The sequence below is a fragment of the Pseudoalteromonas sp. T1lg48 genome (assembly GCF_002964785.1).
GTDB lineage: Bacteria > Pseudomonadota > Gammaproteobacteria > Enterobacterales > Alteromonadaceae > Pseudoalteromonas.
The window spans coordinates 1-115,343 of record NZ_PQCC01000002.1; the positions used below are offsets into that span (position 1 = coordinate 1).

Annotated in this window: 97 protein-coding genes, 1 tRNA gene and 2 pseudogenes (1 of these 100 running past the window's edge); 43 read left to right on the top strand and 57 right to left on the bottom strand. The window is 50.9% G+C overall.

What is annotated here, in order from left to right:
• Nucleotides 1–473: 473 nt before the first annotated feature.
• A complete protein-coding gene (locus C2M29_RS01810) occupies nt 474–1,331 on the bottom strand; it encodes a tetratricopeptide repeat protein (RefSeq protein ID WP_105188110.1) in 858 nt (285 codons plus the stop codon).
• Between the two features lie 75 nt (nt 1,332–1,406).
• Between C2M29_RS01810 and C2M29_RS01815 the strand changes: the two genes are divergently transcribed.
• Nucleotides 1,407–2,726, top strand: coding sequence for a M20 metallopeptidase family protein (locus C2M29_RS01815; protein ID WP_442792528.1), 1,320 nt, complete (start codon nt 1,407–1,409; stop codon nt 2,724–2,726).
• Here the strand turns inward: C2M29_RS01815 and C2M29_RS01820 are convergent.
• The 4 genes from C2M29_RS01820 to pomA all read right to left on the bottom strand — a co-directional run bounded on the left by C2M29_RS01820 (nt 2,723) and on the right by pomA (nt 7,149).
• Complete coding sequence (locus tag C2M29_RS01820) at nt 2,723–4,645, bottom strand: DNA topoisomerase III (protein ID WP_105188608.1); 1,923 nt, start codon at nt 4,643–4,645, stop codon at nt 2,723–2,725. The two genes, C2M29_RS01815 and C2M29_RS01820, sit on opposite strands and share 4 nt — an antisense overlap.
• A 65-nt stretch (nt 4,646–4,710) precedes the next feature.
• On the bottom strand, nt 4,711–5,199 hold the full coding sequence (locus C2M29_RS01825; protein WP_105188111.1) for a hypothetical protein: 489 nt from the start codon (nt 5,197–5,199) through the stop codon (nt 4,711–4,713).
• 248 nt (nt 5,200–5,447) lie between these two features.
• The gene (locus C2M29_RS01830) at nt 5,448–6,374 is read right to left on the bottom strand and encodes a flagellar motor protein MotB (protein ID WP_105188112.1); all 927 of its coding nucleotides are present in this window, start codon (nt 6,372–6,374) and stop codon (nt 5,448–5,450) included.
• A gap of 13 nt (nt 6,375–6,387) precedes the next feature.
• Nucleotides 6,388–7,149: a flagellar motor protein PomA gene (pomA, locus tag C2M29_RS01835; RefSeq protein WP_105188113.1), complete on the bottom strand. Its 762-nt coding sequence runs from the start codon at nt 7,147–7,149 to the stop codon at nt 6,388–6,390.
• A 399-nt stretch (nt 7,150–7,548) separates the two neighbouring features.
• Between pomA and C2M29_RS01840 the strand changes: the two genes are divergently transcribed.
• The 3 genes from C2M29_RS01840 to dxs all read left to right on the top strand — a co-directional run bounded on the left by C2M29_RS01840 (nt 7,549) and on the right by dxs (nt 10,615).
• Nucleotides 7,549–7,788, top strand: a complete 240-nt coding sequence (locus C2M29_RS01840) for an exodeoxyribonuclease VII small subunit (protein ID WP_105188114.1) — start codon at nt 7,549–7,551, stop codon at nt 7,786–7,788.
• Between the two features lie 8 nt (nt 7,789–7,796).
• Entirely contained in the window at nt 7,797–8,684 is an 888-nt protein-coding gene (gene ispA, locus C2M29_RS01845; RefSeq protein WP_105188115.1) for a (2E,6E)-farnesyl diphosphate synthase, read from the top strand.
• A 68-nt stretch (nt 8,685–8,752) separates the two neighbouring features.
• Entirely contained in the window at nt 8,753–10,615 is a 1,863-nt protein-coding gene (gene dxs / locus C2M29_RS01850; RefSeq protein WP_105188116.1) for a 1-deoxy-D-xylulose-5-phosphate synthase, read from the top strand.
• Between the two features lie 72 nt (nt 10,616–10,687).
• Here dxs and C2M29_RS01855 read toward each other — a convergent pair whose 3' ends face one another.
• From C2M29_RS01855 to cobO, 15 genes are all read right to left on the bottom strand, one after another.
• Complete coding sequence (locus C2M29_RS01855; protein WP_105188117.1) at nt 10,688–13,801, bottom strand: diguanylate cyclase domain-containing protein; 3,114 nt, start codon at nt 13,799–13,801, stop codon at nt 10,688–10,690.
• A 9-nt stretch (nt 13,802–13,810) separates the two neighbouring features.
• On the bottom strand, nt 13,811–14,296 hold the full coding sequence (locus C2M29_RS01860; protein ID WP_105188609.1) for a phosphatidylglycerophosphatase A family protein: 486 nt from the start codon (nt 14,294–14,296) through the stop codon (nt 13,811–13,813).
• A 2-nt stretch (nt 14,297–14,298) separates the two neighbouring features.
• A complete protein-coding gene (gene thiL / locus C2M29_RS01865; RefSeq protein WP_105188118.1) occupies nt 14,299–15,276 on the bottom strand; it encodes a thiamine-phosphate kinase in 978 nt (325 codons plus the stop codon).
• Nucleotides 15,277–15,321: 45 nt separating this feature from the next.
• Nucleotides 15,322–15,732 (bottom strand): transcription antitermination factor NusB, encoded by a 411-nt coding sequence (nusB, locus tag C2M29_RS01870; protein WP_105188119.1) that lies wholly within the window; start codon nt 15,730–15,732, stop codon nt 15,322–15,324.
• 9 nt (nt 15,733–15,741) lie between these two features.
• The gene (ribH, locus tag C2M29_RS01875) at nt 15,742–16,206 is read right to left on the bottom strand and encodes a 6,7-dimethyl-8-ribityllumazine synthase (RefSeq protein WP_105188120.1); all 465 of its coding nucleotides are present in this window, start codon (nt 16,204–16,206) and stop codon (nt 15,742–15,744) included.
• 100 nt (nt 16,207–16,306) lie between these two features.
• Nucleotides 16,307–17,413, bottom strand: a complete 1,107-nt coding sequence (ribBA, locus tag C2M29_RS01880; protein WP_105188121.1) for a bifunctional 3,4-dihydroxy-2-butanone-4-phosphate synthase/GTP cyclohydrolase II — start codon at nt 17,411–17,413, stop codon at nt 16,307–16,309.
• A gap of 17 nt (nt 17,414–17,430) precedes the next feature.
• The gene (locus C2M29_RS01885; protein ID WP_105188122.1) at nt 17,431–18,087 is read right to left on the bottom strand and encodes a riboflavin synthase; all 657 of its coding nucleotides are present in this window, start codon (nt 18,085–18,087) and stop codon (nt 17,431–17,433) included.
• A gap of 2 nt (nt 18,088–18,089) precedes the next feature.
• Nucleotides 18,090–19,235 carry a bifunctional diaminohydroxyphosphoribosylaminopyrimidine deaminase/5-amino-6-(5-phosphoribosylamino)uracil reductase RibD gene (ribD, locus tag C2M29_RS01890; protein ID WP_105188123.1) on the bottom strand — a complete coding sequence of 382 codons (1,146 nt, stop codon included), beginning with the start codon at nt 19,233–19,235 and terminating at the stop codon, nt 18,090–18,092.
• 1 nt (nt 19,236) lies between these two features.
• Nucleotides 19,237–19,686, bottom strand: a complete 450-nt coding sequence (gene nrdR / locus C2M29_RS01895; RefSeq protein WP_105188124.1) for a transcriptional regulator NrdR — start codon at nt 19,684–19,686, stop codon at nt 19,237–19,239.
• 91 nt (nt 19,687–19,777) lie between these two features.
• Nucleotides 19,778–21,034 (bottom strand): serine hydroxymethyltransferase, encoded by a 1,257-nt coding sequence (glyA, locus tag C2M29_RS01900; RefSeq protein WP_105188125.1) that lies wholly within the window; start codon nt 21,032–21,034, stop codon nt 19,778–19,780.
• A 194-nt stretch (nt 21,035–21,228) separates the two neighbouring features.
• On the bottom strand, nt 21,229–24,330 hold the full coding sequence (locus tag C2M29_RS01905) for an error-prone DNA polymerase (RefSeq protein WP_105188126.1): 3,102 nt from the start codon (nt 24,328–24,330) through the stop codon (nt 21,229–21,231).
• Nucleotides 24,330–25,739: a Y-family DNA polymerase gene (locus C2M29_RS01910; protein WP_105188127.1), complete on the bottom strand. Its 1,410-nt coding sequence runs from the start codon at nt 25,737–25,739 to the stop codon at nt 24,330–24,332. Before C2M29_RS01910 ends, C2M29_RS01905 begins: the two co-directional genes overlap by 1 nt.
• Nucleotides 25,740–26,447, bottom strand: a complete 708-nt coding sequence (locus C2M29_RS01915; protein WP_158684627.1) for a hypothetical protein — start codon at nt 26,445–26,447, stop codon at nt 25,740–25,742.
• A gap of 167 nt (nt 26,448–26,614) precedes the next feature.
• Nucleotides 26,615–27,487, bottom strand: coding sequence for a cobalamin-binding protein (locus C2M29_RS01920; RefSeq protein ID WP_105188129.1), 873 nt, complete (start codon nt 27,485–27,487; stop codon nt 26,615–26,617).
• Nucleotides 27,487–28,083, bottom strand: a complete 597-nt coding sequence (cobO, locus tag C2M29_RS01925) for a cob(I)yrinic acid a,c-diamide adenosyltransferase (protein WP_105188130.1) — start codon at nt 28,081–28,083, stop codon at nt 27,487–27,489. Before cobO ends, C2M29_RS01920 begins: the two co-directional genes overlap by 1 nt.
• Nucleotides 28,084–28,417: 334 nt before the next feature.
• On the opposite strand from cobO, the gene C2M29_RS01930 reads away from it, so the two are divergent.
• From C2M29_RS01930 to C2M29_RS16790, 6 genes and pseudogenes are all read left to right on the top strand, one after another.
• Nucleotides 28,418–29,674, top strand: a complete 1,257-nt coding sequence (locus C2M29_RS01930; protein WP_105188131.1) for a hypothetical protein — start codon at nt 28,418–28,420, stop codon at nt 29,672–29,674.
• A gap of 3 nt (nt 29,675–29,677) precedes the next feature.
• Nucleotides 29,678–30,646, top strand: a complete 969-nt coding sequence (locus tag C2M29_RS01935) for a methionyl-tRNA formyltransferase (RefSeq protein ID WP_105188132.1) — start codon at nt 29,678–29,680, stop codon at nt 30,644–30,646.
• Nucleotides 30,647–30,657: 11 nt separating this feature from the next.
• Complete coding sequence (locus C2M29_RS01940) at nt 30,658–31,251, top strand: phage tail protein (protein ID WP_105188133.1); 594 nt, start codon at nt 30,658–30,660, stop codon at nt 31,249–31,251.
• A gap of 77 nt (nt 31,252–31,328) precedes the next feature.
• The gene (locus C2M29_RS01945; RefSeq protein ID WP_105188134.1) at nt 31,329–32,174 is read left to right on the top strand and encodes a sulfotransferase family protein; all 846 of its coding nucleotides are present in this window, start codon (nt 31,329–31,331) and stop codon (nt 32,172–32,174) included.
• A gap of 280 nt (nt 32,175–32,454) precedes the next feature.
• Nucleotides 32,455–38,015 (top strand): annotated as a pseudogene (locus tag C2M29_RS01955) (DUF4347 domain-containing protein); the annotation flags it as partial.
• Entirely contained in the window at nt 37,989–38,702 is a 714-nt protein-coding gene (locus C2M29_RS16790) for an Ig-like domain-containing protein (RefSeq protein ID WP_267894146.1), read from the top strand. The pseudogene C2M29_RS01955 and the gene C2M29_RS16790, both read left to right, overlap by 27 nt.
• Before the next feature lie 40 nt (nt 38,703–38,742).
• Here C2M29_RS16790 and C2M29_RS01960 read toward each other — a convergent pair whose 3' ends face one another.
• From C2M29_RS01960 to C2M29_RS01980, 5 genes are all read right to left on the bottom strand, one after another.
• Nucleotides 38,743–39,738, bottom strand: coding sequence for a FecCD family ABC transporter permease (locus tag C2M29_RS01960; RefSeq protein WP_105188137.1), 996 nt, complete (start codon nt 39,736–39,738; stop codon nt 38,743–38,745).
• On the bottom strand, nt 39,735–40,550 hold the full coding sequence (locus tag C2M29_RS01965; protein ID WP_233998332.1) for an ABC transporter ATP-binding protein: 816 nt from the start codon (nt 40,548–40,550) through the stop codon (nt 39,735–39,737). The genes C2M29_RS01960 and C2M29_RS01965 overlap by 4 nt, the downstream gene beginning before the upstream one ends.
• Before the next feature lie 67 nt (nt 40,551–40,617).
• The gene (locus C2M29_RS01970; protein ID WP_105188139.1) at nt 40,618–43,380 is read right to left on the bottom strand and encodes a DUF2339 domain-containing protein; all 2,763 of its coding nucleotides are present in this window, start codon (nt 43,378–43,380) and stop codon (nt 40,618–40,620) included.
• An 84-nt stretch (nt 43,381–43,464) separates the two neighbouring features.
• Nucleotides 43,465–45,879, bottom strand: coding sequence for an ATP-dependent helicase HrpB (hrpB, locus tag C2M29_RS01975; RefSeq protein WP_105188610.1), 2,415 nt, complete (start codon nt 45,877–45,879; stop codon nt 43,465–43,467).
• A 55-nt stretch (nt 45,880–45,934) separates the two neighbouring features.
• On the bottom strand, nt 45,935–46,978 hold the full coding sequence (locus tag C2M29_RS01980) for a GGDEF domain-containing protein (protein ID WP_105188140.1): 1,044 nt from the start codon (nt 46,976–46,978) through the stop codon (nt 45,935–45,937).
• A gap of 309 nt (nt 46,979–47,287) precedes the next feature.
• Here C2M29_RS01980 and C2M29_RS01985 point away from each other — a divergent pair, with 309 nt between their 5' ends.
• Entirely contained in the window at nt 47,288–47,806 is a 519-nt protein-coding gene (locus C2M29_RS01985) for an Sbal_3080 family lipoprotein (protein WP_105188141.1), read from the top strand.
• Nucleotides 47,807–47,850: 44 nt separating this feature from the next.
• Here the strand turns inward: C2M29_RS01985 and metH are convergent, their stop codons facing one another.
• From metH to C2M29_RS02000, 3 genes are read right to left on the bottom strand one after another with little or no spacing between them, the layout of a single operon-like run.
• Nucleotides 47,851–50,475: a methionine synthase gene (gene metH / locus C2M29_RS01990; RefSeq protein WP_105188142.1), complete on the bottom strand. Its 2,625-nt coding sequence runs from the start codon at nt 50,473–50,475 to the stop codon at nt 47,851–47,853.
• A gap of 13 nt (nt 50,476–50,488) precedes the next feature.
• Complete coding sequence (locus C2M29_RS01995; protein ID WP_105188143.1) at nt 50,489–51,544, bottom strand: homocysteine S-methyltransferase family protein; 1,056 nt, start codon at nt 51,542–51,544, stop codon at nt 50,489–50,491.
• Nucleotides 51,534–52,481 carry a homoserine O-succinyltransferase gene (locus C2M29_RS02000; protein ID WP_105188144.1) on the bottom strand — a complete coding sequence of 316 codons (948 nt, stop codon included), beginning with the start codon at nt 52,479–52,481 and terminating at the stop codon, nt 51,534–51,536. The genes C2M29_RS01995 and C2M29_RS02000 overlap by 11 nt, the downstream gene beginning before the upstream one ends.
• 149 nt (nt 52,482–52,630) lie before the next feature.
• Between C2M29_RS02000 and C2M29_RS02005 the strand changes: the two genes are divergently transcribed.
• From C2M29_RS02005 to C2M29_RS02030, 6 genes are all read left to right on the top strand, one after another.
• Entirely contained in the window at nt 52,631–53,518 is an 888-nt protein-coding gene (locus tag C2M29_RS02005) for a DMT family transporter (protein ID WP_105188145.1), read from the top strand.
• A 93-nt stretch (nt 53,519–53,611) separates the two neighbouring features.
• Nucleotides 53,612–55,285 carry an energy-dependent translational throttle protein EttA gene (gene ettA, locus C2M29_RS02010; protein WP_105188146.1) on the top strand — a complete coding sequence of 558 codons (1,674 nt, stop codon included), beginning with the start codon at nt 53,612–53,614 and terminating at the stop codon, nt 55,283–55,285.
• A 113-nt stretch (nt 55,286–55,398) separates the two neighbouring features.
• Nucleotides 55,399–55,767 carry a PilZ domain-containing protein gene (locus C2M29_RS02015; RefSeq protein ID WP_105188147.1) on the top strand — a complete coding sequence of 123 codons (369 nt, stop codon included), beginning with the start codon at nt 55,399–55,401 and terminating at the stop codon, nt 55,765–55,767.
• Nucleotides 55,768–55,777: 10 nt separating this feature from the next.
• Nucleotides 55,778–56,197 carry a DUF350 domain-containing protein gene (locus tag C2M29_RS02020; protein ID WP_233998333.1) on the top strand — a complete coding sequence of 140 codons (420 nt, stop codon included), beginning with the start codon at nt 55,778–55,780 and terminating at the stop codon, nt 56,195–56,197.
• 12 nt (nt 56,198–56,209) lie between these two features.
• Entirely contained in the window at nt 56,210–56,797 is a 588-nt protein-coding gene (locus C2M29_RS02025; RefSeq protein WP_105188149.1) for a DUF1190 domain-containing protein, read from the top strand.
• Complete coding sequence (locus C2M29_RS02030; RefSeq protein WP_105188150.1) at nt 56,798–57,955, top strand: glutathionylspermidine synthase family protein; 1,158 nt, start codon at nt 56,798–56,800, stop codon at nt 57,953–57,955.
• Nucleotides 57,956–58,019: 64 nt separating this feature from the next.
• Here C2M29_RS02030 and nqrM read toward each other — a convergent pair whose 3' ends face one another.
• The 11 genes from nqrM to C2M29_RS02085 all read right to left on the bottom strand — a co-directional run bounded on the left by nqrM (nt 58,020) and on the right by C2M29_RS02085 (nt 67,911).
• Nucleotides 58,020–58,232 carry a (Na+)-NQR maturation NqrM gene (gene nqrM / locus C2M29_RS02035; RefSeq protein ID WP_105188151.1) on the bottom strand — a complete coding sequence of 71 codons (213 nt, stop codon included), beginning with the start codon at nt 58,230–58,232 and terminating at the stop codon, nt 58,020–58,022.
• 76 nt (nt 58,233–58,308) lie between these two features.
• Nucleotides 58,309–59,340: an FAD:protein FMN transferase gene (locus tag C2M29_RS02040; protein ID WP_105188152.1), complete on the bottom strand. Its 1,032-nt coding sequence runs from the start codon at nt 59,338–59,340 to the stop codon at nt 58,309–58,311.
• 90 nt (nt 59,341–59,430) lie between these two features.
• Nucleotides 59,431–60,657 (bottom strand): NADH:ubiquinone reductase (Na(+)-transporting) subunit F, encoded by a 1,227-nt coding sequence (gene nqrF, locus C2M29_RS02045; RefSeq protein ID WP_105188153.1) that lies wholly within the window; start codon nt 60,655–60,657, stop codon nt 59,431–59,433.
• A 17-nt stretch (nt 60,658–60,674) separates the two neighbouring features.
• Nucleotides 60,675–61,283 carry an NADH:ubiquinone reductase (Na(+)-transporting) subunit E gene (gene nqrE, locus C2M29_RS02050; protein ID WP_105188154.1) on the bottom strand — a complete coding sequence of 203 codons (609 nt, stop codon included), beginning with the start codon at nt 61,281–61,283 and terminating at the stop codon, nt 60,675–60,677.
• A gap of 10 nt (nt 61,284–61,293) precedes the next feature.
• Entirely contained in the window at nt 61,294–61,923 is a 630-nt protein-coding gene (locus C2M29_RS02055; protein ID WP_105188155.1) for an NADH:ubiquinone reductase (Na(+)-transporting) subunit D, read from the bottom strand.
• On the bottom strand, nt 61,923–62,690 hold the full coding sequence (locus tag C2M29_RS02060) for a Na(+)-translocating NADH-quinone reductase subunit C (protein ID WP_105188156.1): 768 nt from the start codon (nt 62,688–62,690) through the stop codon (nt 61,923–61,925). Before C2M29_RS02060 ends, C2M29_RS02055 begins: the two co-directional genes overlap by 1 nt.
• Entirely contained in the window at nt 62,683–63,882 is a 1,200-nt protein-coding gene (locus tag C2M29_RS02065) for an NADH:ubiquinone reductase (Na(+)-transporting) subunit B (RefSeq protein ID WP_105188157.1), read from the bottom strand. The genes C2M29_RS02060 and C2M29_RS02065 overlap by 8 nt, the downstream gene beginning before the upstream one ends.
• A gap of 1 nt (nt 63,883) precedes the next feature.
• On the bottom strand, nt 63,884–65,227 hold the full coding sequence (locus C2M29_RS02070; protein WP_105188611.1) for a Na(+)-translocating NADH-quinone reductase subunit A: 1,344 nt from the start codon (nt 65,225–65,227) through the stop codon (nt 63,884–63,886).
• Nucleotides 65,228–65,662: 435 nt separating this feature from the next.
• Nucleotides 65,663–66,853: an enoyl-ACP reductase FabV gene (gene fabV, locus C2M29_RS02075; RefSeq protein WP_105188158.1), complete on the bottom strand. Its 1,191-nt coding sequence runs from the start codon at nt 66,851–66,853 to the stop codon at nt 65,663–65,665.
• 87 nt (nt 66,854–66,940) lie between these two features.
• Nucleotides 66,941–67,255 (bottom strand): BolA family protein, encoded by a 315-nt coding sequence (locus tag C2M29_RS02080; protein ID WP_105188159.1) that lies wholly within the window; start codon nt 67,253–67,255, stop codon nt 66,941–66,943.
• Nucleotides 67,256–67,290: 35 nt separating this feature from the next.
• Nucleotides 67,291–67,911 (bottom strand): alpha-ketoglutarate-dependent dioxygenase AlkB family protein, encoded by a 621-nt coding sequence (locus tag C2M29_RS02085; protein ID WP_105188160.1) that lies wholly within the window; start codon nt 67,909–67,911, stop codon nt 67,291–67,293.
• Nucleotides 67,912–67,952: 41 nt separating this feature from the next.
• Between C2M29_RS02085 and C2M29_RS02090 the strand changes: the two genes are divergently transcribed.
• From C2M29_RS02090 to C2M29_RS02105, 4 genes are read left to right on the top strand one after another with little or no spacing between them, the layout of a single operon-like run.
• Nucleotides 67,953–69,089 carry a methyltransferase gene (locus tag C2M29_RS02090; protein WP_105188161.1) on the top strand — a complete coding sequence of 379 codons (1,137 nt, stop codon included), beginning with the start codon at nt 67,953–67,955 and terminating at the stop codon, nt 69,087–69,089.
• Between the two features lie 2 nt (nt 69,090–69,091).
• Nucleotides 69,092–69,664 (top strand): YajG family lipoprotein, encoded by a 573-nt coding sequence (locus tag C2M29_RS02095; protein ID WP_105188162.1) that lies wholly within the window; start codon nt 69,092–69,094, stop codon nt 69,662–69,664.
• Nucleotides 69,665–69,702: 38 nt separating this feature from the next.
• Nucleotides 69,703–70,290 carry a peptidylprolyl isomerase gene (locus C2M29_RS02100; RefSeq protein WP_442792532.1) on the top strand — a complete coding sequence of 196 codons (588 nt, stop codon included), beginning with the start codon at nt 69,703–69,705 and terminating at the stop codon, nt 70,288–70,290.
• 56 nt (nt 70,291–70,346) lie between these two features.
• Nucleotides 70,347–71,759, top strand: a complete 1,413-nt coding sequence (locus C2M29_RS02105; RefSeq protein WP_105188163.1) for an AmpG family muropeptide MFS transporter — start codon at nt 70,347–70,349, stop codon at nt 71,757–71,759.
• A 208-nt stretch (nt 71,760–71,967) separates the two neighbouring features.
• Here the strand turns inward: C2M29_RS02105 and C2M29_RS02110 are convergent, their stop codons facing one another.
• Nucleotides 71,968–72,201 (bottom strand): helix-turn-helix domain-containing protein, encoded by a 234-nt coding sequence (locus C2M29_RS02110; RefSeq protein ID WP_105188164.1) that lies wholly within the window; start codon nt 72,199–72,201, stop codon nt 71,968–71,970.
• Nucleotides 72,202–72,502: 301 nt separating this feature from the next.
• Here C2M29_RS02110 and C2M29_RS16665 point away from each other — a divergent pair, with 301 nt between their 5' ends.
• Nucleotides 72,503–72,682 carry a hypothetical protein gene (locus C2M29_RS16665; RefSeq protein WP_105188165.1) on the top strand — a complete coding sequence of 60 codons (180 nt, stop codon included), beginning with the start codon at nt 72,503–72,505 and terminating at the stop codon, nt 72,680–72,682.
• 59 nt (nt 72,683–72,741) lie between these two features.
• On the opposite strand, the gene erpA is transcribed toward C2M29_RS16665, so the two are convergent.
• Nucleotides 72,742–73,080, bottom strand: coding sequence for an iron-sulfur cluster insertion protein ErpA (gene erpA / locus C2M29_RS02120; protein WP_105188166.1), 339 nt, complete (start codon nt 73,078–73,080; stop codon nt 72,742–72,744).
• Nucleotides 73,081–73,284: 204 nt separating this feature from the next.
• On the opposite strand from erpA, the gene C2M29_RS02125 reads away from it, so the two are divergent.
• From C2M29_RS02125 to C2M29_RS02155, 7 genes are all read left to right on the top strand, one after another.
• Nucleotides 73,285–74,967: a chloride channel protein gene (locus tag C2M29_RS02125; protein ID WP_105188167.1), complete on the top strand. Its 1,683-nt coding sequence runs from the start codon at nt 73,285–73,287 to the stop codon at nt 74,965–74,967.
• 12 nt (nt 74,968–74,979) lie between these two features.
• Nucleotides 74,980–75,414, top strand: a complete 435-nt coding sequence (locus C2M29_RS02130; RefSeq protein WP_105188168.1) for a CopD family protein — start codon at nt 74,980–74,982, stop codon at nt 75,412–75,414.
• A gap of 126 nt (nt 75,415–75,540) precedes the next feature.
• The gene (locus tag C2M29_RS02135) at nt 75,541–76,557 is read left to right on the top strand and encodes an aspartate carbamoyltransferase (protein ID WP_105188169.1); all 1,017 of its coding nucleotides are present in this window, start codon (nt 75,541–75,543) and stop codon (nt 76,555–76,557) included.
• Between the two features lie 24 nt (nt 76,558–76,581).
• The gene (gene hemL, locus C2M29_RS02140) at nt 76,582–77,862 is read left to right on the top strand and encodes a glutamate-1-semialdehyde 2,1-aminomutase (RefSeq protein WP_105188170.1); all 1,281 of its coding nucleotides are present in this window, start codon (nt 76,582–76,584) and stop codon (nt 77,860–77,862) included.
• Nucleotides 77,863–78,379: 517 nt separating this feature from the next.
• Entirely contained in the window at nt 78,380–79,747 is a 1,368-nt protein-coding gene (locus C2M29_RS02145; protein ID WP_105188171.1) for an agmatine deiminase family protein, read from the top strand.
• Between the two features lie 29 nt (nt 79,748–79,776).
• On the top strand, nt 79,777–81,087 hold the full coding sequence (locus C2M29_RS02150; RefSeq protein WP_105188172.1) for a phosphatidylserine decarboxylase family protein: 1,311 nt from the start codon (nt 79,777–79,779) through the stop codon (nt 81,085–81,087).
• A gap of 48 nt (nt 81,088–81,135) precedes the next feature.
• Nucleotides 81,136–82,542 carry a C69 family dipeptidase gene (locus C2M29_RS02155; protein ID WP_105188173.1) on the top strand — a complete coding sequence of 469 codons (1,407 nt, stop codon included), beginning with the start codon at nt 81,136–81,138 and terminating at the stop codon, nt 82,540–82,542.
• A gap of 71 nt (nt 82,543–82,613) precedes the next feature.
• Here C2M29_RS02155 and mrcB read toward each other — a convergent pair whose 3' ends face one another.
• The 4 genes from mrcB to C2M29_RS02175 form a co-directional block, all read right to left on the bottom strand.
• On the bottom strand, nt 82,614–84,908 hold the full coding sequence (gene mrcB / locus C2M29_RS02160; protein ID WP_105188174.1) for a penicillin-binding protein 1B: 2,295 nt from the start codon (nt 84,906–84,908) through the stop codon (nt 82,614–82,616).
• Between the two features lie 209 nt (nt 84,909–85,117).
• Nucleotides 85,118–85,279, bottom strand: a complete 162-nt coding sequence (locus C2M29_RS02165; protein ID WP_105188175.1) for a YqaE/Pmp3 family membrane protein — start codon at nt 85,277–85,279, stop codon at nt 85,118–85,120.
• Nucleotides 85,280–85,368: 89 nt separating this feature from the next.
• A complete protein-coding gene (locus tag C2M29_RS02170; protein ID WP_105188176.1) occupies nt 85,369–86,598 on the bottom strand; it encodes an ammonium transporter in 1,230 nt (409 codons plus the stop codon).
• Between the two features lie 12 nt (nt 86,599–86,610).
• Complete coding sequence (locus tag C2M29_RS02175) at nt 86,611–86,949, bottom strand: P-II family nitrogen regulator (protein WP_105188177.1); 339 nt, start codon at nt 86,947–86,949, stop codon at nt 86,611–86,613.
• 410 nt (nt 86,950–87,359) lie between these two features.
• Here C2M29_RS02175 and C2M29_RS02180 point away from each other — a divergent pair, with 410 nt between their 5' ends.
• The 6 genes from C2M29_RS02180 to serA all read left to right on the top strand — a co-directional run bounded on the left by C2M29_RS02180 (nt 87,360) and on the right by serA (nt 93,118).
• Nucleotides 87,360–88,241: a dTDP-4-dehydrorhamnose reductase family protein gene (locus C2M29_RS02180; protein WP_105188178.1), complete on the top strand. Its 882-nt coding sequence runs from the start codon at nt 87,360–87,362 to the stop codon at nt 88,239–88,241.
• A 60-nt stretch (nt 88,242–88,301) separates the two neighbouring features.
• The gene (locus C2M29_RS02185; protein WP_105188179.1) at nt 88,302–89,840 is read left to right on the top strand and encodes a S10 family peptidase; all 1,539 of its coding nucleotides are present in this window, start codon (nt 88,302–88,304) and stop codon (nt 89,838–89,840) included.
• A gap of 174 nt (nt 89,841–90,014) precedes the next feature.
• Nucleotides 90,015–90,560 carry a hypothetical protein gene (locus tag C2M29_RS02190; protein WP_105188180.1) on the top strand — a complete coding sequence of 182 codons (546 nt, stop codon included), beginning with the start codon at nt 90,015–90,017 and terminating at the stop codon, nt 90,558–90,560.
• A gap of 12 nt (nt 90,561–90,572) precedes the next feature.
• The gene (locus C2M29_RS02195; RefSeq protein ID WP_105188181.1) at nt 90,573–91,172 is read left to right on the top strand and encodes a 5-formyltetrahydrofolate cyclo-ligase; all 600 of its coding nucleotides are present in this window, start codon (nt 90,573–90,575) and stop codon (nt 91,170–91,172) included.
• A 49-nt stretch (nt 91,173–91,221) separates the two neighbouring features.
• Nucleotides 91,222–91,875, top strand: a complete 654-nt coding sequence (rpiA, locus tag C2M29_RS02200) for a ribose-5-phosphate isomerase RpiA (RefSeq protein WP_105188182.1) — start codon at nt 91,222–91,224, stop codon at nt 91,873–91,875.
• Between the two features lie 13 nt (nt 91,876–91,888).
• Nucleotides 91,889–93,118 carry a phosphoglycerate dehydrogenase gene (gene serA / locus C2M29_RS02205; protein WP_105188183.1) on the top strand — a complete coding sequence of 410 codons (1,230 nt, stop codon included), beginning with the start codon at nt 91,889–91,891 and terminating at the stop codon, nt 93,116–93,118.
• A 68-nt stretch (nt 93,119–93,186) separates the two neighbouring features.
• On the opposite strand, the gene yghU is transcribed toward serA, so the two are convergent.
• Nucleotides 93,187–94,026: a glutathione-dependent disulfide-bond oxidoreductase gene (yghU, locus tag C2M29_RS02210; RefSeq protein WP_105188184.1), complete on the bottom strand. Its 840-nt coding sequence runs from the start codon at nt 94,024–94,026 to the stop codon at nt 93,187–93,189.
• A gap of 189 nt (nt 94,027–94,215) precedes the next feature.
• On the opposite strand from yghU, the gene C2M29_RS02215 reads away from it, so the two are divergent.
• The 3 genes from C2M29_RS02215 (at nt 94,216) to C2M29_RS02225 (ending at nt 96,045) form a co-directional block, all read left to right on the top strand.
• Nucleotides 94,216–94,740: a hypothetical protein gene (locus tag C2M29_RS02215; RefSeq protein WP_105188185.1), complete on the top strand. Its 525-nt coding sequence runs from the start codon at nt 94,216–94,218 to the stop codon at nt 94,738–94,740.
• Between the two features lie 83 nt (nt 94,741–94,823).
• Nucleotides 94,824–95,183, top strand: coding sequence for a hypothetical protein (locus C2M29_RS02220; RefSeq protein WP_105188186.1), 360 nt, complete (start codon nt 94,824–94,826; stop codon nt 95,181–95,183).
• Nucleotides 95,184–95,283: 100 nt separating this feature from the next.
• A complete protein-coding gene (locus tag C2M29_RS02225) occupies nt 95,284–96,045 on the top strand; it encodes an NYN domain-containing protein (RefSeq protein ID WP_105188187.1) in 762 nt (253 codons plus the stop codon).
• A gap of 99 nt (nt 96,046–96,144) precedes the next feature.
• Here C2M29_RS02225 and C2M29_RS02230 read toward each other — a convergent pair whose 3' ends face one another.
• Both C2M29_RS02230 and radA read right to left on the bottom strand, forming a co-directional pair.
• Complete coding sequence (locus C2M29_RS02230) at nt 96,145–97,053, bottom strand: hypothetical protein (RefSeq protein WP_105188188.1); 909 nt, start codon at nt 97,051–97,053, stop codon at nt 96,145–96,147.
• Nucleotides 97,054–97,104: 51 nt separating this feature from the next.
• Nucleotides 97,105–98,474, bottom strand: a pseudogene (gene radA / locus C2M29_RS02235) (DNA repair protein RadA).
• A gap of 124 nt (nt 98,475–98,598) precedes the next feature.
• On the opposite strand from radA, the gene C2M29_RS02240 reads away from it, so the two are divergent.
• Nucleotides 98,599–101,076 (top strand): PilZ domain-containing protein, encoded by a 2,478-nt coding sequence (locus C2M29_RS02240; protein WP_105188189.1) that lies wholly within the window; start codon nt 98,599–98,601, stop codon nt 101,074–101,076.
• Here C2M29_RS02240 and serB read toward each other — a convergent pair.
• Nucleotides 101,073–102,086: a phosphoserine phosphatase SerB gene (gene serB / locus C2M29_RS02245; protein ID WP_105188190.1), complete on the bottom strand. Its 1,014-nt coding sequence runs from the start codon at nt 102,084–102,086 to the stop codon at nt 101,073–101,075. The two genes, C2M29_RS02240 and serB, sit on opposite strands and share 4 nt — an antisense overlap.
• A gap of 89 nt (nt 102,087–102,175) precedes the next feature.
• Between serB and C2M29_RS02250 the strand changes: the two genes are divergently transcribed.
• Complete coding sequence (locus C2M29_RS02250) at nt 102,176–102,799, top strand: AhpA/YtjB family protein (protein WP_105188613.1); 624 nt, start codon at nt 102,176–102,178, stop codon at nt 102,797–102,799.
• Here C2M29_RS02250 and C2M29_RS02255 read toward each other — a convergent pair.
• The 4 genes from C2M29_RS02255 to prfC form a co-directional block, all read right to left on the bottom strand.
• Entirely contained in the window at nt 102,766–103,533 is a 768-nt protein-coding gene (locus C2M29_RS02255; RefSeq protein ID WP_105188191.1) for a TatD family hydrolase, read from the bottom strand. The two genes, C2M29_RS02250 and C2M29_RS02255, sit on opposite strands and share 34 nt — an antisense overlap.
• On the bottom strand, nt 103,533–104,171 hold the full coding sequence (pdxH, locus tag C2M29_RS02260) for a pyridoxamine 5'-phosphate oxidase (protein WP_105188192.1): 639 nt from the start codon (nt 104,169–104,171) through the stop codon (nt 103,533–103,535). Before pdxH ends, C2M29_RS02255 begins: the two co-directional genes overlap by 1 nt.
• Nucleotides 104,172–104,472: 301 nt before the next feature.
• A complete protein-coding gene (gene argS / locus C2M29_RS02265; protein ID WP_105188193.1) occupies nt 104,473–106,215 on the bottom strand; it encodes an arginine--tRNA ligase in 1,743 nt (580 codons plus the stop codon).
• 59 nt (nt 106,216–106,274) lie between these two features.
• Nucleotides 106,275–107,861 carry a peptide chain release factor 3 gene (prfC, locus tag C2M29_RS02270; RefSeq protein ID WP_105188194.1) on the bottom strand — a complete coding sequence of 529 codons (1,587 nt, stop codon included), beginning with the start codon at nt 107,859–107,861 and terminating at the stop codon, nt 106,275–106,277.
• Between the two features lie 245 nt (nt 107,862–108,106).
• On the opposite strand from prfC, the gene C2M29_RS02275 reads away from it, so the two are divergent.
• Both C2M29_RS02275 and C2M29_RS02280 read left to right on the top strand, forming a co-directional pair.
• Complete coding sequence (locus C2M29_RS02275; protein ID WP_105188195.1) at nt 108,107–110,785, top strand: ATP-binding protein; 2,679 nt, start codon at nt 108,107–108,109, stop codon at nt 110,783–110,785.
• 55 nt (nt 110,786–110,840) lie between these two features.
• On the top strand, nt 110,841–111,782 hold the full coding sequence (locus tag C2M29_RS02280; RefSeq protein ID WP_105188196.1) for a phosphotransferase: 942 nt from the start codon (nt 110,841–110,843) through the stop codon (nt 111,780–111,782).
• A 123-nt stretch (nt 111,783–111,905) separates the two neighbouring features.
• Here C2M29_RS02280 and rimI read toward each other — a convergent pair whose 3' ends face one another.
• The 3 genes from rimI to C2M29_RS02295 all read right to left on the bottom strand — a co-directional run bounded on the left by rimI (nt 111,906) and on the right by C2M29_RS02295 (nt 112,786).
• Nucleotides 111,906–112,349, bottom strand: coding sequence for a ribosomal protein S18-alanine N-acetyltransferase (gene rimI / locus C2M29_RS02285; RefSeq protein ID WP_105188197.1), 444 nt, complete (start codon nt 112,347–112,349; stop codon nt 111,906–111,908).
• Complete coding sequence (locus C2M29_RS02290; protein ID WP_105188198.1) at nt 112,342–112,647, bottom strand: hypothetical protein; 306 nt, start codon at nt 112,645–112,647, stop codon at nt 112,342–112,344. The genes rimI and C2M29_RS02290 overlap by 8 nt, the downstream gene beginning before the upstream one ends.
• 62 nt (nt 112,648–112,709) lie before the next feature.
• A tRNA-Trp gene (locus C2M29_RS02295) sits at nt 112,710–112,786 on the bottom strand.
• 376 nt (nt 112,787–113,162) lie between these two features.
• Between C2M29_RS02295 and C2M29_RS02300 the strand changes: the two genes are divergently transcribed.
• Nucleotides 113,163–114,095: a hypothetical protein gene (locus C2M29_RS02300; RefSeq protein ID WP_105188199.1), complete on the top strand. Its 933-nt coding sequence runs from the start codon at nt 113,163–113,165 to the stop codon at nt 114,093–114,095.
• A 62-nt stretch (nt 114,096–114,157) separates the two neighbouring features.
• On the opposite strand, the gene guaA is transcribed toward C2M29_RS02300, so the two are convergent.
• Nucleotides 114,158–115,343: the 3' portion of a glutamine-hydrolyzing GMP synthase gene (gene guaA / locus C2M29_RS02305; protein ID WP_105188200.1), read on the bottom strand. It continues 392 nt past the right edge of the window; 1,186 of the gene's 1,578 nt are visible here — the last part of the coding sequence; its start codon lies beyond the right edge, outside the window; its stop codon occupies nt 114,158–114,160.

Consider the following 115,343-nt stretch of genomic DNA (forward strand, 5'->3'; position numbering starts at 1 on the left):
GCCCACACAGATGACTGCTGCATATTTTTAAAGAACGTTTCGAGTTGCTTTCGCGTCTCGAGGGCTGCGCATTCTACTCAACCCTGATTTGTTGTCAACACTTAATTTTGAGAAAGTTTAAAGTTTCTTAAAACTCAGTTTTACTTGACTCAACCTTCACCTCGTTCAGCGCTATTCGTTGCTGTCCGCCGTGTCGGTGGATGCGCATTATAGGGAGAAACGATTTCGACGCAACCCCTTTTTTGAAGAAAATTGCGAAAAATAGCCTTTTGCGTATCAATTGATTAATAAGCACCCAAAACCGGATGTTAAGTAGCCAAATTCTGGCCTTGTTATGATTCTTCCGTGGCAGGACTACTAAGTATTGAACAACTGCGGTAAAGATCAAGGTAGGAATCTAAAAATAATAACGGCGAGTCTAAGCTCGCCGTAGTCATATCTATACCTATATATGTAGGTACTCAAAAATAGCCCTAGTAAAGAATGCTATATAGTTTTCTGCGCGACGCCGCCGCCAAGGCATCCCCCTCTGGTAGGCTGGCGATAATATCAAGGTAGAACTTCTTCGCATCGGCAAAGTTAAGATCTTTCTTTAGCACTAAAAATAAAGTTTCGAGCGCTTCTGCTTTACGGCCGGCATCATTAAAAGCCACCGCCAGTTTCACCTTAAGCTCTAAATTATCGCCTTGCTGCTCAATTTCCTGCTGCAATGTGCGGATCTCAGGAGAGTCTTGTGCCTGCTCTGCTTGCTCTAGTTTTGCTTTGATATTGTTGTAGTAGGCATCCTGCTCCGCCAGCGCTATGGTATCAAGTAAAGCTTTTGCATCCTCTAACTTATGTATTTGAATACAGATATCGGTTAGTACCAGTTTGATTCGGGCATTCTGAGGATCTATTTCATAGGCTTGCTTGGCATATTTAAAGGCATCATTCAGGTTGTCTGCTGCTAACGCCGCTTTGGCCTGCTGTAATAAAGCATCTTCCGGCTGTGGCAGATGCTTTTGCAATGCTTCTTTTATTTGTTGCTCGCTTTGCGCGCCCGGCAACATGTCTACCGGGGCCCCACCTTTTAATAGCACTAGGGTAGGTAATGCCTGCAGACCAATTTGCTGTGCCAACTGACTGGCCAAGGCTTGCTGAAGGTCACAGTCCAGGGTAGCAACGATAAGATGCTGCTGATATTGCTGCGCTAAACCATCGAGAATACGTGCCTGCTCTTGGCATTCATGGCTTTGCGCCGAGTAGAAGCTCAAGGCAACGATATTGTCTTCGGAAGTTTGTCCTAAAACCTGCTGAATATTTTCAGCAGTAAGTTGAATTTGATTCGTCATGGTTAAGTTGCCATCTATTTAGAATTAGGCTTTGATATGGAGTCAAAGATCACAATTACAAGTGTAAGGAATATTATGGGTTTTCTGCAAAATATGACAATAGCGAGCACGGCGTTATTATTAACCACGGCATTGCCCGCCGGCGCCGCTATTAAGGTTAACGAACGCTTGCCCGAGCTGGAAAAGCTCTATTTGGACTTACACCAATCCCCGGAGCTATCCTTACAAGAACAAAAAACCGGTGAAAAAATAGCGAGTCAATTAAAGCGCCTTGGCTTTGAGGTCACCTCTGAGGTGGGTGGGTATGGCGTGGTTGGACTGCTGAAAAATGGTGATGGCCCTACTATTATGATCCGCACCGACACCGACGGTTTACCCATTACCGAACAAACCGGTGTTTCCTATGCTTCTAAGGTGAAGGTACTAAATGAAGACGGCACTCAGGTCGGCGTGATGCACGGCTGTGGTCACGATATTCACATGACCAGCTTTATTGGCACCGCCGAGCACCTGGTCGCCCACAAAGACCAATGGCAAGGCACCCTAATGATGGTGGCTCAACCCGCTGAGGAGGTCGGTGCCGGCGCCAAAGCCATGTTAAACGAAGGACTCTTTAGCCAATTTGCCAAGCCGGATCATATTTTAGCCCTGCATGTCAGTGCCAGCGTCCCCGCGGGTAAAGTTGCATTAAAGCCCGAATACACCATGGCCAGCGTCGACTCCGTTGATATTCATGTCAAAGGCAAAGGCGGCCACGGTGCTTACCCGCATACCACTATCGACCCTGTGGTGCTCGCTTCTCGTATCGTGCTGGCCTTACAAACGATCACCAGCCGCGAGCTCTCTCCTCTTGAGCCTTCGGTAGTCACCGTAGGTTCAATTCACGGTGGTAGTAAACACAATGTTATTTCCAACGAGGTCAAACTCCAGCTGACATTACGCAGCTATAACCCGGCGGTACGCGAACAACAGATTGCGGCGATTAAGCGCATTACCGCGGGTATTGCCGCCAGTGCCGGGCTTGAAGAATCACTTTACCCTGAAGTGGTGGTTCATGAGGCCGAGTCTATTCCCTCGACCTACAATAACCCGGAGCAAACCGCTCGCGTCACCCAGGCCATTAAAGCGGCCATTGGCGCCGATAATGTTGAGTTGACCGAGCCAGTCATGGCCGGTGAAGACTTTGGTTTATATGGCCGTACCGAAGACAAGCTGCCTATTACCCTATTCTGGCTAGGTGGTGTAAACCCGGATACTTATAAGAAGGCAATGAAAAACAATACCCAGTTGCCGTCATTGCATTCGAGTAAGTTTGCTCCGGATTACCAAAAGGCGATTCCAACAGGGGTCAACGCCATGAGTAATGCAGCATTGGCCTTGTTTAATGGAAATTAAGCCTGAGCTTTACTGCTTTTCGGGCGCGGGCTCTTTCTTCTCGCGCCCTTAAACTTCCTTTTTACCTGACTCTTGATATGTGAAAACTGACGACTGTCACAGTTTTTTGCTTCTTCTATTAATGCCCCTAGTTGCCCAACCAAGGGCTGCATAAAATCATCGTACTTAAGCTGTTTCTCTGCAATTTTTGCCAAGGCCATTTCCCAATGAGCGGTCATGTCCGGTGTTGAAAGGGTGTCAGGCAAGGCATTGAGCAGCGCCACACCCGTTTCTGTGGCAACAATGGTCTTGCCACTGCGAGCAAGGAAGCCGCGGGTAAACAATAACTCGATAATGCTGGCGCGGGTCGCCTCTGTACCCAGGCCATCGGTTTCCCGCAGCACCTTACGGATATCCGGGTCTTTCACATAACGGGAAATAGCGGTCATCGCTGCAAGCAAGGTGGCATCGGTAAAATGCGCCGGTGGTGTGGTGTTTTTATCTAAACGCCGCGCATCCTCGCACAGTACCTGCTGACCCAGGCTTAAAGGCGGTAAGCTAGGCGCTTCTTTTTCTTCTTTATTAGGCAACAACACCTTAAAGCCGCGCGCTATTTCTTCTTTGGCCTTGGTGCTGAACTTGCCGCCGGCTATCTCTGCTTCCACATCGGTTTGATGGTAACGGTAGGCGGGCATAAATTGCATCACGTACTGGCGACAGATCAGCTCGTACACGCGGCGCTCCGTCTCTGTGAGCTGCGCCGACGTCTTTTTATTGGTCGGCACTATGGCATGGTGGGCGGCAACCTTGGCATCGTTAAAGCAACGTGCTTTTTTTGTGGGATCCGCGGTAGCAAGCTGCTCTTTGGAAAACACGCCGTTGGCAATCACACTTTCGATGATTTTAGGCGCTTGCTGGAAATGATCCTTAGGCAGATACCTATTATCCGAGCGTGGATAAGTGATCAAGGTATGCTTTTCATAAAGACTTTGGCAAGTATCAAGTACCGCTTTGGCTGGTAACCCGAAGCGCTTGGCGGCATCGATTTGCAATGCCGACAGGTTATAAGGCAAGGGCGCCTGCTCTTGTTTTTCTGCCCTTTTTACCTGGGAGATCACACCTTGCTGACCCTTGATACGAGAGATAACGTTGTCGGCCAGGGCTTGAACTAACACCCGACCTTGCTCATCCTGATAAGGCCGACAGGCTTCGCTGGGCTGCCACTTTAATGCAAACCCCTGTCGCTCTTGGGTGCGCATCAGAGCCTCAACCTCATAGAAAGGCTTGCTGACAAACTCCTTGATTTCCTTATCCCGCGCTACAACCAAGCCAAGGATCGGCGTTTGCACCCGGCCGACGGAGAGCACGCCCTTATAGCCGCCTTTTTGACCCGCCAGGGTATAGGCACGGGTGAGGTTCATGCCAAACAGCCAATCGGCACGCGAGCGCGCCAAGGCCGAGACGCTGAGTGGAATAAATTCCGCGTTGGCACGTAATTGCCCCAGCGCTTTTTTCACCGCCGGTAAGTTTAAGTCGCTGATCAGTAATCGCTGGATGCTTTGCTTTTGGGCCGCGCTCAATTTAGCCTGGGAAATCACTTCATCGACCAACAGCTGCCCTTCCCTGTCGGGGTCGCCGGCATGCACAATCACAGATGCTTGCTTGATCAGCTTTTTGACCAAGGTAAGTTGCTTGCGGGTTTTAGTCTTGGCTTTGAGTTGCCATTGCTGTGGCACTATGGGCAGGTGCTGTATTTGCCACTTTTTATAGGCCTCATCATAATCATCAGGCTCTGCTTGCTCTAACAAATGGCCGATGCACCAGGTAACACAATCGCCGTTGCCCAGCTCTATATAACCGTCTTTTTTGTTATGAGGTTTAGGCAAGGCGGCGGCGATGGCACGCCCCAGGGAAGGTTTTTCAGCGATATAAAGCTTCATAGCAAAATAACTGTTCATCCATACAGTAAGAAACAGTGTAGTGCAAAACCCTTGCTGAAGAAAGCTTAATTGGCGGCGGTGGGCTTAGCGCGAGCTTTTAACCAATAAACAATGGGTAAATAGCAAAGCACTATGGTGGCGATATTGATGATGGGGATAATCGTTTTGAACAGGTAAGCACTGTTGTAACTTAAATCCCATAGGTGTCGGTCGGCTAAGCGCCACATTTGCAAAAAAGGCACCGCAACAACAATCAGCTGGCCCATGATGCTTTGCCACAGGTGGACCTTACCGCGTACGCCCCAATATGCAATGATGGCCATCCAGGTGATGTCATTACCTGCCCAAATAACATAGCGCCAGAACTTTTGCGTATCCCAGGAGAATATCCATTCGTGGATCAGCGCGCCGTATAAGAAAAAGCCGGCGGTCAGCAGCGCAAAGCGGATGCCTTTGGCATCTTTAATAATGGCAAGAACAATGATCGCCGGCACTATCAGTGCCGCCGAACTGTTATTGAGAAGCAGAAGAAAGTCTTCGAACCAATCTGGCATAGGTAGGCCTTAGGTAAACCTTAGGTAAACCTTAGGTACACCGTAGGTACGCCTTTGTTAGCCCTGAGGCTGCTTATGTTCTTGATCCTGACCCTGATCGTCTTCGTGGTCGGTTTTGTCATCAGAGCCACCGCCATTACCCGGCATATAAGCAAACTTGTTTAAAATAGCCATTCCTTCTCCTATTGTTTGTTTCTAATTCGTAAACTAGGCATAAAATAACGAATTTTTTCAACAAGTGCCAATACTTACTGTACTACTTCTATCGGCTCCGACTCTTTCGCCTTACCCTGCATAATGGATATTTCTACGCGACGGTTACGCTTACGGTCTTCGTCGGTTTCATTGGGCACCAGAGGCCGGGTATCGGCATGACCGACCACCACCATGCGGTTTTTATCGAAACCCTCTACCTTTTGCATCTCACTGGCAACGGCTACCGCTCTCTTGGCACTGAGATCCCAGTTATTGGTATAAAGCTCATTGGCGACCTGAAAATCATCGGTGTGACCGGAAACGGTGATCTCCCCGGGCACATCTTTGAGCAAGCGGGCAATGTCATGCACTATGGGCTTAAACTGCGGCTGCAAAAACGCGCTGCCTGATGGGAAAGAGCCATTTTCACGAATACGAATGATGATCTGTTGACCAAGGGATTCCAGCTCGATGGCACCATCGATAATTTGTTGCTCCAGCTGCTGGGCTATTTTCTTCACCAGCTCGTTGACCCTTTCTTGATCCGCCGTGGCAATCGCCTGCTGTTGTTCTTGTTGCTGTTCGGTGCTCGAAGATTCACCGCCACGCTGATCGCCACGTTGCTCCTGGCGACCACCGGCCGAGTCTTCATCACCGGCCTGGAACTCCAGCATTTGCTGGGTCATTTCCGTTGTTTGCTGCTGAATGGTTTCAATGGGGGTAGGTTCCGGTCGCCCGGGCTTAAACTCCATGGCGATCACACTGGTGCCCTTGGGGATATCTTTCACTTCCAGCTTATTTTGCACCCCGAAGGCAAACTTCATCGACCCAGCGATCTGCTTAAACTTCAGTACATCCATTTCCGAAAACGCCAGCAGCAGCACGAAGAAACACATCAACAGCGACATCAGATCGGCAAAGGTCCCCATCCACTGGGGTAACCCGGGAGGAGGACACTTACAAGGTTGCTCGTCGGACATACTCATTCCTCGCTCATGCCTCGGTATCTAACTGACGCTTAGACTCGGCAAGGTAATTCTTTAAAATGCCCTCGATCACCTTGGGGTTTTGACCGTCTTGAATTCCCAAAATCGCATCGAGGATCAGGCGCTGATTAAGCTCTTCTTCGTCTTTACGCAACTCCAGCTTAGACTGGATGGGAATGGCGATCACGTTCGCTAAAAAGGCACCATACAGGGTCGTTAACAAGGCCACCGCCATGGCCGGGCCAATGGCCTTGGGGTCATCCATATTAGATAGCATGGCCACCAGGCCGATAAGGGTGCCTATCATGCCCATGGCGGGGGCGATATCGCCGAGCGCTTTAAATAAACCGGCGCCCTGCTGATGACGCGCCGAGGTCAGCATAATGTCTTTTTGTAAGGTGGCACGTACCACATCGGCATCATGACCATCGACCAGCATGTCTATGCCCTTACGCATAAATTTGTTGCTGATATCCGCTTCTTCCAGCGCCAAGAAGCCGCCTTTACGGGCCGAATCCGCCAGCTCTACGGCTTTTTCAATCAGCTCATCCGGCGACTCTATTTTAAACATAAAGGCCTTGCCGGCCACCTTACCAATGGCAAAGAACTGCCCCATGGTGTAATTAGCAAGAACAATAAACAGCGAGCCACCAAAAACGATCAGTACCGACGGGGTGTTGTAAAACATACTTACATCGCCACCGAGTACCATAGACATGACTACAAAGCCTATCGCCCCGAGAATACCAATAATGGTTGCTAAATCCACACGTCCTCCACCCACAGTTACTGCATTGTGCACCTCTTTGAGCTCGGCTCGGGTGCTCAATACCAATTTTATTAATGTCTTGCCCAATCTAGCGAGCCAAACACAAGACTAGCTAGGTTAAAAATTATTCATACAGAGCGACTGTATGTCATAATTTTCGCCTTGTTATCCCGAGTGTTTATCTGTCGCTATAACTGCTCACTTCATCAATGCAATTGGTATAAAAATTTGCCGCTATTATAAATACTCTTAGGCTATCGGCAACTGACGCAATTACTTAACCCTTTTATTTAAAATTCTGCGCATCAGGGCGGGCGAAAATCATCACCGCCTTTGACCTGGTCACGGAATGCCCCTAAAATTGGCGCTCTTAGTAATTCAGTAACGAGAGCGCAGGCAATGGCCCAAAAAAAACCAGAAAACCTCACCTTTGAGGACGCAATCAACGAACTGAGCCAAATTGTCACTGAGATGGAACAAGGCGATATGCCCCTGGAACATTCTTTAAAGCAGTTTGAACGTGGTATCAGCCTGGCCAATGCCTCGGCGCAAAAACTGGATCATGCACAGCAAAAGGTGAGCATGCTGATGAGTAATGATCTCGATGCCGAATTAACGCCTATGGACACTCAAGAGTAATAGTCACTGTGGAATTAAAACAAGCCTTAGCACAAGCGCAACAAGACGTAATTCATACCCTAGAAAACTATTTCCACAGCCAGCAAGACGCTCAACCTCGGATCCTCTCGGCCAGCCAATACAGCGTACAAAATGGCGGTAAACGACTGCGCCCATTTTTGGTTTATTGCGTCGGCACAATGCTCGGTGCCAATAAGGACGATCTCGATAAGGCCGCCGCGGCCATCGAGTGTATCCACAGCTATTCCCTTGTTCATGATGACCTGCCAGCCATGGACGACGATGAATTACGTCGCGGTCGGCCCACTTGCCACATAGCTTATGATGAAGCCCATGCTATTTTGGCCGGCGACGCGCTGCAAAGCATCGCCTTTGAATTGCTAAGCGCTAACGACTTTAACATAGACGCCAGTGCGCAAATCCGCCTGGTACAAAGCTTAAGCCGCGCCGCCGGCTTACTCGGCATGGTGGGTGGCCAAGCCTTAGATATCGCCGCGACAGGCAAAAGCATCAGCCTAAGCGAACTTGAGCAGATACATAATGCTAAAACCGGAGCGCTGTTGAGCTGCGCTATCGAGCTTGGTTATTTGTGCGCCCCCAAAGGCGACAGCAACACCGAAGCAGCACTTCAACAATACGGCAAGGCTATCGGCCTGGCGTTCCAGGTGCAAGACGACATTCTGGATATTGAAGGCGATACCCAGACCCTGGGCAAACCACAAGGCTCGGATGTGGCCGCCAACAAAGCAACCTACCCGGCCTTGCTTGGCTTAGAGGGCGCTAAAGCCAAACTACAGCAACTCTATGACGAGGCCATTGCCGCCCTCGACAGCCTGCCCTATGACACCAAGATGCTGGCGCAACTGGCGCAATACATCATCGCCCGAGATCATTAAAAATTACTACAGATGGCCGTGCCCGTTTTGATATACTCGTGCCATCGCAGTGAAGGATAATAAAACGCATGAATTTGGATAGTAGCAAGTATCCCCTTTTAAATCAGGTTGATAAGCCTGCACAACTGCGCGACCTAGCACAAGATAAGCTCGGCGCGTTTAGCTATGAATTGCGGGATTACCTACTGAACTCCGTATCACAAAGCAGTGGTCACTTTGCCTCAGGTTTAGGCACGGTTGAGCTGACTGTGGCGTTGCATTATGTCTATAACACGCCGTTCGACCGCTTGATTTGGGATGTTGGTCATCAGGCCTACCCGCATAAATTGATCACCGGTCGTCGCGAGCAAATGCACACCATCCGCCAAAAAGATGGCCTGCACCCCTTCCCATACCGAGGTGAAAGCGAGTACGACACTTTTAGTGTGGGTCACTCAAGTACCTCTATTTCTGCGGCACTGGGCATGTCTATTGCCGCGCAAAAAGAAGGCAAAGGACGCAAGACCGTGGCCGTAATCGGCGACGGTGCCATCACCGCAGGCATGGCCTTTGAAGCCATGAACCATGCCGGAGACGTGAAGTCAGATATGCTGGTTATCCTCAACGACAACGAGATGTCTATCTCAGAAAACGTCGGCGCCTTGAACAATCAATTCGCCCGTATTCTTTCCGGTAGCTTTTACACCAATATTCGTGAAGGCGGCAAAAAATTGCTCTCCGGACTGCCACCGGTGAAAGAGCTGGCCAGTCGCATGGAAGAACACCTAAAGGGCATGGTGATCCCCGGCACCTTCTTTGAAGAATTAGGTTTTAACTACATCGGCCCCATCGATGGTCATGACGTTAATATGCTGGTCGACACTCTGCGCAATATGCGCAACCTTAAAGGACCCCAGTTACTGCACGTAAAAACGCAAAAAGGTAAGGGTTATAAGCCTGCCGAAGCCGATCCTATCGGCTATCATGCGGTGCCTAAATTCGATCCCAGCGAAAGCGAGCTGCCCAAGTCTAAACCCGGTGCGCCAACCTTTTCCAAGGTCTTTGGCGACTGGCTATGCGACATGGCCGCCGAGGACAGCCGTTTAATGGCCATCACTCCGGCAATGCGTGAAGGCTCGGGCATGGTGCGCTTCTCGAAGGAGTACCCACAGCAATATTTTGATGTCGCCATTGCCGAGCAGCATGCGGTGACCCTGGCCGCCGGTTTTGCCTGCGAGCAATTAAACCCCGTGGTGGCGATTTATTCGTCTTTCTTACAGCGCGCCTATGATCAGCTGATCCATGACGTGGCACTGCAAGAGTTACCGGTCTTATTCGCCATCGACCGTGCCGGTGTGGTCGGCGCCGATGGTGAAACTCACCAGGGCACCTATGATTTAAGCTTCTTACGCTGCATTCCCAATATGGTGATCATGGCTCCGGCCAACGCCAATGAATGCCGTAATATGCTTTATACCGGCCATAAGCTAGATAAACCCGCTGCGGTGCGCTACCCCCGTGGCAGTGCCGGCGAAGGTGAATTCGATGCGCAAATGCAGCAGCTGGAAATAGGGAAAGGCCGTGTTCTGCGTCAAGGCAAGGGCGTGGCTATACTGTCTTTCGGTACCCTACTGGAATATGCCGAGCCGGCCGCGGAAGCCCTGGATGCCACCTTGGTAGACATGCGCTTTGTTAAACCGCTGGATACGGCGCTTATCGATGAACTCGCGGCAACCCATGAGCACCTGGTGACCCTGGAAGACAACGTTATTGCCGGTGGTGCAGGCTCCGCGGTGAGCGAGTACCTGGCGCAAAGCAAGCAGCTTAAGCCAGTACTGCACTTAGGCCTGCCCGATGTCTTTATCAAGCATGGAACGCAGCAGGAAATGCATGCCGAGCTCGGCCTGGATAGCGCCGGCATAGAGCGACAAATTAAAGCCTGGTTGGCTTAACTAATACAAAGTCGAAAAAGGAGCGATATCGCTCCTTTTTTTATGTCTTTTTCTAGAACTAGCTAAACCTAGCTAGCGCATCCAAATCTTTATATCCGCCAACGAGGTACTTTGCAGGGTCGCTATCTGCTCGTCGAGGTTCTCGCTTTGCTCGAACTCAAAGGCATCGAGCTGATCATCAAACTCAATATGGGCACAGCCATCACCGCCGCGCTTTTTCACCTGGTGTAAGGCGATATCGGCAAGATTTACCGAGGTCTCCCAACCGATCACCTGGCCGCCCAGCAAAGGCATGGGATAGCAAGACCAGCCCAGCGAGGCGCTGAGGTTAATCTTTTTCCCATTGGGGAGCAAAAAGCCCTTGTTCGCTATGGACTTACACAGGTTTCGAGCAAACAGATTGACCTGATCCAGCTCAAAGTCACGAAGCAGCAATAAGAACTCATCGCCGCTCCAGCGCGCCACATAGTCCGATCCTTGCGTACAGGAGTTAAGCAAGGTAGCCATTTGCTGCAGGCAACTATCACCGCTCAGTGGCCCGTAGGCATCGTTGATCCGCGAGAAGTTATCGATATTGACTATAACCAGTACCAAGGCTCGGCCCTGCTGTTGCAAGGATTCCGCATTGCGCTGATAGTGCTCAATATCCTTAGGCAGCTGGTCAAATAAGAAACGGCGGCTGCGCAGTCCGGTAAGCTCGTCGGAATGGCTCACTAGCTTTAACTGAGAGTTCACCTGATTCAGCTTGTCGTTGGCTTCGCGCAGCTCTATGGTGCGCTCTTCAACCAGGCTTTCCAACGCCGCCTGCTTACGGCGCTCCTGCGCCCTAAAGACCCACAGCAGCAGATACAAGATAAAGAAGAAGCAAGAAACGATCAGCAAACGGAAATAAATGGTTTCATCGAACCGACGGGGCACGGTAAAGGCGTACTCGGCGCTGCTGGCCTCTTGCCAGCTACTACTGGTGCGCTTGGCCTCAAGCTTAAAGGTAAAGGGCCCAGGCGGTAAATTGGTATAAATGGCTTCGCGACGATGGTTGGCATAGCGCCAGTCATTATCCAAACCCTGTAACTGATAACGAAACTCCACTTCCGCCGGCGCATAAAAATCGATGGCGGTGTAACTGATGGTCAGGTCGCGCTCATCGGTATCAAGCACCGGGTTTTTACCCAAGGCACCGGTAAACAAGGTGCGTCGTGGTGTGGCGATGCTTTCCACCTGAGGCGCCAATGCATCCTGGCCAAACAACTGCACGCTCTTCGGAATTTCCACCACCCCTTGCAGGCTGGGGTACCAAATCGAGCTGCCATTATCGGCGACCGCATCATGACCTAAACCGGCACAACACTGGCTGGCCTTACCGTCTAATTGGCGGTCGTAAGAGGAGATCACCTGCTCCACCTGCAAGTTGCCAATCTCATCGGAGAATTGGCCCACCGGCATGCGGTACACCCCTTTCATGGTGCTGACCCAGACCCTTTCTAGGTCTTTGTCGTAGTGCAAACTAAAGATGGAGCCGTAAGGTAAGCCGTTGGAGACATCAAGCTGATGCCAACGCCCCTTGGTACTGCGGTAGAACAAGCCGTCATTGAGTGAACCAACCAGGGTGCCCACCCCATCTATTTCCAGGATACTGGTGACATAAGCGCTCTCCAGGGCGGTATTATCACCGGCACGCTCTATGCCTTTATCGGAGAAGATATAACCGCCCTGACTGGTACCAATCAAGCCATACTTCCCCTTATCCACGACAAAGGTAATAAATTTACTGTCGAGTACCGCATTATAGGTAAAGGGAGTCAGGCCATTGTAGCCGAGGCGATACATGCCCCGACCGGTACCAAACCAAAGCCCACCGGCGCTGGCCTCGCTAATGGCGAACACCGGATTAAGGCGCAGCTCACGGGCATCTATATTGAAGAGTTCTTCGTTTTCAAAATACAACACGCCGCGGTCGGTGGCGATATACAGGCGATCGCCGACAAAGTGCAAATCGTGCACGGCACTGCGTCTGAGCTTGGCGCGGGGGATGCGATTGACGAAGTTATTGTCCTGATCGAAATAGCCAACCCCGGAGCGGTTGGCGACCCAAAGTTGCCCCTTGGGAGAGAGCGTCAGCGCCATCACCGCTTCGGTCATGCTTGACAGTGCATTGTGACGCTCTACCCTTCCGGCATGAGCTAACCACAGGCCTTCACTGAAACTGGCGAGCCAAATATTGTTTTGATCGTCGCGGTAAATATCGGAGAACCAGATACTCTGATCCAACGCCGCCGGCTCAACCCACTGCCACTCTTTGGAGTTATCCCGATACAAAAGTCGGCCATAGGTGGAGATCCAAAGCGCCCCATCGGAGTCGCTCATAAACTTATAAACGGCTGCGTTACTGGCGTTTGGCAAAGCAAAAGGACGTAATTCGTCATCGATATCGAGGAAGTAAGCACCGAGCTCGGACGCCAGATAAAGGGTGCCTTCAAGCCAGGCCATATCATGAATAATGGTTTGTGCCAGGCGCTCGGGCAAGGTCACCCGGGCGGTGATTTTTAAGCGCAGTCGAGATGACGAGGACGACATATTGGTTAAACGTAACAGGTAGTTTTCACTGACCAGCCAGACCCCTTGCGGCGCCAGCGCCATCTTGCTCACCGAAATCTGATTGATGGCGGTTAAGCGGCTTTGCATACGGCCGCTGCGGCGGCGCTGCTCTTCATCAAGGTGAAAGGCAATTTGGTTACGTTCAATATAAAACAATTCATTGGCGGCGACCCAAATATTGCCCTTGTCGTCCTGCAATATGTCGCGCACCGGACCGCTGATACCAAACTGAAAGTAGTTCATGGAATCCGGATCCAGGACCGAGACCCCTTTTTTGGTGCCGATCCACAGCAAACCTTCTTTATCTATCAGCAGCTTGTTAATGGCATTGCTGTTTAAAAAGTTACTGTTTTGTTCGTTAAAGTTGGTGAAATGATCGCCATCAAAGCGACTGAGACCGAATTGGGTGCCGACCCAGATATAACCCTGGTTATCCTGGGTCACACTCTTTAAGGATTGCGACGGCAAACCATTACGGGTATTCCACTGTTTAACGACATAATCGGTAATCGATGCCGACGCCGTTGACGTGATCAGCGTCGCCGCCAGCAGCAAAAGTGACTGTAAAAACCGCAGCAATGTCACACCCATGTTCAAAACTTATAGTCCAGGCAAATAACCTACTTTAATTAACGCCTGTAGGCAAATGAGAGAGCAGATCCCAGCCAAAATATCATCGGCCATGATCCCCAATCCGCCATGCAAGCGCTTATCCAGCATGCGAATAGGGCCAGGCTTGGCAATATCAAAGAAGCGGAACAATAAAAAGCCAACCACCAGGGTTTGCCAATTCAGCGCCGCGCCTATCATGGTGATATAAAAACCGGCCACTTCATCCCAAACGATCGCCGGGTGATCGTGTACACCCAAGTCATCGGCTGTTTTACCACAGGCCCATATACCCAGCACAGAAATGACAACGGCAAAGACCAGCTGTAGCCACAGCGGAAAGTTCATGGTCATAAATATAAACGGCAGGGCGGCAAAGGTGCCTACCGTGCCCGGCGCCTTGGGGCTTAAACCAAGACCAAAGCCAAGACCAAAGAACTGGTGACCGCGGCGCAGATTATAGGTGTTACTGGCCATGCTTAACATGCGTCTTCCTCGGCAAAGTGTTCAAATCCCATGGCGCTGATATCGAGCTTGTGCTCGCCATCAAAGACTTCGATTTTCCCTTCACCACCGCGGATCTGACCGATGCACACGGCATCGATACCATATTGATTGAGCTTGTTATCAAGCATCGCCTTGTGGTTTTCCGGTACCGTATACAGAAGTTCATAATCGTCGCCGTAAGCCAATAGATAAGGCCACTTGGCCTCGCCTTCGATACTTTGTCGGAACGCTTCCGTGGTTGGGATCTTATCGGCCTGTATGGTGGCGCTGACTTGTGACATCTCGAGGATGTGTTTTAAGTCCGCCAGCAAACCATCGGAGATATCAATGGCGGCACTGGCATAACCGCGCAATACCTGCCCCGCGGCAACGCGCGGCGTTGGGTATTCAAGCTTGTGAGTTAATTTTTTCAACCACTCCGGGTCGATGTCGAGGTGTTGCTTACGCGCTTCCACCGCCAGCCCAGCATCTCCGAGCGGACCGGTGACATAAATCCAGTCACCCGGTTTGGCACCGCTACGAGTAATGGCCTTACCTTTAGGAACCGTACCCTTGGCGCAGACGGTCACCGTAAGTGGCCCTTGGGTGGTATCGCCACCTATTATCTGCACGTTGAAATACTCGGCGATTTCATGCATGCCCGCGGTAAACTCTTCCAGCCATTGCATATCGGCATGAGGCAAGGTTAAAGCCACCGAGACCCAAGCCGGCTCGGCGCCCATGGCGGCCAAGTCGCTGAGGTTCACGGCGATGGCGCGATGTCCTAAAGCCCGTGGAGGAATGTCCTCAAAGAAGTGCACGCCACAAACCATGGTGTCTGTGGTCACCGCTAATTGGCTGTTCTCCGGTACGGTGACGATAGCGCAATCATCCCCTATCCCCAAATTGACGTCGCGACGAGTGATGCCACGGCCTTTGAAGTAGCGATTAATTAATTCAAATTCTTGCATACACAAAAAAGCCGGCCTGGGCCGGCTCTCCTTGTTGTCAGGTACTTAACTACGCAGTTCCTTGACCGCCTTATCAAGCACGCCATTAACGAATTTATGGCTGTCATCGGCACCAAATGTTTTTGCCAACTCAATGCCTTCGTTAATCGCCACTTTATAAGGTACGTCTTCACGGAATTTTAACTCGTAAGCGCTTAGACGTAGAATGGCTTTCTCTACCATATCAATGTCTTCGTATGGACGCGTTAGGTGCGGAGCTAAAATGGTGTCCAACTGTTTAAAGTTAACGGCCACGCCACGTGCGAGATCTTTAAAATACTCCACATCGACCTTAGATACGTCGTTCTCAATCAACATATTCTGTTCGATGTCGGCAATGGCATTACCACTCATTTGCCAAGAGTAAACGGCCTGGAGGGCCAATACGCGCGCTTTGCGTCTAGCTGCTGGTTTCACTGTGAACCCTTAAATTTTGTCTAAAACATTAACCATTTCTAGGGCACTTAGTGCAGCTTCGCCACCCTTGTTGCCCATTTTTGTACCGGCACGCTCAATGGCCTGCTCGATGCTTTCAGTGGTTAATACCCCAAAAGCAACCGGTACATCGTATTCTAGCGATACTTGCGCCAGACCCTTGTTCGACTCACCGGCAACCAGGTCGAAATGTGGTGTGCCACCACGAATAATTACGCCAAGGGCGATAATGGCATCGTGCTCGCCTTTAGCGGCAAGGCGCTTAGCCACAAGCGGTAACTCAACGGCGCCCGGTACATAAACCACGGTGATGTCGTCGTCACTGACGTTGCCAGTGCGCTTTAACTCATCCACCGCGCCATCAAGTAGGCTGCTGCCAATGAAGTCATTAAAACGTGAAATCACGATGGCAAATTTTTTGCCCGGTGCAAACTTGTTACCTTCAATAATTTTCATCTATAAACCTTAATTGATATTGCCAACGCGTGATGCGGGGCGAACTAGGGGTATCGCAAAATTGCCGCGCATCATACCATAACTGAAAAAAAATAGCTGCTTATTCTGGCTGTACGTAATCAACCACTTCAAGGTGGAAACCCGACAACGCGTGATACTTCTTCGGCATACTCATCAAGCGCATCTTGGTAATGCCCAAATCCGCTAAGATTTGTGAGCCAATACCTACGGTACGCGATGTGCCTTGAATCTTACGATGATTCGCCTGCTTACCCTCATCTTCCATAGCAAATGCCTTCACCATGGCTTCGATGTCTTCGCTGCACTCTTGTTTGCCTAAGATCACCAAGACCCCGCCCTGCTCGGCGATATACTTCATGGCCTTGGAAAGCGTCCAGCTGCGATCAGCACCGCGATCGGAAAGCAGAATATCATTAAAGGTGCTTTGTAGATGTACACGCACCAGAGTTGGGTCGGTAATTTCGCCCTTGACCATGGCGTAGTGCAACTGGCCGTCGATGGTGTCCTTGTAAGTCACCAGCTCGAACTCGCCATATTCCGTTGGCAGCTTACACTGCGCCACCTTTTCTATGGTGGTTTCATTAAGGTTACGGTATTCAATCAGATCGGCAATGGTGCCCATCTTAATGCCGTGCTCTTTGGCGAACACTTCCAGTTCCGGGCGACGAGCCATGGTGCCATCCGGATTAAGGATTTCCACAATCACGGACGAAGGCTCAAGACCCGCAAGACGAGCTAGATCACAGCCTGCTTCGGTGTGACCGGCTCGCGTTAATACGCCACCCGGCTGCGCCATAATCGGGAAAATATGACCTGGCTGAACTATGTCTTCAGCAACCGCGCCTTTGGCCACGGCGGCCTGTACGGTACGGGCACGGTCGGCGGCGGAAATACCGGTTGTCACACCCTTGGCTGCCTCGATAGACATGGTGAAGTTAGTCGAGAACTGAGCGCCATTGTTTTTAACCATCAGCGGCAGGGCCAATTGCTCGCAACGCTCCTGTGTCAGCGTCAAACAAATCAGGCCTCGGCCATAGGTCGCCATAAAGTTAATCGCATCAGCACTGATGTGCTCGGCGGCAATAATCAGGTCACCTTCGTTTTCACGATCTTCATCGTCCATCAAGATGACCATTTTGCCATTTTTAATGTCTTCGATGATCTCCGCTGCGCTATTCAAACTCATATCTTGCCCATTATGTGTTATTTGATAAATCCAGCCTGAATGAGCAGGCTTTCGGATACTGTTGATTCTGCTTTCGGAGCTTGCGCTCCTTGAATAAGGCGCTCCAAGTAACGCGCTATTTGATCGACCTCGAGATTGACCTTAGTGCCAACCTGAAATTCGGCGATCGTTGTTTGTGCCAGCGTGTGCGGCACAATCGTTAATTTAAACTGGTTACCGTCGATTTCATTGACGGTCAAACTGGCGCCGTCGATGCACACCGAGCCCTTGTAGGGAATGTACTTCATCAGCGCTTCTGGCGCCGCCAGCCAATATTCGATGGCGCGGGCATTAGGGCTGACCTTGACCACCTCAGCAATGCCATCCACATGGCCGGAAACCAAATGTCCGCCCAAGCGCGAAATCGGCTGCAGAGCCTTTTCTAAATTGACCCGCTGGCCACGCTGATAATGCGCAAAACGGGTCAGTGACAGGGTCTCTTTTGACACATCGGCACTAAAGCCATCGCTGAATTTTTCGGTGACCGTTAAGCAGACGCCATTGGTGGCGATGCTATCGCCAAGCGCCACATCACTCATGTCTAAGTTGTCACTTTGTACGCGCACGCTAAGGTCGCCATCAACCAAGGTGAGGGAGCTGAGTGTGCCCGTTGCTTCAATAATGCCTGTAAACATGGCTATTCTACTCTAAGTTGTTCTAAGGTAAGGCGAATATCCTCACCAATTGGGGTCATATCGCTAAAGTGCATGGTCGGCACCTGCGCCATTGCCGTAAATGGGCCCATATTTAACAGCCCTTTGGCATCGCTGCCCATTAATTTTGGCGCAATATAAACAATGTAGCTATCAATGAGTTGCTGCTGTGCCATGGCACCAGCCAGGGTCGCGCCCGCCTCCAGCCAGACGGAGTTAATTTCGCGCTGCGCCAGCTGTGCAAGCAAGGCATCGAGATTGACCTGGCCATTTTCAAGGCCATCGCACACCAACTCGGTTACATTGTTGGGCCACACAGGCGGTTTATCAAGCTCTTTGGGTTTAACAGCTGCTGTGCTTGAGCGCACTAATAATATCTCGCCTGGCTGTTGAAAAAGCGCAAGATCTGGAGTCAGCCGATAACGGCTATCTAAGATCACCCGCAGCGGTTGGCGCACCTGTGGCAACACATATTCGCTACGCTGGCTGTCGTCCAGGCGCACATTAAGCTTGGCATCGTCCACCAATACGGTATCGGCACCGCTTAAGATGGCGCAGTGCTGGGCACGCAATAGGTGCACGTCTTTACGCGCCTCGGGGCCGGTGATCCACTTACTCTCACCATTGGCTAGAGCGGTTTTACCATCGAGGCTGGCGGCCAGCTTACAGGTGACATAGGGACGTCCGCTACGCATGCGTTTTAAAAAGCCCAGGTTTAACTTCTCGGCTTCTTCACCAAGCAAGCCGGATGCGACCTCTATACCCGCCTCGGCGAGCATCTTCATGCCGCGGCCACTGACCTGCGGATTAGGGTCTTGCATGGCGCAAATGACTTTTGCCACCTTGGCCTTGATCAGGGCGCCGGCACAGGGGCCGGTGCGGCCGGTGTGACTACAGGGCTCAAGCGTAACATAGGCGGTGGCGCCTTGGGCATTATCACCCGCCGCCGCCAGGGCATGCACTTCGGCATGCGGAGTACCCGCCTGTTGGTGAAAACCTTCCCCTATTACTTGGCCATTTTTAACCAGAACACAGCCGACATTGGGATTGGGTGTGGTGGTGAATCGACCTTGATAAGCAAGCTCAATGGCTCGGCGCATATAGCGCTTATCGTCCGCACTGAAGATCATCTTAGTCTCCTAGGCGGGCGATTTCTTCACCGAATTCACGGATATCTTCAAATGAGCGATAGACGGAGGCAAAGCGCACATAAGCAACCTTGTCTAAACCTTTCAGCGCTTCCATAATGCACTCGCCAATCAGTTGTGAACTGACTTCACGTTCACCGGTGGCGCGAATTTGTGACTTGATTTGATGCACCACTTCATCGACTTGTTCTGTTTTTACTGGTCGACGCTCTAACGCGCGGTGCAGGCCATTTTGCAGCTTGTCTTCATTAAAAGGCTCACGGGAACCATCACGCTTGATCACGCGCGGCATCACCAACTCGGCTCCTTCGAAGGTGGTAAAACGTTCGTGACAATCATTGCATTCGCGACGACGACGAACTTGGTGGCCACCACCGACCAGGCGTGAATCAATAACCTTGGTGTCTTTAGCGCTGCAGAAAGGACAATGCATAGTGAATGGGATTCCTGTAGATAACAAAAAGGCCGCAAAAATTGCGGCCTTTATCATACACAAATGTTTGTGTAATAGCTATTTCACACTGTTATGCGTAAACAGGGAACTTAGCGCAAATGGCTTTCACTTTTTCTTTCACTTGTGCCTGAACATCTGTGTTATCGATGTTATCAAGTACGTCACAGATCCAGCCCGCTAGCTCTTTCGCTTCGGCTTCTTTGAAACCACGACGAGTGATAGCTGGAGAACCGATACGTAGACCCGAAGTTACAAACGGTGAACGTGGATCGTTTGGTACCGAGTTTTTGTTTACCGTGATGTTGGCATTGCCAAGAGCGGCATCGGCATCTTTACCTGTGATGTCTTTATCGATCAAATCAAGAAGGAACAGGTGGTTGTCGGTTTTACCCGATACTACCTTGTAGCCGCGCTCTTGTAGTACTTCAACCATGGCTTGAGCATTAGCAACAACTTGCTGCTGGTATGCTTTAAATTCAGGCTGCAGTGCTTCTTTGAAAGCAACCGCTTTAGCTGCGATTACGTGACATAGAGGACCACCCTGACCACCTGGGAATACGGCGCTGTTTAGCTTTTTGTAGATCTCTTCATCGCCACAGTTAGACACGATTAGACCACCACGAGGACCGGCTAGCGTCTTGTGCGTTGTGGTTGTTACCACGTGTGCGTAAGGCACTGGGCTTGGGTATACGCCAGCGGCAATAAGACCGGCCACGTGAGCCATATCAACAAACAGGTACGCACCTACTTTGTCGGCGATTTCACGGAAACGTTTCCAGTCAACGATACCTGAGTAAGCAGAGAAACCACCGATGATCATTTTCGGCTTGTGCTCAAGCGCTAGCGCTTCAACCTGATCGTAATCGATTTCGCCTGTTGCTTCGTTAAGACCGTACTGGATTGCATTGTACATCTTACCTGAGAAGTTTACGTGTGCACCGTGAGTAAGGTGACCACCGTGCGCCAGGCTCATGCCTAGTACCGTATCGTGTGGCTGAAGAAGTGCCTGGAAAACAGCGGCGTTTGCTTGCGAACCGGCGTGCGGTTGTACGTTTGCGTACTCGGTGCCGAATAGCTCGTTAGCACGGTCAATGGCCAGTTGCTCAACCACGTCAACATGCTCACAACCACCGTAGTAACGCTTACCAGGGTAGCCTTCTGCATATTTGTTGGTTAGTTGTGAACCCTGCGCTTCAAGTACGCGTGGGCTACAGTAGTTCTCAGAGGCGATTAGCTCGATGTGCTCTTCTTGGCGAGCTACTTCTGCGTTCATCGCATTGGCTAATTCTGGGTCAAAGTCTGCAATGTTCATGTTACGTTCTAACATGCTGTCTCCTAGGTGCAACGTGATTGTCGATATGAAAGGCCGCTATTGTACGCGTAAACGGCGCGTTTGCCTATTGGCTAAGGGTGAGGTTATTTAAACAGGGATTGAATTTTTTTCACAGCCCTAAAAGAATGATATTTTTTAATCTCACACATAAATATTTTAAATAAAAAATAAGAATTCCATTTTTATAACTAATGAAAAAAGCGACTCTTTAGAATTAAAGCCGGTAATTTATCGCTGTGATCGATTAAACGCCCGGCAATCACATGGACTACCCCCTGATGATGCTCCACCACCCCTTTAACCTCCAGCAGGCGCGCCGTTAAAAACGCCTTCTGCTGCGCTTTGGCGGTGGCCAGCCACACCACCACATTAATATTACCGGTGTCGTCTTCCAGGGTTAAAAAGGTCACCCCCGCGGCACTGCCCGGCGACTGGCGCCCGGTAACCAAACCGGCGATGGTGACACTGGCGCCATTGCGACATTGGCTCAATTCGGTGGCCTTCTTAGCATTGGTAAACAACCCTTGTTGATGTAAATAGGTTAACGGGTGCGCTCCCATGTTCACGCCCATGCTGGCGTAATCTTCCAGGGTATCCTGTATGCCACTGGGCGCCGCCAAGGCAGCCTGTGTTTCCTCCCCTTCGACGGCTTCCTGCTCAGCAAAAAGGGGTAAACGCTGCTGCTTATCCATAATGTGCCAGTGGCTGTTAAACCTGTCCTTGGCAATGGCCGCCAGGGCATTGCTGCTGGCGAGCGTTTCCAGCTCCCCTTCTTGTAAGCCATGATGATACAGTTCGCTAATGCTGTGATAGCCCGCCTTGGGGCGCTGCGCAATCAACTTGGCTGCACTTTGCGCACTAAACCCCTTGATACAGCAAAAACCCAAACGCACGGCGAAGTGCTCGCCCTGACGTATTACCTGGTGCTCCCATACGGAGTGATTTACATCCACGGCCAGTATGTTTATATCGTGACGACGAGCATCCTGCACCAGTTGGTCGAGAGAATAAAAGCCCATGGGTAAACTGTTGGCCAAGGCGCAAAAAAACACCTCAGGATAGTAGTATTTAAGATAGGCCGACACATAGGCCAATACCGCAAAACTGGCGGAATGGGATTCGGGAAAGCCATACTCGCCAAAGCCGCAAATTTGCTGGTAGATGCGCTCGGCAAATTGATAATCATAACCACGCTGCAACATGCCATCGATCAGCTTTTGTTTAAACTGGGTGAGCTCGCCGTCGCGTTTCCACTTGGCCATGGCGCGGCGCAGTTGATCGGCTTCGCCACCGCTGAACCCGGCGGCAACCATGGCCACCTTGATCACCTGCTCCTGGAAAATGGGCACCCCCAGGGTACGCTTTAATACCTGCTCCACCTGCTTGGAGGGGTACTCCACCGCTTCATCACCATCGCGCCGGCGCAAATAGGGATGCACCATGTCCCCTTGAATCGGCCCGGGACGGACGATGGCAATTTGGATCACCAGGTCGTAATAACAGCGTGGCTTTAAGCGCGGCAGCATACTCATTTGCGCCCGCGATTCTATTTGAAACACGCCAACGGTGTCGGCCTGTTGCAGCATTGCAAACACCTGAGGGTCATCCCCCAGGCGGGTAATATCGGCAATGCTCAGTGTATGCTGATAATGTTTTTCTAATAGCTTAAAGCTACGTTGAATGGCACTCAACATCCCCAAGGCCAGCACATCCACCTTAAGTAGCTTCAGGCTTTCTAAATCGTTTTTATCCCACTGGATCACGGTCCGTTCGGCCATAGCGGCATTCTCAACGGGCACCAGCTCATGCAGTGGTCCTTCGGAGATCACAAAGCCACCCACATGCTGCGACAGGTGCCGAGGAAAACCTTTGATTTCATCCACTAAACGGAAAAAGTGTTGATTGATGGTCGCCTCTGGGTCGAGACCAAGCTGGATCAGCTGCGCCTGCCATTGCTCGCCACCATGGCGGCGATTGAGCTGCTTAATATAATAATCGAGCTGAGTGTCACTAAAGCCAAGGGCCTTACCCACATCGCGCATGGCACTTTTTAACCTGTAGGTGATCACGGTCGCGGCTAGGGCCGCGCGCTGACGACCATATTTTTGATAAATGTACTGGAACACCTCCTCACGCCTTTGGTGTTCAAAATCGACATCGATATCCGGCGGCTCGTTACGCTCTTTGGAAATAAAGCGCTCGAACAAAACATCTATCTGCCTTGGGTCGACGGCGGTTATTTCCAGGCAATAGCACACCACAGAATTCGCCGCTGAGCCGCGCCCCTGATACAAGATGTCGCGACTTTTAGCAAATTGCACTATATCGTGAATAGTCAAAAAGAAGGGCTCATAGCCTTGCTCGGCAATAAGGGCGAGCTCTTTGTCTATGGTGGCTTGAATCGCCGGCGGCGGCGCGCCATTGAAGCGTTGCCGTGCCCCTTGCTCAACCAAAGATTTGAGGTGTTCACTGGCACTGATGCCTGAGGGCACTAATTCATAGGGATACTGATAACTGAGTTCATCCAGGCTAAAGGTGCAGCTTTGCGCAATGTGTTCACTGGTTGCCAACTGAGCCGGACTAAAGAGTTTTGCTAATTTGTCCTGCGGGCGCAAAGCCCGCTCGGCATTGGCTAACAGGCTCTGTCCTAGCGAAGACACGGTTTGCCCTTGCTTAATGGCACTGAGCACATGCTGTAAAGGCAGGCGCTCCGGCGTGTGCATTAGCACGGCACCAAGCGCCACTTCCTTGATCTGCCATTGCTGGCTCAGGGTGCGTACATAAGCCAATTGCTCAGGTTCAAAGCCGTTCAGTTCGCGGCGCACGCCTAAGTAAAGCTGATCGCCGTAATGACGTTGCAACCAGGGCCCCCACTCTTTATCCGCCGTTTTCGCTGCTTCGCTGCGCCCATGTACGAGCCAGATCAGGATGCAGCCCTTCAGGGTTTTTAAATCCCACTCACTGAGTTGGTAGCGACCTTTTTCACAGCGCCTGCGGGCATTGGTGATCACCCGACAGAGCTGGCTGTACGCCGACTTGCTGGGGCACAGCACCACGAGCTCTAATTGCTCATAACAAAGGTAACTGCCAACAATCAGCTTAATGGGCAATTGATGCGCTTTGATGTGACTGTGCGCCCTGACCACCCCCGCGACCGAGCACTCATCGCATAAGGCCAGGGCACTGTAACCCAGCTCTGCCGCCCTGCCTACCAGCTCTTCCGGGTGTGAGGCACCGGTTAAAAAGCTAAAGTTGCTTTGACAAAATAGTTCACTATACGAGCCAGCCATCAGGCAAAGTACCCCTGTATAAACCAGTCCTTGTGTTTATCCCTAAACACCCAGCACAACTGGCCGCGACTGTTTTCAGCGATATAATAATCGCGCTCTAACTGCTCCCGCTGCCACCAATGACTTTGGATCCGCTCCGGGCCGCGTAATAAACATAATTGCTCCTGCAAAGGCGTGGGCGTGATCATAAAATTGGGTCGCAATAGGGCCTGCGCCGATGCCGCCATATCTTCTTGATAAGGATGCAAGGTGTCCTCCTGCACCTGAGTAAATTCGGGAATATGAGCGCGTCCCGGTTGCAGACGATAGCAGTGCTGCTGCCCTAAACGGGCATTGAGCATATTCAGCAATTGCTGTTTAGCCAGCCCTTGCTGGCGTTTGGCAAAAAGGTTTTCGCTGTGGCCGTCGGCGCTGACAAATTCCTCGCACTGTAAACGGGTGGCGATGACCGGCGCTGCTAAGTGTAAGGCCGCCAACTTAATGTCCAGCAATGCCAGCCAGGGAGCCAATTGCCCTTGAGGCTCAACACTGTCTAACAATAATTGCTGTGTTGGTTGCTCACGAAAAAACAAGCTAAAAGTGAGGCGTTGAGTATGCAATTGATGCTGACGCAAATAGCGACACAGGCGCTCGCATAACTGAGTTAACGGCAGCAATAACCGCGCACAGTCATCGATTTCAAAATTCAGCTCCTGACTCTCGCTAAAGCTCTGTGTCGGTTGGTACAAGCGATAATAGCCCGACTTTTTCGCCAGGCTCGCATGGGGCAGTTGCCCCTGTAGGCGAGTTAAATAATCCACCACCTCATAATGAAAGCGCTGACGCAACTGATTCATGGGCAAGACCTGAAGCTGCTCTACCCGCTCAATGCCTAGGCGCGCCAATTGCTGTTTATGCTCGGCCCCAAGCAAGAGACTCGATATCCCAACCCGAGCCAGATGCTGCTGGCAAACGCTTGCATCATCACTGAGCAAGTTCAACTTTTCGCGCGCCAACACCTCGGCCGCCTCCATGCTCGCACCCGAGGCATAATAAAAGTGCGGTACAAAGGCACGAATGACCGGCTCTATGGCGCGAAAAAGCTGTTCACTGTTAGGGTAGAGCGCCCGCATACTGGTGGCCACAAAGATCAGGCAATCACTGCCGGCAAATATAATATCGCCACAGACTTGATAGCAGTGCGCCGCGAGCTCCTGCAATAATTGCCGTTCCAGCTCAGGCTCATAGGGATACACTTGCAAGGTGGCGCACAGCGCTGCGGCACTGGCCAGCCCCATGCCCAGGCGCACACCCAGACGCTGCGCCGCGGCATTTATTTGCACCACCCGCTCTTTGGCCACCAACACCGCCGGCTCTTGCAACTGCCGACGCTGCAATTGTAAATGTGCACAATGCACCGCCAAATACATTTACCCCACCTCGTAGTGTCGGGCAGCCGGTTGCAACGGCCTCAAAGATGGCTCCTGGTGCCTGTGGCTGTAGCGTAGGAAGGGCCAGAGTTGCACCTTGCTCAGGGTCACCTCGCCACGGGCAAAACGACCCTGCTGACGCAATAAGGTAATCTGCAACCCTTGTTGCTGCTGTTGTAAACGCATGCTTAATTGCACCGGTAAGGCCGAGCTTTGACATTGATAATCCACCAGCACCAAGAGCGCCTGCGAGCGCTGGCACGCCAGGCTAAAACGACGCGCCTGAGTAAAAGACAAGCCCTGATGCCACAACCAGACCACGGCGCAACTGCTGCTGCGGCTACATTGCTCTGCGGCCCACAGCGCGTGCGCCGTGCTTTGCGGGCGTAAAATCAGTAAGCGAGCAGGAGCAACACCTTGGGCAAGCAACCATTGGATACAGGGCTCTGCCGGCGGATTAATGAGCACCACCAGGCCTTGCTCACGCGCCTTCACCAGTGCCCCCTGTAGCAGGGTAAACTCACCGATGGCCGGCTCACTGCTAAGATGGATCACCCCACTGTGCGGCCAGCCGCCGCCGAGCAGCCGATCCAGAGCCGAAAAGCCACTGCTCAGGCAGGGCTCATCTTTCTCCGACACACAACCACGCTCTTGATTAGCGCTGAAGATCAGTCCTTGATGGTGCATCGCTGCTAAAGTTGTGTTCATCCACACCACCTAAAAAATACTGTATATAAAAACAGTATAAATGATTTTAGCGGATGCACAAAGGATCGATTTTATACGGGCACCAAGCCAGCCTACGGCAGCAGAAATGACAAAGCCCAGCGCATTTGGCTGGGCTTGTAATAACTTGAGGGAGCAAAAACTCGCTATTACGAATTAATGGCCAGGCATAGCTTGGTAATACCGTCGAGCACCCGAGTGCTGTAGCGATGCAGCAAATCGGCGTCTATGGCGCGGATCGCCTTATTTTTTACCGCCGGGATCATCTGCCATTGTTGCCACTGCAGGGTTTGTTCGGCGGCACTTTTTTCATTGCTCAAGATGATAATATCAGGCTTTGCCAGGGCAACATTTTCGACGCTGATCTGCGGGTAGTCGGTGCTGTTATCGGCAAAGGCATTCTCGCCTCCACACAGGGTAATCGCCTTACCAATCAGGGTATTGTTATTAACCGTCATCATGGGCGCCGACCACAGCTGATAAAACACCTTGGGTCTTGGGCTTTCGGTGCGCCGATAATCTTGTTGCAAGCGCTCATAACGCTGTTCAAATTGCGCGGCCACCCGCTCGCTCTGCGCCACATTGCCGGTTAGCCTTCCTAGTTGTCGCAACTCGGTGGCGATATCTTCCACCCCTTGAATGTTACTGATATACAAGGGCACGCCCAAGCGCGTCAATGTTTCCACATCGGCGGCCTTATTGCCGCCTTGCCATACCACCACCAGGGTGGGGTTTAAGGCCAAAATTTTCTCTATTTGCACCCCATAATAGCCACCAACACGGGGTAAGGCCTTGGCCTGCGCGGGGTAATCGGCATGATCGACACTCGCTACTAGGTGCTCGCCGGCCCCTATGGCATAAAGGTTTTCGACTATATGGGGAGAGAGGGCGACGATGCGCTGCTGCGGCGCGTGAAGCTCTTCGTTGACAGTCGCAATTGCAACCGCACTTGCAGCAGCACTTGCAGCAGCACTAGCAAAAAAGAGCGCTGTAGAGGTCAATAACCAGCGAGAGATGGGCATTAATAATCAAACCCCGCGCGCGCTTTTATCCCGGCATCAAAGGCATGTTTAACATTGCGTACTTCACTGACGGTGTCAGCAAGCTCCACTAAACGGCGATGTGCACCGCGTCCGGTAACGATCACCGACTGCATTTTCGGTCTTTTTGCTAGCGCGTCCAGCACCTCATCTAAATCGATATAGTCATAGCTCAGCATATAGGTGAGCTCATCAAGCAAGACCAAATCTATGCTCTCGTCGCCGAGAAATTGCTTGGCCTGCTGCCAGGTCACCTGCGCCGCCTGGGTATCGGCCTCGCGGTTTTGCGTCTCCCAGGTAAAGCCGGTTTTCATCACCGCAAAGGGCACACCAACCTGCTCCAGCAAGTTGCGTTCGCCACATTCCCACAGGCCCTTAATAAACTGCACCACCGCCGCCTTTTGCCCATGACCGACGCAACGTGCCACGGTACCAAAGCCCGAGGTCGACTTGCCTTTGCCATTACCGGTGATCACCTGCAATATGCCCTGCTCCGTTTGCGCTTGCTCAATGCGCTTATCCACTTCGGCCTTTACTTTTTGTTGGCGCTTTTGATGCTGCGCATTTTTATCCGTCATGCCACAACTCCATGATCTAAATTATGTTAATGATATCAAGGTACAACTTTCACACCTTTTAGGCGTTCGCCTGATTGTTTACTACTTGCCTGCTCAACACCGAGACAGCCATAGCTCGATGCACATCTGTCATTTTTATTTCCGGAAATAATGAAAATATCGCAATGACCAAGGAGCCCAGATTCTACCCCGCCTTAAGAGCGGAGACGCCGAGAATCAAAGCAAAGAAGCTAAGTCTTTATTATTAGGTGAAATATTTCATCTGATTACAAATAGTGGTAATCCCGCCACTCACGACTAGGCTTGACTAAAGGGCAATAAACGGAACCTTGTCATGCACGCGTATAAAGATCAACAATCAACACCCAATAGCAACCACGCTCCCCTTTCTGATGGCAGCATTGCCGGCCTGTTTGCCCATCAGCAACAACGCAGTTTACTTAAGCAACAGCTCAGTACCCAAGTCTCACCAACGCTCACAAAAAAAGAACTACAGACTCTCAACGCCGGCACCGCCACCACCATTTTACAAGCACATAAACCCAGCCGCGAGCTGGTTACACCGCTTTTTAATTCGCTTTTTACGGCCTATAACGCCGTTTATCAGCGGGCCGACATTGCTTATGCCGAGCGCAGCCAACAGTTTATTAGTAAACACGGCTTGGTGATGGCGCCGGACTACTGTATTCATACCATGAAAGATGGCTTGCGGGTGAGCGCCTATATGCGCGCCATAGACAAGGCCATCACCGCCCTGATTGGCGGCGGCCAGGAAAAAATCTTTATCGCCTACCCCGCCTGCGGTCCCTTTGCTCCTTTATTGTTGCCGCTGCTGAGTCACTATCAGCAGCAAGGCTTAAGCGGCGAGCGATTGCGCATCACCCTGATCGATATTCAACCCGGGGCCATCAACTCGCTGCATCGCCTGATCACCGAATTAGGACTGCAAGAGTATATACAGCAAATGTACTGTGGCGATGCCTGTAGTTATAACGCCCCTATGCTCTTTGATTTAGTCATTGTTGAGGCCATGCAGCATGGTTTTAGTCGAGAAGGTCACTTCGCCATTGCCCATCATTTTGCTCAGCAGTTAAGTAACAATGGTTACCTCATTCCACAGCAGGTTGATGTCCACGCCATGCTCAATGTAGCGCAACTAGAATATGTGGAGCAGTGGCGCAATGAAGGTCTCGGTGACCAACGGCTGAGTGAAAAACTGGCGGCCATAACCAAACAACGCACCGAGCTCGGCGTAGTCATGTCAATCACAGCGCAAAGCCTCAGAGCCATAGCACCGAGCCAAATTGAACAACAGGCGCTGATCGGCGCAGCTACACTGACGATTCCTCAACTCGCCGAGCATGCCAATAAACAAACCCTGAGTTTATACACACAGATCAGCTTGTTCGCCGATGAGCGACTCGGTCTTTATGACTCCGGGATCACCCATCCATTACCGGACCTTAGTGTCTGTATCAATTTTGTCCCCAATGATCCGCAAGCAGATGATACCTTGGCAAATTCTGGCGACACGCTGAAGTTTTACTACAGTTTAAGCGGCCTTCCCGGCTTTTTGGTCATTAAGGAATAGGCAATGAAGGAACAACCCAAGACTTTAGTGTATGCCAGCAGCCTGTTTGCCTGGCCCTGTATTCAGGCTCTTTTTGCCACTGAGCAGTTAGTTGGGGTGATCACTCCGGATCCACAAACCATGGGCAGTAGACAAGAACCTCTGCGGCAACTCTTGACTACCCTGCAAGCCAATGGCATTCCCTTTGAGGTGGTTTGCAAGCAGAAACTCCACCTAATTCCCAGCCACTTACCGCACTTCAACGCCGATCTTGCGCTGTGCCTGGGCTTTAGTCATTTATTGCCGCAACAGGTACTCAATCACTACCGGTTGGGGATCTATAACTGCCATGCGGCCCCACTGCCCGCCTATGGTGGGCGCGATCCCATCTATTGGCAGCTGCGCAACCAAGAAACACACAGTGCGTTGACCTGGCATGCCATGACCGAGCAGTTCGATAGCGGCGAAATTCTGCTTCAGCTGCCGTTGTCCCTGGGTCATCAAGACACTTATGCCAGCCTGGTACAGCGCTTCGCTTATCTGGCACTCAACAGCCTTGAGCAGCTTTTTCACCTCGTTACCACCAACACGGTCACACTGCCTGCCAAGGTAAAAGCAGCCACCTCCACCAGCGCCGTGCCAGAACTTATCAACCTGGACTTTAGCGCCCTCAACGCCACGCAAATTGAGGCACTAACACGGGCCCACAATGGCCACTATGGCCGGGTGCTGCTTAACGTCAAAGGCATGGCTGTGGAACTTATTCAGGCAAGCCTGGCCGATTACCCCGGCTATGGTACCGCTGCGGGCACCATAGTGATGATTTCATCGACACAAGGACTGGTTGTGAATACTCAGGACGGCTGTATTCGCCTTGATATTGTCGCCTGTGAATTAGGCGTTATGAGCGCCGAGCGTTTAGCACAATTAATTTACCTCGATGCCGGTGAGCAATTGCAACGCTCACCGCACCCATTACAACAGCAAGTATAAGGATAACCACCATGGACCCCTTTATCGCTCAAATTCAGCCCTTTGGCTTTAACTTCGCGCCAAGAGACTGGGCCACCTGTGATGGGCAACTGCTGCCTATCACCGAGTACACGGCCCTCTTTTCTTTACTAGGAACCAATTTTGGCGGCGACGGCCGCTCTACCTTCGCCCTGCCCGACTTGCGCGGTAGAACCGCGGTCAACCAGGGTGCTGGTCCGGGGCTCACGCCATGGCAAATAGGTCAAAAACGCGGTTCAGAAAGCCACATATTAACGGTGAGCGAGCTTCCCGCTTACACAGCTGAAGCCAATCTGAGTGGTGTAACGGGCACCCTGAGCGCCACCACGGATGGCGGCACAACGGAAACCCCACAGGCCGGTTATGTGCTTGCAACAACCGTGGCCGGAGATAGCCGCAGTGACACTCCTGAGAAAATCTATGCTCCCAGAAACAGCGCCACCGAGGTAGCCCTTGGGGGGGTTGCCCTTAGCGGCACTGCCCCGGTACAGAGCCCGGGCAACAGCCAGGCCTTTAATATCAGCCAGCCTAGCCTGGGGGTGAATTATTCCATTGCCCTACAGGGCATTTACCCATCCAGGAGCTAGACTGTTTTGTAAACAGGAAGTAACACGGTGGCGTCAGGGGACGCCACCCTTTTGCGTTTATAACGGTAGGAAGACTAATGACGCAGTATCACTTTATCTCAGGCTTGCCTCGCTCCGGCTCCACACTCCTGGCCGGGTTATTAAGACAAAACCCGGCCTATCACGCCGCCATGAGTAGTCCGGTGGCCCCGCTTATGGCCGGGTGTTTGGAGCAAATAGGTGCAGGGAGTGAATTCGCCCCCTTTTTCAGCGAGCAAAAACGCCGCGCCCTATGCCAAAGCCTGGTTAATAGCTACTACAGCGAACAAGCCGATAAGCAGGTGATCTTTGATACCAATCGCATCTGGACGGCACGCATGCATCAGCTGGTGGAGCTGTTTGACGATTTTAAGGTGATCTGCTGCGTCCGTAATCCCGCCTGGGTGATGGACAGCTTTGAGTGTATCTATCGCAAAAACCCCTTTGACTATAGCCGCATGTATTCACCGCAAAGCCGGCAAACCGTGTATACCCGCTGTGAGTCCATGGCGCATCATCAGGGGGTATTCGGCAGTGCCTGGACGGCCTTGAAAGAAGCCTACTATGGCGAGTATTCGCAGCGCCTGTTACTAGTGGATTACGACTTACTCACCCAGCATCCGGCGCGTACCATGGAGCTGCTTTATCAATTCTTAGACTTGCCTGGCTTTGATCACGACTTTAATCACGTGGAATACGAAGAAGGTGAGTTCGACAGCAATATTGGCGTAAAGGGGCTACATACGGTCAAAAAAGAAGTCACATTCACCCCCCGACGCAGTATTTTACCGCCCGAATTATTCAACAAATACAGCGAGATGGCATTTTGGCAAGACACGTCGGGCACACAAGCCAGTCTTATCTGTGCCACCGGGTCTCAAGGAGAAGAATATGCTTCATTTTAAACCCAATAAGGCCGCAGCCTTGTTGATGCCCTTGGGCCTGAGCGCACTCCCCGCCTTGGCCGGTGCCTATGGCGGCTATATACGTACGCAACAACAGCGCAATCCAACTATGTTGCCTGAACGTCGCAGTGATCATGACCGGCCAGTCGCGGTGCCGACGACAAAACAGCTGCAACAATCCAGGCTGATGCTCACTCAGGGCCAGGCTCTACACACAACGCCTTCCTCACCACAGACACAGGTGCCCATACTAAAAACCGGGCAACAAAGCCGAGAAGTGATGGTCATTGACGCCTCGCTGGCCGACAAGTCGACCTTCTACAAGGCCCTAAAACCGGGCATAGAGGTGATCGAAATTGATGATAAGACGCCGATATTTGCCCAGCTTAATCTCAAGCTGGCTACCTATAAAAGCCTGGATGTCTTGCATTGGGTAAGCCACGGCTCACAGGGAAAAATTCATGTTGGCCAACAACAAATCAGTGCCGCCAGCCTCAATGCTTATGTGGCCGATATAAAACGCCTCGGCGCAAAGCTGAGCGCCGACGCCGACATCCGCTTTTATAACTGTAATCTGGCCCAAGGGAACAAGGCATTGAATTTATAGAACTCCTAAGCGCCCAGACCGGCGCCGACATTGCCGCCTCCAATAACCCAACGGGGGCAGCCGATAAAGGCGGCGACTGGCAGTTGGAAATCGTCCAGGGGGATATCGACAGCGAATCGCCTTTTGATGCCCTGGCACTGCGGGATTTTAGCGATGTATTGGCCACCTATGTTGCCGATGACTTTTGCCCCGATGAGCTACCAACCAATGGGGAATGCGGTGCAACAGAAACCTCTGCCAATGGTAACTTAGTAGCTAGTGGGCCAGGTGGTACTTATATTCACCAATACGGTGCGACCAACTCTCTTTATACGTTAAGCTACCCTGCCCCCCCAACAGCCACAGGACACATAGAGTTTACGAAATCAGCTAGTTACATAAATTTTAATCTAAACTCCCTAAAGATAGATGTTTATAACTCCTGCCGCATTGAAGTAACGAATAACTCAGGTAGTACCATTTACGCCAGCAAGGAATTCACTACAGGGCAACACACTCTCAATTTGGGAAGCAATACTTCAAACATATCCTCATTTAGAGTAACCGGAACTAACTGTGTACCCAACTCAACCTCTTTTGGTATCGTAGAATTCAACACCACTCCCTACAATATCGCGCCAAGCATCGCTAATCTCAATGGCGATAGCTTCAGCACTTACCCAGGCAATGTGTCACTCTTAGATCAGGGCAGCAATGCTACGGTCAGCGACAGTGACAGTCTGGATTTTAATGGCGGTAACCTCAGTGCCACCATTACCTCGGGTGAAGATGCCACAGAGGATCTGCTCAGTGCCGATACCTCGGGTGTGATAGCGGCGTCGGGCACAACGGCGGGCAGTAATCTATCGGTGTCGGGGACGGTGATCGGCACGCTTGGCAATAATATCGCCGCCGGCAACGACTTTGTCGTCAACTTCAACGCCAACGCCACCCCTGCAAGAGTGCAAGCCCTGGTGAGGGCTCTTAGCTATGAAAATACCGACTTGCTCAACCCGACCACGGGCGCACGTAATGTACGCGTGACTGTCAATGACGGCGATGGCGGCACCTCACCTAACCAGGATATTACCGTCACTGTGGTTGCACCGAATAGCGATGGCAATTTAAGCGCCGCTGACGGCGTTATTGAACCCGTTGCCCTGTCCACCGCGGCCGACACCATGGGTGAAGCGGTAAACCTCTTTGACTTTACCTTAAGCGATGGCGGCGGTGGCGATAACCTGGCCATGGCGGTCTCAACTGTTGCGGTTCACGTCGCAGGCACCGCGACCGACAGTGAGCGCGCTAAAGTGACCTGGCGATTAAATGGGCCTGACGCGAACAACGTCACCGGTGTGTACAATGCCGCCACTGACGTGCTCACGTTTTCCGGATTGAATATATCGGTTGCAGACGGCGGTAGTGAGGTCTATACCATCAGCGGCTATTTCAATGACAATACTAACCTGGTTGAAAAACGGACCTATGTGCTCAGTATCGATGGCGATACCGATATCACTCCAGGCGCTGGCTCACGCATGGGAGTAACCAGCCCAGTCAACAATGGGACAGGGTCAACCATAGAGGTCACGGCTACCCAGTTGGCCTTTAGCACGCAGCCGACGGGCAGCGTTTCGGGCAGTGCACTAACCACACAGCCTGTTGTTAGCGCCACTGACGCGTTTGGCAATACGGATATCGACTTTAGCGAAACCATTACCCTAAGCGAAGGCTCGGCCGGAACCCTCAGCGGCGGTAGCACGAGCGCAACCAATGGTGTGGCAAGCTTTAGCGCCGTAACTTACACCGCCACCGCCGATCAGCAAGCCTTTATCTTAACTGCTAATGACCAGGATGGCGTAGGCAGCAATTTACCCAGTGTCGATGCCAATACCATCACGGCCGATGTGGTGGCCACTAAATTGGTGTTTAGCACCGAGCCGGCGCCCACTTCGTTACCAGCCTCGCAAAGTACCAGCTTTACCACGGTGCCTGTGGTGCAGGCCGTGGATGCTATCAACGTGGTGGATCAAGGTTACAGTACCAGCATAACGCTTAGCGAGGTCAATGGCCCAGGCGCCGTGGTGATGGCGGCAACTGGCGACATTGATGCGAATGGCAGCACGGTCTCCCTCACCCCAAGCTTAGGGGTTGCCACCTTCACCGCCTTACAATTGACTTATAGCCCCGCCGGAACGGATTCTGAAGTCTTTAACCTCCAAGCCTCCTCGGGAGGCCTAGCCAGTGCCAACAGCACCACAATTACCGCCTTGGAAACCATACCTCCGAGGGTCACAGGGATTGCTCTTGTTGGCACTCCTGCTGCCAATGCCGCACAAATCAGCTACCAGGTTAATTTTGACAGTAACGTCCAAAATATTTCCAGCGATGATTTCGCCCTCACCACCTTGAGCGGCGATGCCAGCGGCACTGTGGCCATGGTGTCGGCATCAAGTGGCAACAGCGTTACGGTCACGGTCAACAGTCTGGCGGGCAGTGGCTCCGTGCGCTTAGACCTTAAGGCAAATACAGATATAACCGATGAACTGGGCAATGGTAATGGCAACAACGGTTATACCCCTGCATTTACAGGGGGCGATACCCATAATCTGGATCTCACAGGGCCGACTATCAACACCCTCACTATCGCAGATACGGCGCATAAAGTGGGTGATACGGTCAGCGTCAATATTAACGCCTCCGAACCGGGTGCTAGCCTGATTTCCGGTACGGTGAACGGCTATGCTTTAACCGGCTTCAGCGATTTAGGCGGCGGTAACTACAGCGCCGAATTCACTATTGCTGATGGTGGCCAGGATCTTGCGGCTACCGCCGATGTGCCTGTAAACCTGGTACTGGCCGACGGCTTAAATAATCAAAGCGGCTATACCACCCCAATCAGCCAGGCCAACGATGCCATTTATGCCAACCTGCCTAGCATCACCCTAAGCAGCGACACCAGCAGCATAGATGAGGCTGGGGGCGTGGCACAGTTGACCGCTACTATAGGCAATAGCCTGAATAATCAATGGCCGGAAAATATCCTCGTCAACCTGGGTTACAGCGGCACCGCATCGGCGGATACGGATTACAGTCGCTCGCCTGGCATCAGCATTAGCGCCTTTAGCAGCTCGGCCGCCATTGCCATTACCGCCATTGATGATGCTCTCAATGAAGACGACGAAACCATTGTCGTAGATATCACCTCCGTCGGTGGCGGTGCTAGCGAGGAGGGAACGCAACAAGTTACCATCAGTATCTTGGATGACGAGAACCTCGCTCCCATCATTAATACCACCAGCCTAAGCACCAAAGAAGACACCACACTCACGGCTCTAATTGATGTCAGCGATGAAACCCCGCAAGCCATAGAATTAAGCGTCAGTATCGAGCCCGCTCACGGTCAGGTCACCACCAACGGTATAACGCTCAGCTATACGCCGGACGCCAATTTTAATGGCCAGGACAGTGTCACCCTGATCGCCAGCGACGGTGACCTGCAAAGTCAGCCAACCAACATAATGATCACCATCACCGGCGAAAATGATGCCCCCGTGGCCGAGGACGACATGATTACCTTGGCGCGTACCGACTCGGGAGGCTATTACCTCGACGTATTAGTCAATGACAGCGACCCGGATGCTGGTGATCAACTGACCATCACCTCCGCCAACGCCGAGCTCGGCGAGGTCAGCATCAATGATAACGGCCTACTTTATACCCCCATAGCCGGGCTAAATGAAACCGTCACCCTGAGCTATCGAATAGTGGATCAAGGCGGGGCGGCAGACAACGCCACCGTTCAATTTACCCTCTCTGGTGAGTTACCGACGGATACGCCGCAACTAACGGTGCCAGCCGATGTAGAAACCAATGCCACCGGTCTCTACACTAAGGTGAATCTAGGCATTGCCACGGCGGTGGACAGCACGGGGCAAGCTATTGCTGTACACCTGCTCGATAATCCGGTGTATTTCACCTCCGGTGAGCACAAGGTCTATTGGCAAGCCACGGATAGTGAAGGTCGTAGTGCCCTGGCCGCCCAACGTATTCGGGTCCATCCACAAGTTAGTTTTGCCGCCGATAGCATCGCCAGCGAGGGTGGTATGCATCAGGTCCATGCCTACCTCAGCGGCGCGGCTCCCAGTTACCCGCTGGTGGTCCCCTACAGCGTCGGTGGCAACAGTGACAACAGCGATCATTCCCTGGTCGACGGCGAACTGGTGTTTCATTCCGAGCACAGTGCCCTGAGCATAGATATTTATGATGACAACCTGGAAGAAGGCGATGAAACCATCATCATCGGCCTCTCGGAACAAAGCAATCTTGGCGCCCGTGGTGAGCATCAAGTCACCATCAGCGAAGCCAATATCGCCCCTCGGGTGACGATTAAGGCCCAGCAAGGGCAGCAAGCCCGAACCCTGTATCGCCTGGATGAGGACATTCAGTTACATGCTCAGGTGACAGATGCCAATCACGACGATAGTCATACCTACTCCTGGCAGGTGGAGCCGGCTCTTACCCTGAGCGATGCCCATAGTGCCGAGGTAACCCTGGCCGCCAACAACCTTGTCGAAGGGGTGTATAAAATCACGGTGACGGTCAGTGACAATGGCAGTCCAGCCTTGAGCACCACAGTACTGGGGCAACTGGATATTCGCGCTACCTTGCCACCGCTCGATGAGGGCGACAGCGATGGGGATTTACTGCCGGATCAGGAGGAAGGTTTTATCGATGACGATGGCGATGGCGTCACCGATCATCTTGATACCCTGCGCCCATGTCACCTAATGGCGGCAGTCGCGGGTCAGGAGCAAGACTTTATCCTGGCCAGCGAGCCGGGAACCTGCCTGCATACGAGTCCTTATGCCGATAATGCCCAGGCCGGCGCCCAGTTAGATCCGGGTGCCCTAGACTCTGACCCAGATGGACGCCATGTTGGCACCCTCTATGGCGTGGTGGTCTCCGCTTTAGCCACCCAGGGCAGCAGTGTTCAATTGGTGCTGCCCCAGCGCCAACCGGTGCCGGGCAATGCCCAGTACCGCAAGTTCGTAGCCGCACAATGGCAAGACTTACATCTTGATGACAACAACGCCGTGGCCTCGGCCTTAGGGAGTCGCGGTTATTGTCCAGCGCCCGGCAGTGAACAATGGCAGCCTGGCTTACACCTTGGTCACTGGTGCGTACAACTCACCCTTGAAGACGGTGGCGAGAACGATGGTGATGGTATGGTCAACGGCTATATAGACGATCCCGGAGTGATAGCCCTAAGCGTGCAAGGCAACCAAGCGCCAGTGGCAAACGATGATACCTATCAGGTACCACAAAACAGCGATACCTCATTGGATGTACTGAGTAACGACGCCGATGCCGATGGCGACCCATTGCACATCATCAATGTGGAAAGTGCCCTAGGTGAAGCGGAGATCCTTGATAACCAGGTTCTTTACCGCACCCCGACCCAGTACCTGGGCGTGGATACCCTGCTCTACAGCATTATGGATACGCAGGGTAATACCCATAGCGCCACGGCGCAGGTAAACATCGCCGTCAATCAGGCGCCGATGGCCAATGACGACGAAGCGGAAACCTGGTATCGCACCACGGTGATCCTGGATGTGCTTAGCAACGACAGCGACCCTGAGGGACGCGCCATTATGGTGGTCGAGGCCAACAGCGAACAGGGCGAAGTAACTATTAACGCCGACCACAGCCTGAGCTTTACGCCTATGGATCAATTTAGTGGCACCGCCACCATCGACTATGTGATTGCCGATGAATTTGGTGCCCAGGCAACGGCCAAGGTGACGGTAAAGGTTGCCGAGCCACAACCGCCCGTTGAGCCACCCAAGCGTAAGCTCAGTAGCGGCGCAGTTAATCCGTATTGGCTGCTGTTACTCGGGGGATTGATGACCATTCGCCGCCGCGCTAAACGTCGGTAAGCATAAGCGCCCCGCCTAGTCGCGGGGCTATATTAACACCCTACTGGCGTTGACCTTGCTGACTGTATAGCAGGGCAAAGAAGAAGGCACTGCCAAGGGCCGCGGTGATCACCCCTATGGGCAACTCCTGATTGGCCAGCATGGTGCGGGCCAGTACGTCTACCCAGAGCATAAACAGGCCACCGCAAATAAAGCTCAGTGGATAGATTTGCGTACTGCTAAAGCGCCCGCTCAGACGAACCAGATGAGGGATCATCAAGCCGACAAAACCTATGCCACCACATACACTCACCAACACCGCGGTGATTAATGCGCTCAGTAGCAGCATAATAATGCGCAACATGGGCACATTCACGCCCAGGGTATGGGCGCTTTCATCGCCCAACAACAGGGCATTGAGGGCACGACGCAAGACCATCACCAGCACCAGTACCAGGGCTAATAACAAGGCTATGGGCAACAACATGGCCTGATTGGCGCGGGCAAAACTGCCCAGAGTCCAAAACACCACGGCGCTGATCGCCTGCGGGTCGCTGAAATACAACAATAGACTGGTTAGGGCGCTAAATCCGAACGACAGCGCCACACCGCACAACACCATGATGGAATTTTGCATATAACGCAGTGCTAACGCCACCGACAGCAGCAAGGCGGTGGCCAGCATGGCACCAACAAAGGCACTGATAGTCAGCATAATACCGGCACTGACTCCAAGCAGGGTCATGGCCACCACCACACCCAGCGCCGCGCCGGAAGAGATACCAAACAAATAAGGGTCGGCCAGCGGATTGCGCGTTACCGTTTGCAGCATGGCACCGGCCAGGGCCAATCCGGCACCGGCCATAAAGGCCAGCGCGACCCGCGGCACCCTCAGCTGCCAAATAATCTGCTGCCACAAAGTGTCGCCCTCACCGCTCAGAGCCGACGCCAACTGTGACCAAGTCAAATTGACCGCGCCCAGCTTCAGGGCCCATAAGGCACTAAACAACAGGATAAGGATGAGCGCCGCGATGGCGAGCTTACGTTGCAAAGTCATGACTTATGACGCCCATATCTGTTGTGCTTGTCACTGTAGAAATAATGCACCAGGGGCCAGTGATCGGGGTTTTGCGGATGGGCCCCGACCTGAGTACAGACACCAAACACATCGCTTAATAAGGACTCGGTGATCACCGTTTTCGGTGTGCCATTGGCAACCAGTTTACCGCCATCGAGTACCAGCAGCTTGTCACACATGGCCGAAGCGAGATTTAAATCATGAAATGAAGCCAGCACGGTTAAATTTAACGAGCGTACCAGTTCCATGAGTTCGATTTGATATTTTATGTCTAAATGACTGGTGGGCTCGTCCATAATCAACAACTTGGGCTGCTGCACCAAGGCCCGGGCAATATGCACCCGCTGCTGCTCACCGCCAGACAGCTGGGCCAGCAGCTTATGCTGCTGTGCCTCCAGGCCCACATCACAAATGGCTTGCTGCACCCGCGCCAACGCCTCACCGTCGGGCCCTTGCCACAAAGCCAGGCCTGGTAACAGGCCCAGTGTTACCACCTCTCGCACCGTCAGCGACATATCGTTTGGCGCTTGCTGTAACACCACGGCGATATCCTGCGCCAAGGCGCGCGGCGCCATATTTTGAATACAGCGACCATTGAGACGCACGGCATCCCGCGCACTGTGATAATAGCGATAAATACAGCGCAACAAGGTCGATTTGCCGGCACCGTTGGGGCCAAGCAGACCAAGAAACTCGCCCTGCTGCAAGGTAAAACTGACGCCATCGAGCACCTGCCGTCTCTGTAAACGACACTGCAACTGCTCCACGGTCAGTAAAGAATGATCAGACACAACACCCACTTAGGTAAACTGGCAAAGCGACTATTATGAGAGCATTGCCAGATAAAGTAAATTTTGTCTATCCAGACGTCCGTTCTAGCGGTGTATGTTGGCGCTGTAACCATTTAAACAAGGCGCCTAAAGCAACCAGAGCCAAGCCAAGTCCGATAAAGGATAACGCCCGCAATAATCCGGTTAGGTTTGCCATGTCGACCAGGAAAACCTTGGCGATCACCAAGGCTAACAAGGCCACCCCAACGCGCTGCAGAGCCAACTTGTTCAGGGTGAGGCTCACGGCTACCACGGCCGCACCGAGTAACAACCAGATCACCGAATAGCTGTAAAGCTCCGCATCTTCCACGCCTTTTGAAAGCTCGATAAGGGGCCCCTGCCAATATTGACGCACCAGGGCATTGATAAAGACAAACAAGTAAAGGCCCACGGCAGCAAGCAATACGCGACTTAAGCTAGGTTGAATTGGCCGCAGCTGATAGCTCAGCCACACCCCAATCACGGCAGGTAGGAAATAATACAGCCAGGCATAACTGGTGAGCAACGACTCGCCCATGGGCACGGCACTAAGCCAAGGGTTGTGCTCAAGCCACAATTGGCTCTGTAGCAATGCCGCAATACCCAGCAGAATACAGGCGCCAATGGTATAGAACTGCGCCATGGATTGCGCCGCCTTGGCGCGATACAGATAAACGCTACCTAACAGTCCCCAGTTGATACTCAGCACCAGCTTTTCAAGTAACGACAAATTGTTTAAATCAAAGCCATGGCCCACCAGAGCATAACTGGTGAGGGCGCTGACCCACAGTGCCAGCACATGCAAAATCACGCCGAGCAACCAGGGTCTGAGGCTCTCGCTGGCAAAAAATCGATAGCTGAGGGCAAATAACACCGCAACACTTGGATACAACCACAAAGAAGGATCGCTCAATTGAGCGCTAAGAGGTGGCTCTATCCACAACAGGGTTAGACGCGCCGCCACCAGGGTGACTAAGGCTTTAAGCAGCCAGGATGGAATGGGCTGCGCTAAGCGCTTGCTCAGATAGGTCATCAGCAGAACCTGAAGAGCCAGTGCCAGGGTCAAAGCATGGGTGCCCAGCACCAGGGTCGCCGCAAACGCCAGGTGGGCATTAATGGCACACCAGTAGATCATCTGTTGCAGGCGGTTGCGGGTACGGTTGGCGAGGAAAACCAAAAACGCGGCTCCCAGCAGTAATTCGAGTACCCAAAACCACTTCACGTCGTCCAGCCAGGCTTGTGGCAAGGCCAAGTAGGCCAACACCAGGGGCACCAGTACGGCGCCACCGGCAATAAAGCTAAAGCCCATATGCTGAGGTGAGCGACTGGCAAACACAGAGCCGAACGCTAAAAAGGCCACCATGGCAATTTGCGCCTGCCCCAGCGCACCATGGAACATCAACAGGCCATCATGATTCAGATCGGCATGCACCGGATAAGACTGATCCAATAACAATGCCAGTAAGACAACGCTGAGCACCGGCCACAGCTGCCAGCGCGTGTTCAGTAACGCCGCCACCGCAAACAGTGCACTCAGCAGCCAAAACTGCACACTTAATACAGCCATCTCTTGGCCGCTTGAAAACATCACTGTGGCGCCAAAGATAGCCAATAGCAAGGCGTGATCCGGCTTTTGCAATACCAGGGATTTAAACGACCACACCCTGTGCTCAAGTTGTGACAACAAGAAACCCAGGCGCGGGATCATGATTAACAACACCAGGCTAATGGGCACAAAGACGACCATGGCCATGGCTTGTGAGCGAGGGATGTCTACGGCAATCACTAATAACCACAATAGATGCAGTGCCCAGATGCTGTACCACAGCCACATGCGCCTTACCTTACGCACCACAAAGGTTAAATTAAGGGTCAGGACACTTAAGTAAATGACGAGTTCCAGGTACTTAGCGGCGCCGGTCGATACCCAAAGCGGTACGCTGTAGGCTCCTAACATACCGACCACAGCCAACAGCGGCCCATAACGCAGCGCAGTCCAGCTGGCCGCCACCGACACCAAGGTCAACATCACAAAGGCGCTGCCCGGTGTAAGCAGCTTATAACTCACCAGAGCCAGGGCAGTCAGTGCAAATAAACTGATATAACCGCCGGCCGCCAACGCCGCCGGCACATAGGCAATCATGGCGTATTGCGCCTCGCTGTCGCGATAGAATTTACGGTGTACATACTCGGCGCTAGCCAACAACAGCAGGCCAAAGGCGGCGCCTAATGCCAGACGCGCGGTGACCGACAACAGGCCCGCTTCAAGGGAATAAGAAACAAAGAAAATACCGCCAAAGGCCAGCGCCAGGGCGCCAATCCACACCATCCAGTGCTCTTTAACCTGGGCGCTAAAACGCTGCCATACACTTGGTATAACCGGACCAACCGGCACCGTCGGGGCGTCATCTTCGGGCTTAGGAGCCGCGCCTTTAGGGGGGGAAGTCGAAGGCTCGACCGCCGTTTTGGTCGAAGACGTTGTCACAGACTTTGTCGTAGACATTGTCACAGACTCAACTTTAGCGGTTACAGTTGCACTTGCAGCCGCACTGTCAGCAGATTTTGCAGTCGCAGCGCTGCTTCGAGCCGTTACAACCGAGGGCGCCTTCGGTGAGGCCTCAGGTGGCGCCTGAGGTGCTGCTTCCTTGCCGGCGAGATCGGCTCGCGCACCTGGGGCGGATTTTAGTTGCTGTTGTAGTTGCGCCAGTTGACGCCTGAGCTCACCTATTTGTGTGAGCGCGATTAACCCGCACACACTGCCGATCACTACAACCAGCATCAGCAAGCCTATAAAAGCGATCATTGTATCCATGGCCTAGCCTTAAGTTATTGACTAGTTTAACTATACTCACAAAAACGAAAAAGAAAAGCTCGCCGCGCCAGGCCTTATTTTTAGCTACATTCGGCTCTTTACTCTGGTCGTTGCCTGCGCATTTGCCGGGTCGTCAGGCCAAAAATGTTTCGGATAACGCCCCTTCATCTCCTTTTGCACCTCGCGATAACTGCCCTGCCAGAACTGCGCCAGATCTTGGGTCAACTGTAATGGGCGCTGTGCTGGCGACAGTAACTCCATTAATATTGGCAGCTTGCCTTGTGCCAGTTTCGGGCTTTCGGTGAGGCCGTACACTTCCTGCATCCTCACGCTCAGCTTGGCCGGACCATCGAGCCGATAGTGGATTTTATGACTCGCGCCCGAGGGTACGGTTAACTTGCTCGGTAACAGCTGTTCGAGCTGCTGTTGTGCCGGATATTCCAGCAGGCTCAGCAAGGCGGGACGGTAATCGAGTTGCTGTAATTGTGCCAGAGACTGCACCTCACTCAGATAGGGGGCGAGCCATTGCGGTGTCGCCGCCAACAAGGTCTGCTCATCACTATGGGTAAAAGGTGCGCCCAGTAACTGCCCGGCCAGCAATAAACGGGTGCGTAGTTCCTGTGATTGTGGATGCTTGAGCAAGGCCCACCCCTGTTTTTGCACCAGCCCTAGCCAGGCCTGACACTTCATCTGCGGGCTAATGCCTTGTTGTGAAGGCTGGCTGCGCAGGGTAATGGCGCCGAGCTTAAAGCGAGTTTCGTTGGTGAACTGTGCCGTCTTGTCGTTAAACTCACACACCTGTTGCTCGCTGAATAAATGCGGCAAATGCACCTGCAGCTGCTGGGGACAAAAGGCGGTGGCAGAAAAGATTCGTTGCCCGCCCTGGCCACCCACCTCGGCAATGGCCAAATACTCTTCATCTAGCCAGTGCTCCGTGGACGCCTGCACGCCGGCGCCATTACTCATCAGCATGCCCTGACCACGGCGTTTAGCCAAGCGGTCCGGGTATGCCAACGCTACCACCAGGGGCAATAAGGACATGGGCAAGGATTGGCAAGGCGCCAACTTGAGCCTTTGCTGCCAATACCTGAGTTGCTGGCGAAATGCCGGATGGGGCCGATGCAGCTGCGCATTCAGCGCGGTGCTCAGCTCGGCGGCGATGCTGATGCGCGCTTCCATCAGGGCAACAAAATGAGCGGCGAGTTGTAAAAAGCCCGGCCACTGGCGTTCAAACTTCTCGGCCTTATACAAAAGGTGGGCAAAGCGCAGCTCGGTGCCCATGGCATGCATGGCCTTGGCTTGGGGCGATAATTTATCGCCCTCGAGCACCTCGAGCATCTGCAATAACGCTTGTGCCTGTTGTTGCTGTGCCACGGTGGGTGGATCCAGCAGTTGCAGCTCGTCAATGCTTGCCCCCCAAAGTTTGGCCTCTAACAACAAGGGGCTAATATCACTGGTGAGCATCTCGGGAGCATCGTGGCTGGCACGACGCTCAAGCTGCTCCCTGGCACCGAGACGATAGACCACACCGGGTTGCAAACGACCGGCTCGTCCGGCTCTTTGGGTGGCGGAGGAGCGGGAGATATTCACGGTTTTGAGCTCGGTGACCCCGGTTTTTAGATTAAACTCGGCGGCGCGACGTTTGCCGCTGTCCACCACCACGCGAATGCCGTCTATGGTTAAACTGGTTTCCGCCACATTGGTGGTCAACACCACCTTACGCTTACCCGCGGGTGCCGGGGCAATGGCCTCTTGCTGCGCCTGTTTATCCAGCTCACCATAGAGTTTATGCACCTCGATGTCGGCCGGTAAATCCGCCAGTTGTTCGCCAACGCGGTTGATCTCGCGCTGACCGGGCAAAAACACCAACACACTGCCTTCTTGTTCGCTCAGAGCCTTCTTCACCAGCGGCGCCATGGCCTCTAACCAGCGCTCGCTTTGCGCCAGGGGTTCATACACCTCGTCTATGGGATAACTGCGCCCCTCGGCAGTGACCATGGGACAGTCGAAAAACTGCTGATAGCGCTCGCCATCCAGGGTTGCCGACATGATCAGAATTTTTAGATCTTCCCTTAACAACTGGCTTTCCAGGGCAAAGGCCAGGGCCGTGTCGGCGGCCAGGGAACGCTCATGGAATTCATCGAAAATCACCAGGTTGACGCCCTCTAACTCGGGATCGCTTTGCAGCATGCGGGTGAGCACCCCTTCGGTGACGATTTCCAGCCGCGTCTCGGCGCTGACCTTGGTTTCCTGACGCAGACGCAACCCCACGCTTTTCCCCACCGGCTCGTTTTGCTGAGATGCCAAAAACTGAGCAATATTGCGCGCCGCTAAACGCCTGGGTTCAAGCATAATAATGCGTTGAAAGTAGCCATCGCGAAGCAATTGCAGCGGCAGCCAGGTTGATTTACCGGCACCGGGTGGCGCTTGTAATAAACACAAGGAATGGTTACTGAGTTGTTCTATGAGCTGAGGGTAGCTTTGTTGTATTGGTAGCACGGCGGTCACACAGAGCGATTCATAGCGGCTATTGTAAGCCATTGTCCGCCGAGTTTCAGTACCCTAACTTACTGGTACCGACATCGTCGTCGAATACGACCCGATTTTTGCCATTGTTTTTGGCCAGATATAAACGCTTATCGGCAATATTAAGACAATGATCTATGCTCTCACCGAGCTGACGCCGATGCCCGCCAACACTGAGGGTAATGTGTAAGCTGTGACCATCCGTTTGCAGCGCATTATCGTGCAAGTGTTGCATTATCCGTGTGGCGACCTGCTTGGCAGTGCGCGCCGCGGTGTTATGCACCACCAGCAAAAACTCTTCACCGCCCCAACGGGCGACAAGATCGTCGGGCCCGGCCTGAGCCTTTAGGGTATCGGCGATAAAGCGCAACACCTGATCGCCCACCTGATGGCCATAGCCATCGTTGATCTGCTTAAAGTTATCGGCATCGATCAGCATATACATGGCGCCGGCGCCGAAGCCCGGTTGGGTTAAACATTCCAGGGCATAACGGCGGTTGCTGAGTTCGGTCATGGCATCGGTGCGCGCCAGCTGCTCATTAATCTGCACCTGCTGCATCAAAGCACGGCTGTATTTATTACGGTAATACTCGTAAAAACCGGCGAGCACACAAAGGATGGCAAAGCACAGCATCACACGCGCGGGAAAATGGTAATTGTCGTATTGATACAGGCCTAGGTTTGGCGTGAAGATAAACAGCAGCAAAACCACTAAGGCCAGCAAGACAAGGTCCACCGCCCCTTGCTTTAAACCACGAATAAAAAAGGTCACCGGCGAGACGATAAACAACCACAGCGGCCCGGTGCCATGACTCCCCCCGGACACCACCAGGTAGGACATCAGCGCGTACAGGGAGTACAGCATCAGCACGGCGATAAAGGCATCATGCTTTTTTATCACAAAGGGTAAGGTAAACACCACTACGGCGCAGGCCAACAGCAGGCTGAGAAGCAGGTAGCCATCGAGGTAACTATTGATGGCCATAAGCAAGGAAGTACTGGCACCAATCGCGGCAAACACACGTAAGAAATGGGCCTTATCGGCATCGGCGGCATTAAAGATATCTTTCACTGATCCGTGCAGCTTTTCCTTGATAATCGATAACTTACTGTATCATAAAAACATTAATGCCCAAGTTCTGGGTTGTTAATATTTGTTCAAGAGGCAATAAAGTAGAAATCGCAGCCAAAAGTAACTTTCCTACCCAACTTTGCTTCCACCTTTATGATTAACTGCCTTTTTCTTTTCGAAGTTGCCTAGTGGTAGCTTTTTGCTATGCTTTCTGGGCAAGGAAGCGCACATCTGCGATATAAAAGTCATTTCATCCGTTTGTTCGATTTCCGTAAACAAAACAATCCCAAGCAACAGAAGAATAATAAAATGAAAAACAAGCTACTAATAACGGCCTTTACGGCTACCCTATTAACAGGCTGTGCGGCAAAACAAGAAGTCACTCAATACGCGAATCACAGCGCCCCAAAAACGGTCTGTATAGCAAAGCATGACTCGGTGAAAGATGGCTTTCTTGATGCTATGCAAGAAGGTTTTCAAAGCCATGACATCAATACCCGTGTCATAAACGCCACTTATGAAGTCAAGCACCACAGTTTTCAACCCAAAGTAGACCCGAATACAACACAAGATTGTAGTGCATTGGCCTTTTACACCGCCAACTGGCGTTGGGATCTCGCCCTATACATGGCCTACGCAAATATTTGGGTGACAGATACAGAACAAAAAGACACGCTAGCACAGGCAAGCTATGTCACTGGTGGCGGTTTAGATAAGTTTATCGATGCCCGTGAAAAAGTTCTGGAGCTCATTGAGCAAATGTTTTCACAAGTAAAGGCTAACGAGGAGCAAGGCGCAGTTACAGCACCCGCTTCATCTGCTAACTAAGGATAGGCGACCTCGGTCGCCTATCCTTATTCAATATAACCGCCTCAGTAGTCATAGCCCAGATTTGGCCCTAACCATCTGTGTGCTTCGTCCAGCGTCATACCCTGGCGCTCGGCGTAATCCTCCACCTGGTCGCGCTGAATGCCCGCCACGGCAAAGTACTTGGAATCAGGATGGCTGAAATACCAACCGGACACCGCCGCACCCGGCCACATGGCGTAAGAAGAAGTCAGCTTCATGCCAATGCGTTCTTCCACGTTCAACAAATCCCAAATTTTGGACTTTTCCGTGTGCTCCGGACAGGCCGGATAACCGGGTGCCGGGCGAATACCCTGATAATTTTCGCGAATAAGCTCATCGTTGCTGAGCGCTTCATCCGTGGCGTAGCCCCAATGTACCTTTCGCACCTGCTCATGCAGATATTCGGCAAAGGCCTCGGCAAGGCGATCGGCCACGGCCTTAACCATGATCTTATTGTAGTCGTCACCTTGGGCATCGAAAGCTTCGGCCAGCGCGTCTTCTTCCAGGCCACCGGTGACGGCAAAGGCGCCAAAATAATCCGGCGTACCCTTCGGCGCGATATAGTCAGCCAGGCAGTAGTTGGCAAAGCCCTTTTTCTCGGTTTGCTGACGCAACTGACACGAACGTAACAGCACATCGGTACGGCTTTCATCGCTGTATATTTCGATGTCGTCACCAACCCGGTTGGCCGGGAACAAACCTATCACGCCTTTTGGCTGTATGCTGCGCTCACGGGCAAACTTATCGAGCATGGCATTGGCATCGGCAAACAGCGACTGAGCCTGCTCGCCCACCACCTCGTCATTAAGAATGCGCGGATACTTACCCGCCAGCGACCAGGTCATAAAAAATGGCGTCCAGTCGATATAGTGACGCAGGGTGTCGATGGCCACATCGTGAAACTCCTGCACACCCAGCTTACTGGGAACAGGCGGTACGTAGTTTTGCCAGTCCAGCTTGGCATGATTGGCCCGCGCCTGTTGCAAGCCAATGGGCTTGGAGCGCGGCTTTTTACGCGCCTGTTGCTCACGCACCTTCTCGTACTCGACCTTGGTTTTGGCCAAGAACTCAGCCTTGGCGGTTTTGCTCAATAGGCTGGAGGCCACGCCCACGGCGCGGCTGGCGTTATTCACATAGATCACGCCCTTGTCATATTGGGGCTCAATTTTCACCGCCGTGTGCGCCTTGGATGTAGTAGCACCACCGATAAGCAGCGGGATCTCAAAGCCGCGACGGGTCATTTCCTTGGCCACGTGCACCATCTCGTCAAGGGACGGGGTGATAAGGCCGGATAAACCGATGATATCGGCGTTTTCATCGATGGCGGTTTGCAGAATCTTCTCCGCCGGCACCATCACGCCCAGGTCTATCACCTCATAGTTATTACATTGCAGCACCACGCCGACGATGTTTTTGCCTATGTCGTGCACATCGCCCTTCACCGTGGCCATAATGATTTTACCGTTAGTTTCACCGGCTTGCTTTTCCGCCTCGATATAAGGGTCGAGGTAAGCCACCGCCCGTTTCATTACCCGCGCCGACTTGACCACCTGAGGCAGGAACATCTTACCGGCGCCAAAGAGGTCACCGACCACGTTCATGCCGTCCATCAGCGGCCCTTCGATCACTTCGATAGGCTTGGCAAATTGCTGGCGACAGGTCTCGGTGTCTTCTTCGATGTAGTCTGTGATGCCTTTAACCAACGCATGCTCCAGGCGCTTTTCCACTGGCCAGGAACGCCACTCCAGGTCTTCCACCTTCTCCGCCTGCGCCATGCCCGAGTACTTGGGCGCCAGCTCAACCAGGCGCTCGCCCGCCCCCGGATCTTTATTGAGGATCACATCCTCAACCGCATCACGCAGCTCTTTGGGAATATCGTCATACACCGCCAACTGGCCGGCGTTGACTATGCCCATGTCCATGCCCGCTTGAATGGCGTGATACAGGAACACCGAGTGAATAGCTTCGCGCACCGGGTTGTTACCACGAAACGAGAAGGACACATTCGACACCCCGCCGGACACCTTACAGTGCGGCAGGTTTTCTTTGATGCGGCGGGTGCCCTCAATAAACTCCACCGCATAGTTATCATGCTCTTCGATACCCGTGGCCACGGCGAAAATATTGGGGTCGAAAATAATGTCTTCCGGCGGAAAGCCGAGCTCATCGACGAGAATGCGATACGAGCGCTCGCAGATTGCAAACTTACGGTCGGCGGTTTCCGCCTGGCCGGTTTCATCAAAGGCCATCACCACCACGGCGGCGCCAAAGCGTTTCAGAATTTTTGCCTGCTTGCGGAACGGCTCTTCCCCTTCTTTGAGGGAAATGGAGTTCACAATCGCCTTACCCTGAATACACTTGAGGCCCGCCTCAATCACCTCCCATTTGGAGGAGTCGACCATGATCGGCACCTTGGAAATATCCGGCTCCGAGGCGATCAGATTAAGAAACTTCACCATTGCCGCCTTGGAGTCCAACATGGCTTCATCCATGTTGATGTCGATCACCTGAGCGCCGCTTTCTACTTGCTCGCGGGCCACATCCAGGGCGGTTTCATAATCTTCTTCCATGATCAGGCGCTTAAAACGCGCCGAGCCGGTGACATTGGTACGTTCACCGACATTGGTAAAAATGGCTGTATTGGTCATTGCTGTTGGCCCCTTAATTCAGATTACAGGCTTCAAGGCCACTGAGACGCATGCGCACCGGCAGCTCGGGGAGCGCCCGTGGTGCGGTGTTCTTTAAGCCGTCGCTAAAGGCTTTAATATGCTCCGGCGTGGTACCGCAGCAACCACCGACAATATTAATAAAGCCCTGCTCGCCCCAGTCGATGATCTCCTCGGCCATGTCTTCGGCTTCCAGGTCGTACTCGCCAAACTCATTGGGCAAACCGGCATTGGGGTGTACCGAGGTGAAGGTTTCGCATACGGTGGATAACTCCTCCACATATTGGCGCAGCAGATCCGGGCCCAGGGCGCAATTAAGGCCGATAGAAAGCGGCTTAATATGACGAATGGAGTTATAAAAGGCCTCGGTGGTTTGTCCCGACAGGGTTCGGCCCGAAGCATCGGTAATGGTGCCGGAGATCATCACAGGCAAACTGGTACCGGCCTGATCGAATGCTTCTTCCACCGCAAAGGATGCCGCCTTGGCATTAAGGGTATCAAAAATGGTTTCGATCAAGATCAGGTCGGCACCGCCTTCCATCAACGCTAACGTAGATTCGATATAGGCCTCAACCAACTGATCAAAGGTGATATTACGATAACCGGGGTCGTTCACATCCGGCGAGATGGAGCAGGTCTTGGACGTGGGCCCAAGCACACCGGCCACATAGCGTGGCTTATGCGGCTCCCTGGCGGTAAATTCATCGGCCACCTTACGGGCCAAGCGCGCCGACTCGAGATTAATCTCGCGGCTTAGACTCGCCATGTCGTAGTCTTCCATTGAAATGGTGGTGGCGTTAAAGGTGTTAGTTTCAATAATATCGGCACCTGCTTCGAGGTACTCGCGATGAATTTGCGCAATCACCTCGGGTTGCGTCAGGCTGAGCAGATCATTATTGCCCTTGACCAACACATGCCAGTCTTTAAAGCGCTCGCCGCGGTAGTCGTTTTCCTCAAACTTATGTTTTTGGATCATGGTGCCCATGGCGCCATCAAGAATTAAAATGCGCTGCTTCAGCGCCGCTTCGAGGGCATGACGTTTATTCGGCATAATTATTGGTCCTTACATCCTGGCTCACCAGATTAATATCATAGGGCGTGGTTTGATACACGTAGTAGTTTAGCCAGTTGGAAAATAACAAGAAGGCATGGCTCTGCCAGGTTTTCGACGGTTTTAGCGCCGGATTGTCCTCGGGAAAATAGTTTTTCGGTTTATCCACATCCAAACCCTTGTCGACATCGCGTTGATACTCTTTTTGCAAGGTATCGGCGTCGTATTCCGGGTGCCCGGTCAGGTAGACCTGTGAGCCGCTTTGGTTTTTAAGTAAGTAGGCACCTACTTCATCAGAGCCGGCAAGCACTACTAGCTCTTCGCACTCGGCAATTTTATCGATATCGATATGACCGTAACGGGAATGCGGCACTAAAAAGCGATCGTCAAAGCCGCGGGTGAGCGCGCCGTGATCGAAATAACATTGGTGCTCAAACACCCCGCAGAGTTTGTTGCCCTGGAGTTCGCGTTTAAGGCCATGATGATGGAATAAACCGGCATGGGCGGCCCAACAACTGAACAGAGTGGAGGTAACATGATGCTCGGCCCAATCGAAAAACTCCTGTAATTCCTGCCAATAGCCCACTTCATCGTATTCTAGATGAGCCAGCGGCGCGCCGGTGATGATCACGGCATCATAGTTAGTGTCTTTCACATCGCTGAAATAGCGATAGAACATGTCCAGGTGCTGCTCGGAGTTGGCGCTGGATCTGTGAGTATCAAGACGCAGTAAGTCCACGTTGACCTGCAAAGGCGTATTGGCCAGCAAGCGAATAAACTGTACTTCCGTTTCTACCTTATTCGGCATCAGGTTCAATATGGCCAAACGCATGGGCCTGATCTCCTGCGTGCTGGCACGACTTTTCGGCATCACAAAGACATTTTCTTGGCGTAATTGCGAAATCGCTGGCAACGCATCCTGAACCGTAATAGGCATAATTGGCTCCAATCTAAAGCTAGAGTAGCTATTATGACTAGAGCCATGGAAATTTCAACCTCTAGATGTTTAGACGTCCATTTAAATTTTACAGCGAGTCCCTCCCTTGCCATAATGCCGCCGATCAAACTAAATAAAAGGGGCCCAAGGTGGGATTAGGAGAAATAGCAGCGATCAGTGCCGCCGTAGTCTGGGCGTTTTCAACCCTGCTTTACAAAACCTTTAGCCATCACCTTTCGCCCTTACAGCTTAATGTCAGTAAAGGCTTACTTGCATCCCTGATGATGGTGGCAGCCATTGTTATCACCGGAGATTGGCAGATCCCGCAACAAGTCGCCGCCTGGGGTTGGCTTATCGCCGGTGGTATTATTGGTATCGCCATCGGCGACAGCGCCTACTTTGGCGCCCTGCGCAATATTGGTCCGGCGCGCACCCTGGTCATAGAGTCGCTCGCCCCGGCACTGGCGGGCATACTCAATATCCTTTTATTAGGCCACTACCTGTCAACCTTGGCCTGGGCTGGTATTATCGTCACCACGGTCGGCGTGGTGATAGCCATTAAGCCACAGCACACCTTACCAAGCCTTGATAGGCGTCACTACTTTATCGGCGTGTCCTTGGCGCTGCTGGCGGCGCTGTGCCAGGCCACCGGCATGGTGATGTCGAAAGGGGCAATGAACCTCGAGTCCATGAGTAGTTTGTGGGCGGCGATGATACGTCTGGTCTCGGGCACACTCACCGTGGCTTTGGTGGTGGCGCTGATCAAACACTCGGACCTGTATCAGGCGATTCGCTTAAAAGGCATAGATAAGAAACATTGGTTGTTGGTGGCGGTGTTCTTTGGCACCTTTATTGGTCTGTGGCTGCAATTAGCCTCGGTAAAATACACCGACCCAGCCATAGCGCAAACCCTCTTTGCCACCGCCCCGTTAATGGTGATGACCTTCGGCTTTTTTAAACGCGAGCCGGTAAGCGCAAACATGATCCTTGGCGGTGTGTTGGCCCTGGTCGGGGTCGGTATTTTGCTGGCAAATTAAGGGCGTAAAAACGAGCCCTTTCGTTGACGCTTTTACCCTAGAGACTCTACAATAGCGGCTGATAATTTTAGTCATATTGCAAAGGTTCCTTTCATGGTTTTACCTGATAAGTTTATTTTCTCGATGAGTCGAGTGTCTAAGGTTGTGCCACCCAAGCGCACCATCCTAAAAGACATCTCATTACACTTTTTCCCTGGTGCAAAAATTGGTGTACTTGGTCTAAACGGCTCGGGTAAATCTACCCTGCTACGCATCATGGCCGGCGTTGATAAAGATTTTGAAGGTGAGGCTCACCCTCAACCGGGCGTGAAAATTGGTTACCTGCCGCAGGAACCGGTGCTTGATGAAAGCAAAACAGTGCGTGAAGTGGTTGAAGAAGCGGTAAGCGAAGTTAAAAACGCCCTGACTCGCCTTGATGAAGTATATGCCGAATACGCCATGGAAGACGCGGACTTTGACGCCCTGGCCAAAGAGCAAGGCGAACTTGAAGCCATTATCCAGGCCCATGATGGTCACAACCTGGACAACGCCCTGGAGCGTGCCGCCGATGCCCTGCGTTTACCTGCTTGGGATGCGAAAATTGAACACCTTTCAGGTGGTGAGCGTCGCCGTGTGGCAATTTGCCGTTTGCTGCTTGAAAAGCCAGATATGCTTATTCTCGACGAACCGACCAACCACTTGGATGCTGAATCAGTGGCCTGGTTGGAGCGCTTCCTGCACGACTACGAAGGTACCGTTGTGGCGGTAACCCACGACCGTTACTTCCTTGATAACGTGGCCGGTTGGATCCTTGAACTTGACCGCGGTGAAGGTATTCCATGGGAAGGTAACTACTCGTCTTGGTTAGAGCAAAAAGATGCCCGTTTGAAGCAAGAACAAAAAGCGGAAAAAGCACGTCAAAAGTCGATTGCCCAAGAGCTTGAGTGGGTGCGTTCAAACCCGAAAGGTCGCCAGGCTAAGTCGAAAGCGCGTATGGCACAGTTTGCAGAGCTACAGCAAAGCGACTACCAAAAGCGTAACGAAACGAACGAGCTGTTTATTCCACCGGGTCCACGCCTGGGTGATCAGGTTATCGAAGTGAAGGGTTTAAACAAGAGCTTCGGTGATCGCCAGTTGATCGACAACCTGGATTTCAGCGTGCCTAAGGGAGCTATCGTTGGCATTATCGGTGCTAACGGTGCCGGTAAATCAACCCTGTTTAAAATGTTAAGTGGCGACGAGCAGCCAGACAGCGGTGAAATCACTATCGGTGAAACCGTAGAGCTGGCGACCGTTGATCAGTTCCGCGGCAATATGGACGACAGCAAAACCGTATTCGAAGAAATCGCCGATGGCCAGGACGTACTAAAAGTAGGTAACTTCGAATTCCCAAGTCGCGCCTATGTGGGTCGCTTTAACTTCAAAGGCAACGACCAGCAGAAGTTTGTAAAAGACCTATCCGGTGGTGAGCGCAACCGACTACACCTCGCCAAGCTGCTTAAGGCCGGCGGCAACGTGTTGTTACTGGATGAGCCAACCAATGACCTAGATGTTGAAACACTGCGTGCCCTTGAGAACGCGATTCTAGAATTCCCGGGCTGTGTTATGGTTATCTCGCACGACCGTTGGTTCCTCGACCGTATCGCCACCCATATTCTGGATTACCGTGACGAAGGTCAGATCAACTTCTTCGATGGCAACTACACGGAGTACGAAGCCTGGTTGAAGAAAACGCTGGGCGCCGATGCGGCACAACCTAAGCGTATTAAATACAAAAAGATTGGTTAAAAAGCCAATTGAAAAAAGCCCCAGTGATGGGGCTTTTTTGTGCTTAGGTCCCATGGACAAAATTGCTTGCTGCCAGCTACACTAAGCAAATACCCTGCTTTTTAGGAATGCTTATGCACGAGCGTCGTCACTTTACCCGGGTGCTGTTTCATCGCCCAGCCCTAATTACCGACAATCAACATCAGTACCACTGCCAATTACTCGACCTCTCTCTTAAAGGTGCCCTGATCAGCCACCCAGAGAACTTTAACCCAACCCCCGGAACTAACCTGCAACTGAGCTTCACTCTCGACGAAACCGATATCGACATTCAGATGAATACCGAAGTCGCGCATATCGAGGAGCTGCATATAGGTTTACGCTGCACCCTCATTGACTTAGATAGCGCCGCTCATCTCAAACGTCTTATTGAACTTAACGTCGGGGATGATAAGCTATTGCACCGAGAGCTGGTACAGCTAGCCTCGGTGGAACAACAATAAAACAGACTCAGTGAGAGCAGCAATTATGATCATGGAATCCATGCAGGGGTTTATTCCCTTTTTGATGTACTTTGGCCTTGGCTACCTTTTAGTTTTGGCGTTTTTGTTTTTATACACTTTGGTCACACCCCACTGTGAGTGGACCTTAATGAAAGAAAACAATGCCGCCGCCGCAACCGCATTTAGCGGCGCCTTTATTGGTTTTACCCTACCGGTTGCCAGTGCCGCAGTGAACTCGGTATCCATTATTGACTTCGCTATCTGGGGTGTCATTGCCGGTGTCATGCAACTTATTACCTTTTTCCTAGTGCGCCTGTACATGCCTAAACTGTCGGAAAAAATTGCCGATGGCCATATGAGCGCCGGTGCCTTTTTGGGTATTGCGTCACTTGCGACCGGGATCCTTAACGCTGCTTGTATTACCTACTAGGGAGCAGTGATAATGAAAAGGACTAATAAGTTAAAACTGACCCTGATGCTTGGCGCCACGGCAGGACTCAGTGGCTGTGGCGACCCGGACGAATCGGCCTTGCTCTTTAACGATGCCGAAGATTGTATGAGCTTTGGTGTCGAACAGGACGTGTGTCAGGCACAGTACCAGGAAGCCCTAGCTAATCACGCCATTGAAGCGCCCAAATACGTCAACGAAAACCTCTGCGAGAATGACTTTGGTTTTGACCAATGCGAACAGGAAGGCAGTATCTGGCGGCCTATTATGGCCGGCTTTATGATAGCCGCGGTGGCCGAAGCGGTCGATGAAGGCCTCGACCTGATGAAAAAGAAAAAGCGTAAAAAATACGCCTACCTGGGTGGCAGTTACTACTCGGGTGCCAAACCCCTGTATCGCTCCCGCGATGACTTTTTCAGTTTTCGTAACGCCAACAACGACTATATCGGCTCGGTTAATAACCGCGGCACCACCATGGTGAAAAAGTCCAAGATCCACTATACCAGCAAGCCAAAATCTGTGACCCGCTCACGCGGCGGTTTTGGCCGTCGTGCCGCATCACGCAGCAGCTTTGGTGGTTAGATGTTTCGACAACCTATCACTGAGCGGCCAGACCTGGCCGCTCAGGCCGATTACTTCGGCTTCGAGTTTTGTAACATCGATGGCGAAAAATACTGGGACGAAAGCGCCTACTATCAATTTACCCTGAAGCAAATCGAAAACGACCTGGAAGACCCGACCAACGAACTGGAGCAAATGTGCCTGGAGCTGGTCGATAAAGTGGTTCGAGACGAATACTGGTTAAAGAAATTCGTCCTGCCCGAGCGTTTTTGGGATCTGATAGCCACAAGCTGGCACAATAAAGAACCCAGCCTGTATGGGCGCATGGATTTTAGTTACCACGGCACGGGCCCGGCTAAGTTGCTGGAATACAATGCCGACACCCCCACCTCCATTTATGAAGCCGGCTTTTTCCAATGGCTGTGGCTGGAACAACAAGTAGATAGAGGCGTGTTGCCAAGGCGTGCCGATCAATTCAATAGCATCCAAGAAGCACTGATCAACCGCTTCAACCATTTTAGCAGCCAAGATGCCATCCACTTTGCCCACAGCCGTGATTCCATCGAGGATAAGGGCACGGTGGCTTACCTACAGGACTGTGCCTACCAGGCTGGCATGCCAACGGTCAGAATGACCGTAGAGGACATAGGTATCGATGCCAAAGGTCAGCTCACCGATCTCGAAGACACGCCCATCACCCAGTTGTTTAAGCTATACCCATGGGAGGAGCTGTTTTTAGATGAATTCGGCCCCCAACTGTTAAGCTCGGACACCCTATTTGTAGAGCCGTCGTGGAAGGCTGTGTTATCTAATAAGGCTATTTTGCCGCTGCTGTGGCAGATGTTCCCCGGCCACCCCAATCTACTGCCTAGCTATTTTGCCGGGGAGGAAGGTGATGGGCTCGAGCAAGGGTATGTCAGCAAACCTTTATTCAGCCGTGAAGGAGAAAACATCACCTGGGTACACCCTAGTAAGGGCCGCGTTCATCAGGGCGGCAGCTACGGCGGAGAAGGCTTTATTACCCAGGCTCTGGCCCCCTTGCCTGTGTTTGCCGGCAACCATACCCTGATAGGCTCCTGGGTGGTAGGTCATAAAAGCTGTGGCCTGACAATTCGAGAGGACAATGGCCCCATCACCAAGGACACCTCTCGTTTTGTGCCGCACATTATTTTGGGCTAACAAATTTCCGGGTAAATATCGGACACAAAAAAACCGCTTTAATGAAGCGGTTTTTTTATCGGCATTAAAGAATTTGATTCTCTTTCCAGGCCTGCTCTTTGGCCATGCGCTTTTTACGCTTATCGCACGGGTCGTCGCAGTCACAGGCCTTATCTATGCCTACAGAGCCAAGGCCACCACAGCTGCTGGCCATTGATTTGCGTTGAACGATAACACCTACCGCCATCGCCGCAATGATAATCAAAAGCAGACCAAAGGTAAGAAGAAATAGCTGCATTGTCTGTGCCCCTTAAAAATGACAATCAACGGCTTGAGTCAGCCACGGGCGCTATTATACGCCCGCTTTAACCTGACTACAAATATGGCTTAAACGCTGGACTTGAATAGGTTTTTAAACCTTCTGGCGTTTTGCTGATCAAATACACGGGTAAGTTGTTGGCCTCGGCATAGGCTTTTGCCTGCTCCGTACCCATCACGGTCAAAGCCGTGGCCAGGCCGTCGGCAGTCATGGCGCTGGGGTGTAACACGGTAACCGATACCAGGTCGTGCTTGATTGGCATACCGGTTTGCGGGTCGATAAGATGAGTGTACACCTCCCCGTCCATCTCGTAAAAAATACGATAATCACCGGATGTGGCCACACCCATAGAGCCGGGCTCTAAGGTACGATGGATTCTGCGCTCGCCCATAGGCGCATCCGGTTGCTCAATGGCAATTACCCATGCCTTGTTACCCGGTTTTTGCCCGGCAATGCGCATCTCGCCGCCAATCTCAACCATGTAGTTGGTGATGCCATGTTGCTCTAATAACTCGGCCACCTTATCTATGCCAAAGCCTTTGGCGGTTGCCGAGAAGCTCAGCTCCAGGCCATCAACCGACTTAGCTAAGCCCTGCTCATTGAGAGCCAGCTTATCGACGCCGATATTCGCCACCATAGCGTCAAGCTCCGCTTGAGACGGACGCTGTGTTGGGCGCTTGTCTGGGCCGAAGCCCCAGAGATCAATCAAGGGTCCCATGGTCACGTCCAACGTCTTGGTAGAGAAGCCCAAACGGATTGACTCGGCCACCACGGTGCGAAAGTCGGGGCTGATAGCCATCACCTCACCTGCGCCCAGGCGATTGAACTGATTGATTTCAGAGTCGGGAATATAGGTCGACATGGACTGGTTTACGGCTTTTAAGGCCTGCTCTATGTCGCCATGAAGGTTCAGCGTCGCTAACTGCTCGCCCGGAGCATAAAGCTTGATGTTATAAGTGGTGCCCATGGTTTTACCGTGCAGCAGTAACTCTTGCTGCTGAGGCTCACCGGCCTTATCACAGCCGCTTAGTAAGCCCAGCACAAGGACAAAAAACACCAGAGCCGTGACACGAAGATTAGGTTTCATCTGCAATACTCGCGTTAGAAAAAAGAAAAGGCTTCCTAACCTTAGCTAGGAAGCCCTTATACGTAACGTTAACGAATATACATCGTTAAATTAGCCGCCGAAGTCATCCAGTAGGATGTTCTCGTCTTCAACACCTAAATCTTTAAGCATGTTGATAACGGCTGCGTTCATCATCGGTGGTCCACACATGTAGAACTCACAGTCTTCAGGCGCTTCGTGGTCCTTCAGATAGTTGTCGTACAATACGTTGTGGATAAAGCCGGTGTAACCTTCCCAGTTGTCCTCAGGCTGAGGATCTGAAAGAGCTACGTGCCATACGAAGTTATCGTTTTCAGCAGCTAGGCCGTCGAAATCTTCTACGTAGAACATTTCGCGCTTAGAACGTGCACCGTACCAGAAGCTCATCTTACGCTTAGAGTTAAGACGCTTAAGCTGGTCGAAAATGTGTGAACGCATAGGTGCCATACCTGCACCACCACCTACGAATACCATTTCTGCGTCTGTGTCTTTCGCGAAGAATTCACCGAATGGACCAGAAATTGTTACCTTGTCGCCTTCTTTCAGTGACCAGATGTACGAAGACATCTTACCGCAAGGCAGGCTTAGGTTGTTTGGCGGCGGAGTCGCAATACGTACGTTAAGCATGATGATGCCGAACTCTTCTGGGTAGTTAGCCATTGAGTACGCACGGATTGTTTCTTCGTCAACTTTTGACTCTAGGTTAAAGAAGCCAAAACGATCCCAGTCTGCACGATATTCTTCAGGAATATCGAAGTCAGCATATTTAACATGGTGAGCAGGCGCTTCGATCTGAATGTAACCACCGGCACGGAAAGGTACAACCTCACCTTCAGGGATAGCTAGTTTCAGTTCTTTAATGAAGGTTGCCTTGTTATCGTTAGAGATAACAGTACATTCCCACTTCTTGATACCGAAGATAGACTCTTCAAGTTCAATTTCCATGTCGCCCTTAACGGCAACCTGACACGCAAGACGACAGCCATGACGGGCTTCACCTTTCGAGATGTGGTCAAGCTCGGTCGGCAGAATGTCACCACCACCCGATTTCACATCTACGCGACACTGGCCACATGAGCCACCGCCACCACAAGCAGATGATACGAAAATACCGGCATCCGCTAGTGCACCAAGTAGCTTGCTACCCGGTGAAGTTTTAATTGCTTTCTCAGGATCGCCATTGATCCCGATGGTGACGTCACCTGTGGGTACTAGCTTAGATTTAGCTGCGATAATAACTAAAACCAAGATAACCACGATAGCGACGAATACACCTACGCCTAAATATACCTCAAGCATGATTTCTCCTCGCTACCTTATAGTGAAATACCAGAGAATGACATAAAGCCAAGACCCATAAGACCTACGGTGATAAAGGTAATACCTAGACCACGTAGACCGTCTGGCACGTCTGAATACTTCATCTTCTCACGGATACCAGCAAGCAATGTGATTGCCAGTGCCCAACCTACACCTGAGCCCAGGCCGAAAACCACTGACTCACCGAAGTTGTAGTTACGCTCTACCATGAAGGACACCGCACCGAAAATCGCACAGTTTACCGTGATCAATGGTAGGAAGATGCCCAGCGCGTTGTATAGCGGCGGGAAGAACTTATCCAGAGCCATCTCTAGGATTTGTACTAGGGCAGCAATAACGCCGATGAAGGTTAGGAAGCGTAGGAAGCTTAAGTCAGCTTCAGGGAAGCCTAACCACTCAAGTGCGCCTGGTGCCAATACCGCGTGATAAACCACTTGGTTTACCGGTACCGCAATACCCAGTACGAAGATAACCGCAATACCTAGGCCTAGAGAGGTTTTTACTTTCTTAGATACAGCTAGGAAAGTACACATCCCCAAGAAGAAGGCAAGCGCAAGGTTTTCAATGAAAACCGCTTTAACAAATAAGTTAAGATACTGTTCCACGACTCGCCCCTTATTTCGCTTCTACTTGGTCTTTCTTAAAGGTACGAAGTACCCAAATGAATAGACCGATGATGAAGAATGCACTTGGTGGAAGGATCAATAGACCCATAGGCTGGTACCAGCCACCGTTTTGCACCAGTGGAATGATTTCCACATCGAATAGTGAACCTTTACCGAATAGCTCACGGATGAAACCAACAGTCAGTAGCACTACAGAGTAGCCAAGACCGTTACCAATACCGTCTAGGAAAGACATCATTGGTGGCGACTTCATTGCATATGCTTCGGCACGACCCATTACGATACAGTTGGTAATGATTAGACCAACGAATACCGATAACTCTTTTGCCGTAGCATAAGAGAAGGCCTGTAGTACCTGGTCAACCACGATTACCAATGAAGCGATAATCGTCATCTGTACGATGATACGAACGCTTGATGGGATCTGGTTACGGATCATCGAGATAAACAAGCTTGAGAACGCTGTTACCAAGGTCAATGCGATCGACATGATCAAGGCATTTTTCAAGCTTGAAGTAACCGCCAGCGCAGAACAAATACCTAGTACTTGTAGGGCGATTGGGTTATTGGCGAAGACAGGTCCAAATAGAACCGACTTCATTTCTTTAGTATCAGCCATTATTTCAACGCTCCTTCACGTACTTTCGCAAGGAAAGGACCAAAGCCATGATCGCCAGTCCAGTAGTCAACCGTGTTATCAACACCGTTTGACGTCAGTGTTGCACCAGATAGACCATCAACTTGGTGAGCATTCTTGGCGCCGTTTTTCACTAGATCAACTGGCAGCTCTTTCTCTTTCCACTGGGCCGTCCAAGTTGGGTTTTGAATTTCGCCACCCAGGCCTGGAGTTTCGTTGTGCTTGTAGAAGATGATGTTTTTAACGGTTTCACCGTCGTTTTCTAGCGCTAGGAAACCGTACATTACACCCCAAAGACCGTAGCCCTGGATAGGTAGAATGATAGAGTTCACTGAGCCATCTTCGGCGCGGCTAATGTATACCGGCGCTTCAGTTGTACGACGTTGGATACCTGCTTTATCTTGAGCTTTAGTTAGCTTGATGCTCATTGCCGCATCGAACTTACTCTTCTCAAAATCGTACGCTTTAATCCAAGCGCTACGAGCTTCTTCGTTGTCAAACTGCACCTGTTGGCCGTTTTCAACGTTAACAACCAGAGTCTCGATGTTCTCGTCAAACGTCGATTGAACGTTTTTAACGCCGTCAAAACCGGCTGCGGCTAGGATATTGCTTTGAATATCTTTAAGCTTGTTTTCTTGCTGTAGTGGACGTAGTTGTACTGATGCAAACGATACGATAACCGCACACACCAAACATAAAGACACTACTACACCAAGCGTTTTACCGATTGATTCGTTATTACTAGCCACGTGCCAATCTCCTCTTGATGTTTGACTGCGCTACGAAGTGGTCGAATAGCGGTGCAAATAGGTTAGCAAATAGGATTGCTAGCATCATGCCTTCTGGGTACGCCGGGTTCACAACGCGGATCATTACCACCATGAAACCGATCAACGCACCGTATGCCCACTTACCTTTATCGGTGAATGACGCTGAAACCGGATCGGTTGCCATAAAGAACATACCGAACGCGAAGCCACCTAGTACCAAGTGCCAATGCCAAGGCATAGCAAATGCAGGGTTAGTTTCAGAACCGATGAAGTTAAGTAGCATTGCCGTTACCACCATACCTAGGAAAGTACCTAGTACGATGCGCCACGAAGCAATACGCACATAAATAAGGAATAAACCACCGATGGCGATAGCAAGGGTAGAGGTCTCACCTACAGAACCTTGAATGAAGCCGTAGAAAGCGTTCAACCAAAGATCCATGTTGGCGAAGTCCAGTGCACCTGTAGCCGCTTGGCCTAGGTAAGTTGCACCTGAGAAACCGTCAACCGCTGTCCATACCGTGTCACCTGAAATCTGCGCAGGGTATGCGAAGAATAGGAAAGCACGACCCGCTAGTGCCGGGTTTAGGAAGTTACGGCCAGTACCACCGAATACCTCTTTGGCAATGACAACACCGAAGGTAATACCTAGGGCTACTTGCCACAGTGGAATAGTCGCCGGCAGGATTAGCGCGAACAGTACAGAGGTTACAAAGAAACCTTCGTTTACTTCGTGCTTACGAACCGAGGCGAATACCACTTCCCAGAAACCACCCACGATAAAGGTCGTGGCGTAGATAGGTAGGAAGAAGCAGGCACCGTAGAACATTTTCGCACCCCAACCGGAATCGACGGTTAGTTCACCACCGAATAGTTGGAATAAAGCTACTTGCCATGAATCGCCAAGCGCAAAGCCGTTCGCTAGTGCGTCAGCAGCTTGGTGACCAATGTTGAACATGCCAAAGAACATGGCAGGGAACGTTGCCATCCACACTAAAATCATAATACGTTTTAGGTCGATGTTATCGCGAACGTGAGTACCGCCTTTGTTTACATAACCTGGGGTATAGAAAATAGTCGCTACTGCTTCATACAGGGCGTACCATTTTTCATGTTTACCACCGGCTTCAAAATGCGGTTCGATATCTTCTAAAAATTTCTTCAAGCCCATTTTAGCCTTCCTTCTCGATTGTTGTCAGGCACTCACGAAGGATTGAACCGTACTCGTATTTACCAGGACAAACGAAGGTACACAATGCTAAATCTTCTTCGTCTAGCTCCAATGCGCCAAGCGTAATTGCGCTGTCTAGGTCACGTGAAATAAGGTCACGTAATAGTAGCGTAGGCAAGATGTCTAGCGGCATTACACGCTCATAGTTACCGATTGGTACCATGGCACGCTTTGAACCACCGGTAGAGGTAGTCATGTTGAATAGACGGCTTGGTGCAAGGTGACCAAGGAAGGTACGCGTTACAGAGAACTTGTTGCTACCTGGCGCAATCCAACCAAATAGTTCTTTCTCACGGCCTTCAAGCAGTACCGACACTTGCGTGTGGTAACGGCCAAGGAACGCGTGTGGACCAATGGCGTTAGTACCAGAAAGCACCGAACCAGAAATAACACGGTTGTCACCGTCTTCTAGCTCGCCCGCTACTAAATCGTCTAGTGCAGCACCCATGTGGGTCTTAACTAGGCGCGGGTTCTTAACGCGAGGACCGGCTAAAGAAATCACACGACCGGTGTAAATTTCGCCACTTAGGAAAAGATGACCGAAAGCAATCACATCCTGATAACCTAAGTGCCAAACCTGCTTAGAGGCAGAGACTGGGTCTAGGTGATGAATGTGAGTACCTACAAGACCGGCTGGGTGCTTGCCACCAAACTCATGTACTTCAACAGAAGCAACCGATGAGCTAGGTACCTGCGCGCCCGCTTTCTTACATACGTACACTTTACCTTCGGTTAGACGTGAAACCACGGCTAGACCGGCTTCGAAAGCTTCAGCATTTTCGGCAATCACAACCACTGGATCAGCGGCTAGCGGATTGGTGTCCATGGCAGTAACGAATACTGAGCTAGGCTTAGCATCGACAGCAGGAACTTTGCTGAAAGGACGAGTACGCAGTGCGGTCCATTGACCAGACTTAACAAGTTGATCGACAACGGTGTCGCGATCTAGGCTTGCTAATTGGCCTTGGTCGAACTTGGCAAACGTTTCTTGCTCAGTGCCATTAACTTCAATAACAACTGATTGCAGTACACGTTTTGCACCACGATTGATTTCTTTAACTACCCCGGAGGCCGGTGCAGTGTAGATTACGCCAGGATTCTTTTTATCTTCAAAAAGAACTTGGCCTTTTTTGACTTGGTCATCCACACGAACTCGCATGGTTGGACGCATGCCGATGTATTCTTCACCTAGCACAGCTACTCGTTTAACGGGTTGACCGTCATGAATAACTTGCTGAGGTGCGCCCTCTATCGGTAGATCCAGACCTTTTTTTATGTTGATCATACGCACTTGCATTACATTAAAGGAAAGAAACTTAAAATCTTACCAACCACGCCGCTTAGCATCGGCCGACTGGCGCCAACCCGCGTTGTTAATCTAGGTCTATGCTCCCTTCGCGATGCCAAAAAACATCAAAATGAGCAATTAACAACCTACATCATTAATACAAACGGTATAAAAGAGCACCTATGTCGGTCAGTGTTCCAAGCAACGCAGCGAACTTGTCACATATCTGCCGAATTTTAACATCATTCACGGCGACTATGCGAGTTAAAAAGTAAAAATTATCCAAGGTCCGCGGCGCTCTCGAATGAATAAACTTCAAGATAGACCAAAGTCTTAATTTCGCGTGTTCATATGTAACTAATTACTTAGCACCGTTACCTGGATACAAAAAAGCCAGTCTTAAGACTGGCTTTTTTAGCAGATACAACCCAATTACAGCAGGTTGTTGATAGCTACGTCCGGGTTTACATCCGCGTCATAATCAACGCCGGCTAAATCGAAGCCAAACAGATGTAAGAACTCTTTGTGGTAACCCACATAGTCGGTCAGCTCGTCGATGGTATCGGTATCAACCGTATCCCAAATTTTCTGGATGCGCTGCTGCACGTCGTCTTCAAGCTCTTTATAGTTCTGGAACAGGTGGCCACCGTCATCAAAGCGCGGCGTTTCGCCGTACAGGTTCTCTTTGAACAACGCGGTAATTTGCTCGATCGTTCCTTCATAAGTGCCGTCTTCTTTCATCACTTTGAATAGCGCTGAAATATACAGAGGCATGATAGGAATCGCCGAACTCGCCTGCGTCACTACCGCGTTCAAAGAGCTCACATAGGCTTCGCCAGACAAGGCCGCCGTTGATGCTTTGATCTCTTGTGCGGCACGGTCCAGGTCTTCTTTTGCCTTACCAATGGTGGCGTGACCATAGATAGGCCAAGTCAGCTCTTTACCGATGTAGGTGTAAGCGGTTGTTTTGAAGTTATCGGCTAACACGCCTGCTTCATTAAGGGCCTCGATCCACAGCTGCCAATCTTCACCACCCATTACTTTTACGGTATTGGCGATTTCTTCTTCGCTGGCCGCTTCAACACTCACTTCGTCGATAACACGCTTTGAGGTGTTAAGGTTTTTAGTGGTCACACTCTCACCGATTGGCTTAAGCGTTGATGAGTAAGTTTCACCTGTTTTCGGGTCGGTACGACGCGGTGACGCCAGTGAATAAATAACCAGGTCAACCTTGCCTAGTTCATTCTTAATGGTGTCGATGGTTTGTGCCTTGATCTCATCGGAAAACGCATCGCCATTGATGTTTTTTGCCCAGATACCGGCTTCATCGGCAGCTTGTTGGAAAGCTGCGGTGTTATACCAGCCTGCAGACGCCGTTTTCTTCTCGGTACCTGGTTTTTCAAAGAACACACCCAGTGTTTTTGCGCCATGACCGAATGCAGATACGATGCGAGAAGCAAGGCCGTAACCAGTTGATGAACCGATCACTAAAACGTTTTTTGGACCCTGGCCCAAATCACCTTGGCTTTTTACATATTCTATTTGTTGTTGTACATGAGCCGCACAGCCTGCTGGGTGTGCGTTAGTGCAGATAAATCCACGGATTTTAGGCTTAATGACCATGATAAAATTCCATATCGTTGCCGAAAAATTAGCGCTAGTGTAGCGACTATTATCCACTACACAGGTCTGATGACTCGCGCCGAGTGTTTAATTATCAAATTTAGAACCACCTAAGCAGCGCGGCGAATCCGGGGCTTGTCCTTGTTTTTCGCTGAACTCTTCGGGGGTATAGGCATGAATAGCCAGCGCATGAATGTGCTCGCGCAGCTCCTGTGCCAGAATGTCGTTAATGGTGCGGTGACGTTGCAACAGCCGCTGTCCGGCAAATTGATCGCTGACCACCACCACTTTAAAGTGTGATTCACTGCCACGGGCATGCATATGGCTTTCATTTTCAACCCGCAGGTGTTTGCAGGGTATCCCTGCGCTGAGCTTTTGCTCGATACGCGTTTGCATAGACATAAATGACGTACCTGCCAACTAGTTAGGTGACGCTACTATAGCAAAGTCGAATCGATGTGGCGAAAGGTTAAATTGATGCGCCCCTGCGTAACCCTACGTTGCTTGGGCAGGCTATGGGCATAGCAATGTTGGCTTTGCCCCTTCATGAGCAGCAAACTGCCATTTGTTAATGCCAGGTCGGTTACCTCGCCACTGTCTTTGTGACGTAACTTAAACTTACGCAGCGCCCCCAAAGACAATGAGGCGATCACTGGCTCGGGGCCCAACTCGGGCTCGTCGTCACTGTGCCAGCCCATGCAATCTAGGCCATGGCGATAGTAATTAATCAACACCGCATTAAAATGACAGCCCAGCGTGCGATTAAGGCGATGGCGCATGGCGTCAAGCTCGGGCACCCAGGGCACAGGCTCGAAACGCTGCTGAGAATATTCATAAGCGCTGTCGGCATCTCCCATATAAACCTGCAGGCGTGGGATCGCATGCCACTTGCCAAACACCTGAATGCTGGGTTGTTGCCAGGGCAAGGTATCACGCAAATAGGCAAACAAGCGCTGTGCCTTCACCTCATCAAGGGCGTGAGCCTGGTAACTAAACATGCTTGGGGGTAAAGCCGGCGGCAATTGGTTGCTGTTTTGGGGGTGGGCGTTGGCACGCATCGTGATAAACTAGCGCCATTGTCAGTTAAACCTAAGTGCTCATGATAACATCAGCTCAACTAGGTGGTAATACCTACCACTTACATCGCTTGCCTTTACAACAGAAAAACCGCAGCCTGCAGGCATGGGACGCGGCCGATGAATACCTTATCGATTATATTAACGAGCATCATGGTGATGCCAAGCGCTTGCTGATCCTCAATGACGACTTCGGTGCCCTGGCCTGCGTCTTTAATCAATTAACTTCAGATTCAGTTAGTGATTCGTACATTGCTATGCAAGCATGGCAGCATAATCTGAAAGAAAATAACTTGAATACCGAGCAACTTACACCGCTGACCAGCCTTGAACCGCTCGCCGACGACTATGACCTGGTGATCGGCAAAATACCGAAAAACAGTGGCTACCTTCAGCACCAATTGGCGCAACTGTCGCACAAACTAAAACCGGGGACCCCCGTGGTCCTAGCGGGTAAAACCAAAGCCATACATACCTCAACCATTAATTTGGTGGAGCGCTATATCGGTCCTGCTACAACCACCTTGGCTCAGAAAAAGGCACGCCTGATCACCGCGACCATGCACAATAAGGCGCAGCCAAGCCCGTTTCCCAAACGTTGGCAACTGGAAGGCAGTGACTTCACCTTGGTCAATCATGCCAATGTGTTTTCACGCGATTCTTTGGACATCGGTGCGCGCTTCTTCAGTAATTACCTGCCGCAATCGAAAAAGCCAATTCGTATTATCGACCTTGGCTGTGGCAATGGCGTGATTGGCCTGCAAACCTTGCTGAAGTGCCCCGAGGCGCAGGTGACCTTTGTTGATGAGTCTGCCATGGCCGTGGCCTCGGCGCAGCAAACCATCCTAGAGAACCTGCCCGATGAACTGCATCGCTGTGAGTTTATTCATAACGATTGTCTGTCTGGCTTTGCCGCCCAAGGCTATGACCTGGTGCTATGTAATCCACCCTTCCATCAGCAAAATGCGGTGACCGACCACATCGCCTGGCAGATGTTTAACGACGCCAAAAAAGTATTGCGTCCCGGCGGTGAGCTTCGTATCGTAGGCAACCGACACCTTGATTACCATGAAAAACTAAAGCGCTTATTCGGCGGCTCCAAGCTCCTTGGTTCAAACAAGAAGTTTGTCGTACTGAGCGCGAAAAAAGTAATAGGATAATTATGTTTAACCGTTTTTCACTGCTTGCCATTATCGTTTTGAGCACGGCACTTACAGGATGTAGCAACCGCTCGGCACAGGCCATCTTGGACCCTTATTACCAAAGCGGCCAACTTACCAGCTATAACCAGGCGCTGTCTTTGCAGGTGATTGACCAAAGAGCGAAGGCACCGACCATCTCCATCGCCCAGGGCGACAAACGTTATTTGATGTCCACCCCGGACTTAAATAATAAGATGCAAAAGGTTTTCACCCAAGCTCTGCAAGCCAATGGTGCTCATATCAGCGCCATGGCTAGCACCCATATGCAGGTAGCCATTCACACTTTAAATGCCACTGTGATGCAAAATACCGTGGACCATCATAGTGAAGCGCAAATTGCTCTGCAGGTGTTCGTCGAGCGTAATGGTAGCCAGTTCAATAAAATGTATAATGGCCAAAGCCAGTTTCGCGGCCCCTTTGGCTATGATCAGGCCAAGGTCGAGGCGCAACTGAATAAACTTATCGAACAGCTTGTGGCACGCATTATGAGCGACCCCGAGCTTAATACTTACATGCAAAAGGGAGCGTCATGAACACTCGCCTCATCAGTGCCTTATTTACCTTATGCTTAATGCTGACGCCATTCGCGCACGCAGCGGTGCAGGGTGAATTTGTGCAAAAGAGCAATTTATTTCCCCGCGTCGAGTTCACTACCAGCCTAGGAAAAATCGTTGTCGAGCTAGATCGCTCACGCGCGCCGCTGACGGTGAACAATTTCCTTACCTATGTGCAAGATGGCAGCTACAAGGGCTCTGTTTTTCACCGTGTCGAGCGCGATGAAGAAAACGACCGTGACTTTGTGATTCAAGGTGGCGGCTACGATAAAGACTATGATGGCCTGCATGAAAATGACCCCATTTTCAATGAAAGCGGCAGCGGTCTGAAAAATGATATGTACACCATAGCCATGGCCTACCAGGATCGTAAACCGCACTCGGCCACACGCCAGTTTTTCTTCAACATGGACAACAATGACCACCTTAACCCAGGCAGTGACTGGGGCTTCTCGGTGTTCGGTTCAGTAGTAGAAGGCTTTGAAACCTTAGATAAGATCATGCGCGTCGAAACCGATTTCCAGGAAAAAATAGGCTATTCCTATGTGCCTAAACAAGCGGTGATTATTTTTGACATCAAGGTGCTTGAAGCACAGCCGTACTAGATCTATCAGGGCGAGTCTAATCGCCCTTTTTCTTCTCGCTAATAATAAGAATAAGCATGAGCCACACAGCCCTCTCTTTACGCGACTTCACCCAACATTTTCGCGACCGCCGCTTGGTCACCGTGTTTATTTTTGGCATCAGCAGCGGCTTTCCCTGGGTGTTGATTGGCTCGGTCATGAGCGCCTGGCTTAAAGACGAAGGCTTAAGCCGTTCGATGATCGGCCTGTTCGGCATGGTGTTTGGCGCTTACTCCATTAACTTTTTATGGTCGCCCCTGGTCGACCGTGTGCGTATTCCACTGCTCACCAAGTGGCTGGGTCAACGCCGCAGCTGGATATTGTGCTGCCTCTGCATTGTGTTTGCCGCCACCCTGAGCATGGCGTTTGTCGATATCAGCGGACAACTTTTTGTTATTGCCCTACTGGCACTGATTATCGCCATAGCGTCTGCTACCCAGGATATAGCCATTGATGCATACCGTATTGATATTTTGGCGGAAAAAGAAAGTGAAAAAATGTCGGCGGCGGCGGCCATGGCAACCAGTGGTTGGTGGACAGGTTATGCTCTGCTCGGCGCCCTGCCCTTTTATGCCGCGGATATTCCCGGTGTCGACTGGCCTGATGTGTATTTGGCATTGGCGGTGATTGTCGCCCTATTGATCGTCTATGTCTTCTTTGCCCAAGAGCCCGAGTCGAATCGCGAGCTTGTGCACGCCCGATTAGAGCAACAGTATCAGCAGCAACTCGGTAAACACGCCACCGTTTTACCACGTTGGTTAAATATCGTGATTGCCTGGCTTGGGGTGACCATTATCGAGCCGCTGCGCAGTTTCTTTACCCGTAACGGGGTTAAAACCGCCTTAGCCTTACTGGCCTTTATCTTCCTCTTTAAAATTGGCGAGGCTTTCCTGGCACGCATGTCCATCGTCTTTTATAAAGAAGTGGGTTTTAGCAACTCAGATATCGCCACCTTTTCCAAGCTCGGCACCGCGGTACTCACCATTATTTTTGCCTTTTTAGGCAGCGTGTTTAATAATCGCTTCGGAATAGTAAAAGGTTTATTTATCAGCGGCATAGCTATGGCTGCATCGAACCTGATGTTCTCCTGGATTGCCGTTGCAGGACCCAAGCTCTCACTTTACGCGATGGCCATTGTTCTCGATGGCTTTACCCAGGCCTGGTCCTTGGTGGCCATGGTGGCCTTTATTTCCATGCTTTGTGACCGCGCCTTTAGCGCCACCCACTATGCCTTGCTTGCCTCCCTGGGCAATCTTGGACGCACCCTGTTATCGGGGTACAGTGGCGTGATAGTCGACGATTGGTTGCACGGTGATTGGTCGATGTTTTTTATTCTCACGGCGCTGATGGTAATACCGTCGTTGGTATTTTTGTTTTTGATACGCAAACGCTTGTATCAATTGGAGTGGCAGTTTCATGAAAATGGGCGTAAAGCCAAGGGGCAGGAATAATACCAATTCTATTAAGTATGTGATCAGATATCGCGCTAGATAAATGATGTACTAACAAGGCGGGATTTTTTATATGTAGTTATTCTACATCGAAAAATTTCAACATAGTGAGCATGATATTTAGCCCGCTAGAATGACTCGCTATTTAAGTGAATTGGTATAAAACTATAGAGCCCTTCCTGGGCTCCAGAAAATAGGCTTTCAATGCTTATTTAAGTAGCGCTAACCCTTCATAAGGGTCCACATCCAGTGCTTCGCAGTAACGGATAAATTCAATCACGTCTAAACGACGTTCTTGGTTTTCAATTTTACCGATAAATGAATGTGGTGTGCCCAACACCTGCGCCAGACTGCGCATGGTATGACCCTTTTCATGGCGTTTATCTTTAAGCCACTTGGTTAGTCTGCCATTTTCCTCGGAGGAAACGGTTTTACCCATCATAATTACATCTCCTACTAGATGAATCGATTGCTGTAAAGTTTCTATAATTATTAGTGAATGAAATTTGCCCGTCTCATTCAGCCAGTATTAAAGCACATGTCCCATTTTAGGTATAGCGTATGTACAAAAGTTTACCTAATTTCGGCGCGAAATAGTTTACATACCTTATGACAATAAAATACTACTGATAAATTAGATAGATAGCTCTAATTTATACGGCGTTCGCTAAGTCTTTAATTTTTCTTTAGAGGGTTGGAATTTTGCGCTAAGATTGGGTTAAATCATCATTCTTGGGGAAAAGATGTTTCGTTTGCTGTTTTTGTTGCCGGTGATTCTCTGCGCCGCTTGGTGGCTGTTTCTTAATGCCAACAATATTCCCCTAAAACAGGGCCGTAAGGGTTTCTTGTATATAATTATTTTTTCATTGTTCGTGTTAGGGTTCTTTACTCTTATGGTGTATATAACGAACAGTGACTTATAACCGTCAAAAATAAAAAATGCCGCATAAGCGGCATTTTTTATTTTCTCTTTATACTGCGGTTATACGCTAAAGCTGGCACCACAACCACACGTAGTGGTGGCATTAGGATTGTTTACGAAGAAACGCGAACCTTCCAGACCCTCGGTATAATCGACTTCACCATCTACTAGGTATTGCAAACTCATGGGGTCCACCACTAGAGTCACGCCATTTTTCTCAATTTGCATATCGCCCGGATTAGCTTCTTCGGCAAAGGTAAAACCATATTGGAAACCAGAACATCCGCCGCCGGTGACATAAACACGCAGCATTAGCGAAGGATTCTCTTCCTCTTCGATCAACTGCTTAACGCGCGCCGCTGCGGCATCACTGAATTTAATTGGAACTTGCTCGGACATACCGTCTCTCTCACTGCCTATTTGCCCAAATTATCTAATACCCGACTAAGTTAATCAAGTATTGGCTGCACCGCCCTAGTTAATCTCGATCGCAGTAGTCACAATACAAAGAAGCAAACCCTGATACTAAACAAGGATTTATTACAGAAGCTTTGATAAACTACTGATAATATAACTCCCCCTTATTCAGCCTGAGGAATTGGTATGCATCTAGAGGCGCTGAGACGTCGCCTTGCCCGGCCAAAAACATCGGCGCAACTGTGCTTTTTAGGTATCGCCGCCGGCCTTATCGCCGCGGGTCTGATCATCATGTTTCGCTTAACTATTATCATAGCGCAAAACCTGTTTCTCGATGATTTCGACGATTTTACCACCATGGGCGAGCTGCAACGCTTTTTACTTCCCGTTGGTGCCGCCTGCGTTATTGCCTTTTTTGCCTACCTTACCGGCTTTAAGCATTACCGCCTGGGGATCCCTTTCGTTATTCACCGCATGAAGATGCACTATGGGCAAATGCCATTTTACAACACGGTGAACCAGTTTTTTGGCGGTGCCCTGGCGCTCATAAGTGGTTTCTCTGTGGGCCGCGAAGGCCCTTCGGTGCACATGGGCGCAACCGGGGCCAGCATGCTTGCCAATCAATTGCACCTGCCCTATAACGCCATGCGTACCCTCAGCGGTTGTGGTGTCGCCGCGGGTATTGCAGCCTCCTTCAACACGCCGCTGGCGGCGGTGATTTTCGTGATGGAGGTGGTGATCCGTGAATACAAGGTGCATATTTTCGTACCTATTATGCTGGCGGCGGTGACCGGAGCCCTGGCCACTCAGTTTGTCTTTGGTGCCGATTCCGAGCTGGCTCTCATAAGCGTAACGCCCTTGAGTTTTTGGCATTATCCTTACCTGGTGATTTGCGGCATGACCTTGGGCGCAGTGGCTTATGCCTTTAATAAAAACCTGATGCTGATCATCCGCACCTTTAAACCGCTTTCCATGTTGCCACGGTTGCTGATTGCCGGGGTGATAGCCGGCGGCATAGGCTACCTGGTGCCGCAGGCCATGGGCTCGGGCATGAGCGCCATTACCATTGCCATGAACTCGCCGGATAATGTGCAACTGCTGCTGACCATACTAATCGCTAAACTGCTGGCCACCTTATTCGCCATCGGTTTAGGGATCCCAGGCGGGATTATCGGCCCCGTCATAGGGTTGGGCGTGGTCATGGGCACCCTGATGTCCTTCTTTGCCCATTTGGTCGCCCCGGGCACCGATGTCGCCGGTACCTATGGCGTTTTAGGCATGGCCGGCTTACTCGCCGCCACCTTGCACGCCCCCCTGGCGGCGTTAACAGCGGTAATGGAGCTCACCTCCAGCCCACAGATTATCGTGCCCGCCATGTTGGTAATAGTAACCGCCTATGTGACCGCGCTGCAGGTATTTGGGAATCGTTCCATCTTTTTGCAGCAGCTTGATTTTCAAGGGCTGACCTATCAGGTTTCCCCAGCCAAAGAAGCGCTGCAAAAGGTCGGTATCATGGCGGAGATGAATGAAAACTTTAAGCTGCTGTATTCCGACGATAAGGAGTTGATCAAGGAGTCCCTGGCGCACCTCGATGGGCAAACGCCGCTCATTGTGTACGACGAAGACAACGGTTATCGCTTGGCGGAATACGATTTAAACCTGATGTCACAAGAAAACATCAATATTCGTTATGTGGAACTCGATGGCGTAAGCTCGCAGGCCACCTTGGCCGATGCCTTTGATATTCTTAAAGATAAACGCAGCGGTGCGGTCTATGTGTATGATATGCACGATGAAAAAGAAATCGTCGGTATTTTACGTTGGGATCAAATTCGCCACATTCTCACCATTCGTAACGCCCTGTTATAAAAAGGAAGCATCATGACTTTAGTGTTAGTTTACAAAGCCCTGCACCTGTTTTTTATGGTTGCTTGGTTTGCCGGTATTTTCTATTTGCCCCGGCTATTTGTGTATCATGCCCTAAATGAAGAAAAGTCCTGCAGCGCCATGTTAAAGGTGATGGAGCGCCGCCTGCTGTTTTTCGTCACCCCCTTTGCAATTTTGACCGCGGTGTTTGGGGTACTGACCATAATGGAATATGGCCGCGACTGGTTCCGTGCCAGCATGTGGCTGCACTATAAACTGGCGCTGGTATTGGTGCTGTATGCCTACCACGGCTACTGCTTTAAATTACTGGCCGACTTCAAACAGGATCGCAACACCCGCAGCGATCGTTTTTACCGTATTTTTAATGAATTTCCGGTGCTGATCCTCGCGGCCATCATCTTTTTAGCAGTATTGAAACCAGTACTCTAAAAATACTAAAAAATTTGCTATAGTGCGCAGCCAAACGCGGTGGCGTTTAAATGCCGGGGGCGCACATGCAAATTAGCCCCCTGGCAGGACACCGAATTATTTACTTTAACGTTTGGGACGACCTCCATGCTACGCTTTCAAGGTGAACACATTCTCTCTGTAAATCAACTCGATAGAGACAGTATCGAGCATATATTTGCAGTCGCAAAACGGATGGAACCTTATGCCAAAAAACAAAAACGCACTAAGGTGCTCGAAGGCGCCATTCTTGCCAACCTGTTTTTTGAACCCAGTACCCGTACTCGCGTGAGCTTCGGCACCGCCTTCAACCTGCTTGGCGGTTTGGTACGTGAAACAACCGGTATGCAAAGCTCGGCGCTGGCCAAGGGCGAATCCTTGTATGATACCGCGCGTGTTATTTCTGCCTATGCCGATGCCGTAGCCATGCGTCACCCGGATGCCGGCTCGGTCGCCGAGTTCGCCACCGGCTGCAGCGTCCCTGTTCTTAATGGCGGTGACGGCCCCAATGAGCACCCGACCCAGGCCCTGCTCGATCTCTTAACCATAGACCGCGAACTGGCCCGTTTTGGCCAAAAGGTCGATGGCATGCACATTGCCCTGGTCGGTGATTTAAAATACGGTCGCACCGTGCACTCCTTGTCTAAGCTGCTGTGCCACTACAAAGATGTGCGTTTTACCATGGTGGCGCCGGATGGCCTGCAAATGCCACAGAGCATTCTCGACACCGTGACCAATGCCGGTCACCAAATCGAACTGGTGGATAAAATGGAAGGCAATCTGGCCGCCGATATCGTCTACCAAACCCGTATTCAGGAAGAGCGTTTCCCCAGCCAGGAAGAAGCCAATAAATACCGCGGTGGTTTCCGCATCAGCCAGGCGATTTATAACGCCCACTGTAAACCGAGCTCGGTATTGATGCACCCATTGCCGCGCGATAGCCGCAGCGATGCCAATGAGCTGGATAATGACCTAAATAGCAATGACAACCTGGCCATCTTCCGCCAGGTACAAAATGGCGTGCTGATCCGCATGGCCTTGTTTGCGCTAACTCTGGGCGTTGACAACCTGGTCGAGAAACACGAGGCCACTGTGCCCTGGTTCAGCCGTAAACGTGAAGATTAATTTGCCAACCTAATAGGAAGCAACATGAGCAAAAGCCAAGATTTATTTACCCGCGCCCAAGCCTCGATCCCAGGTGGCGTGAACTCTCCAGTACGTGCTTTCAACGGCGTCGGCGGCACCCCATTATTTATCACCCATGCCGAGGGTGCCTACACCTTTGATGCCGATGGCAACAAATACATCGACTATGTCGGCTCATGGGGACCGATGATTTTGGGTCACAACCACCCAGAAATTAAGCAGGCCGTACACGAAGCGGTTGAGCGCGGCCTAAGCTATGGCGCGCCGACGGAAGCGGAAATCGATATGGCCGAGAAGGTTAAAGAGCTAGTACCTTCTATCGACTCGGTACGCATGGTGAACTCGGGTACCGAAGCCACCATGAGCGCCATTCGTCTGGCCCGTGGTTACACCGGTCGCGATAAGATTTTAAAATTTGAAGGCTGTTACCATGGCCATGCCGACTCACTGCTGGTGAAAGCCGGCTCAGGTGCCCTGACCTTGGGCGTGCCTAACTCACCAGGCATTCCTGAAGATTTCGCGAAACACACGCTGACCGTGTCTTTCAATAACCTGGATGAAGTAAAAGCGGTATTCGAAAAATACCCGGAAGAGATCGCCTGTATCATCATCGAGCCGGTTGCCGGTAACATGAACTGTATTCCACCGGTTGAAGGCTTCCTGGAAGGCCTGCGTGCAATCTGTGACGAATATAAGAGCGTGCTGATCTTCGATGAGGTCATGACGGGTTTCCGCGTGGCCCTTGGCGGCGCCCAGGCTTATTACAATATCACGCCGGATCTAACCTGTTTAGGTAAGGTGATCGGCGGCGGTATGCCGGTGGGTGCCTTCGGTGGTAAGAAAGAAATCATGGACTACATTGCCCCGGTAGGCCCTGTGTACCAGGCCGGTACTCTGTCTGGCAACCCAATTGCTATGGCAGCCGGCCTTAAGGCGCTAGAGCTGCTTAGCAAACCAGGGTTGCACGAAGAGCTGGAAGCGAAAAGTAAGGCCATCTGTGAAGGCTTCCAGGCCGCCGCAGACAAAGCCGGTATCCCACTTACTACCAACTATGCCGGTGGTATGTATGGCTTCTTCTTCACCGATGCCGACAAGGTAACCAGTTACCAGCAAGCCACCGAGTGCGACTTAGAGCGCTTTAAGCGTTTCTTCCACCTGATGCTTGAAGAAGGCGTATACCTTGCTCCTTCTGCGTTTGAGGCGGGCTTTGTGTGCCAGGCACACGATGACGAAGCCATCGCCCAAACCATAGCGGCGGCCGAGCGCGCCTTCGCTAAGTTGTAAGCTGGCAATGAAAAATGAAACCGCCATTGTGGCGGTTTCACAATGCTGTAAAGCCAATGGCCTCCCCCAAACCTGGTTGTTACTTACTTTCGCCTAATAAATACCGCTAGTAAGCTTATTCCAACCACCGACGTTACGTCCTTATCAGCGCCTGCTCCTCAAAGACTTTTGCTTTACTGCTCACCTCAGCCACTCGCTGGTAATTAAAAAAATCTTACAGTCGCTTACAGATAACGGCGCTATTTACCTTGCCGATTTGACGGTCAGCCGTTTAGAGATGCCATCATTTTAGCGCCCACAAGTTAATGTCAAATCCAAAATAATCGTTGGCCCCAATTTCAACCCATAAAAAATTAACCAAAATTTAACACTTCAAATTGCGTTTTGCCAATCCGTGGCTATGGTTTAAGTGCTGTACGAACGTGATCAAATTCAAGGGGCTTTATTATTCGCCTTTTGGCGAAAAGTCCTTTGCTTCGACCCAGTTTTTATAAAAAAAATCACACGGAGAGTACCTATGTCTATCCCCAAAAAACGCCCAACGTTAGTTCCCGCTTCCCTGGCATCCGAAGTCAGCCAACTAGTCAAAGAATTGCCCAATACTGTGTATCACAACGACACCCCGAGCTGCGTTACAGCCGTTGCGGAATTTGCGCCCATGGGTGGTGTACTCATTGCCTACCCTGGCACGGTGGCACCTAGCCAACCTCAGTTTCCTCCCTCCGGACCACGCGCGTTTGGTATTCCAAATGAATTGATTGTCCGCATGCAGCAAAATGATACGTCAAACCCCGTCCATATTTTTGTGATGTGCGGCGATGAAAGCCAAAAACAAAACATTGATAAAGAGCTAAGTGAAACAGCGTCGGCACTCGGTTTAACCTATAACCCAGAGCACCTGCATATAGTCCCCTGGGATACGGATACATTCTGGACACGGGATTTTGGACCTTGGTGGGTGCACAACAAGGATTCTGATTATTACGGGATCACCAAGCACACCTATACCACCTTAGGTGGCGGCGAAGTGGGGTTAGTAGAAGGTGCGGAGAATGTATCACCTAAAGAGGGCTTGGGGATCTTCAGACCCAATGATGATTATGGCGCCGTCAAATTTTCAGATTTTCTCAACAATCCTATTCGTCAGTGGAATAAGGCTCGCTGGCATAAAGAGAACCCAACCAAGTTGACGCCCATTAAGGTCCATAATTTCTATTATTCCGGCTTATTGGATGTGGGCGGCAACTACATGGTTGATGGCAAGGGCAACATTGCTTCTACCTATCTGGTAGCAACGCAAAATGAGTTGCCCACCCACAATGAGCAGGATCTATATGGCAATGCGCCGGCGATCATTGAGAAGCGAATGAAGTATATACTCGAGCAACTTAATCGATTTATGGGCATTAGCTCATATCGCGTGCTCGAAGACCCCACAGGGACCTACATTGGCCATATAGATTGTTGGGGTAAGTTTTTATCAGAAGATAAGGTACTGATTGCACAATCTGAGAATGCCGATATTAATCAAAAACTTAATCATATTGCGGATAACTTCGAACAAGAGTATCAGGTCTATCGTGTACTTTGTCAGGACATGTATATCCCTAATGCCGATGAACCAGCAACAACAGCCGCTTACACTAATAGTCTGATATTAAACAACTTTGCATACGTTCCCTTATCTGGCAAAGGTTACGAAAAATACGATGAGGCGGCATTAGCGACCTATCGAACTGCCTTGCCAAACCATACCGTTATTGGCATTGAGAGTAAGCCTGAGTTTCCCTGGCTCGGTACCGATGCGATGCATTGCCGTACCCGAGGCGTGCCCAGGCAGGTTGTCGATAACTGGTTAGCCAGCCTTAAACCAACCCACCCTTAAACCTAACACTTATAGATAAGGACACTAATATGAATACGAGTCACACCCCATATCGAGTTGGTGAATGGTTACCGCAAGACCAGGAAACATTGAATGACTGGCTGCGTCAGTTGGCAGCCAAGACTAAGCAGGCGGACTTGCCTTTACAGCCATCCATTCAAGCCTTTAAAGAATATATTGAAGGCGACGCCAGCGCTTTCATGCTCTTTACTCGCATGTTTAATGAACAACCTAAACGCCACAACACACCAGTACATGGCGGTGACAGTGGTCCGGAGCCAGAGGCTATTGTCGAAAACTATCAGCAAATGCTGGCCATGTGTAACTACGTGCTAAGCATGGCACCTGAATTTAACGAAACTGGGTTAGTGGGATTTCCAATCAATGCCATCGTTGACCGGGTAATGGCGACGGAAAGTGGCTACTGCGCATTTAGAGATCCAACAGTAAACACGCACTTTAAGCGCATCCTTAATGACTGGGGCGAATTTCTGAAATCCAGTGAATCCGTGTCGGTCTTGAATGATTCCCCCACGGGCTGGTTAAGCGACGCCGCCATGGAGAAAATGGCGGGTTCACGTGAGGCATTTATTAGCACGTTTGATTGTGACCCAACGCTACCTCACTATGGATTTTCATGCTGGGATGACTTTTTTACCCGTGTATTTAAACCGGATCAGCGTCCAGTCGCCTCGCCCGATGATAACAATGTCATCGCCAACGCCTGCGAATCTGCACCTTACAAATGGGCGACCAATGTTCAGCTCCAAGATACATTCTGGATTAAAGGTCAGCCCTATTCCTTGCAACACATGCTTAATAACAATGCTGATTACTACCCGGAATTTGCCGGTGGCACCGTATACCAGGCATTTTTGAGCGCCACCCAATACCACCGCTGGAATAGTCCCGTTGATGGCGTCATAGAAATGATTGAATTTGTAGATGGCAGCTATTACGCAGAGGCTCCTGCAATAGGTGAAGATCCCGCCGGACCCAATGAATCACAGGGCTATATCACGGAAATGGCAACACGGGCCATTATTTATATCAAAGCCGACAACCCTGCTATTGGCTTAATGGCGTTTATGGCCGTGGGTATGGCTGAAGTATCAACCTGTGACGTCACGGTGAAGCCGCAGCAAATTGTTAAAAAAGGTGATGAACTCGGCATGTTCCACTTTGGTGGTTCGACCCATTGTTTATTGTTTAGAAAAGGCGTCAATCTCAGCTTTAACTTTCATGGTCAGGAACTCAATGAAGGGCAAAATTACCTGCTAACTTCCCCTATTCACGTCAGATCTGAAATAGCTAAAGTGGTGCCTACCCAGGGTAAGTAAGTCACGACAAAGGAAGGGTAACCTTCCTTTTCTCTTTGAGGATTGATTATGTGTACCAGTGTAATAGTGGGTGCGAATGCAACCACACACAAACAAAATATTATCTCCCGAAACGAAGATTGCGAGCGTGATATCTGGAACAAATATTTTGTCTATCGCCATCAACCGGAATACGCCAATGACAAAGTGATTACTAATGGCCTGTGGCAGCTTGGTAACGGACTAAAAGTTCCAAAACCAACCCAAGCATTTAGCTATAGTGCGTCACCAGACTTTGAGGCAAATAACGAAGCAAGCGCCTTAATGCCTGCAAAGTTTTTGTATGAAGAACGGGGGATCAATGAGAAAAATGTCGCTATATCTGCCACCAACACTCTGGCCATGAATGACAAGGCGGCTCAGGCCGATCCCTTACTTAAACAAGGTGGTATAACCGAGGCCGTCATTCCTACGTTAATTTTACCCCAGGCCGAGTCTGCCCGACACGGAATTCAATTGCTGGGGCAATATATCGAGCAATATGGCAGCGCCGAAGTAAATGGTGTCACCATCGCCGACGTCAATGAAATTTGGTATTTTGAAAATGGCTCCTGTCACCATTGGATTGCTGTAAAAGTGCCTGAAGACAGCTACCTGGTTGTTGCCAATGCCATGCGCATTCATGATATCGACCTTAACTCTCCCGAGGTTCTACATTCATCCGGATTATACGAGTTTGTCTGCCAACACCAATTATTGCCCGATGCGGATAAACATAATTTTAATTTTGCGAAAGCTTTCGGTGTAACGGGTCAAGCTTATAATGTTGACCGCATTTGGCTCGCTCAGCTTAAACTCACCCCCTCGCTAGCTCAGCCAACCCGGCAGCAACAATATCCACTCTTTCTCAAACCCGACGCCTTAGTGTCCGTTCCCGACGTGATTGGCGTATTAACCGCCACCTATGAGGGCACCGAGCTTGAGGGTAAGGCTAACCGCCCCATCGGTTATGACAAAACCGCTGAAAGTCATATCATTACCTTAGATAAGCAACAATGCCATGAGCTTCAGGGGGTGATCTGGCAAGCCGTTAGCACCCCTCTGTGTGCAATGTATCTACCTTTCTTTGCCGCTGTGAAGTCTTTTCCCGCTAGCTACCATAGCGGTACAAATAACTTTGATGCGCACGGCGCCTACTGGGCCTATCGCACCTTATTCACTTTAGCTTATGCCCATCAAAAGCACGCCCTGTCATTTATTGGCAGTGAAATTAGAGCACAAGAAATTGCACTCTATGATGAGCTGCATAACTTAATGCCAAGTCTCGCTGACATGATGGCAAACTCCACACAGCAGACAATGTCTTTTCTTAATCGCTACGCCCTAGGAAACTGTGATCTGATGCTGCAATTTGCGCATCAAAGAAGGAACCAGTTGATGAATGAGTTAGCGGCTATTGCTCCTCCCACCGAGTAGCTTCAGCAAACAGCGAGTAGCACCCATAAAAAAACCGCCGGTAGGCGGTTTTTTACATCCGTTACGCGCCCTTACGGACGCACACAACTGGGTCTGGGGTTAAATTCACTGGCCCGTATCGGCAGTTGAATCACCTTGCCACACCCAGGAGGGGCCTGCATACCGGTTTGCTCATTGATAAAGGCCCAGCGGATACCTTCAGGACGCTCATCGGCAATGGACTGCGGGTTAAGCTGGCGTAGATAACGAATATACAGCTCCAACGCACCCGCCGCGCCGGTCAGGCCGGTGCTCTGGTTATCATCGCGGCCCAACCAGGCCACGGTCACGGTATTTTGGTCAAAACCGCCATACCAGCTATCGCGCAGATTATTACTGGTGCCGGTTTTACCCGCCAGCTGTATGGTGGGGAAATGCTTGTTCAGGCGTTTACCTGTGCCGTCTTTAGTCACCCGTTTCATGCCATATTTGGTCATATACATGGCATCTTTCGGGAAGCGTTGCTGCCACTGCGGATTATGCTGATACAGCAACTTGCCACCGTTATCGGTCAAAGCCGAAATGCTGGTTAAGCGCGTATAGGCGCCATCGTTGGCTAAAGTGGTATAAAGCTGGGCCACCTCGTAGCTGGAGAGCTCCAAAGCCCCCAGTAACAGGGACGGGAACTGGTTAATATGACTTTCTACACCCAGGCCCTGTAAGGTATTGGCTACCTTGTCGACGCCAATATCCAGGCCCAGATTCACCGCCGGAATGTTGATACTGTTGCTAAAAGCCTTATACAAGGGCAAGGCACCGCGGAATTGGTGGTCGAAGTTGTCTGGGCTCCATACCTTACCACGCTCATCGGTCAGCTCCAGCGGCTCGTCATGCAACAAGGTAGCAAGATTATAGCGCGGCACCTGCAAGGCGCTCAGGTATACCGCCGGCTTAACCAGGGAACCGATATTTCGTTTGGTATCCAACACGCGGTTAAAACCGGAATAGCGCATATCGCGACCGGCAACCAGGGCCGATACCCCGCCTACCTGGCGATTGACCGAAAGCATGGCCGCTTCGAGTTGCTCTGTTTTTGGGCGCTTCTCTAAATAGGGCAAAGACTGAGCGATGGCGTCTTCCATTGCTTCTTGCTTTTGCAGATCGAGGTAGGTAAACACCCTCACCCCAGCATCCAGGGTTTCCTTATCGGTCAGCAATTCCTTCAACTGGCGATTGACCAGCTCCAAATAACCCGGGTAGGTTTTGTCTATATCGCGGCGCATAGGTGCAATGTCCAACGGGCGATTAAGGGCCGTACGATACTCTGTGGTACTGATCAGGCCATCTTCCGCCATTAGCCTAAGCACCAGATCACGGCGCTCCATGGCTCGCTCTTCAAAGCGACGCGGGTTGTAATAGGACGGTCCCTTAACCAAGGCCACCAGCAAGGCAATTTGATCAAACTCCAGCTCGTCGATGGGCTTAGAGAAATAAAACTCCGCCGCCAGACCCATGCCGTGTACGCCCTTGGTGTATGACTGCCCTAAATAAACCTCGTTTAAGTAGGCTTCTAAAATCTCGTCCTTGGTATAGCGATAGTCGAGAATCAGCGCGATCAACGCCTCATTCATTTTCCGCACCAAAGAGCGCTCACGGGTCAGGTAGAAGTTTTTCGCCAACTGCTGGGTCAGGGTACTGCCGCCTTGCACCGTGCGCCCGGCACGAATATTGGCATACAGGGCACGCATAATGGACCACAGGGAGACACCATGGTGCTTATAAAAATTGCGGTCTTCGACCACCAGCAAGGTTTCTTTAAGCAACTCGGGGAATTTATCGAGCGGCACAAATTCGCGGTCTTGGGTTTCGTCGTTACCAATACGGGCAATTTGCACCGGCTCCAAACGAGCGCTTTCAAGGCGCTGACCTATGTTGTTTTTTACGCTGGCAACTTTGTTGCCGCTAAAACGCAACTCGATAATGTGTGCCTGTTCATTGGCGTCGGCAAATTCAAAGGCACGACGGTAAATACGCAAACGAGTTTTGCTTTGCTCATATTGACCTGTGTGATTAAGCTTGGTCACCTGAGTGTAGTTAAGGCGTTGCAGCTCCCACTCTACCTCGGCCAGAGACAGGTATTGTCCAGGGTAAAAGGTCATTGCACGGGCGTAGACCTGCGCCGGCAACTGCCATTTATTCCCTTCAAATTGTCGGGTTACCTTGGCATCAAGGTAGATCATGTACAGGGCCACACTGATAATAGTGACCAGGGCGACTTTCCAGGCAATGGAAAATAGTCGCTTACCAAGGCGCTTCATTTTTGAAGGCGGTGCGGCCTTGGACTTTTTCTTACGTTGTTTCTTCGTGGGTGTCTTTTTTGTCGCCATAGGATTGCTAATGCGCGGCTTGAATGAAAAATTGGTGGAAGCTTAGCATACTCACGAGCAAAATTAATTGCCCACGAGTATGCCAAGACAGGGTGCAGGTTAAGGCTAGCTAAGACTAGCTTAACTGATACTGACTTTTTAGCTTGCCCAAGACCAGAGCATGGCTGACTCAGGCGGCACGCAGGGCGCTGTGCCTAACTGGTTATGCTTTAACGGGTTGATACCCACAAGGCGTGAATAACCGCGGGTAAGAAAAATAAGAAGCACAGAAGAATATTGATAATTAAGTGCTTACCGGCACCGGCTTTTAGAAATACGGCAACCGGCGGCAGAAAGATTGAAAGTATGATCAGCAGTAATTTATTATCCATGTTCGAAACCTTTTAAAGGGGCTGAAAATAAAATTATAGTCATAAAAAACGGCGAGATAAACTCGCCGCTGTGAGTAATAACCTGCTGATTAACTTGAACGTACCGATACAAACTCGGGGTAAGCATCAATACCGCAGTCATGCTGATCCATACCACTGAGTTCCTCTTCCTCGCTGACGCGGATCCCCACCGTGCTCTTTAAAATTGCCCACACAATTAATGATGCGACAAAGATAAAGCCGAAGATACAGAAGATACCGATTAACTGAGTCGTATAGCTGGCTTCATCGTTGGATAGGGGCACCAAGATCAGACCCAGGGCACCGCATACGCCGTGCACCGAAATAGCCCCAACGGGGTCGTCGATATGCATCTTATCCAAGGCCACTATGCTAAACACCACAACCATGCCACCGATGGCACCGAGCAGTAACGCCAGTAAAGGTGATGGCGATGCCGGATCGGCGGTGATCACCACCAAACCCGCCAGCGCACCATTGAGCACCATTGTCAGGTCGGCCTTACCCCAGTACGTTTTACACACCAGTAAGGAAGCAATGGCACCGGCCGCTGCTGCAGCATTGGTGTTAAGCATAATTTTACCCACCGCACTGGCATTTTCAGCATCGCTGATCAACAGCTGCGAGCCACCGTTAAAGCCAAACCAGCCCATCCACAGAATAAAGGTGCCCAAGGTTGCCAACGGCAGGTTAGAGCCGGGAATAGGATAGATTTCACCGTTTTTACCATATTTACCGCGACGAGCGCCCAGCATTAACACCCCGGCCAAGGCAGCTGCAGCACCGGCGCCGTGGACTATGCCCGAACCGGCAAAGTCGACAAAGCCCATGGCCGATAGGAAACCGCCACCCCAGGTCCAATAACCCTCAATGGGGTAAAGCAAACCGGTCATTACCACGCAGAAGACCAAAAAGGCCCAGAGTTTCATGCGTTCGGCCACCGCACCGGAAACAATCGACATCGCCGTGGCCACAAACACCACCTGGAAGAAGAAGTCCGACTCCAGCGCATGATCTGCATCACTGGCCTGGCTGCCAATCAAGGTGCCAAAGCTGGGCACGAAACCGCCCTCGCCGTTACCCACATACATGATGTTGTAACCGATCAGCAAATACATGGTACAGGCAATGGCGTAAAGGGCGACGTTCTTGGTCAGAATTTCGGTGGTATTTTTTGAGCGCACCAACCCGGCCTCGAGCATGGCAAAGCCCGCCGCCATCCACATGACTAATACGCCGGAGATCAAAAAGTAAAAGGTGTTCAATGAGAATTGTAATTCAACTATGGTGTTTTCCATGAGTGCGTCCCCCTAAATCGCTTCTTCATCAAGCTCACCCGTTCGGATGCGCACGATTTGCTCAAGATCGAAAACAAATATTTTGCCGTCACCTATTTTGCCGCTGCTGGCAACCCGGGTGATCAACTCCACCACTCGCTCCACATTTTCACTGCGCGTGGCAATCTCGATTTTAATTTTGGGAATAAAGTCCACCTGATACTCGGCACCGCGGTAGAGTTCGGTATGGCCACGCTGACGGCCAAACCCTTTTACATCCACCACTGTCATTCCCTCGATCCCCAGCTCTGCTAGCGCTTCTCGCACTTCATCAAGCTTAAATGGCTTGATGATGGCACTGATCATTTTCATATAGCCCCCTCGTAGGCGATTCGGTTTATTATTGTCCTAGGGTTAACATCAACCTTTGTGCCAGAATATTTTCTCTTTAATTAACAAAAAGATAACCTTTTTTACGCACAAAAAACGCACCATCTTGGTGCGTGAAAAGAGGGTTTTTGCCAAAGCTGTGCAAGGGTCGGCGCTATAGAGAGCTAGCCGCTGGCAACCAATAACTGTTTTTTACCCTGAGCCTTAGCCCGGTATAAAAGCTGGTCGACACTGTGCAAACAGGCTTCGAGATTATCATGGTCCGGCGCGAGCTTACTTAACTAGTTAATTTTCTGCTCAAATTTAAAGATATTTCGACAATAATAGACACTTTGACTTTACGCTTTACCACAGTTACGCTGCCGCTTTCCCTGCCGTTAGAGAGTAAAAATATGGCTAAAATCATCGTCTCCGGTGCCACCGGGCTGCTCGGCCGCGCCCTGTTTGCGCGTCTCTACCGAGAGCATCAGGTAATAGGCCTTGGGTATTCTCGGGCACAGCCACCCATAGTCAAAGCCGATCTATTCGATAAAGATGCCATCAGCGCCCTCTTTACATCGCATCGACCCAACTTCTTTATTCATAGCGCCGCCGAGCGCAACCCGGATAAGTTCGATAATGACCCAGAGCACAGCATCAAGTTCAATTGCGCGGTCACCGAGCACATTGCCAAGTGTTGCGAGCAATTTAACTGTAAGCTGATTTTTATTAGTACCGACTATGTATTCGATGGTCGCAATCCGCCCTATGCTGAGGATGCAAAAACAAATCCCCTAAACCTCTACGGGCAGTCCAAGGCGCGCAGCGAAGTCCTGTTGCAAGCACAGTATCCGCACGCGGCCATTGTCCGTATTCCGGTGCTCTACGGCGAGGTCAATTACCTTGGTGAGTCTGCGGTGACCGTCATTGCCGAGCAACTTAAAAACGGCGCGACCCGCTTCGATGATCAATGTCAGCGTTTTCCCACCGACACCGCGGATATCGCCGAGGCCTTGGCTGGTGCCATAAACACCCAGGGCGCCCAGCTACAGGGCATGTATCACCTCAGCGCCAATGAGCGTTTAACCAAGCTGGAAATGGCCAAATTGATGGCGCCGCAGCTAGGTTTAGACCCGAGCATCCTGGCCGCCACGGCAGTAGACACAAGCGGTAGCGCTACGCGTCCGCTGGATTGTGCCCTCAAAGACACCCGACTTGGCGTTCAGGGAATTGAAATAAAAAGTGATTTTGCTACTCGCATCGCCAAGGTGCTGACACCCCACTTATCGCAATAACTTGTAGTTTCCACTGCAAGCTCCTTTAATAGAGCGAGAAGAAAAACGAAAAGGTGAATCATGTTTGCAACCCATCTAAAAGCCGTGGCCCTGTCTTTGGCCGTGGTGATCGCCCCATCGGCTCTGGCCGAGGTAGACCAACATAATGCCGCGGCCCACAGTCGCCAAATCGATATCGACAGCAAGGTTATAACCGAGCATAAGGCCCGCATTAACGGCGAACGTATTTCTTATCGCGCCGAAACCGGCACCCAGCCTGTGTGGAATGACAACGGCGATGCCGTTGCCACCTTGCACTATACCTACTACAAGCGCAGCGGTGTCGATGACGATACCAAACGCCCGTTGTTGATTTCATTTAACGGTGGTCCGGGCTCAGCCTCGGTCTGGATGCACTTGGCCTACACCGGCCCCAAGGTCCTAAAAATCGATGATGAAGGTTACCCGGTACAGCCTTACGGCGTAAAAGAAAATCCCTACTCGGTACTGGATGTCGCGGACATTCTTTATGTGAACCCGGTGAATACGGGTTACTCACGCGTGCTGCCAGGCGCCGATGGCAAACTGCCCAGTCGCGATCAGCAAAAAGAGATGTTCTTTGGCGTTAACGCCGACATTAAATACCTGGCCGAGTGGTTAAATACCTTTGTGAGCCGCCACAACCGCTGGCGCTCCCCGAAGTTTTTAATCGGTGAGAGCTACGGCACCACCCGCGTTTCCGGTCTGGCTTTGGCACTGCAAAACAGTCAGTGGATGTACCTCAATGGCGTGGTCTTGGTATCGCCTACCGAGATTGGTATCAAGCGTGAAGGTCCGGTAGAAGCGGCTAACCGCCTGCCCTACTTTGCCGCCACCGCCTGGTATCACAAAGCCCTGGACAGCGAGTTGCAAGCCCTTGATCTGGATGAGCTATTGCCTCAGGTTGAAGAGTTTACGGTCAACGAATTGATCCCGGCTATCGCCAAAGGCGGCTTTATCGGCGCCGAAGAAAAGCAGCGTATCGTCGCGCAAGTGGCACGCTATGCCGGTGTATCGCCGACTTACGTGGAAAACAACAACCTGGATATTCCCACCTCGTCGTTCTGGAAAGAATTGCTACGCAGCCAGGGTAAAACCGTGGGCCGTCTTGACTCGCGCTACCTGGGCATAGACAAACGCAACGCCGGTGATCGCCCCGACTACTGGGCCGAATTGACCTCTTGGTTGCATTCGTTTACCCCGGCCATCAACTACTATCTGCGTGAAGAGCTCAATTATAAAACCGACGTTAAATACAATATGTTTGGCTCGGTTCACCCTTGGGATCGCAGCAACAACAACACGGGTGAAAACCTGCGTTTGGCCATGGCGCAAAACCCCTATCTTAATGTCTTGGTTCAAGCCGGATATTTCGATGGTGCCACCAACTATTTCGATGCCAAATACACCATGTGGCAACTTGACCCAAGCGGCAAGATGAAAGAGCGCCTGAGCTTTAAAGGCTACCGCAGCGGCCATATGATGTACCTGCGTCGCGCCGACTTGGAAAGCTCAAACAATGACCTGCGTGAGTTTATCCTCAATGCCCTACCGGCAGAAGGGGAAGCCGCTAAGTACTAATACCCAGTACCGAGTGTTCCTCTAACAAACAGTGCCGCACCGTATCAGTGCGGCTTTTTTTGCGCCACAGACGCCCACCGCTAGGTTTTTTATTTTTAAATAAAAGGATTTATACTCAAGCCTACCTGTAAGCGAGTCGCCGCTGGCACTCCCATCGATCACCCTAGGACACATATGAGTGAACAATATCGCCTGCTCTTTGCCGACCTCGATAAAGACCAGAGCCTAGAGCAAGCCACAGCGGCACTGCAGCAAAGGCTGAAATTGGCCGAGCAACAGGTCGAGGCTTTTTTTGCCGGTGAAGCGATTTTCCCCGCCAGTGAGAAGACTAAGGCGCTTAAACAGGCCAAGGTACTGGCCGGTCTGGGGGTACGAGCACGATTAAAGCGCATCGCCGCGCCAGCGCAAACACCCAGAGCCGCAACCGGGCAAGCCGATGAGCAAGTGCTGGCAGCTCTGGATTACATCACCAGCAGCTTGATCCGCCTTGAAGAGCGGCTCGACGACATGGATCAGCGCTTCAGCGAGCATCTGCTGAACCAGCAGCAAAGCAATCACACCGATGACCTGGCGCTGGATCTCAGTCTGGATGAGAAGCTCGACCTCTCTTCTTCGAGCGCCTCTCGCCAACCGCTGTTAATCGTGATCCCGTTACTGATCGTCCTGCTGCTGGCCCTACTGGGCGTGAGTTATTTTTATCCCGATCTGTTTAATTTTTAATATAAGACCGCTATGCAATTTGATGAGCAACGTGTTGACATTCGTAAGCGAATGCGAAATTTACGTAATAAGCTTACTCCAGAAGAGCAAAAAAGTGCCGCAAACGCGCTGAAAATTAATATTTCTCAAGTCATAACAACCCCAGAAAACGCCCGGGTAGGCACCTATCTAAGCAATGATGGCGAACCCAACCTAGACCCCATATTTAGTTGGCTGTGGGAAAATAACGCAGCACCATTTCTGCCCATTTTACACCCCTTCACTGGGGTGCATTTGCTCTTTCAGAGATATGAAGAAAATTCACCCATGAGCACTAACCGCTATGGTATCTTGGAGCCCGAGTTGAATTGCAGTCATGTGAGCCCCGTGGCGGCGTTGGATTTTATCCTAACCCCCTTGGTGGCCTTTGATAGCCAGGGTAACCGCTTGGGCATGGGAGGTGGATATTACGACCGCACCTTTGCCCAGATACCGCCGGATGCGCCCCATCGCCCTAAATTAATTGGCGTGGCGCACCAGTGTCAGCACCTAGATAAGCTGCCGGTGGCCAGTTGGGATGTGCCTTTAGATTACATTGTCACCCCAGAGCGAATTTATTGCCCTCACAGGTAGTGGTACAATAATCCGCAACCTTAGCTATTAACTCATTTGTGAGCACAACATGACTCAAGACGAAATGAAAAAGGCGGCCGCCTGGGCCGCACTCGATTATGTAAAGAAAGACACCATTGTTGGTGTTGGCACCGGTTCAACGGTTAATCACTTTATTGATGCCCTGGCAACAATGAAAGACGATATCCGCGGTGCGGTATCAAGTTCGCAAGCGTCGACCGAGCGTCTTAAAGCTCTAGGTATCGAAGTATTCGAATTAAATGATGTTGATACCCTGGACGTTTATGTTGATGGCGCCGATGAAATCAATGGCGCTAACGAAATGATCAAGGGCGGTGGCGCCGCGTTAACCCGCGAAAAAATCGTTGCCGCCGTGGCTAAACAGTTTATTTGTATTGTCGATAGCAGCAAATTGGTCGACACCCTGGGCGATTTTCCACTGCCCGTTGAGGTGATCCCCATGGCCCGCAGCTATGTGGCCCGCGAAATTGTCAAACTGGGCGGTGACCCAGTTTATCGACAAGGCGTAGTGACGGATAACGGCAATGTGATTTTAGATGTGCACAACCTGCAGATCACAGATGCCAAGTCACTGGAACAAACTTTAAATCAGGTTGTTGGTGTGGTTACCAACGGCCTATTCGCTCACCGCGGCGCCGACACAGTGATCATCGGCACGCCGGAGGGCCCAACTACACGTTAGAGGAATGAGGAACATGAGTAAGGTATCGTTAGCAAAAGATAAAATTAAGATTCTCTTGCTGGAAGGTGTACACCAAAGCGCAATTGAAACACTCAAGCGCAACGGTTACAGCAATATCGACTATGTCAAAACATCGTTACCTGAAAATGAGCTCATCGAGCGTATCAGCGATGCCCACATTGTGGGTATTCGCTCACGCACACAAATCACCGATACGGTGCTGGACGCGGCACAAAAACTCATTGCCGTGGGCTGCTTCTGCATCGGCACCAACCAGGTCGACCTTGGCGCAGCCAAAAGCCGCGGTATCGCCGTATTTAACGCGCCTTTCTCCAACACCCGTTCGGTTGCCGAACTGGTCCTAGGAGAAATCCTGCTGTTATTGCGCGGCATTCCTTTGCGCAACGCCATGGCCCACCGTGGTCAGTGGTTAAAGACCGCCGAAGGCTCATTCGAGGCCCGTGGTAAAACCCTGGGTATTATCGGTTACGGTCATATCGGCACCCAGCTTGGCATCATGGCCGAGAACATTGGCATGAAGGTGCAGTTTTTCGATATCGAAGACAAGCTTTCTTTGGGTAATGCCCAGCAGATTCAAAACCTGACTCAATTATTACAAAGCTCGGATGTGGTCAGCCTGCACGTACCGGAAACGCCGCAAACGAAAAACCTTATCGGCACCGCCGAGCTTGCGGTAATGAAAAAAGGCAGCATACTGATCAACGCCTCGCGCGGCACGGTCGTGGATATCGATGCCCTGGCCGAAGCATTGGAAGATAAAAGCCTGTCCGGCGCCGCCATCGACGTTTTCCCGGTAGAGCCCAAATCAAACGACGAAGAGTTTGTCTCGCCGTTGCGCCAATTCGATAACGTGATTCTTACTCCACACGTGGGTGGTTCAACACAAGAAGCGCAGGAGAGCATTGGCGTTGAAGTGGCCGGCAAACTAGCCAAATACTCGGATAACGGTTCAACCATGACCGCGGTGAACTTCCCCGAGGTAGCCCTGCCCGAGCTGGCCAACCGCAGCCGCCTGCTGCACATTCACTACAACCGCCCGGGTGTGCTAACACAAATTAACCAGGCCTTTGCACAGCACGGCATCAATATCGCCGCTCAGTACCTGCAAACGGATGAAAACATTGGTTATGTGGTTATCGATGTCGACAGCGATCACTCGGAAGTGGCGCTGAAAGAATTAAGTGCTGTGGATGGCACCATTCGCGCCCGTATCCTGCACTAAGACCTAGGTGTTGAGATATGAAAAAGCACAGCCAAGGCTGTGCTTTTTTGTGCCAGTGTACTTGCCTGCTAGTCCAAGTCAGCGGCGCTGTGGCGCTCGCGCAATTGTTCTTCTTCCTCGCCCCACACACGATTAACCCGTTGACCGCGCTGCACCGCCGGGCGTTGTTCAATTTTCTTAGCCCAGGCGAGCAGGTGACGATACTCATGCACGGATAAAAACTCCGCGGCATCGTACGCCTTGCCCAGCACTAGGGCGCCATACCAGGGCCAAATGGCCATGTCGGCAATAGAGTATTCATCCCCAGCCATGTATTCGTTTTGTGCTAGGTGCTTATCTAACACGTCTAACTGGCGCTTGGTTTCCATGGCGAAACGGTTAATGGGGTACTCCATCGGCTCCGGCGCATAAGCATAGAAGTGACCAAAACCACCTCCCACATAAGGAGCACTGCCCATTTGCCAAAACAGCCAGTTCATGCACTCGGTTTTGGCCTGCGCATCTTGGGGAATAAAGGAAGAAAACTTCTCTGCCAGATACAGCAAAATAGAACCCGACTCAAAGACCCGGGTTGCTGGTGAGGTGCTGGTGTCTAACAAGGCGGGAATTTTTGAGTTAGGGTTGATGGCCACAAAGTCAGAGCCAAACTGATCGCCTTCGCTAATTTCAATCAAGAATGCATCATACTCCGCATCGCTGATCCCCTTGGCCAGCAGCTCTTCAAACATGATGGTTACTTTTTGGCCGTTGGGGGTTGCCAGGGAATACAACTGAAACGGATGTTGCCCACGCGGCAAATGCTGCTCAAAGGTTGCGCCGGATGTTGGTTTATTCAGGCTGGCCCATTTGCCGCCATTTTCACTATCAAACTGCCAGACCTTCGGCGGAGTGTAAGGGGTTGTGCTCATGAATGCTCCTTTGCATTATTTTGCGCCATTGAGCTACTAGACCTATGGTCGAAGCAAAATATTACAAGGGGTAATAAATTCTGAGATTGAGTAAGTCACGACCATCGTATAGCAATGAGTCAGCTGGTGTGTTAAAAATAAGTTAAACAAGGAAAGACCCATTTGGTCGAGAGTAATTTGTTAGTAACTATGAAATGGACAGAGCCAAAAGAGATTGCCGCCGCGCGCGCAAAATTACAAAACCAATCGAAGTACCACCCGCTATTGATCACCATATCGGCCATTGGGTATGCTCTAATTCCATTGATTCTAATACCTCTCTCAGCTTTATTAACAAACAAAGCGGTGATGTGGGACTTCACACTGCTGGCCATGCTATTTTGTATGGTTGCAGGCACAGCAGCTGACCTAATCTCTAATTGGAATCGAATAGAAATACTTACCATTTCTTTGAGTGAAACGTCCGTCATTATTACTGGCACAAAATATTCACGTACAGAGGAATATAAAGATTTAATGGGATGGTCACTGACAGATATACCGAATACTGTAATTCCCGATGGAAAGTTAATCTTATTTGGCGACCCTCAGGGTTTTAACTTATCCATCGGTGTTCCTAAAAACATTTCACTCCATGATATTCGAAAATATCTCACCGAAAAATTAACAGAGCTTGAAACCTGTGAGCTTCCAAAACAGAAAAATCCTTATTGACGCCAACAAAACAGCTAAAGAAAGGAAATACAAGGACTGGCTAACTGTCATTACAGCCAAGTAATAATCCTAATGAGGTAAAAGTGGATCTATTCGATATATTTCAGCAGTACCGTCTTGAGCAAACGAAAACTCAAGCAGCCGAGCGAACTAGGCAGGTTGACCGCAAAGCTACAGATAATCAATACGACATCCTTGAGCTGCAAAGCAAAGTCGACCACCTTTCTCTGGTTTGCATGGCCATGAGTGAGCTCCTCGAAGAGGTTGGCTTTAGCCGAGAGCTGCTCCTTTCGAAAATGAAGGAAATTGATCTACGGGATGGTACATTGGATGGTAAATTTGCCCCTGCGAATGTATGTGGTAGTTGCGCACGGGTTGTCTCGGCTAGACATTATACTTGCCTTTATTGCGGCACTAAAATTGATAAAACAAGTGCGTTTTAGGGTTGGATATTAAATCGCTTAAAACTATCGCCCTGATAGCTCAGGGAACATACTAAGCTTTTCGCCCTAGAGACAAAGGGTTATTAGCAAGGAGGCACAATTGAAAGATAAAGAAAAAATTGCGGTATTTATTGATGCCGATAATGCGCCAGCAAAGAAAATAGATAAAGTCTTATCGGAATTGGCACGTTATGGCGTTGTTAACATCCGAAAAGCTTACGGTAACTGGAAAAGCCAAAATCTAAAGCCATGGGAAGATATCCTCCATGAGTTTGCTATTCAGCCGGTCCAGCAATTCGACCTGACTAAAGGTAAAAATGCCACCGATATGGCGTTAGTTATCGATGTGATGGATGTCTTATACACTAAAGATATTGATGTAATTTGTTTAGTTTCGTCTGATTGCGACTTCACTCCTTTGGTTACACGCTCTTTGGCAGATGGAAAATTTGTGATTGGATTTGGAGAACGTAAAGCCCCATTAGCCTTCGTAAATAGCTGTTCTCGCTTTTTGTACCTTGATGACGAAGTATCCCAAGAAATTCCAATTCAAAAGCAAAGTAAAAACATAAAAAGTGATACCAAACTTATAAACCTTTTACGGCAAGCCATTGAAGCCGTAGAAGAAGATGATGGCTGGGCTATGCTTGGACCAATAGGGACACATATATCGAATCATGCTTCCTTTGATCAGCGAAATTACGGGTTCAAGAAACTAAGCGATCTATTCACGGCAATAGATTTATTTGAAATGAAAAAGACCAATGGTTCTGTGCTTTGGGTCAGAGATAAGAAAAAAGCAAAGCAGCTTAACAAATCAAGGCAGGGGGCGCAGAAAGTTGCATCTTTAGTTAAGGCGTAGATAACTCCCAACATTTCTAATGCTAGCTACATAAAAAGCAGCTCTGAATTCAAAAAAGCCGGATACTCATCCGGCTTTTCCTAAACAAACCCTAAAGGGTTATTTACCCGAGGCCTTTAAATTAAAGTACTTGGCCAACTCTTCTGGGTGACCCATCAAGGTCATCATCTGCTCATTGACCTGGGCCACGGTCGTGCCCTCGGGTAAAGACACGGAAACCTTAAACTGCTCAGTGCCTTCGATAAAACCTAATGCCGCATCGCGCAGTGTTTGCGGCGCTGGCGACATGCTTAGATGCTGCTGCGCCTGTTGCTGAAACTGCTCGTAGGTCAGGCCCTGCTCGGCAATCACCCTTTGTATCAGGTCCTTAAGCTTGCCATTATTGTCCAGCTTAAAGCTGAAGCTTTTCGGCACCAACTCGGTCATGGCCGTCATCAACTGACTTTGTAGCGCCAGTTGCTGTTGCAAATTGCCCTGTCCGTTTTGTTCTAGCTCTTCAAATTGCTGGCGCAGAGCCATTAGCGACTGAGAGTTGGTCATGGCAAAGCTGAACTCGACATCGGCGAGCTTGCCGGCATTGATCACGGTCTTAGTGTCGGCATCGCCGTTATCGGCGCTGTAATTAAATTCACTGACCACATTGATACGCTCGCCGTCGAGCTCCTGCATCTCGACCACGACCGGACCCATAAAGGTCATGTCATTAATAGCCATGCGCGCATAATCACTCGGCTGCACCGGGTTAAAGCCGTCTAATTCTATGCTGCCGATATCGGCAAACTGCACGCCATCGGGTCCCTTAACCGCGACCGAATTCAACGCCAGGCTCTGATTGAAGAGGTTACTACTTATCTCCTTATAGCGCACATCCAGGCCGGTTTGGGCCTGCAGTTGCAATAAGTAGTCGTCGACGTCTTTGCGGGCTTCTTTACTGACATAATAATTAGCGTAGCTATAACCGCCAAATGCCATGGCCCCGAGGGCGGCAACAGTAAGTAGTTTTTTCATGCTAGATCCTTTGGAGCTGTCCGCGCTCCGAGTTAAATTAAGGGCGCAACCCTAAAACAATGCTTCGAGGGCGTCGCTGAGGCTGGCAACCGCCTGCACCTGCATGCCCTCTATCGGCTCTTTCGGTTTATTATCTACCGGTACTATGGCCCGTTTAAAGCCATGTTTAGCGGCCTCGCGTAAACGCTCCTGGCCACTGGGCACGGGACGAATTTCACCGCCTAGGCCCACCTCACCAAACACCACCAGCTCACGCTCTAAACTGTAGTTCTTAAAGCTTGAAACCAGGGCTACAATTAATGCCAAATCGGCACTGGTTTCCGACACCTTTACGCCACCGACCACGTTAACGAAGACGTCTTGATCCGCCACCTGCAGGCCACCATGACGATGCAGTACCGCCAATAACATGGCTAAACGGTTTTGCTCTAAGCCCACGGTCACGCGACGGGGGTTAGCCAACTGAGAATAGTCCACCAACGCCTGCACTTCCACCAACAGCGGACGGGTTCCTTCCCAGATCACCATGACCAAGGAGCCCGGGGTCTGCTCCTGAGAGCGGTTTAAAAAAATAGCGGAGGGGTTTTTAACCTCACGCAGCCCCTGACCCGTCATGGCAAACACACCGAGCTCGTTGACCGCACCAAAACGGTTTTTATTGCCACGCAGGGTGCGAAAACGGCTGTCGCTGCTGCCCTCAAGTAAGATAGAACAATCGATACAGTGCTCAAGCACCTTAGGACCGGCCAGAGAACCGTCTTTGGTCACATGACCCACCATAAGTATGGCAATCTGGTTTTGCTTGGCAAAACGGGTAAGGTAAGCGGCGCTTTCACGCACCTGAGAGACGCTGCCCGGTGCCGACTGAATATCGGTCATATGCATCACCTGAATGGAGTCGATAACCATGATGCCGGGCTTTTCACGCAGGGCCAACTGGCAAATTGTTTCCACATTGGTTTCCGCCAGGGTTTGCAGCTTGTCGGTAGGCAAGCCCAAACGCTTGGCGCGCATGGCCACCTGTTGCAGCGACTCCTCACCGGTGACATACAGGGTCTTCATGTTCTCGGCCAGGCCACACATGGTTTGCAACAGTATGGTACTTTTACCGGCACCCGGCTCACCGCCGATCAAAATGGCGCTACCCGGCACCACGCCGCCGCCGAGCACCCTATCGAACTCGATAAAGCCGGTGGAAAAGCGTGGCAGGCTTTCCAGGTTAACTCGTCTAGGGTTTGGATTTTAGCTTCTACCTGGCCGGCATAGCCGCTGGTTGCACTGCTGCGGCCGGTGTTTTTAACCGAAGGCACGCGAAATTCGGTGACCGTGTTCCAGGCCTTACATTCACTGCACTGGCCTTGCCAGCGCGCAAACTCGGCACCACACTCATTACATACAAAGGCTGTTTTCTTTTTTACCATATTGGGGGCATAATTTTTGCTTTAATTAGACTGAACGTTGCGCTTAAGCTTGCGTAACTAAAGAATAAACAATAATTTGACTGTCAGTATAACGGTTTTTCACCGCTGGGTAATGGTTTAATACATGGCTGAAGATATTCTCCAAAAACATCAACCTCTTGTGCAAGAGCTCAAGCAGCACCTTGGCGAAAAGGGCTTTAACACCGCCTTTGACAGCAAGACGGCCGAGCTATCCAAGGGCGATCAGTTCATTATTAAAATGGAATTAAACCGCCTGCGCCAACCCTGCAGTCGGGTCTTAGATTTACGCGGCCTAAGCAAGGGGGAAATTCAAAACTACCAGTACAATAACCAGCATCACTTTCTCGACGCCGACGCCATTGCCGTGTTTGAACAAGGGGTTAAACGCTTTGGCGACTATACCCAAGCGGTCTATGAAATGGTTATGCAGCAGGTGCATCATCGTCGCGAACAACGCCAGCAACAAGCTCAGATTGAGCATGACGAGCACGAAGGCGGCCGGCTTATTCGCTTTGCTTCTTATGAGTCGCGCCAGCAAGAGCGCATGAATTACGCCATCAAGGTACGGGTTCTGGTTAACGAGCAGCGCATTGAAGGCAAAACCAGTGATATCTCTCTAGGCGGCGCCAAACTCAAATTACCCCGCCATAGCCTGCTCAAGCGCGGGCAGAGCATCCGGGTACGTTTTACCGGCCTGGAGGAAGATTTTGAACTCGGCCTTAAAAATGGTGTGGAATATCAAGTGGTGGCCACAGAGCCGAGCATGGATAACGAGTTTTACTATGCCCGTTTAAAGCGGGGAGAAGGCCAGGAGATACCTGGCTTCGATGCTTTTTTGGCACGCTTTATCGATGGCAATAAACGCCGCTACAAGGTCAATTTGGACAACACCCTGGATGCGGTGCTGACCAAGGGTTATGAACAATATTATCTGCCTCGTCTCAATTCGTTGTTTGCCTTTGTCTGTAAGCAACAGGGCAAATTGCAGCCGCGGCTGCTATTAACCACGGAAAACAGCCTGGAGTCGCACACTTATTTTTGTGATGAAGAGCGCCGAACCGTTATCGCTAGGCTGCTAAACGAAACCCGCCTTAATTCGGTGCTGGCGCAGCCGCTGACGCAGCTGGGCCAGGTAAAGCACACCCTCTTGTATAGCTTTACCCATAGCCACAATAACAAAATCTATTTCTACAGCGCCACCGAATTGGAGCTGGCCACTCACCCCCACTTGCGTGCCTTATTTTTTGCCTTTGGCAGCCGTAAACCGAGTTGGCGCGTGCATAAGTTGCAGTTGTTGCCGGTGCAAGGTGACGATGCCCATCTTCCCCTGTCCCTGCCCGATTCCGCCGGCGATGCCATTGCCAAGCTTAACAAGCCCCCCAGCGCCAGGGTATATAGCTACCTGCGCGGTCTGAGCCATCTTTGCCTGCTGACTCCACTGCACAGCCCGGCGCTGACTAAGCGCCTGCGCCGGTATGAGTTAGATCATTCGGCAGTCAATCAATTAAAGGTGTTTGGCCATCGCCGCAGCCACACTCCCGAGCTGGAAATAGTGGCATTAGAATACGCTAATCTGCGTGCCCATAAACGCTATTTATATGCTACCGAGATCACCGCAAGCACGGCACAAGACATTGAAATAAAAGCTAAGTCATTGGATTTCAGCGTGTTGGGCATGCAAATTGAATTGGCCGAAGCGGCAAATATTAAAAAAGGCGAGGTGATCACCTTGGCCTTGCCACAGTTGCAGCAGATCACCAAAAAGTTTCACCTGGCACAACTGCCCTATGAGGTGATGGCGATCAGTAAAAGCGGCACTGTGTTAAACCTCAAGGCCTATCAAAAAGGCCGCCATCCCCATGCCGGGGTGTTATTTTTTGCCCAGTTGATCGACAACAACAAGGACAAGCTCCAGCAATGTGAAGAAGAGCCTAAGGTACCCGGGCTGTCGAAGGCGCTGCGCAATATTGTGATTAAAAACCTGTGTCAAACGCCACTGTATTTTTGCAAGCAAGACAACCAGTTGGCCCTAGGCGCCATCGGCCTTGGGCGTTACGGCAACAGCATTCACCACATATGGCAACACTTTGGTGAGCTAGGCAGACACCCGGACTTAAGCGCCTTGTTTAACGGCCAAAACTTACAATTACTGACCGATACCCTGCATCAGAGCAATCGCCAAGATAAGGCCAAGGCCTTTGATCTGTTTATTCATGTGCGCCCAAAAGAAGATAAGATAGCCAACGCTATAAGCTGTCGCTGTATCCCCATTGAGCAAGATTATCAGGCGATCACGCCCTTTATTAACGACGCCCTGGATGGAGGCTTACTCTTTGCCTATCGGTTATTTTTATCCAAAACTGGGCGTCCGGATACCAAGTATCTGCTCAGCGAGCTGAAATACATTAGCCATTATGCCCTACACAAGGCCAGGGAATTAGAAGACGCCCTGTGGCAGGTAGAGGGGGTGATCGACGCCCTGGCCATAGACGAGCTGATCCCTCGGCTTACGCATGTGGATATCGGCGCCTACCAAGGTATGGTCGAGCGCCGCACAAAGTGGCTACAGCGTATTGATTAACGTGCCGGAATAGTCAAAAAGTAAAGCAGTTGCGCCAGGCTTCCGGCGGTGATCGCCGCCGGCGCTTCGGCCACAACCTTGGCCTTACCGTGGACCGCCACCCCTAAGCCAGCCTGATGCAGCATCAGCAAATCATTAGCGCCGTCACCTATGGCCAGGGTTTGCGCCTTTGCCAGACCCAGTTCATCGCGGTAGGCACACAAAAAGCGCGCTTTTTCATCGGCGTCGACGATTTTCCCACTTACAGTGCCCACCAGTACCTCACCATCGTCGTCCAAGGTATTAGCATGAATACGATCTAGGTTTAACAGCTGCTGCACATGTGCGGCAAAAGGCACAAAGCCGCCAGAGGCAATGGCCAGATGCCACTTGTGTTCTCGTAAGACTTCGCACACCTGCTCTATGCCCGGCATAAGCGGCAACTGATTTTGTAACTCGGCCACCAACTTTAATGGGATCCCCTCTAACTTGGCGACCCGCTGACGTAGACTGGCGCTAAATTCCAATTTGCCGGCCATGGCCTGCGCGGTCACCGCCGCCACCTCGTCATAGACACCACCAAGGCGGGCGATTTCATCGATGCATTCAATGGTAATGGCCGTGGAGTCCATATCCATCACCAGTAACCCGGGCTCACTGAGCTTGGGCGGATTAACCAGCACGGCACATTGCACGCCGTTATCGGCGCCATACTGCTTTAGTTGCTGCGCTAATTCCGCAGCCTCGCCGTGTACGCTAAAGACAAACGCGGGTGGCAGATCGCTGTGGGCTTCAAAGCGGCAAACAGCGCTCACTTGGCCCGGCCACAGCTGTAATTGCTGTGCTAAATTAGCCACTTGCATGCCAAGTTGAAAGCCAAAAAGTAATACATAGGTCGGAGTTTGCGCCTCCTTGTCTGCCACCAAAGACGAATGGTCGATGTCATACCAAAGGTTTAAACTAAGCAGATTACTTAAGGACAGGTCGTCTTGCTGTGCTAAAGTAGAAAAGGCAATATTAGGCTGTGACATCAAAGGCTCCCAGGCGAAATTTAATCGTGATTACGGCACTGCCAATTTAATCATCGATAGCCATGAAAGTCAGTAACCACATGAGCGATATGAGAAATAAACAAGTAAAAAACCCGGTGCGCACCTCGCGATGGCAACGCCTTAGACGCTTGCTCTTTGCCGCGCTGTGTTTTGTGTTATTAACCTGGATGGCCTTTAACACCAGCTTCCAGGGTCATCATATGCTCTACCAGCAAGGCTATCACAGTGCAAAAAGCCTATCGCAGCAGCTGGCCCTGACCGCGGCCCTACCGCTGGAACAAAACAACAAGCCACGCCTGGGCGAGTTAACCAACCAGCTCAGCAGTGATGCGGTGATCCAAAGCGCGGTTATTTACGATATGTATGGCACCGCTCAGGCACACAGCGAGGCCTATAGCCCCTACCAATCCAGCCAGGGGATCACTCAGGCTACGCCGGGGATCAGCAAGCTGACGCAACCCATAGTAGTGCCGATAAACTCCCCGCAAGACAATAAGCCCATCGGCTTTGCCCGGGTTAATTACCTGCCGCAAACCGCCATAGACACCAGCCACCGTTATATTCATGAGGTCGGTCGCCAGGTGCTGCTGATGCTGTTTATTTGCTGCATCTTTACCTGGCAGCTGGGTCGCGGCCTAAAGCGCTGGCAGTTAAAGCGTTACTTTCGCAAAAAAGCCAAACAGTTCAAATAAAGCTGCTCGCTTAAGGCGTGATAGTCCTGCCTCTGCAACAACTCGGCCAGAGCCAAAAACACCTTAGGTAAGCGCTCCGGGGTATTCCTTCGCCCCTGATAGCCACACAAAGGCATGCTTGGCGCATCGGTTTCCAACAACAGATGTTCGACGCCTACGTGCCGCAGGGCCTGCTGGGTTTTCTGCGCTCTGGGATAGGTAATGGTGCCCCCTACTCCAAGTTTAAACCCAGCCTTGATATAACTTTCGGCCACCTGCTGTGAACCGGAAAACGCATGGATCACGCCCCCAAACTTGGGCGGGCAACGCTTAAAGGCGGCGGCGATCAAATCGTGGCTTTGCCTGTGGTGGACAATCAAGGGGAGCTGGGACTCATTGGCCAAAGCGATGTGCGCCTCAAATAAGCGCTGCTGCTTTTCTAACTCGCCGACGCTTCTATCCAGGCCACACTCACCGACGGCGACCAAGGTCTGACGGTTTGCTGCAATTAAATCGCCCAGCTCATCGATGTGTTGCTCTTGATGTTGCTCTAAGAAGTACGGATGCAGGCCGGCACCGATATAGGTCGTGGGGTATTGTTTGGTGAAGGTAAGCAGCTTGTTGGATTGTGCCAGGCTGACACCCGGCACCACACAGTGCGTGACTCCCAGCGCCTGAGCATTGGCAATGCACTGCGCTCTGTCATCATCGAATTCTTTAAAATCGAGATGACAATGGGAGTCGATAAAGCGCATTAGGGGTTTAAGCGCTCTACGCGCCAGCTGTTGTCTTCCTGGCGAATATACATAAAGCGGTCATGAAGGCGATGAGCACCGCCTTGCCAAAACTCCACCTTGGTGGGTTTAACGCAGTAGCCGCCCCAGAAATCCGGCAAGGGGATTTCCCCCTTAGCAAACTTGTTCTTCATTTGCGTGAACTTTTCCATCAACACCTGACGTGAAGACACAGGTCGACTCTGGCTCGACGCCCAAGCCGCAAGCTGGCTTTCCTTGGGGCGGGATAAAAAGTACTTGGCCACAGCGGATGTAGGCAGGGGCTGCGCCTCACCATAGACAATCACCTGACGTTCAAACATATGCCAGGGGAAATGCAGACTGATTTTGTTGTTCTTCGCCAATTCACTGGCCTTACGTGAGCCGGTATTGGTAAAGAAGACAAAGCCGTTTTCGTCGAGGCTTTTCAACAGCACGATGCGCTGCGAAGGCTGACCTTGTTCATCCACCGTCGCCACCACCATGGCCGTGGGGTCGGGAATTTGCGCCTCAATGGCCTGCTCAAGCCACTTCTCGAATTGCGCAATGGGGTCAGCCTCAAGCATGCTCTCGTCTAACCCACCTTGTAAATATTCACGACGAATATCATCAAGTTTCATATCAAATCCTTCTAATTATCACCGCCGTCTAATACACAAATTGCAGCATCATCACCAGCAAATGCAGAAGTGCTAGTTAGGCAGAGAAATGATTCATGTCGAGGACCATACATAGAGTATGTGACTCTGACTCAATCATTTCTCTAACGCAGCTAAAGCGAACTACACGCCGCCTGATTCAGCCAGTGTAGAAGTGCTGACTAGGCGGTACTCTTTTTATCCCTAGGAGCATACATAAAGTATGTGACTGGTGTTCAAAAAGAGTACCAACGCCGTCAAAACGAACTACAGGCCGCTGAGATTACATTTGCTCCATAACCTCGATGCCGAGTAAGTCGAGACCTTGGCGTAAAGTCTTCGCCACTAGCGAACACAACACCAAACGGCTAGCCTTATCTTCCTCACTCACACCCTCTTTCAGTACCGGGCAGGCTTCGTAGAAGCTCATATACAGGCTCGCCAGCTCATACAGATAACCACATAATACGTGCGGCGTTGCATCTGCGACCATTTGATCCAGCACTTCTTCAAACTGCATCAGTTTAATGGCCAGTGCTTTTTCCTGTGGCTCGGCAATCACTACCGGCGCCTGATGGGCGGCGCTGTCGATACCGGCCTTGCGGAAGATACTCTTAACACGCGTATAGGCATATTGCAGATAAGGAGCCGTGGCACCTTCAAAGCTCAGCATAGTATCCCAGTTAAAGATATAGTCGCTGGTACGGTTCTTCGACAAGTCCGCATATTTCACCGCGCCAATACCCACCTTAGTGGCGATCTCTTCCTGCTCCTGGTCGTTTAACGGCGACTCACGCTCCGACAATTTCGCCTTGGCGCGGGTGACCGCTTCATCAAGCAGGTCCGCCAGTTTTACCGTACCGCCGGTGCGGGTTTTAAACGGCTTGCCGTCTTCACCCATCATGGTGCCGAACGGGCAGAATTCGTAGCTGGTTTCATCGCGCAGTAAACCGGCCTTGCGTGCGGTAATTTCAACCTGGCTAAAGTGCAGGCTTTGACGGGCATCCACGAAGATCATGATGCGATCCGCACCCAGCTTATGTGAACGGTACTCACAGGCTGCCAGGTCTGTGGTTGCATACAAGAAGCCACCACCAGATTTTTGCACGATAAATACCGAGGGCTCGCCGTCTTTGTTGGCCAGCTCATCAAGGAACACCACCTGGGCACCTTGGTCTTCTTTGGCAATGCCTTGTTCACGCAGCACATCGATCATGCGCTGTAGCTCGCTGTTGTAGGCACTTTCAGCGTAGATATCTTCACGCTTAAGGGTCACGTTCAGCTTTTCGTATACTTCTTCAGAGTGCTTAACCGAGGTATCGATAAACATCTGCCATAGTTTGTCGCAATGAGCATCGCCTTGCTGAAGTTTTACCACGTACTCGCGGGCACGATCGGCAAAGCCTTCTTCATCGTCAAAACGCTTTTTCGCGTCACGGTAGAAGCTCTCAAGGTCGGCCAGGGCCACCTTTTCCAGGTCAACGCCGTCATTAAGCAGGTCTTCAAGGTGCGCAATCAACATACCGAATTGTGTGCCCCAGTCGCCCATGTGGTTTTGACGAATGACTTTGTCACCACGGAACTCCAGGGTACGAGCAATGGCATCACCGATAATGGTTGAGCGCAGGTGACCCACGTGCATTTCTTTGGCCAGGTTAGGTGACGAATAGTCAACCACAACCGTGTCGGCTTTCGCATGCTCGGCCACACCCAGTTTGGCATCCTGGTTAGCGCTGGCCACAGACTCGGCCAGAAACTCAGGCTTAAGGTGAATATTGATAAAACCTGGGCCGGCAATTTCAACCTTATCCGCTAAATCAGATACGTCTAACGCATCGATAATTTTTTGCGCCAGTTCACGGGGGTTGGTTTTTAGTTTTTTGGCCGCGCCCATGGCGCCATTGATTTGGTAATCACCGAACTGCGGACGCGTGCTTTGCGTTACCGCTGGATTTGTGCCTTCTTCAAGCCCCGCAGCAAGCATGGCGGCATTGGCTTTGTCGATTAAAATTTGTTTAATGTTCATCGTTGCAGTTACCTTGCAATTGGGCCAGCATCACGCTGGCCGAGATAAATTAGGGGCGATTAGTGTTCACGGGTCTCACTGAAGCTCACTTCAGGATAACGTTCCATCGACAGATTTAAGTTTACACGGGTTGGCGCTATGTAGGTGAGGTTATCCCCGCCATCGAGTGCCAGGTTCGCTTCACACTTGCGTTTGAATTCTTCAAACTTTTTCACGTCATCGCAAGAAACCCAGCGTGCGGTATTAACATTGACGCTCTCATAAATGGCATCCACCTTGTATTCCGCTTTCAAGCGCGCTACAACCACGTCGAACTGCAGCACACCAACCGCGCCTACAATCAAGTCGTTGTTAATAAGCGGGCGGAAAACCTGTACCGCGCCTTCTTCAGAAAGCTGTACCAGTCCCTTAAGCAATTGCTTTTGCTTGAGTGGATCTTTCAAACGAATACGGCGGAAAAGTTCCGGCGCAAAGTTTGGAATACCGCTGAATTTTAGTTTTTCACCGTCGGTGAAGGTATCACCAATCTGAATGGTGCCATGGTTGTGCAGACCAATGATGTCACCGGCGTAGGCATCTTGCGCACGCTCACGGTCACCGGCCATAAAGGTGACCGCATCGGAGATGCTCACCTGCTTGCCCAAACGTACATGATTCATCTTCATGCCTTGGGTGTATTTACCAGACACAATACGCATAAAGGCGATGCGGTCGCGGTGTTTCGGGTCCATGTTGGCCTGAATTTTAAAGACGAAGCCGGAGAACTTGTCATCCTCGGCGCTGACTTGGCGCTCGTCATCGGTTTGACGCGGCATAGGTGCCGGCGCCCACTCGGTGAGGCCATCCAGCATATGGTCAACGCCGAAGTTACCCAGGGCGGTACCAAAGTAAACCGGTGTTAGGTCACCGCTAAGGAACATCTCAAGGTCAAATTCGTTTGATGCCCCTTGTACTAGCTCGATTTCTTCACGCAGTTGCTCCGCCAGACTCTCGCCTACCGCTTCATCCAACTCGCTATTATCCAGGCCCTTGATGGTACGCACGTCTTGAATTGTGTGGCCTTGGCCGGTTTGATACAAAATGGTTTCATCACGATGCAGGTGATACACACCTTTAAACTCTTTACCACAGCCGATAGGCCAGGTGATGGGCGCACACATGATGTTAAGCTCGGTTTCCACCTCATCAAGCAACTCCATTGGGTCGCGAATATCGCGGTCCAATTTGTTCATAAAGGTGACGATCGGCGTATCACGCAATCGGGTTACTTCCATTAGCTTACGCGTTCGATCCTCTACACCCTTGGCGGCATCGATCACCATCAAACAGGAGTCAACGGCGGTCAGGGTACGGTAGGTATCTTCCGAGAAGTCTTCGTGTCCCGGGGTGTCCAGCAGGTTAACTAAGCGCTCATTGTAAGGAAACTGCATCACCGAGGTGGTGACCGAGATACCACGCTCTTTTTCCATTTCCATCCAGTCCGATTTAGCATGCTGGTTGGAGCCACGGCCCTTGACCGTACCGGCCTTTTGAATGGCCTGACCGAATAGGAGTACCTTCTCGGTGATGGTTGTTTTACCCGCATCCGGGTGAGAGATGATCGCAAAGGTGCGACGCTTATTAATTTGCTGTATTAATTCTGACATGCGGTCACTTATGAGCTGTCGACCCAACCACAACGAGGCGGTTAAGTCGCAATTAAATTTTAAAGACATTAATGCCCGAGATTATACCGACTTTAGGGTGTGCACAAAAGCGCCGAATACAAGTAAAAGTGACTTCATGGCCCACCTATGTGTATTATTACTGAGCATTTTGTATAATTTTTTTGTTGTGGTGTTTACCATAACGCGCTCAGGCCATTTTAAGACGTTGCAAGGAGGCGCACACCATGAAGACGAGCAAGCTAAGCATTCGCTTATTGTGGTACATCACCCCGGTGGTGATCTTGCCCTTGCTGTTTTTAGGTGGCTTTACCCTCACCAACGTCACCAGCTCCTCGGAGCAACAGGCGCAATTGATTGTCAGCCGCTTTGTTGAACAGCAACAAAACAAGGTGTTTCACTCGCTCAATGTCTACCATTCCACCACAGAGCTGCTGAGCACCTCGCCGGTATTGCAAAACTTTTTACACCAGATTGACCGCCCCAACACCTATTACACCGCCCACTTGGGTGCGCTGCTCGACGTCTTTAGCAGTTATACCGAGGCCTATCCAGATATTCTCAGTATTAACTTTGTCTCCAGTACGCAAAAAAGTTACGCCTATTTTTCCACCACGCTGCAAAGTGCACCACAGCAATACCCCTTTTTCGAGCAGTTGCTTACCAGCTCTTTGCGTCGCCAACAATTTATGGTGCAAGAAGACAATGGCGAAACCACCCTCTACTTTGCGCAAAAAGTGTTTGCCCCGGACTACCACCTGGAGCGTCCGGTACTGCTTGGCCATATCATAGTGCGGGTGCAGCCGACCGTGCTAAATACTGCAATTTTAGAGGCTCCCTACAATAACACCTTGAATTTATTGCTGACCGAGCAAGGCAAGGTGCTGTTTAGTTCCAACCATGCGCTGCTGGGTAAGACGCTCAGCGAGCAGGATTTAGAAGCCATAGATCTCTGGGCCGACAATGGCCGTCTTAATGAAATTGTGCTGGAAAGCGTCGATAACACTGAACGCATGCTCTACGGTGTGCAAATGCCCGACGGCCACTATTTCGTTACCAGCATTCCTAAAAAAATGCTCTATCAGGCCGGTAAGGTGATCAGTCTCATCACCGCGCTGATCGTGCTGATCTCCATCGTCACCCTGCCCGTGTTAATCTTTATCGTGGTACGTAATTTACTGCTCAATCCCATAGAGCAACTGGGAGCCGCCAGTCACCGCGTCGGCGCCAACGATCTGGCCGTGCGCCTTGATGACAAGCGCACCGATGAGGTTGGCCAGTTGTTTAGCGACTTTAACAACATGGTGAACAAGATTTATCGCACTCAGGGCGAGCTCAAGGAATATAAAGACACCTTGGAACAGAGGGTTGAGGAACGCACCCTGGAGCTAGAAAAAACCAACAAGGCATTGGAGCTGGCCATTGAGCAGGCGGAGCAGGCCAACCAGTTAAAAAGCCGCTTTTTGGCCAATATGAGCCATGAAATTCGCACACCCTTAACCGCCATCATGGGTTTTACCGAGCAGCTGCTGGAAAACAACCAGGTAGACGATGACAAGGTGCAACATCAGCTCGCCACCGTGCTGCGCAACTCACGCCACCTGCTGGAACTGATCAACAACATCTTGGATCTATCGAAAATTGAGGCGGAAAAGCTGGCCGTTAACCGCGAGCCGGTGTCACTGTTTGAGCTGTTTGACGACTTGAACTCCATCGTCGAACCTCAGGCGCAACAAAAACAACTGGGGTTTGCCATTAACTACCAGTTCCCCTTACCTAAATACATTAACAGCGACCAAACCCGCATTAAGCAGATCCTGCTCAATATCCTCACCAATGCGGTGAAGTTTACCGCCAAAGGCCAGGTCCATCTGGATGTCAGTTACCACGACGATGTGCTTGAGTGTGTGGTCAGCGACACCGGCATAGGCATCTCGGATCAGGAACTGACCCGTATTTTTAAACCCTTCGAGCAGGCCGACACCACCACCACACGTCGCTTTGGCGGCAGCGGCCTGGGCCTGTGTATTGCTAAAAACCTGGCGCAATTATTAGGTGGTGATGTCCGTGCTCATAGCCAACAAGGTATTGGTAGTCGCTTTACCGTACAGATCAACTGTAACCAGGTGTATGAAGCCCAAGACTTCTATCATGGCACCGAAGAAATGCAACCAGTGAAAGAACCAATACCAACCTTAAGCTGGCAGCAGTTTGACGGTGAGATTCTGGTGGCTGAGGATAACCAGGACAACCAGGCGCTTATCTCCTTATTGTTGGAGCGCTGGGGGATCACTCCAGACTTTGCCAATAACGGCGCCGAAGCGGTAGAAAAGGCCCTGGTCAAAGATTACCAGTTGATCTTAATGGATATGCAGATGCCGGTAATGGGTGGTGAAGAAGCCACGCAAATGCTGCGCCATGCTGCCTACGATGGGCCCATCATTGCCCTGACCGCCAACGTGATGAAACACGATATTGAACGTTATTTAGAGGCGGGCTGTGACAAGGCGCTGGCCAAACCCATCGACAAGGAGCAGCTCGAACATACCCTGGCTACCTATTTAAGCTTGCAGCAGGAAGCCAATTCCAAGTGGGATGACATACTTAAAAGCGAGCGCTTTTTACAGATCAATGAAAACTACAAGCAAAAACTCCCCGACTACCTTGAGCAGGTCTTGGCTCACCAGAAGGCCAAGGAGTGGGAGCAGTTGCAGGCAATTGCCCACAGCATTAAGGGCAGTGCCAGCTGCTTTGGCTTTAACGCCGTGGCCGATGCCGCCAGCGAGCTCGAGCTATCGCTGCGCAACGGCGAGTGTGAGCACCACGAATACCCCGTGCTTAAGCTTGAACACGCCATCCGCTTTGTTTTACAACCACAAGCCCAAACGCCTAAGAGACTCTCTTAAGTCACTTGCCACACAGTAGCTAAAAAATAAAATTACATAACGAGAACGATAAACTATGGACACGTTTTTAAATTGGGACTCGCCTGAATGGCTTGAACGGGTGCAGTCGTGGACAAATCAGAACCTTGCAAAGCTTGGCCTTGAGCCATTAGGTAAACTACAAAAGGTTTCCGGCTGGGCCCTAGGCCAAATCTTTAAGCAAAATACCAACGAGGGTCTGTGCTTTTTCAAGGCAGCGGCTTTTCTACCTATGTTTTCTAATGAGTCCCAGCTGTGTGCAAAGCTTTCAGAACTGATGCCTGAATATGTGCCTCAAACTATATGCAGCTCAAGCGAGCAGCAGTGGATGATAACTAGAGACTTTGGCGGGGGGCTACCCGAAGATGCAGATAACAGCTTATGGTCAAAAGCTTTTCAACGCCTAGCCAGGCTGCAACGACACTCTACCAAGCACCTCGATGAGCTGCTGCAAAGTGGTTGTTTACTTAGACGGATAGCTGATCTTCCAGAGCAATTAAGTGACGCATTAAATGATAGTGAGATAACACAAGACCTTGCAGATGACTTCAGAATTAACAAGGATGGGATAGTACTCAAGGTAAAACTGGCGGTTGAAAAATTAGAAAGCTTTGATCTGCCCGATACGCTTGTGCATGGTGATCTGCACATCGAGAATATTGCCCAAGTAAATGATAAGTTTATTTTTTTCGACTGGAGTGACGCCTGTATAAGTCATCCCTTCATCGACGGTACTTACATTTATAGAATGCCCGAAGGTGAAAACAAGGAAGAGATAGTCAACGCCTATTTGTCACAATGGTCTGATTTAGCCGACTATGCAAGGCTACGAGACGCCTGGGATAAAGCCGAGTTGGTTTGCTATGCACACCAAGCAATATCCTATGCATCCATGAAAAAAGCCCTTAGCTCTGAGCAAATGGTGGATTTAGAACAGGCTTTTTTGAATGCTTTTAACAGGCTTCTTGCCAAAAGTTAAAATAAAAACGAAAACGAGGAGCTATCCTGCAAGCACCTAATCACCTAGGCGCAACGATAGTAATGCATCAAACCAAGGATGAGGGCAAGCGAGGCAAAGCTATTGTTAACGGATACTGGATGACTAATCATCACCCATCAAAGGTTTCATCATTAACAAGGCATCTTCGCCATCGGGATAGTATTTCTTGCGCACACCGTTAGTGATAAAGCCATAGCCTTCATACAGGGCGATGGCGGCGGCATTGCTTTCACGCACTTCTAAAAACATCAACTCGGCATTACGCGCAGTCGAGTCCTTAATGAGCGATTGCATCAACACCTTGCCCAAGCCCTGCCCTTGGTGGCTCGGCGCAACGCAAATATCCACCAAGGTAATATCGGGGCCAGCTTGCTCGGCGACATAAAAGCCCAAGAGCGTGTTATCACTGAAGACTCCAGTGCAAAAATAGCGTCCGGACATACAAGAGCGCATCAGCTTCTCGCTCCAAGGATGGCTGTGACAGGCTCGCTCAATAACCATCATGTCCGCCAGGTGCTGTTCGCCCAAAGGCGCCAGTCTATGCATCGATTAACACCTGTTCACACTCACACAATTGCTGCCACAAGGCCTGTTTGTGTGCCACGGACAAATCGGTGCCGGGAAGGTACACGCGATTACCCTGCAATTGTGGTGTGTCCACATCACCCAGGTGCACCTCGCTCCCTGCGGGAAGCAGACGCAAAATATCCTCGGCCAAGGGGCCAGACAAGGGTTGTGAACCTTGGACCTGTTCACCATCAAGAGGCTGTGTGTCATGCGCTCGGTAAGCTGCGCGTAAACGCACCGGCTGTATAGCAAAAATATCGGCTAACTGTGATTGCATAGGGAAATTAATAACTGCATTTGGCGGCTGCCAGTGTAGCGTAAAGACGCTAAGGAAAGAAGTGGCAGGGGCGGAGAGATTCGAACTCCCAACCGTCGGTTTTGGAGACCGCTGTTCTACCAATTGGAACTACGCCCCTGCAATGTCGACGCATTATAATGAGGTTTTTATAAAGGTAAAGAAAAAATATCGCCGTACCCGTTCAACTGCTATGAAAATAAACAAACGATGAAAAAACCATCTATTATCCGGCATGATAACGTAAGATTTTGCGTAACATCCGTTTTGTTACGGTTCTTTACAGACCCCCTACCCCCTCCTAACTGCCGCCTTTTTACTCGCACTAAACTGACGAAAAAATATAGGTACAAGCAGATTGACACCCTAATATGCGCCTTGCTATTTTCCTTAACGGCCTCTTTGGCATTGAAACGGATGCCAATAGAAATCAAATGGATAGCGCTTTCTTGGCATGACTATGGCCAAGGCGCTAACAAGCTAATAAGGACGTTAAGATGAATAAAACCAACCGCTGGCTAGTGCCCCTGTGTACCACCCTCGCCCTGCTGGCAAGCACGCCGACCCTGGCAAAGAATTACCTAAATATTGAGGTCGCGGATGAAATTTTGGCACTCGGTGAGCAATACCAGTTGTCGCTTAGCGAGAGTATTCTCAGCGATAAAAGCCATGAGGTGAATAAGAAGCGCCTCACCTTTAAGCCCGAAGAAGACAAGGTCTTTTACGAATTCACCCTCAGCATCAAAAAAGACGAACAGGTGTGGATCAGTGATGTCTTTGTTTTTAGCAACCAAAAAAACTTTTTAGACTTTAATACCCTGCTTTTTTCAAAACTGGTTGATGAGAGCGATTTTTATCATCTCGATCACAAGGCCGGATACAATTTCTTCTCGTCCTATTCGCAGCAAATTCCCGAGGGCTATAAAAAATTAAAGGCCGAATATGATAAAGGCCTGCCGCACTATTTCAGCTACACCAGCCCTGCGACCGACTACCAAGCATACCTGGCAAATATTTACCCCTTGTCGGAAAAATTAAAGAAAGCGGTGAAGGAAACGCAGGCCACCAAGGTGACCCCTCATGAAGAGATCATTAAAGACTTTATCAGCGCAGTAAACAGCAAGCGCTCGGCGCCATTATTAAAATATCGCGACCCCAAGGCATCGCAGAAGAACAAGGATATTTACAAGCGAGGGCTGCAAACCCTGTTCGCTTACTTCGATAAAATTGGCCACCCCACCAAGTTCAAGGTCACCCAACATAGGCGCTATGAAAACATCAATCAGCCTAGCGTCGACTACTATCTCATCGACATTCTTGAGCACAATGGGGCGTTAAGCAAACGGGTAGAGATGGAGTTTTACTTTAGCGATGTGCACGGCAAACGCTATATCAAGGAATACGATATCACCGGCATTCATTTCGAATAACAAAAAAGGGCTGTTACCAGCCCTTTTTTAATGTGCTTATCTCATCATGAGATACGTGGGAATTATTCCCACTCGATAGTCGCAGGTGGCTTACCTGAGATATCGTAAACCACGCGAGAAATACCGTCGATTTCGTTGATGATACGGTTTGAAACCTTACCTAGGAAGTCATAGGGTAGGTGTGACCAACGCGCCGTCATAAAGTCGATGGTTTCAACACAACGTAGGCTTACAACCCAGTCGTATTTACGGGCATCACCCATTACACCTACCGAACGTACCGGTAAGAACACGGTGAATGCCTGGCTTACCTTGTGGTAAAGGTCGGCATTGTGTAGCTCTTCGATGAAAATCGCATCGGCACGGCGCAGTAGATCACAGTACTCTTTCTTGATTTCACCCAGTACACGTACACCTAGACCCGGACCCGGGAATGGGTGGCGATAAAGCATGTCGTAAGGCAGGCCAAGCTCAAGACCAATCTTACGTACCTCGTCTTTGAACAGCTCACGCAGTGGCTCAACCAGACCCATCTCCATATCTTCAGGAAGACCGCCCACATTGTGGTGAGACTTGATCACGTGTGCCTTACCCGTAGCAGACGCCGCAGACTCGATTACGTCTGGGTAGATGGTACCCTGAGCAAGCCATTTTGCGTTTACGCGCTTACCTGCTTCTTCGTCGAATACTTCGATAAAGGTGTGGCCGATGGCCTTACGCTTAGCTTCTGGCTCATCAATGCCTTCAAGGGCTTTCAAGAAGCGCTCTTCGGCGTCAACCTTCACTATGTTCAGGCCGAAGTGGTCACCGAACATGTCCATTACCTGCTGGCCTTCATTTAAACGCAGTAGGCCGTTGTCTACGAATACACAGGTCAGTTTGTCGCCAATCGCTCTGTGAATAAGCATGGCCACAACCGATGAATCAACACCACCAGAAAGACCAAGAATTACTTCGTCGTCACCGACTTTTTCTTTAATACGAGCGATCGCATCTTCGATAATTTGCGCCGGAGTCCATAGCTTGTCACAGCCACAGATATCAACCACAAAGCGCTCTAGCAGGCGCTGGCCTTGTAGCGTGTGCGTTACTTCCGGGTGGAACTGAACGCCATAGAAGCGCTTTTCTTCCCAAGACATGGCCGCATGTGGACAGGTGTCGGTTTTTGCCGTGGTGGCAAACTGAGGTGGAATGGCTTCAACCTTGTCGCCGTGGCTCATCCATACATCCAATAAACCAGCGCCGTTC

What these genes read in the sequence shown, in the direction of transcription:
- C2M29_RS01935 (WP_105188132.1), top strand. Translation starts at nt 29,678, where the DNA reads ATGAAGGAACAACCCAAGACTTTAGTGTATGCCAGCAGCCTGTTTGCC.
- C2M29_RS02175 (WP_105188177.1), bottom strand. Translation starts at nt 86,949, where the DNA reads ATGAAAATGATCAGTGCCATCATCAAGCCATTTAAGCTTGATGAAGTG.
- C2M29_RS01855 (WP_105188117.1), bottom strand. Translation starts at nt 13,801, where the DNA reads ATGGGTGTGACATTGCTGCGGTTTTTACAGTCACTTTTGCTGCTGGCG.
- C2M29_RS01840 (WP_105188114.1), top strand. Translation starts at nt 7,549, where the DNA reads ATGGCCCAAAAAAAACCAGAAAACCTCACCTTTGAGGACGCAATCAAC.
- C2M29_RS02170 (WP_105188176.1), bottom strand. Translation starts at nt 86,598, where the DNA reads ATGGAAAACACCATAGTTGAATTACAATTCTCATTGAACACCTTTTAC.
- C2M29_RS01945 (WP_105188134.1), top strand. Translation starts at nt 31,329, where the DNA reads ATGACGCAGTATCACTTTATCTCAGGCTTGCCTCGCTCCGGCTCCACA.
- C2M29_RS01985 (WP_105188141.1), top strand. Translation starts at nt 47,288, where the DNA reads ATGAAAAACAAGCTACTAATAACGGCCTTTACGGCTACCCTATTAACA.
- C2M29_RS16790 (WP_267894146.1), top strand. Translation starts at nt 37,989, where the DNA reads ATGGTCAACGGCTATATAGACGATCCCGGAGTGATAGCCCTAAGCGTG.
- C2M29_RS02250 (WP_105188613.1), top strand. Translation starts at nt 102,176, where the DNA reads ATGAGAAATAAACAAGTAAAAAACCCGGTGCGCACCTCGCGATGGCAA.
- C2M29_RS01920 (WP_105188129.1), bottom strand. Translation starts at nt 27,487, where the DNA reads ATGCCCATCTCTCGCTGGTTATTGACCTCTACAGCGCTCTTTTTTGCT.
- C2M29_RS02150 (WP_105188172.1), top strand. Translation starts at nt 79,777, where the DNA reads ATGAATACGAGTCACACCCCATATCGAGTTGGTGAATGGTTACCGCAA.
- rimI (WP_105188197.1), bottom strand. Translation starts at nt 112,349, where the DNA reads ATGCATAGACTGGCGCCTTTGGGCGAACAGCACCTGGCGGACATGATG.
- C2M29_RS01815 (WP_442792528.1), top strand. Translation starts at nt 1,407, where the DNA reads ATGGGTTTTCTGCAAAATATGACAATAGCGAGCACGGCGTTATTATTA.
- serB (WP_105188190.1), bottom strand. Translation starts at nt 102,086, where the DNA reads ATGTCACAGCCTAATATTGCCTTTTCTACTTTAGCACAGCAAGACGAC.
- C2M29_RS02110 (WP_105188164.1), bottom strand. Translation starts at nt 72,201, where the DNA reads ATGATGGGTAAAACCGTTTCCTCCGAGGAAAATGGCAGACTAACCAAG.
- C2M29_RS02105 (WP_105188163.1), top strand. Translation starts at nt 70,347, where the DNA reads ATGAGCCACACAGCCCTCTCTTTACGCGACTTCACCCAACATTTTCGC.
- nqrM (WP_105188151.1), bottom strand. Translation starts at nt 58,232, where the DNA reads ATGCAGCTATTTCTTCTTACCTTTGGTCTGCTTTTGATTATCATTGCG.
- glyA (WP_105188125.1), bottom strand. Translation starts at nt 21,034, where the DNA reads ATGTTAGAACGTAACATGAACATTGCAGACTTTGACCCAGAATTAGCC.
- cobO (WP_105188130.1), bottom strand. Translation starts at nt 28,083, where the DNA reads ATGACGGATAAAAATGCGCAGCATCAAAAGCGCCAACAAAAAGTAAAG.
- C2M29_RS02100 (WP_442792532.1), top strand. Translation starts at nt 69,703, where the DNA reads ATGCTGACGCCATTCGCGCACGCAGCGGTGCAGGGTGAATTTGTGCAA.
- C2M29_RS02065 (WP_105188157.1), bottom strand. Translation starts at nt 63,882, where the DNA reads ATGGGCTTGAAGAAATTTTTAGAAGATATCGAACCGCATTTTGAAGCC.
- C2M29_RS02055 (WP_105188155.1), bottom strand. Translation starts at nt 61,923, where the DNA reads ATGGCTGATACTAAAGAAATGAAGTCGGTTCTATTTGGACCTGTCTTC.
- prfC (WP_105188194.1), bottom strand. Translation starts at nt 107,861, where the DNA reads ATGTCAGAATTAATACAGCAAATTAATAAGCGTCGCACCTTTGCGATC.
- C2M29_RS16665 (WP_105188165.1), top strand. Translation starts at nt 72,503, where the DNA reads ATGTTTCGTTTGCTGTTTTTGTTGCCGGTGATTCTCTGCGCCGCTTGG.
- C2M29_RS02130 (WP_105188168.1), top strand. Translation starts at nt 74,980, where the DNA reads ATGACTTTAGTGTTAGTTTACAAAGCCCTGCACCTGTTTTTTATGGTT.
- C2M29_RS01825 (WP_105188111.1), bottom strand. Translation starts at nt 5,199, where the DNA reads ATGCCAGATTGGTTCGAAGACTTTCTTCTGCTTCTCAATAACAGTTCG.
- C2M29_RS02165 (WP_105188175.1), bottom strand. Translation starts at nt 85,279, where the DNA reads ATGGATAATAAATTACTGCTGATCATACTTTCAATCTTTCTGCCGCCG.
- thiL (WP_105188118.1), bottom strand. Translation starts at nt 15,276, where the DNA reads ATGCAAGAATTTGAATTAATTAATCGCTACTTCAAAGGCCGTGGCATC.
- C2M29_RS02280 (WP_105188196.1), top strand. Translation starts at nt 110,841, where the DNA reads ATGGACACGTTTTTAAATTGGGACTCGCCTGAATGGCTTGAACGGGTG.
- C2M29_RS02125 (WP_105188167.1), top strand. Translation starts at nt 73,285, where the DNA reads ATGCATCTAGAGGCGCTGAGACGTCGCCTTGCCCGGCCAAAAACATCG.
- C2M29_RS01860 (WP_105188609.1), bottom strand. Translation starts at nt 14,296, where the DNA reads ATGGCCAGTAACACCTATAATCTGCGCCGCGGTCACCAGTTCTTTGGT.
- ribBA (WP_105188121.1), bottom strand. Translation starts at nt 17,413, where the DNA reads ATGAGTTTGAATAGCGCAGCGGAGATCATCGAAGACATTAAAAATGGC.
- mrcB (WP_105188174.1), bottom strand. Translation starts at nt 84,908, where the DNA reads ATGGCGACAAAAAAGACACCCACGAAGAAACAACGTAAGAAAAAGTCC.
- nrdR (WP_105188124.1), bottom strand. Translation starts at nt 19,686, where the DNA reads ATGCATTGTCCTTTCTGCAGCGCTAAAGACACCAAGGTTATTGATTCA.
- nqrF (WP_105188153.1), bottom strand. Translation starts at nt 60,657, where the DNA reads ATGCTTGAGGTATATTTAGGCGTAGGTGTATTCGTCGCTATCGTGGTT.
- C2M29_RS01995 (WP_105188143.1), bottom strand. Translation starts at nt 51,544, where the DNA reads ATGCCGAATAAACGTCATGCCCTCGAAGCGGCGCTGAAGCAGCGCATT.
- ettA (WP_105188146.1), top strand. Translation starts at nt 53,612, where the DNA reads ATGGTTTTACCTGATAAGTTTATTTTCTCGATGAGTCGAGTGTCTAAG.
- argS (WP_105188193.1), bottom strand. Translation starts at nt 106,215, where the DNA reads ATGAACATTAAACAAATTTTAATCGACAAAGCCAATGCCGCCATGCTT.
- C2M29_RS01885 (WP_105188122.1), bottom strand. Translation starts at nt 18,087, where the DNA reads ATGTTTACAGGCATTATTGAAGCAACGGGCACACTCAGCTCCCTCACC.
- fabV (WP_105188158.1), bottom strand. Translation starts at nt 66,853, where the DNA reads ATGGTCATTAAGCCTAAAATCCGTGGATTTATCTGCACTAACGCACAC.
- C2M29_RS02300 (WP_105188199.1), top strand. Translation starts at nt 113,163, where the DNA reads ATGAATAAAACCAACCGCTGGCTAGTGCCCCTGTGTACCACCCTCGCC.
- C2M29_RS01910 (WP_105188127.1), bottom strand. Translation starts at nt 25,739, where the DNA reads ATGTATTTGGCGGTGCATTGTGCACATTTACAATTGCAGCGTCGGCAG.
- metH (WP_105188142.1), bottom strand. Translation starts at nt 50,475, where the DNA reads ATGACCAATACAGCCATTTTTACCAATGTCGGTGAACGTACCAATGTC.
- C2M29_RS01820 (WP_105188608.1), bottom strand. Translation starts at nt 4,645, where the DNA reads ATGAAGCTTTATATCGCTGAAAAACCTTCCCTGGGGCGTGCCATCGCC.
- C2M29_RS02030 (WP_105188150.1), top strand. Translation starts at nt 56,798, where the DNA reads ATGTTTCGACAACCTATCACTGAGCGGCCAGACCTGGCCGCTCAGGCC.
- C2M29_RS02095 (WP_105188162.1), top strand. Translation starts at nt 69,092, where the DNA reads ATGTTTAACCGTTTTTCACTGCTTGCCATTATCGTTTTGAGCACGGCA.
- C2M29_RS01915 (WP_158684627.1), bottom strand. Translation starts at nt 26,447, where the DNA reads ATGAACACAACTTTAGCAGCGATGCACCATCAAGGACTGATCTTCAGC.
- C2M29_RS01970 (WP_105188139.1), bottom strand. Translation starts at nt 43,380, where the DNA reads ATGGATACAATGATCGCTTTTATAGGCTTGCTGATGCTGGTTGTAGTG.
- C2M29_RS02135 (WP_105188169.1), top strand. Translation starts at nt 75,541, where the DNA reads ATGCTACGCTTTCAAGGTGAACACATTCTCTCTGTAAATCAACTCGAT.
- C2M29_RS01905 (WP_105188126.1), bottom strand. Translation starts at nt 24,330, where the DNA reads ATGGCTGGCTCGTATAGTGAACTATTTTGTCAAAGCAACTTTAGCTTT.
- C2M29_RS02215 (WP_105188185.1), top strand. Translation starts at nt 94,216, where the DNA reads ATGAAATGGACAGAGCCAAAAGAGATTGCCGCCGCGCGCGCAAAATTA.
- C2M29_RS02145 (WP_105188171.1), top strand. Translation starts at nt 78,380, where the DNA reads ATGTCTATCCCCAAAAAACGCCCAACGTTAGTTCCCGCTTCCCTGGCA.
- C2M29_RS02000 (WP_105188144.1), bottom strand. Translation starts at nt 52,481, where the DNA reads ATGCCTATTACGGTTCAGGATGCGTTGCCAGCGATTTCGCAATTACGC.
- hemL (WP_105188170.1), top strand. Translation starts at nt 76,582, where the DNA reads ATGAGCAAAAGCCAAGATTTATTTACCCGCGCCCAAGCCTCGATCCCA.
- C2M29_RS02290 (WP_105188198.1), bottom strand. Translation starts at nt 112,647, where the DNA reads ATGCAATCACAGTTAGCCGATATTTTTGCTATACAGCCGGTGCGTTTA.
- C2M29_RS02040 (WP_105188152.1), bottom strand. Translation starts at nt 59,340, where the DNA reads ATGAAACCTAATCTTCGTGTCACGGCTCTGGTGTTTTTTGTCCTTGTG.
- C2M29_RS02230 (WP_105188188.1), bottom strand. Translation starts at nt 97,053, where the DNA reads ATGAAAAAACTACTTACTGTTGCCGCCCTCGGGGCCATGGCATTTGGC.
- pdxH (WP_105188192.1), bottom strand. Translation starts at nt 104,171, where the DNA reads ATGAAACTTGATGATATTCGTCGTGAATATTTACAAGGTGGGTTAGAC.
- C2M29_RS02085 (WP_105188160.1), bottom strand. Translation starts at nt 67,911, where the DNA reads ATGCGTGCCAACGCCCACCCCCAAAACAGCAACCAATTGCCGCCGGCT.
- yghU (WP_105188184.1), bottom strand. Translation starts at nt 94,026, where the DNA reads ATGAGCACAACCCCTTACACTCCGCCGAAGGTCTGGCAGTTTGATAGT.
- ribH (WP_105188120.1), bottom strand. Translation starts at nt 16,206, where the DNA reads ATGAAAATTATTGAAGGTAACAAGTTTGCACCGGGCAAAAAATTTGCC.
- C2M29_RS02070 (WP_105188611.1), bottom strand. Translation starts at nt 65,227, where the DNA reads ATGATCAACATAAAAAAAGGTCTGGATCTACCGATAGAGGGCGCACCT.
- C2M29_RS02195 (WP_105188181.1), top strand. Translation starts at nt 90,573, where the DNA reads ATGCAATTTGATGAGCAACGTGTTGACATTCGTAAGCGAATGCGAAAT.
- C2M29_RS01960 (WP_105188137.1), bottom strand. Translation starts at nt 39,738, where the DNA reads ATGACTTTGCAACGTAAGCTCGCCATCGCGGCGCTCATCCTTATCCTG.
- C2M29_RS02190 (WP_105188180.1), top strand. Translation starts at nt 90,015, where the DNA reads ATGAGTGAACAATATCGCCTGCTCTTTGCCGACCTCGATAAAGACCAG.
- C2M29_RS01810 (WP_105188110.1), bottom strand. Translation starts at nt 1,331, where the DNA reads ATGACGAATCAAATTCAACTTACTGCTGAAAATATTCAGCAGGTTTTA.
- C2M29_RS01930 (WP_105188131.1), top strand. Translation starts at nt 28,418, where the DNA reads ATGCACGCGTATAAAGATCAACAATCAACACCCAATAGCAACCACGCT.
- C2M29_RS02275 (WP_105188195.1), top strand. Translation starts at nt 108,107, where the DNA reads ATGAAGACGAGCAAGCTAAGCATTCGCTTATTGTGGTACATCACCCCG.
- C2M29_RS02255 (WP_105188191.1), bottom strand. Translation starts at nt 103,533, where the DNA reads ATGCGCTTTATCGACTCCCATTGTCATCTCGATTTTAAAGAATTCGAT.
- C2M29_RS02240 (WP_105188189.1), top strand. Translation starts at nt 98,599, where the DNA reads ATGGCTGAAGATATTCTCCAAAAACATCAACCTCTTGTGCAAGAGCTC.
- C2M29_RS01830 (WP_105188112.1), bottom strand. Translation starts at nt 6,374, where the DNA reads ATGTCCGACGAGCAACCTTGTAAGTGTCCTCCTCCCGGGTTACCCCAG.
- C2M29_RS01940 (WP_105188133.1), top strand. Translation starts at nt 30,658, where the DNA reads ATGGACCCCTTTATCGCTCAAATTCAGCCCTTTGGCTTTAACTTCGCG.
- ribD (WP_105188123.1), bottom strand. Translation starts at nt 19,235, where the DNA reads ATGATCTTCAGTGCGGACGATAAGCGCTATATGCGCCGAGCCATTGAG.
- serA (WP_105188183.1), top strand. Translation starts at nt 91,889, where the DNA reads ATGAGTAAGGTATCGTTAGCAAAAGATAAAATTAAGATTCTCTTGCTG.
- C2M29_RS02185 (WP_105188179.1), top strand. Translation starts at nt 88,302, where the DNA reads ATGTTTGCAACCCATCTAAAAGCCGTGGCCCTGTCTTTGGCCGTGGTG.
- C2M29_RS02155 (WP_105188173.1), top strand. Translation starts at nt 81,136, where the DNA reads ATGTGTACCAGTGTAATAGTGGGTGCGAATGCAACCACACACAAACAA.
- erpA (WP_105188166.1), bottom strand. Translation starts at nt 73,080, where the DNA reads ATGTCCGAGCAAGTTCCAATTAAATTCAGTGATGCCGCAGCGGCGCGC.
- rpiA (WP_105188182.1), top strand. Translation starts at nt 91,222, where the DNA reads ATGACTCAAGACGAAATGAAAAAGGCGGCCGCCTGGGCCGCACTCGAT.
- C2M29_RS02180 (WP_105188178.1), top strand. Translation starts at nt 87,360, where the DNA reads ATGGCTAAAATCATCGTCTCCGGTGCCACCGGGCTGCTCGGCCGCGCC.
- dxs (WP_105188116.1), top strand. Translation starts at nt 8,753, where the DNA reads ATGAATTTGGATAGTAGCAAGTATCCCCTTTTAAATCAGGTTGATAAG.
- C2M29_RS02025 (WP_105188149.1), top strand. Translation starts at nt 56,210, where the DNA reads ATGAAAAGGACTAATAAGTTAAAACTGACCCTGATGCTTGGCGCCACG.
- C2M29_RS02080 (WP_105188159.1), bottom strand. Translation starts at nt 67,255, where the DNA reads ATGTCTATGCAAACGCGTATCGAGCAAAAGCTCAGCGCAGGGATACCC.
- C2M29_RS02090 (WP_105188161.1), top strand. Translation starts at nt 67,953, where the DNA reads ATGATAACATCAGCTCAACTAGGTGGTAATACCTACCACTTACATCGC.
- C2M29_RS02015 (WP_105188147.1), top strand. Translation starts at nt 55,399, where the DNA reads ATGCACGAGCGTCGTCACTTTACCCGGGTGCTGTTTCATCGCCCAGCC.